The organism is Butyricicoccus sp. AF18-9LB (genome assembly GCF_027684505.1).
Classification (GTDB): Bacteria; Bacillota; Clostridia; order Oscillospirales; family Butyricicoccaceae; genus Agathobaculum; species Agathobaculum butyriciproducens.
Map to the genome: position 1 here is coordinate 1 of NZ_JAQCWA010000004.1, position 115,343 is coordinate 115,343.

Sequence of the window (115,343 nt, forward strand, 5' to 3'; positions counted from 1 at the left end):
ACGCCTACATCTAAGCAGCAACGAAAGTTGCTGCTTTTTCTATACTACTGAGAGGAAAAGCGCCGATGTATCAGTATATTTTATTTGATTTGGATGGCACACTTACCGATTCACGCGAGGGCATTACTAAATCGGTGCAGTATGCGCTGGATAAAATGGGCATCCACGAGCCGGAGCTGAAACCGCTGGAACGCTTTATCGGTCCTCCGCTGTACGATGAGTTCCGCCGCAGCTATGGATTTGACGACGCGCAGGCCAAGCAGGCCATTGCGTTTTACCGCGAGCGGTTCGGTGTAGTAGGCTGGAAGGAGAACATGCTCTACAACGGGATTCCGGAGCTGCTGAAGGCCTTGACGGACGCCGGAAAGGCCCTGTCTACTGCATCGTCCAAACCAGCGTTTTTCATTGATAAAATCGTCAAATATTTTAATATTGACCAGTATTTTACCGTGGTTTCCGGCGCAACGCTGGATGGCACGATCGGCACGAAGGCACAGGTTACGCAGCAGGCGCTCGACCGTCTGCGGGTGCAGGATCTGTCACAGGCTGTGCTGGTCGGTGACCGCCTGCATGACGTGGAAGGCGCGAAGCAATGCGGCATTGACTGCATCGGCGTGACGTTCGGCTTTGGCGACCGAGAGGAGCTGGAGGACGCAGGCGCGAAGCATGTGGTCGACCGTGTGGAAGAGCTGCTGCCGCTGCTGCTCTGAATTCCCATAAAAAGCTGTCTTTTGAGACAGCTTTTTTGTGTTTTCGGGCAGAGAAAACCGCGCAAAAATCTGCAAATTATGCAGGTTTTCTCTCCTATTATGGGGCACATTGTGCTATAATATAAGCTGAATAAAAGTGCATTGAAAGGAGTTCTCTCCGTGGCAGATATTACCGTACAAAACCTGACCAAATATTATGGTGACCGCCTGATCCTCAAGGACATCTCGTTCGACATTCAACCGGGCGAAAAGGTTGCTATTTTAGGCGCAAACGGCGCCGGAAAGACCACTTTGCTCAATATTTTGACCGGCCGGCTGTCGTATGACGGCGGACACGTTGCGTTCGGACAGGGACGAACCGCCGGTGTCATTGACCAGATGCCGGATTTTCCGCCGGAATCGACCGTGGAGGACATTCTCCGTCTGGCGTTCAAGGAGTCCGACGAAGTTGCGGCAGCAATGGACGCGCTGACCGACGAGATGACGCGCAAGCCGGATGACGCATCGCTGCTCAAGCGCTACGCGCAGCTGGAAACGCGGCTGGAAATCCTCGGCGGCTACAACCGCGATTACGAGATCAACCGCGTGTGCAACGGTCTTGAAATCGCGCAGGAAATGCGTTCACAGAAGTTTGACCTGCTCTCCGGCGGCGAAAAAACGCGCATTAACCTCGCCCGCATCATTCTCGAGCAGACCGATGTGCTGCTGCTCGATGAGCCGACCAACCACCTCGACATGGACGCTGTGGACTGGCTGGGCAATTACCTCGAAAATTACCGTGGTACGGTGCTCATTATCTCGCATGACCGCTGGTTTATCGACCAGTGCTGCGACCGCGTGATTGAAATCCACGATTGCACCTGCGATTTCTACAACGGCAACTACTCGTATTATGCAGTTGAGCGTGAGCGCCGCCGTGAGGAGCAGCTCAAGCACTACGAGCATGAGCTGGCCGAGAAAAAGCGTCTGGAGGCGACCGCGCGTTCCATGCACGAGCACGGCACCGAGCATCTGGCGAAGCGTGCCGCGTCTATCGAGAAGCGCATTGCGCGTATGAAGGTTACTGACCGACCCAAGACCGACAAAAAGATGACCGTCACGTTTGGTGACCCGAACTACGAGACCGAGGAAGTGCTCAAGGTCCGCGATATTACGAAAAGTTATGACGGACGAGAAATATTACATGATGTATCGTTCAACATCCGCAACCGCGAGCGTGTCGCGCTGCTTGGCGCAAATGGCGCCGGAAAGACCACTATGCTGAAAATCCTGCTCGGCGAGGAAGTGCCGGATGGCGGCGTCATCCGCAAGGGCGTTGGACTCAAGCCGGCGTACCTGCCGCAGCAGGTGTATTTTGCCAATCCGCACCGCAACCTCATCGACACGCTCATCTACGACAAGAACGTATCCATGCAGGTGGCGCGAAACCGGCTCGGTTCGTTCCAGTTTACCGGTGAAACCCAGCTGAAAACCGTAGATATGCTGTCCGGCGGTGAGAAAAGCCGTTTGCGCCTGTGTGAGCTGATGTACGATCCGCTCAATCTGCTCATCCTCGACGAGCCGACCAACCACCTTGATCTTGCATCCCGTGAGTGGATTGAGGAGGCGGTTGAGGCGTTCGACGGCACGCTGCTGTTTGTTTCGCATGACCGCTACTTCGTCGAGCGCTTTGCAACCCGCGTGCTCTACCTCGAAAACGGTTACCTGACCGACTTTATCGGCTCGTACAGTGCGTTCCTCGACTGGCGCGCCAAGGGCGGCGGCGCACTGCCGGAAGCGGCGCCCGCACCGGCACCCAAAAAGAAAAAGGCCGCCGTCCCGACACTGGATGACGTACCCAAGCCGCCTGAAAAGCCCAAGCGTACCGGCGGCACAAAGAATCTGCAAAAGCTGCTGAACACGCTCGAGCGCGAAATATCGCAGCTGGAAGCCCAGTCGTCCGACCTCGAACAGCAGATGGTGGACGCGGCATCGGATTCCGGCAAGCTGCTCGAACTGATGACCGAAAAGGAAGACTGTGACGAAAAACTCGCCGCAAAAATGGACGAATGGGAAGCCGTCGCGGCCGCACTGGAGGAACTGCAATGAAAGAAAAAAGGGTATGGATAGGGCTTGCGACGCTGTTTGCCATCATCGGCGCGCCGCAGCTGTTCTGGAAGCCGTCGCGGTTCGGCGGTATTTTTCTGCTGGCGCTCGCCATCGGCTGTATGGGGGAATGGCTGATGCTTTGCGGACGCGAAAAGTATAAGGCGTGCCGCATTTTGTCGCGCGTGGGACGCGTACTGTTTGCATTGTTCGTGCTGTCGTTTGCGGCGGTGCAGGTGTTTGTGATCGGCATAGCATTCGACGAGGATAACCCGTCAGCTGCGCCGCAGGCGGATTGCTATCTGGTGCTGGGTGCGCTCGTCAATCCGAACGGACAGCCGTCGGCGGCTCTGGCGGCACGATGCGATACGGCAATCGCGGTGCTGAACGTCAATCCGGGCAGTCAGGCCATCCTGTGCGGCGGTCAGGGCGGCGATGAGCCGCGCACCGAAGCTGCAGCCATGCAGGATTACATGATCGCGCACGGTGCAGACGCAGAACGGCTGATCCTGGAGGACAAGTCGAGCACGACCATCCAGAATATCGCCAACGCAAAAAAGCTGCTGCCCGAGGGCGCAGCGGTTGCCGTAATTACAAATGATTATCATCTTGCCCGCGCACGCCGCCTGCTGGCGCATGCCGGTCTGGGCGACGCAGGCGTTCCCGCGAAAACGCCGTATCCGGGGCAGTGGATGGCGGTAAGGTGCCGCGAATACTGCTCCATCATGGGCTTGATATTCACCGGACGCTGGTAAACGCAATTTTGATGAATTTTCCGTGCTTCACACGATTTGGAGATAGAATATGTTTGAAAAACTGAAAGTCTTAGCGGCGCGGCTGGACGAGCTGGAAATGCGGCTTTCCGCGCCGGATTTATACGACGACCCCGACCGGGCGGCCAAGCTGCTGCGCGAGCGCAACGAACTCGAGCCGATCGTCACCGCGTTCCGCGAATACGAGCAGGCACAGCGCACGCTCGCGGACGCGACCGAAATGCTGTCCGACCCGGACATGAAGGAGCTGGCGCAGGAGGAGCTGCAGCAGGCCAAGAGCGACATTGCCCGTCTGGAGGACGAACTGAAAATCCTGCTGCTGCCCAAGGACCCGAACGACGAGAAGAATATCTACGTTGAGATTCGCGGCGGTGCAGGCGGCGAGGAAAGCGCGCTGTTTGCCGCTGACCTCTACCGCATGTACACGATGTACGCCGACAAGCGCGGCTGGCAGACCGAGGTCATGAACAAATCCGAGACCGAACTCGGCGGCTATAAGGAAATCGTGTTCCGCGTGGCAGGCGATAAGGTGTACTCGCGGCTCAAGTTCGAGAGCGGCGTACACCGCGTGCAGCGTGTGCCCGAAACCGAAAGTCAGGGCCGTGTTCACACCTCGACAACCACCGTGGCTGTCCTTCCCGAAGCGGAAGAACTCGACTTCTACATCGACCCGAAGGATTTACGCATTGACACGTTCCGCGCATCCGGTGCGGGCGGTCAGCACATCAATAAGACCTCATCGGCTATCCGTGTCACCCATATCCCGACAAACACGGTCGTAGAGTGCCAGGATGAGCGCAGCCAGCACAAAAACAAGGACAAGGCGCTGTCTGTTCTGCGTTCGCGGCTGTACGAGGCCGAGGTGGAAAAGCAGCGTGCGGCCATCGCCGCCGACCGAAAAAGCCAGGTCGGCACCGGCGACCGCTCGGAGCGCATCCGCACCTACAATTTCCCGGAGAATCGCGTGTCCGATCATCGCATCAAGCTGACCATCTACAAGCTGGATCAGTTCCTGAACGGCGATATGGACGAGATTTTAGATGCGCTTATTGCGGCTGACACAGCGGAAAAGTTGAAGGAGCAGAGCGAAATGTAACCTTGGGGCAACACCGCACAATTAAAGCTGCGGTGCTTTGCGGAAATTTTGTGTCCTGACTTTGTTGCAGTTTCACGGTAATACATCGAGTATTACCGCAAAACTGTGCCTCGCCAGTACGCAAAATTTACTCGCAAATCACTCTTGTTCAATTATGCGGTATTGCCTTAGAACTGGATTTCGTCATCCTCATCGTCCCAATCGTCCCACTTGTCCTCGGTCTGGCTCTCCAGCTCAGCATTCAGATCGGACATATCGCCGAACTCTACGCGGCATATAATTTTCGTGCAGGTGGTGAACAGCACGCGGACGTAAAACCGCTTGGGCACGCGCTCGTAAATGCGCGATGCGCTTTCCGTGCCGCCGGCCTTGGTCTGCGGGCTGTTGGCAATGTAGCCGACCTTGCCGATGTACGGCAGAAACGCGCGGATGGCATCGCTGTCGTACGGATTGCTCGGCTCCTTGGCACAGCGGATGAGATTGCCGATCTGGAACGGCTCACGTCCGTAATAGTGCTGAAAACCGGTGATCGTGACGAAAATGTTCTTGTTCTTTGCCATGCGAAGCACTCCTTTCTTTTATAATTGGAGTATAGCATGGTGAATGTCCGATAAACCTCTCTTTGGTGGGAAACAAGGGTCACAGACCCTTATAATAAAAGGAGGATTTTCATGTTAAGAAGTGGTGTGATTTTACTTGTTCTGGGAATCGCCGTGTTTCTTGCGGCGAGCGTACAGCTGTTTCGGGGCAGGACGAAGAAGGTACACTGGTGCATATCGTGCGTGCTAGCGATGCTGCTTGTGGGAAACGGCATCTGGAACGCAAACCGTTATTTTGACCTCGGTATCGGCGTGCCAAAGACGTTTTCTGCGGAAAACTGGGCGAAAACCGCACCGGCACAGCGGCATTTCATGGTCAGCGACCTGCAGAACAGCACCGAACTTGTCGGCATGAGCGCGGCTGCGGTGCGCGAGCTGCTCGGCACGCCGGACTATACAGACACCGATACCTGCCTTTCATACCTCATTGCACAGCCGTTTGATGAGGTAACGCTCGACCTGACACTGGAAAACGGCATCGTCACCAAAGTGGAAGAAAAAGACCATTGATATCATAAATGGAAGTGTAAACTGATGAAAACAACTCTTTTGACACCGGAAACCGACGAAAACGCGGTAAAAACCGCCGCAGAACTCATTCGAGCGGGCGAGGTCGTCGGCATGCCGACCGAAACCGTGTACGGCCTTGCGGCGAATGCGCTGAACGGCGAGGCGGTAAAGAAAATTTTTCTGGCGAAAGGCCGTCCGCAGGATAACCCGCTGATCGTCCACATCGCGGACTTTGACCGGATTTACGACCTGTGTCCGGCGGTTCCGCCGCAGGCAAAGCAGCTTGCCGAGGCGTTCTGGCCGGGTCCGCTGACCATGATCGTGCCCAAGGGCGACTGCATTCCGGACGAGGTTTCGTGCGGACTGGACACAGTGGGCATCCGCCTGCCGTCGCACCCGATGGCGCGTGCGCTGATTCGGGAGAGCGGCGTACCACTGGCGGCTCCGTCCGCGAATACGTCCGGCAGACCGTCCACGACCACGGCGGCGCACGTCATGCATGATATGGACGGCAAGATTGCGGCTGTATTGGACGGCGGCGCGTGCGGCGTCGGCGTGGAGAGCACGGTAATCACACTCGCGCTCGAGCGTCCGCGTCTGCTGCGCCCGGGCGGCATCACGCTCGAACAGCTGCGCTCGGTGCTCGGTGAGGTGGATGTAGACCGCGCGCTGTACGAGAAGATCGGGGATGACGTGAAGGTGTCGGCGCCCGGCATGAAATACCGGCATTACGCGCCGAAAGCGCCCGTAACGGTCGTGCGCGGCAACCCGCAGGACACGGCGAAGTACATCGCGGAGCGTATCGGTGACGCAACCGGTGTACTGTGCTTTGATGAGTATAAGGATATGTTTCCGAACTGCATTGTGGAGTGCTTCGGCTCTAGGGACGATCTCGGCGCACAGGCGCGCGAGGTATTCGACCGCCTGCGAGCGTTCGATGATACCGAGGTAACGCAGATTTGGGCGCAGTGCCCATCGGATGAAGGACTCGGTCTTGCAGTGGCGAACCGCATCAAGAAAGCGGCGGGATTCTCGGTAATTGAGATTTGATTTTCCGATGAAAACCGGAGAGAGTTTCGCTTGCGAAGCGAAGGGAACGGCGGCGGTTTCGCCGCGGACATTGCGCTGACGCCGCGCGGGCACACAAGAGGGTAGACAACCTGTGGTTTTCCACCCTCTTGTGAATCACCTCTTTTCCCTGAGAGGGCACGGCGAAATTTGCAGAGCTGAGACTATAAGGGAACGGCAGAGGATTTTTTCTACCGTAGGGGAGCACAGTGTGCTCCCATGTCGAGACTTATTCGCAGTGTCAGATAAATTACTGCTACACAGGTCGGCTACTCTCCGCAGAGTGCGGCATAACAGTGCCGCACAACTCGTAAGTCTGGATATTACATCCAGCACCTGCGAAGATAAATTGTACCGAATGTCTAAATTCGCAGATGCCGTCTGTTACAACGTGCTAAAAATTTGTGCGGCACTGTTATCCCGCACCTTGCGTATATGAAACCGCCTGTGTAGCAGTACGTTGTCTGTGAACTGCGGATATTTCACGAAACGAACGTAAGAGTAACCCGACTGCCGTTCCTCTATTTTCGAAGCGGTCGCCGCTCTCCGATTTTCGCCGGACTAAGAAATAAAGGAAACTGGAGTCCCAAGAGGATAGTACTCGTTTAATCCGCGCACGGCGCGGGAACAAGGTTTAGTGGCCTACGGGCAAACCTTGGTGTCTATCCTTTTGGACCTCCCAGCCGTCCGGACGGCTCCCATTCCCAGTTCTGCGGGTGCAGAAAACCCCATTGCAAGCTAACAATAATAACCGATTCAATCCCACGCATAGAATTCCATTCAGGAAGTGAAACTAATGAAAATCATCGGCTTGACCGGCGGCAGCGGCACCGGCAAAGGCACGGTTGCCGCGCGTATGCGCGCTCTCGGGGCAGGCTGGGTGGACGCGGATGCCGTCTACCGCACGCTCTGCGCGGAGAACCGCGAAATGCTGTCCGCACTTGACACCGCCTTTGGCATCGTGACTGACGCAAACGGTGCGCTTGATCGTCCGAAACTTGCGAAAATCGTGTTTTCTGACCCCGCAAAGCTGCAAACGCTTAACGAAATCACCACTCCGTATATCCGCAGGGCGTCTCTCGACGCGATTCACGCACAGAGCGAGTGCCCGGTCGTGCTGTACGATGCACCGACTCTGTTTGAAGCCGGTGCGGACGACTTCTGCGACAAAATCGTCGCTGTGCTCGCGCCGCACGACACACGCGTTGCCCGTATCATCGAGCGGGACGGTCTGTCCAATGAAGCCGCACGCGCCCGCATCGACGCGCAGCCGAACGACGCGTTTTACCGCGAAAAATGCGATTTTATCATCGAAAACAACGGCGATCTCGATGCACTCTATCGGGACACCGATGCTTTATACAGTCAACTCATTAAGTGATTCGGATTAAAAAAGGAGAATGCAACATGACTTCCGAACAGCTTTTTTACGACAAAAAGACCGGCTTTGACCGTCTGACCGACGAGGACAAGCAGGGCATTCAGACCTACGCCGAGGGTTACAAAAAATTCCTCGACGAGAGCAAAACCGAGCGTGACGCTGTGCTGGAAATCGCCCGCATGGCTGAGAGCAAGGGCTTCCGTGCATGGACGCGCGATGACACGCTTCGTCCGGGTGACAAGATTTACCGCATCAACCGCCACAAGGGCATTATGCTGGCTGTTATCGGCAATCAAAGTCTGGCCGAGGGCGTACGTCTGACTGCCGCTCACCTCGATGCACCGCGCGTTGACATCCGCACCGTGCCGCTGTACGAGGACAACGGCATGGCGTTCTTCAAGACCCACTACTACGGCGGCATCAAGAAGTATCAGTGGACCGCAATTCCGCTCGAGCTGCGCGGCGTTGTCTGCGTCTGCGAGAACGGCGAGGTCAAGCGCGTACAGGTGCGCGTAGGCGACAAGCCGACCGACCCGAAGTTCGTTATCACCGACCTGCTGCCGCACCTTGCCACCGAGCAGATGACCCGCAAGGCGACCGAGGTGATCAAGGGCGAGGGTCTGAACATCCTCATCGGCTCGGTTCCGAGCGAAACCGTGGACGAAAAGTGCAGCGAGAAGATCAAACTCGCCATTATGGAGCATCTCAACCGCGAGTACGGCATGACCGAGGCGGATTTCCTGTCTGCAGAGCTGTGCTGCGTTCCGGCGTTCAATGCCTGCGATATCGGTTTTGACCGCTCGTTTGTCGGCGCGTACGGCCACGACGACCGCGTTTGCTCCTATCCGGCAGCAACCGCTCTGTTCGACCTGACCGAGACTCCGGCGCATACCGGCGTCTGCCTGCTGGTGGACAAGGAGGAGATCGGCTCGGACGGCGTGACCGGCATGCAGTCCCGCGCGTTCGACACCTTTATGGCCGACCTCTGCCGCGCACAGGATGTGCTGCTCGACGAGTGCTTCGAGAACTCGGTCTGCCTGTCTGCCGATGTCTGCAACGCCTTTGACCCCAACTATCCGGAGGTCTCCGAGAAGCGCAACGATGCGCGCGCAAACTGCGGCTTCGCGCTCGTCAAGTACACGGGCGCACGCGGCAAGTCCGGCACCTCGGATGCAACCGCTGAGCTGATGGCGCGTATCCGCTGCATTTTCGACAAGGCGGGTGTTATCTGGCAGACCGGTCAGCTTGGCAAGGTCGATCAGGGCGGCGGCGGCACGGTTGCCATGTACCTCGCAAACCGTAACATTGACACCGTAGACGCAGGCGTTCCGGTGCTCTCCATGCACGCACCGTTCGAGTGCATTGCCAAGCTGGATCTGTATATGGCATACAAGGGCTTTGGTGCGTTCTACCGCGATTAAACGAGATAAAACGGAGGTTTTACCATGCTGTTGATTCAAAACGGACGGGTTCTCGACCCGTATACGCAGATGGATGCGCTGTGTGATGTGCTGATCGGTGATGACGGCGTTATCGCGCAGGTGGCTGAGCACATCGACGCGCCCGCAGGCTGCACGGTGTATGACGCGAGCGGGCTGACGGTATCTCCCGGCTTTGTGGACGGCCATGTTCACTTCCGCGATCCGGGTCAGACCCAGAAAGAGGACGTGCTGACCGGTGCGGCGGCTGCAGCCGCGGGCGGCTACGCCACGGTAATCTGCATGGCGAACACCGTGCCGACCTGCGACACGCCCGAGATTATCCGCTACGTTACCGACAAGGCGAAGGACTGTCCGGTGCAGGTTTTGCAGGCAGGCTCGGTCACTAAGGGCCTGAAAGGGCAGGAGCTGACCGACTTTGACGCACTGCTCGAAGCGGGTGCGCCGTGCCTGACCGACGACGGCATCAACCTGACGAGTGCGGCGCTGTGCCGCACCGCCATGGCGGAAGCCGCCAAGCGCGGCACGCTGCTCTCCTTCCACGAGGAGGAGCCGTCGCTCGTGCCGTCTCCGGGTGTCAACTACGGCTCGGCGGCCGCCAAGCATTTCGGCGTACCGGGCGCAATGGCGAGCGCGGAATCTGCAATGATCGGCCGTGACATTGCGCTGGCGCTCGATACCGGCGCACGCGTGCTGTTCCAGCACGTTTCGTCCGCGCAGTCTGTCGCGCTCATTCGAGCGGGCAAGGCGATGGGCGCGAAGATTTACGCCGAGGTCACGCCGCATCATCTGTCGCTGACCGAGGATGATGTACCCGCCCACGGCACTTACGCCCGCATGAATCCGCCGCTCCGCAAGGAGGCTGACCGTCAGGCGCTGATTGCGGCTCTGGCGGACGGCACCATCGACATGGTGGCAACCGACCATGCACCGCACACCGCGGAGGAGAAGGCCCGCGAGTTCGCAAAGGCGCCGTCCGGCATCACCGGCCTGGAAACCGCGTTCTCGGTGTGCAATACTTACCTCGTTCAGACCGGCAAGCTCACGCCGATGCAGCTTGTTGACCGCATGAGCAAGACTCCTGCCGAGATTTACGGTTTGACCGACCGTGCTGTGCAGGCGGGCAATTTCGCCCGTCTGGTGCTGCTGGACTGGGATACTGAGAAAGTATACGAAACGTATAAATCCAAGGGAATCAACACACCGTATACCGGTAAAAAACTCACCGGTTCGCCGAAGGCGATCGTTACCGGCACGAAAGTTACCGAATAAAGCCTAAAAGGGACCCGAGAGGGTCCCTCGAGGCTGTCAAAAAACTATCGTTTTTCGAACAGCCTTTCGCTCGAAACCACGCTTTCGAGCGAATACTGAAGAAAAACCGCGCCCTGCGGGCACATTTTTTCTTCCCTTGTATAAATTCCGAGATACATGCTCCCGGAATTTATGAATTTGCTTCGCAAATTCTATTTTATGCGTGCTACCGCACGAAGCGTAAAAATTAAAATAATACTTTTTTTACAGACTGAAGGGACCCGAGAGGGTCCCTTTTTGACATTCTGCGCGGAAGCAAAAAACTTGCGAAAAAATTTTGCAAAACCTATTGACAAATAAGCTGTATCCGCGCTATAATATACAAGCTGATTGCGATAAACCATCCAAACAGCGTGTACCAGCATTTTATATTCCTCAATAGCTCAGTTGGTAGAGCATGCGGCTGTTAACCGCAGGGTCGTTGGTTCGAGTCCAACTTGAGGAGCCACTTTATAGGGGTATAGCTCAGCTGGTAGAGCATCGGTCTCCAAAACCGAGTGCCGTGGGTTCGATCCCTACTGCCCCTGCCAATGCTGCTATAGCTCAGTCGGTAGAGTGCATCCTTGGTAAGGATGAGGTCACCAGTTCAAATCTGGTTAGCAGCTCCATGAAGAACCGCTTATAGGCGGTTCTTTTTTTATGAAAAATTCTGCAAAATAAGGGAGAAAACAGGTATGAAGCTGCGAAACTCTTTGCTTCTGCTGCTGACGGCCACGATTTGGGGTGTGGCCTTTGTGGCGCAGAGCGTCGGCATGAATTATGTCGGCCCGTTCACCTTTGTGTTCGCGCGCAACGTCATCGGCGGACTGATCCTGCTGCCGGTCATCGCGGTGTTGGGCAAAAGCGGCGGCCCGCATCCGAAGCAAGTGCCCGAGGAGCACCGCAAAGCCCGCAAAACGCTCGTTATCGGCGGTATGTGCTGCGGCACGGCGCTGTGCGCGGGCAGCATCACCCAGCAGTTCGCGCTGCTGTATACGCCAGTCGGCAAGGCCGGATTCCTCACCGCGTGCTACATCCTGATCGTGCCGCTGCTCGGCCTGCTGTTCGGCCGCAGATGCGGTGTGAAGCATTGGTGCGGCGTTGCGCTGGCAATGGCCGGGCTGTACTTCCTGTGCATGGCGGGCGGTAGCTTCGGTTTCGCGATGGGCGACCTCATCGGTCTGTCGTGTGCGCTGCTGTTCTCCATCCATATCACAGTCATTGACCATTTTTCACCGATGGTGGACGGCGTGAAGATGTCCTGCATCCAGTTTTTCTTCTGTGCGATCTTATCGGGCATCGGCATGCTGATTTTCGAGCATCCCACCTGGGCGAACATCCTCGCGGCATGGAAGCCCATCCTGTATGCCGGTGCGATGTCGTCCGGCGTGGGCTATACCCTGCAGATTGTCGGTCAGAAGGGCATGAACCCGGCGGTAGCATCGCTTATCATGAGTCTGGAGTCGGTTATCTCGGTTATCGCAGGCTGGCTTATTCTCGGTCAGGCGCTGTCCGGCCGAGAAATTTTCGGCTGTGTGCTGATGTTTGGCGCTATCGTGCTGGCACAGCTGCCGGAACGGAAAAAACAGAGCGTATAATGCAAAAGACAGACGGAGAGACGGTTATTTACCGTCTCTGAGGCTGTCGAAAAACTAACGTTTTCCGAGCAGCCTCTCGCTCGAAACCACGCTTTCGAGCGAAACCGAAGAAAAACCGCGCCCTGACGGGCACATTTTTTCTTCCCTTGTATAAATTCCGAGATACACAAGGTGAATTGCCGCATAGCGGCAAGAGAGGGTGGCCTGGGCCATGCTCCCGGAATTTATGAATTTGCTTCGCAAATTCTATTTTATGCGTGCTGCCGCACGAAACGCAAAACGCCAATCTGACTTTTTGACAGACTGAGAGACGGTTATTTACCGTCTCTTTTTTGCGTTTTGTGCTCGCCAATCATCGTATAGAGCGCTTCCAGCGCATCCGAAAGCGTGCCGACCTCATCAATCAGTCCGAGTGCGGCGGCCTGATTGCCGGAGATCACGGTGCCGACATCGGCGGTCAGCTGACCGGTTTCACGCATAAGCTGCTGCAGCCGCTCGGCGGTGATATGTGAGTGCGAGGTGATGAAATCCACGATGCGCTCCTGAATTTTCGCCAGATACTCGAATGCCTGCGGCACAGCAATGATCGTGCCGTTCATCCGCACCGGATGAATGGTCATGGCGGCGGAAACGGCGATAAAGCTCTTTTTAGCGGCAACGGCCAGCGGTACACCGATCGAGTGCCCGCCGCCGAGCACGAGCGACACGGTCGGCTTTTTCATGCCCGCGATCAGCTCAGCGATGGCAAGTCCGGCTTCTACATCGCCGCCTACCGTGTTGAGCAGCACGAGCAGACCGTCGATCTCCTCCGCCTGCTCCACTGCCGCAATCTGCGGGATGAGGTGCTCGTACTTGGTGGTTTTGTTCTGTGCGGGCAGTTCCATGTGGCCCTCGATCTGGCCGACAATGGTGATGCAGTGTATCGTTCCGCGTGATGTTTTTGCCGTAATCGAGCCGGTTTCCGCGATGGCATTCTGCTCCGGCGCGGCAATGGACGGGGTTTCTTCGGACATAGATGATCCCTCCTGAAGTGGTGAATTTGCCCTAATCACAAGTTTTCCACAAGGTGCGGTGGATTATGCAGCGGTGGTTTTTCCACAGCCGATATTACAATGCGTAGTCGAAAAACCGAGATATACGGCGGCTTGCGAGGGTGTATACAAAAAGTTATCCACTTTATGCACAAGGTTATCCCCAGATACCCTGTGGAAAGTCCTGTGGATAAAGTGGATTACCAGTTTTTGTGACAGGTTTTTACAGCGGTATCCTGCGGAGCGGTCGCCGCTCTCTGATTTGCGCCAGACTATCTAACAAGGAAAAGATAGGCGTTCAAAAAGGAAGGGCACTCATTTAATCCGCGCACGGCGCGGAAACAAGGTTTAGCAGCCTACGGGCAAACCGCAGGTGTCCCTTCCTTTTTGTCCCCGCCGCGGACATGGCAATTCCCTGCTGAATTTCAGCGAAAAACACCATGCCTGGACAGGGTGAACCGCCTGCACGGTTCAAGTGCCCCGGTTGCTCAGCGCAAAATAATGGACAGCTGCCGCTGTTCGACAAACACCACTTGCCGTTCTACTCCAAATTTGCTACAATAGAAGTACATATATGTACAGCTCGGCTGTGCATATGCTGCAAAATGACAAAAATTATGGAGTTGATACCAATGAGCAATCCTATCGTTACGATTGAAATGGAAAACGGCGGCGTAATCCGTGCAGAGCTGTACCCGGAAGTTGCACCGAACACGGTTCGCAACTTTGTTTCTCTGGTGCAGAAGGGCTTTTATGACGGCACGATCTTCCATCGTGTCATCCCGGGCTTTATGATTCAGGGCGGTGACCCGGAAGGCACCGGCATGGGCGGCCCCGGTTATGAGATCCGCGGCGAATTTACCGCAAACGGCTTCCAGAATGACCTGAACCACACCCGCGGTGTTCTGTCTATGGCGCGTACCGCTGCACCGGACTCCGCAGGCAGCCAGTTCTTTATTATGACCGAGGACGCACCGCATCTGGACGGTCAGTATGCTTCCTTCGGCATGGTTATCGACGGCATGGACATTGTTGATGCCATCGTTAACACCAAGCGCGACTGGCACGACCGTCCGCGTGAGGAGCAGAAGATGAAGTCCGTTACCGTGGATACGCAGGGCGTAGAGTACGAGGCTCCGGAGACCCTGTAACAGAGGGAGAGGATCGGTATTGTACTATACCAATAAGGAGACTTTTGTCCTGTCTGCGGACGGCTGCATGGATACCGAACGCGGCGGACTGGAATCCATTCTGGCCGGCAACGACGAGGGCGCAAAAGGCTGCTGTTTTTCGGTTGCCATGTCGGCAGACGGTATTGCCGTGCTTTCGTCGGACGGCTGTGTTGCCACGCCCGACGGCACGAGGCTGCCCGTCAGCGATTACAGCTACGCGGAGCTGCATCAGGCGGCGCCGCAGCTGACGCCGGTTAGTCAGGCGATCGAGCTGGCACGCACCTGTCAGGGCAAGATTGCTATCACCGTGCACGATCAGACCATGCTGCGGCAGCTGCGTATGACGCTGCGGTATGCGGATTGTCTGGATGACACGATCATCATCGGTCTGGGACTGGTAGAAGCGGCTCGTGTTGCGTCTGCCAACCCGGATTTACATATCATGGGTGAGATGCCCAATCTGCCGAGCGAGATTGACGCGCTGGTCAATGCCGCGCAGACAACCGGCCTGTTCGGTCTGCGGGCCGAGCCGAAGGATTTGTCCGAGCGGCTGGTTTCGGCGTGCCGACAGGCGGGGCTGTTCACCATGAGCCGGTGCACGGACGATCCCAATACGCTTGCGGAACTCATCCGCAAAGGCGTAAACTTTATCGAAACACACCGGCCGGACATCACGGCGGCGCTGTTGCCTGCCGGTGAGGCTGAACCGCACGGTATTCCGCTGAGATACTGATGAAATCCCGTAAAAGGACGCACATAGTGCGTCCTTTTCAGCTTGTCGAAAAAGTCAGATTTCTATTTTGTGCTTCGTGCGACAGCACGCATAAAATAGAATTTGCGCAGCAAATTCATAAAAACCGGGGGCGTGTACCTCGGTTTTTATACAAGGGAAGAAAAAATGTGTCCGGAGGACGCGGTTTTTCTTCAGCATTCGATCGAAAGCGTGGTTTCGATCGAGAGGATGCTCGAAAAACGATAGTTTTTCGACAGCCTCAAAGGACGCACATAGTGCGTCCTTTTAAAGTTAATTCGCGCGATAGCGCACATCAAATAGGATTTGCTGTGCAAATTCTAAAAATCCGGGGATATGTGCCACACAGCGCGGCCGAGAAGCCGCGCAAGGATAGCGTTTGGATTTTTGACCTATAGAGCGAGAAAATTTCGGCCGACAAGAGGAACGGTCTACGGTCCGTTCCTCTTGTCGGCAAAGCTGTAGTTTCGCGACAGCCTGAGGGCGGACCTTTGGTCCGTCCTTTTTCTATCCCTTTCTGCTTGAAATCCTGCAAAATTTGCGTAAATTTCAGTACCACACGCTGCCTGAATGTGCTATACTTAATATGTATAGGTGCCTGCACCTGTCAACCAATATTTGTATCATTTTAGGTAGGAGAGCTCCATGAGATCACTGCGAATTTTACCGGCGCTGCTGTTCCTTTTGCTGCTGGGCGGCTGTGTGTTTCCATCGGGCGATGAGCTGTTGGCCGCGCCCAAACCATCCAGCAATTACCAAAGTCTGCAGACTGAGCTGGAAAAGCAGCTTGCGCAGGGCGTATCCTACGCCTCGCCAAGCGAGGGTGAAAACCGTTCGTCTATTCAGCTTGCCGATCTGGACAACGACGGCGTAGAGGAGGCCATCACGTTTTTCCGCGGCGCCACCTCGGCGACGAGCAACAAATTTACGGTAGCTGTTTACCGCAAGCAGGATGACAGCTACGTCTGCACCGGCACGATCGACGGCCGCGGAACGGCATTGCGTTCGGTCGAATTTCCGGTACTTGAGCCGAGCGGCAAGCGCGGCATGGTCCTCACCTGGCGCCTGCCGGGAGACGGAACAGGTGCGCTTACCATGTGCGATTTTGACGAAAACTGCACGCCGGGTATCATTCTTGAAACCGAATATACCGCTATGGAGCTGACCGATCTGACCGGCAATGGCGCAAAGGATCTGCTGCTGATTACGAGCGACACCTCCGGCAAGCGCGTGGCACGCCTGTATCAGTATGACAACGGCTCCATGCTGCCGGCCGGTGAGACGGCGACCAGTCAGGGGACAGCTGCGGTTGAGCGCATGCAGTCCGGCCGTGTGCAGGACAGCAAGACCGCCGTGTTCGCTGAGGAAAAGGTGGCGAATGGCGCCGGTCTGACGACGGATATTTTCGTCTACTCGAACGACACGCTGCGCAATCTGGCACTGGACGGCGAGGATACCGCCAGCCACAGCACCTACCGTCCGGTGGCGGTCTACGCGAGCGACGTCAACGGCGACGGCATCACCGAGCTGCCGCGTGCAGTGCTGATGGCGGGCTATAAGGACACATCCTCGTCCGATGCGGTGTATATGCTCGACTGGTATGCCTACGGCATCGGCAAGGTTCCGGCCAAGGTTGCAGCCACTTATCAGAACATTTCGGATGCGTGGAGCCTGCTGATCGACCAGAAATGGCATGACCGCATCACCGCAATCAAGGCAAACGACGGCGGACTCAGCTATGTGGAATTTTTTGAGTACCGCAAGAACAAAATGTCCATCCCGCTGTTTAACATTTACTGCGCGACCGGCTCCAACCGTGAATACTACGCCGAGCGCACCGATTTGATCCAGCTGGGACAGACCACGCAGGCCATCTACTTTGCCAAGCTGACAAATGAAGGCGAGCAGAGCGAGCTGGCGCTGACCGGAGACGAGATCAAAGCCCGATTCTCGTTGGTCAACCAGGCGTGGAACAATTAAGAATCATCAAACGCCGCAGAAACGCGGCAGTTACCAATAAGCGCTAAAAGTACAGGAGGATATTACAATGAAGCGCAAAATTCTGGTTCTGGAAGATGAAGAGAATATCCGCTCCTTTCTGGTTCTCAACCTGAAACGCAGCGGTTACGAGGTAATAGAGGCCGAAACCGGCGAAATGGCACTGGAAAAGTACCATGAAAATCAGGATATCGCGGTTGCGGTGCTGGATGTTATGCTGCCCGGCATCGACGGCTACGAGGTCTGCCGCGCCATGCGCGGCGCGGGCTATCAGGCGGGCGTTATCATGCTGACCGCCCGCACGCAGGAAGCGGACAAGGTAACCGGTCTGATGAACGGTGCGGACGATTATGTCACCAAGCCGTTTTCGGTTATCGAGCTGGCGGCGCGTGTGGACGCGCTGTACCGCCGTGTGTCCGGTTCGCCGTTCTCCGAGGAGGATGTGATCAAATCCGGTCCGTTCAAGCTGAATCTGCGTGCCCGCGAGGTGCTCAAGAACGGTGTGAAGATCGAGCTGACGCAGATCGAATACGGTCTGCTCAAGGCGTTTATGCAGAACATCGGCAAGGCGCTTTCGCGTGATGAGCTGCTCGAAATGGTCTGGGGACACCACTATGTGGGCGAGCTGAAGATTGTGGATGTGAATATCCGCCGTCTGCGGATTAAAATCGAGGATTCGCCGGCGGACCCGACCCATATTGTAACGGTCCGCGGCTACGGTTATATGTGGGAGGGCTGATATAGCCAATCGCCGCACCTGCGGCGGGGGGAACGGCGGCGGTTTCGCCGCGGAAACCAAAAGGGTAGACACCTGCGGTTTCTACCCTCTTGGGACTCCCGTTTCCCTTTGTTTCATGGTCTGGCGCAGACCAGAGACCGGCGACGGCCTCGAAATTAGGGAACGGCAGGTTTTTTTCTACCGTAGGGAAGCACGGTGTGCTCCCATGCCTTAACCGATGCGCAGTGTCAGACAGTGTACTGCTACACAGATCGGAGGGTCTGCGCAGGCGCGACACAAGGTGAATTGCCCGAAGGGCAAGAGAAGGTCCCCTGGGGGATAACAGTGTCGCGCAATTCGTTAGCACGTTATTATAGATAGCACCTGCGGATTTATCTGATATGCACCATTTATCTGCGTAGGTGCTGGACGGTATAACGTGCAAAAAAGTTTGAGCGGCACTGCTATGCCGCTCTCTGCGTGGAGTAAACCGCATGTGTAGCAGTCAGAAAACAGCTTGAGCGGTTGAGGTTTCGTAATGGGCAGTCAACGGCCGCACCTACGGAAGATGAACGGTACGCCCGTTCCCCTATAGTCTCAGTTATGAATTATCGCCGTGCCCTCTAAGGGAAAGAGGAAGATTCACAAGAAGGAGGAAACCGTAGGTTGCTTCCTTCTTGTGCCCCGCCGGGTAGGCGAATTCCCGCGCGGCGTCAGCGCACATTCTGCCGCTTGGTAAGCGGCATTAGAAAGGTCATTTTCTATGACAAATCGCAAGCAAAAACGCAAACCGGAACCGCCTCCGAAGCCGGAGGTGCCAAAGGTACAGCACTCGCCGGGCGGCATCAAGGGCCGCTGGCTGGTGAACTCTTTGTCCTTCGTGCTCGTCATTCTGGCTGTTGTGGTCATTTTGATCTCTGTCGGCGTTTCAGGGTATTACTATGCCACCGTGCGCGACAACCTCGCGTCACGCGCGGCCACAACGTCGGACACATTCCGCAAATACTTCACCGACACCTACGATCAGTTTTACACGCAGGCGGAGGCAACCGTCACCACATTTCAGGATCAGGACAAGTTTGAACAGCAGTTTTTGGACGCAAACGGCCGTATTCTGCTGTCCACCTCGGGCTTATCCGGTGGCGGCGTTGCTTCGACCGAGGATGCCTCGCAGGCGCTTTCCGGTCAGAAAACCGCAGTTTTCACCGGCAGAGACCCGCTTTCCGGTGAGCGCGTGATGAGTGTCACAGCGCCGCTGCTGAGTGCACGCGGCGATCTGGTCGGCGGCGTGCGGTATATTACCTCGCTGCGTATCGTCGAACGGCAGATCTGGATAATCGTCGGCTGCTCTCTGCTGGCATGCCTGCTGTTCCTCATGCTGGTTGTGGCATCGAACAGTTATTTTATCCGGTCGATCGTCGATCCGGTGCTCAAGATCAACACCATCGCCAAGGAGATCGCGGCCGGACGCTACGGCGTGCGCCTGCAGAAGACCTACGATGACGAGATCGGTGAGCTGTGCGATACCATCAATTACATGTCGGACGAGATCAGCCGCGCCGAACGCATGAAAAACGATTTCATTTCTTCGGTTTCACACGAGCTGCGTACACCGCTGACCGCCATCGGCGGCTGGAGTGAGACGTTGCTGGCCGGCGGCGGCGAGGACCCGGAGGAGGTTATGCAGGGCCTGACGATCATCCAGAAGGAGGCGGGCCGCCTGACCCGCATGGTCGAGGAGCTGCTGGACTTTGCGCGCATCGAATCCGGCCGCATGAAGCTGGAGATCGAGACGTTTGATATGTCCATCGAGCTGTATGAAGCGGTTTATATGTATGAAAACCTGCTCAAAAAGAGCGGAATCCGCCTGCTGTACGACGAAGATGTGGATGCAAACTACTACATCAACGGCGATCGCCACCGCATGAAGCAGGTGTTTTTGAATATTCTGGACAACGCCGCGAAATACGGCGGCGACGGCAAGCAGATTGATATTGACCTTAAACGTGACGGCGGCAACATCGTTGCGTCTGTGCGCGACTACGGTCAGGGTATTCCCGAAGCGGAGCTGCCGTTCGTCAAGGAGAAATTCTACAAGGGGTCATCCAAGCAGCGCGGCAGCGGCATCGGCCTTGCCGTGACAGAGGAAATCGTTTCCATGCACGGCGGCACGCTGGATATCGCGTCCGAGGTCGGCAAGGGAACGACAGTTACCGTCACCATGCCGTCTGCCAAGTCCGAGGAGGCGCTCGGCATTACCGGTGCCATTCCGAAGGCATCTGAAACCCCGTTTACCGAAGGAGAGCATTCATGACAACGCAAAAGAAAACCACCATCGGTGGTCAGGCAATCATCGAGGGTATTGTAATGAAGGGACCTAAGAAGTCCTGCACGGTTGTGCGCAGGGCGAACGGCGAGCTTGTCAGCAAGACCGAACCGACGCCGAGCCGTGCCCCGATTTGGGAAAAGCCGATTTTCCGCGGCGCGTATACGCTGTTCACCGCTATGAAGGAGGGCATGCAGGCCATCAACTACTCCGCGTCCTTCTTTGAGGACGAGGAAGCCGATGTGCCGCCGTCCAAGTTTGAACTCTGGCTGGAAAAGAAATTCGGCTCGGAGGGTCTGAACAAGATCATCCTGAGCATTTCGACTGTCATCGGCATTGCCCTGCCGATCGGCCTGTTCATCCTGCTGCCGAGCTTTCTCGGCGGTTTTGTGCCGAAAACCTGGGGTGTGCTCGCGCGCAATGTACTCGAGGGCTGCGTGCGCGTTGTGCTGTTCCTGCTGTTCATGTGGTCGGTGTCGCATATGAAGGATATTCGCCGCACGTTCGAGTACCACGGCGCAGAGCACAAGACCATTTTCTGTTACGAAGCAGGTGAAGAACTGACCGTTGAAAATGTCCGAAAACAGGGAAAATATCACCCGAGATGCGGCACCAGCTTCATGTTTGTGCTGATTATCATTGCGACTATCGTTTCGTCGATCGTCTTTTCCATCATCGACATTACCAATCCGTTCCTGCGTATGCTCGCGCATTTGATCCTGCTGCCGCTTGTTGTCGGCATAAGCTACGAGTTTAACCGCTACGCCGGCCGCTCGGAGAGCCTGCTCTCGCGTGCACTGCGCTGGCCGGGATTGATGGTGCAGCACCTGACCGTATTTGAGCCGGATGATTCCATGATCGAGGTTGCGATCACCGCGATGAAGGCGGTCATTCCGGACGACGGTTCGGACGAGTGGTAAGCGCCATGCACTATTATTTTGCGCCGATGGAAGGCGTGACCGGTGCGGTCTATCGCCGGACGCACCACGAATTTTTCTCAGGTGTGGACAAGTATTTCATGCCGTTTATCACACCGACCACGAATGAAAAGCTGACGCCGCGGCAAAAGCGCGATGTCCTGCCGGAGTACAACGAGGGCGTGCCTGCGGTTCCGCAGCTGCTCACCAAGTCTGCCGCGGACTGCATCTGGGCGGTTAATGCACTGCATGACCTCGGGTATCCCGAGGTCAATCTCAACCTTGGCTGTCCGTCCGGCACGGTGACGGCCAAGGGAAAGGGAGCCGGATTTCTCGCACATCCGGACGAGCTGGACCGGTTTTTTGACGAAGTTTTCGCAAAATGCGAGGGGATTTCGGTAAAAACCCGTCTCGGCGTGCATGAGGCAAGCGAGTTTGACAAGCTGCTCGAGATTTACAACCGCTATCCCATCACCGAGCTGACCATCCATCCGCGCGTGCGGCAGGATTTCTACAAGGGCAGGGTCCGGGAGACAGATTTCGCGGCGGCGCTGCCGCGCTGCAGCATGCTCGTATGCTACAACGGCGATCTCATCACCGAGCGGGACGTGAGCACCGTCAGCGAACGCTATCCCGATTTACCGGCGGTGATGATCGGCCGTGCGCTGATCGCCGATCCGTCTCTCGTGGCGCGCCTGACCGGCGGCAAGGCCGCGGACGCAAAAACGATCGAGACCTTCCACGATACATTGTTCATGCGCTACTGCGAAGCCTTTGGCGACAGCCGGATTGCCATGCTCCGCATGAAGGAAATCTGGTTTTACCATCTGAATCTGTTTGAAAACAGCGAAAAACCGGGCAAAGCGATTAAAAAAGCCAAAAATGCCGCAGAATTTCAGTCGGCGGCCGCAGCCGTGTTCCGTAATTGCAGGGTGCGGGCGAACGCCGTGCCGCTGTGGTTCAAACCCGCGTAAATTTTAGGAGTTGACCCTGTGTGACCAAGACTATCAACGATGTTTACATGCAGCTTTTCCGCCGTTTGAAAGAGGGCGGCGACCCGATGCCGCAGCTGACCGCGCGGGAGATTACCGCCTACGCCTGCAAAGCAGACAAAAAGCAGACAGCCGGCTGGTCCCATTTCTACGTTGAGGATGCGACCGTGGATTACGCCGGTCTGCTGTGCGACCGCTGTCTGGACGGCGAGCCGCTGGCGTACATTATCGGCGAATGGGATTTTTATGGCCTGACCTTCAAGGTGGACCGTTCGGTGCTCATTCCGCGCTCGGATACCGAGCGCCTGTGCGAGCTGGTCATTGAGCAGGCCAAAGAGCGGGTTTCACCTCGTATTCTCGATTTGTGCTGCGGCTCGGGCTGCATCGGCATTGCGGCGGCGCACACGGTCGAGGATGCCCGCGTGACCGCGATCGACCTGTCGGACGGTGCGCTGCACATTACCCGCGAGAACGCCCGTGATCTGGGCGTGAGCAGCCGTTTGCTGACCATGAAGGCCGATGTCATGCACGCGCCTCCGCGCGGACTTGGGCAGTTTGATATCATCGTTTCCAATCCGCCGTACGTTACCGAGGACGAAATGCAGATGCTCGACCGCAGTGTAGCCGATTTTGAGCCGCATGAGGCGCTTTACGGCGGCGAGGACGGTCTGGATTTCTATCATGCCATCTGCGACAGCTGGGGGGAGCTGCTGGTGCCGAACGGCAGGCTGCTGTTCGAGTGCGGCTGGCATCAGGCCGACGACGTGGCAGGCATCATGCAGCGGCACGGCTACAAGGATGTCACTATCACCGAGGATTACAGCGGTGTCCCGCGCATCGTGTATGGCACAAATGCTCGTCCGGATGTGGATTTGACGAGGGATGCGTAAATCGGGATTTGCGGGAGTGTCACCGTTATGGTTAGAGAATTGCGGAAAGAAGATATAAATAAGCGCGCGTTGTAAAATGAAGTTGCGCATTTAGTCAAATAAAAGGTCCACAGCGAGGGCCTCTGTGTTAGAATCAAATTCAACACAGAGGCCCTCGCTATGGATTATCCAATCATATGTAAAGGAAGTAGTAGATTAGCTATCAGCTGCGGGAGAACTTACTGAAGAATTCTTCCCAAATGCGGAACGACATTTCCGGCATAGTAGCATGCGGCATGTAGTCCACCTGCGTGAACTGCACGGGAGCCGTGCTCTCACGGTCGAAGTAATGATCTTTGAAGCGACCATTGACCGTGTTAGCGCACTGTGCCCAATCGGCGGGAATCATATCTGCCTTACCATTGCGTTTCAGCCACAGCTCGACGGTCAGACCGGTTTCGTTCTCGTGGGTGGGTTCACACGGAATGAGCCATTCCTCATTCATGCCCCAGAACATCCAGATCGGAAGCTGTACACCGTTTTCGGCGGCATACGGCAGGGAAGTCATTTTCTCATACGCACCGCCGAAGAATGCACCCGAGCAGGGGGCGACAGCGGCAAAGCGCTCGGTCAGTCCCAACGCCAGCATTTCGGTCATCAGCGAGCCCCACGAGTGACCGGTTGCGAACACGCGGTGCTCGTCCACCGGATACTCGGCAATCATCTTGTCCAGCAGGAACGAGAAGAATTTCAGTTCATCCGGGCGGTCGTCCTCAAGAAACACGTTCCATGCGTTGAGCGGCGCCCAGTCGGGCATAAGCCCCTGCTCAGGCATGTCAACCTTGGCATGCAGTGCGGACGGAAACACAACAATGAATCCGTATTTTTCTGCGACATCGTACCAACCGCTGTTGCCGGCGTAGATCTCACCGGTACAGGTGTAGCCATGCATCGCGAGCACGAGCGGCACCTTCTTTTCGGGATTTTGCCGTACCGACTGCGGAATGTAAACATACCATTCGCGCATCCAGCCGTCAAATTCCTCGTAGCGGTACTCCATGCCGAGGTCGCGGACCGGATCCTTTGTCACGCGCAGTTCACCGCCGGGACTGCTCATCCAGCGGCGCTGACGATAGAGAAAGTCCTTCCAGATACGGCGCTGCAGGCGTTTGGCATACTGCTCGGATGCACTGGGAATACTGCTGTGGCAGACACGGTACGCTTCCTTCTCCTGATTAGGCGCGTAAGGTGTTTCCTTCACGCGGTAATACTCGTACTGATCGGGAGACAGCTGACGGCCTTCTTCGGCTTCACATGCATTGCGCCAGTAGGTGAGGATAGTGTCGCCAGTACCGGTAGATACGGTCGGATCGTCGATAATCCACGCGGGCATCGGGATATCCTGCTTGTGAATGTCCTTGCGATGTTCCAGATCCTCAAAGCCGTCCAGATTGAGGGCATACGCCTGTCCGCAGTCGGTCAGATACTGCTCGGAAACTGCCGAGCCGCCGACCGAAGCCACACCTGCGAAGAACGCCGGATCGTAAGCCGCCGCCATATTGGCGAGCACGCCGCCTTCCTTACAGCCAACCAGATAGAACTTGGATTCGTGGACACAGAACAGCTTGCGGTCTGCGGCGGCAAGGGCTGCTGCGTTGATATACGCAACATCGCCATCCGGTGTGCCGTAGGCTTCGTTCGTGTTCCATGCGCCGTTTTCCGGCTCAAGGAAGAACACGATCAGACGTTCCTTGCACTCCTCGGTGTCCGCGATCTCACACCAGCCGCTGTGCTCGAGCAGATTATCGGCGGTCTGGCCGTTTTCTCCCAGCACAAGAATACCGGCGGTGGATTCGCGGATATCATGCGGTACATAGGCCAGCATGCGGCGCTTTTTGCCCGCGTATTCCACCGGCAGCTCAAACGTGCCGGAGAACTTGGGGGCGTAGGGATTTTTCGGGTCGCATATGTCTAAAATTTTATGGGTATACATGTTGTTCACGCTTTCTGTTACGCCGTACGGCCGGTGAGATCCTTCATAATGCCGTCGTATTCCTTATCCAGATGGTAAACCAGCATAAGGATGATAACCAAGGCCCATGCGATCATGTTGCCGTAAATGTAAAGGTTCTTGACCATGCTTATTGCGGAGGGAATCTCCACTTCCAGACCGGTAAAGCCGGAAATCTCCATCAGCTGACCAACAAGCCAGCCTGCAACGCCGCCGCCGAACTTCTGGCCGACAGTGAATGCGGAGAAGATGAGGGCTTGTACACGGATACCGGTCTTCCAGTGACCGTACTCGATAACATCAGCCAGCATGGTGAAGATGCAGCCGTAGAACGGGGCTTCGCCGATACCGCGCATAACAGCAGCGGCCATAACCATGGTCATATTCTGCGGTGCAAACAGGACAACGACCTGACCGAGCACGCAGAGCACTGCGCCGAACAGAACCAGATTGCGCTTGCCGAACTTCTTGATGAATGGGGCAAGACAGATGATAGCAATAATCTTCGGAATGTTCTCGAAACTCTGCATAACGCCCATGACTTCGACGTTACCCAGCATATACTGTGCGTAGTAAGTAGCAACGGTGCCGTTTACGTTCTGGTACAGAGCAACGGCTATCATCGTGAGTGTAAGTACGATGAAATACTTGTTCTTCAGGGTAGCCTTCAGGCGCTGTGCGAACGGCATAGCCTCGGCTTCCTTGGCTGCATCAGTGTGGAAACGCTCCTGACAGCCCTTGTAGCAGAACAGCAGCATGAAGAAAGCAACGATGGAGTAAATCGCGCAGACCGTGATCCATGCCTGCTGACCGCCGCCGAGCATGTTGATGAACGGCAGGGTGAGTGCGGTAACGATCAGGTTACCGATCGGGGACATGGCCATGCGGAACAGATTGAGTTTAGCAAGGTCATCGTCATTGCGAGTCATCATCGGTGCCAGATTGGAATACGGCAGGTTGAGTGCGGTATATACGCCGGTGGTGCACAGGTTATAGGTGATGAATACATAGATCGCCTGCACCATCGTGCTTGAATGTGGCGGCACGCAGAACATCAGCACGGAGGCAATACCGTAAGGTGCGGCCATCCAGAGTATCCACGCACGAGCCTTGCCCTTCGGGGAGTTTACCTTGTCTACAATCTGGGCGATCAGCAGGTCGCTGATGCCGTCAAATACACGAGATACTAACAGAATCGTTCCGACAAGTGCCGCAGACATGCCGATTACGTTCGTGTAGAAGTATACGATCAGACTGGAGGTGATTGCAAATACGACGTTGCAGGCGGTGTCGCCCATGCCGTATGCGATTTTTTCCATCAGACTGGTTTTGAATGAGGTGTCATTCATTGAAAGCTGTTTTTTCGTCATTTTCCTTACCACCTTTTCGTTCAGAATCGGCTGCGCAGCGTTTCTGTTTGGGATTTGACTATAGTATAGTACGAAAAGAACGAAGAAAATACGGGATATTCATTTTAGACATAGCAATATATTTTGTATTCACTCGGAGGAGAAACCGTGCTTTTGTCGCATAATATGAAATGACAGATAGAAAAAGGTCAAAAAACAGATATTTTAGAAAAGGTTTATGTAAAATTCATCTTTCTGATGCGGAAGAGCCGTACCTCAAGCGGCTGCAGTGTTGTCTCGAGCCGCAGAGCGGTATCCACCTGTTCAGTGGTCAGTGTGCGGTGTGCGGAAGCGTGCTCGGCCAGATATTGCAGGAAGGCTCGGTCAGGGGACGGCGGTGCGCCGGCGGCAAGCCACAGGTCGAACGAGGAACCCGAGGTGCGGGTGATTTCCTGCTGCTCAATCTGGTACAGACCGCGTCTGAGAGCGGGAAATGTGACCTGAAACCGCACGACCTTGCCGCTCTCGAATACCGAATAGGCGTCTTCCGGATGCTCCAGACGGCGGTAGCGATAGCGGTAAATGTTGTCGTAATGGGTGTAATTATATAGAATCAGCTGCCATTCCCGTTCGCTTTGGGTGAAATACCAGCCGTCACCGGAGGCAATGCAGCAGTTGCCGAGCTGTCCGAGCAGGCGCAGTGCCTCATAGCCACTCTTCGGCACGCCGCTATAGGTGAACAGACCGTAGCCGCCGTGGTACATGGAATCGAAGTTCGCACGCTCGTCCATCAGATCGGAGATTGTCCAGTAGCCGAAGGCGGATACGGCATCCATATTTTCGCAGATGTTTTTGGTCAGCCAGACGGATTTGTAGCAGGTGTCGCTCGAAAGATCGCGCTGCCATAGAGTGGAGTTCCATTCCTCGATGAAAATGTCCATGTCGGGCAATTCAAATTCGCGGCATATACCGTTAAGGTCATAGAGGAAGGTTTTAACGAAATTTGTATCCTTGGATAATACGGATGGGATAGACTGCTGACTGAGCGTATAGCTCATAAAATTTGCATCGGCGGACGAAGATTCATGCGGATAGCTTTGCACGGTCAGGAAATCCGGCAGACAGTCGTGGGCTGTGGCATACTGCAGAAAGACACGCATACCGCGCGGGTCCCATACCACACTGGACATGGCGCCCGGGCCGCCGAATTGCAGCCGTGTATCGACAGCTTTGACCGCATGGTACACGCAGTCATACAGTTCGAGATATTCATCCATGGTCATGCAGTCGAAGAACACATAGTTAATCTGAAAGGTAGAGAACTTCCACTGGGATACCTCGTCCCAGCCGTATCGGCAGATTGCATGCCGCAGAATAGCTTCAACCAGTGCGCCGAATGCTGTGCAGTCCGCACATGCAGCGGTGATCGAGCCGGTCTCGAAGATGCTGGTCGGTGCTTTCGCCAGTTCCCGGGGAATAAAGCTGAATTCCAGGAACGGGCGCAGCCCCTGCTCGAGCAGGAAGTCGATGACCATATCGAAGTAGGTGAAGCAGCACTTCACTTGGCCGTTTTCCATACCCTGATAGATGTGAAGCTCCTGATCGAGCATGCCGTGGAACCGCAGATAGCGGAAGCCGATCTCCTGCTGGATTTTGATAATCTGCTGTTGAACAGCGGCGGTCAGCAGATGCTTGGCGTATCCGGCGTTGAGCAGGGTTTTCCACGTATGACGAAGCCTGCGCGGCTGTACATTCTCATCAACCGTGATGTACCGCGTTTCGTGCGGCAGCTCGCGCTGCGGATCGGGCGGAACGGCAAACTGCAGCAGATAGGCAACGCCGTCCTGCAGTAAAGTTTCCTCGCCGGATGGGTCAGCGGCGGCTTTATGGGTGGCATGCTGGCGGTATTGCCGCGGTGTCTGGCCGTGTTTCTGACGAAAATGTTCGATGAAAGCACTGGCGTTGTGAAATCCGCAGTCGTAGGCGATCTGAGTAATGGAGTGATCCGTGCTGCGCAGTTGCTTTTCGGCGTGTTCCAGACGCAGCCCCATGACATACTGGGAGTAGGTCATATCCAGATTCTGCTTGAGGAATCGGGACAGATAGCCTTCGGACAGAAACTCGCGTGCAGCAAGCTCGCGCAGGGAAATATCCTCATTCCAGTTGGAATGAATATGATCCATGATGCGCTTCATGCGGCGCATGGTTTCCTCTCGCTTGGTATTGCTTTTTGGCACATCGGAAATGAGAAAATGCGCTGTCAGCAGATCAACGAGCTTGAGTACATTGGGGACAATACCGGAGGCGTTCTGCTCCGGGTTCTGAAAGAAATCCTGAAAAATCGTTGCAAATAATACGCGGATGGTCTGGTACTCCTGCTTTTCATTCTGGCTGGAGGCGTAGCAGAAGCAGACATTCTGTCTGCTCCAGCTGGCAAGCTGCAGCAGATTTTCGGGGATCTGCATGGCGGTCATCTCGGCATTTTCCGAGCAGTTCACCTGATATAATTCAAACGGGTTGACAACCAGCAGCGCGCCTGCGGGCATGGAGTACTCGGCGGACTGGTATCGGATTGAGCTGTTTCCGTGCAGCCCAAAAAACAGCGTCAAACCGCTGCTGAACTCTGATCGGCAGATCTGGTCATGAAATGCCTGAAAGATAATCTGTTCCCGTTTGGTGCGCATGGCTGTTCCTGCTTTCTGTCGAATGTAGTGGTTTTATTGTAGCATACGGCTTCGGAAAAGTACAAGTGCGGCCTCGCGCGGAGCATAGAGACGGCACAAGTCTATTATAAAAAAGCTGCCCATGAGGTAGCTGTCTATAAAGCAGGTTTTGAGAAACAAATACTATGGCAATTACCGGACAAGGGTTGCTGACAAAAGGGATATGTACCGTATGATATACTATCTAACAGATGGGGTGATTTTATATGCGAAAAGGAGCAGTATATAACTGCTCCTTTGAGGCTGTCGAAAAACTATCGTTTTTCGAGTAGCCTCTCGATCGAAACCACGCTTTCGATCGAATGCTGAAGAAAAACCGCGTCCTCCGGACACATTTTTTCTGCCCTTGTATAAAAACCGAGGTACACAAGGTGAATTGCCGCATAGCGGCAAGAGAGGGTGGTCTGGGCCACGCCTCCGGTTTTTATGAATTTGCTGCGCAAATTCTATTTTATGCGTGCTGTCGCACGAAGCACAAAATAGAAATCTGACTTTTTCGACAAGCTGAAAGGAGCAGTATATAACTGCTCCTTTTTCATGCCATCCGGCGTATTGGGTTTTACTTTTGAACGATTTTCTCGCACCAGCGCTGCATGATTGCGGCGATCTCGGCACGAGTTGCGGTGCCGGTCGGGGCAAGAAGGTTGCCGCTCTTGCCATTCAGCACGCCTGCGCCGACAGCCCACTGCAATGCGGGAATTGCGTACTCGCTTGCCTGCAGGGCATCCGCGTAGCTGAGAATGTTGGTGTCCTCGCCTACGCTTACGTCAATGCCCTTGCTCTGTGCGTAGCGGTACAGGATTGCTGCCGCTTGTTCACGGGTGACGGCTGCATTCGGTCGGAACGTGCCGTCTGCGTAGCCGGTTACGACCTTGTTTGCCGCTGCCCAGCCGACCGCCTTGGCGTACCATGCGTCCGCCTTAACGTCGGAGAAGCTTGCCGAAGCGCTCTGCGGCTTGCCCTCCAGATTGAACAGAATCTGCACCAGCATATGGGGGTTGTAGATAACGCAAGTGATGAAAACAACGAAAATACAAGGAGAAAGGCAACTGTTGTACCTATTAAAATAGAATATGTGTGAGAGGACAAGCCTTTTAATAATGTAGACGTTCAGAAATGAGCGTCTATTTTTATACCCAAAATGAAAGGAGCATTAGATTTATGAAAAAGATGTTAAAACGATTGTGTACGGGCTTCTTAGCTCTTGCAACTGTCGTTACTGCTTTACCGACTACACCCGTTCATGCAGAAAGCAAGCAATACTGGACGGAAAGTGCAGAGCGTGTCGGTATCATTGAAAAAGTAATGAATGACAGTTCTATCGGTTCGACATTCAATGAGGGCTATATGAAAGTCGAGGGCGAAACTGCTTATTGTATTGACATCAATACAGATTTTAAGAACGGCTACAAGACCAGAGCTGACGCAAGCTCACGCATGAGTGCCGACCAGATTTCAGATGTGGCGTTATCCTTAGAGTATGTCAAACAGTATGGCGAAGCTCACAAGGAACTGAACTACAAGCAAGTCTATCTGTTGGAACAATGTGTCGTCTGGCAGAGATTGAGCGTACATCTTGGCTGGCAATGTGATAACGTGCGAGCTTCTTATGATGAAATTCCAAAGGCAACGCAGGACGAAGTTTTCGCTGGTGCGAAAGCCTTTGTCAAAGAAAATAAAGGACGCTATGAATGTGGCGGTTATATCTACTCTGGCGAGGGGCAGGAATTGGGACAATTCTGGGCGAAGCTGAATGTCGGAAATGCGAAATTACAAAAGACTTCCAGTAATACTAGCATTACAGACGGTAACGGGAATTACTCTATTGCAGGTGCAACCTATGGTGTCTTTTCTGATAAGGACTGCACGAAACAGCTTGCTCCCCTTACGACTGATGAAAACGGAAATACAGATATTGTAGAGGTAAAAGCAGGCACAGTCTATATCAAGGAATTATCCGCACCAGCAGGATATAAAGTGGATAAAACTGTATATTCCTTAAAGGTTGAAGCTGGAAAGACAGCAACATTGAAAGTATCTGATACGCCAAAAGTAACGGACACTTTGATTGAGCTTTTCAAGATTGATATGGAAACACAGAAAGACAATCCGCAAGGGAGCGCTTCTTTAGCAGGTGCGGAATTTACATGGAAGTATTATGCAGGCTTCTATAATAAAGACAATCTCCCTGCCGAAGCTACTCGTACATGGGTTACAAAGACAATCGCTGAAACAGACAGCGACGGGACAACTCACTACATCACAAAATTAGCGGACGCATACAAGGTATCTGGCGATAGCTTCTATATGCAGGACGGCAAGGCGGTTCTTCCACTTGGAACGCTAACCGTTGAGGAAACGAAAGCTCCAAACGGCTACTTGTTAGAGGGTGCATATATGCAGGCTGGTGATAAGTCCGAACAGATTAAGGGCTTATATGTAACACAGATTACCGAGGACGGCGACCTTGCCGTATTATCTGGAAGTAACCAGTTTTTCGTATCAGACAAGGTTATCCGTGGCGGTATCAAAATTCAGAAACGAGATTTAGAAACGGGCGATACAAAGCCACAAGGAAGTGCCACTTTGAAAGATACTGCCTTTGACATCATTTCCTTAAATGATAATTCTGTTTTGGTTGAGGGCAAGCTATACAAGAAAAATGAAGTGGTAAAGACAATTCGTACAGATATTGAGGGTGTCGCTTCTACTTCTTCTGACCTTTTACCTTATGGAAAATTTCGTATCGTTGAAAGTGAAGCTCCCGACGGTTACTTAACTGACGGTGCAAAGCCGATTGATTTTACAATCACAGAACATGGAAAAATCGTGGACTTAACCGACGAAGCTCATTCTATCTATAATCAGATTAAGCGTGGAGATATTGAGGGTGTAAAAATCGGTGCAGGTACACACAAGCGTCTTGCTAATGTTCCCTTTAGGATCACAAGCAAGACGACGGGTGAAAATCATGTAGTGGTAACTGATGATAACGGGCAATTCTCCACTTCTGCTGAATGGGCTTCTCATAAGCACAATACAAACGCAGGAAAGACCAGTGAGGACGGTGTGTGGTTTGGAACTTCTGAACCAGACGACAGCAAGGGGGCGTTACCTTATGATACTTACATCATTGAAGAATTACGCTCTGAAAGCAACAAGGGTTTTGAGCTTATCCCACCTTTTGAAATCGTGGTATCAAGAAATAACCTTGTGGTTGATTTAGGGACTTTGACTGATGAATACGAAAAAGAAATCTCTATCCATACCACAGCGACCAGCAAGGACGGCGAAAAGACTATCCTTGCAGGAAAAGAGGTAACAATCGTTGATACTGTCAAATTAGACGGACTTACAAAAGGCACAAAGTATCAGTTAAAAGGCTGGCAGATGTTAAAGGAAGAAAACGCCGAGCTTATCATTGACGGGAAACGTGTAGAAAACGATTATACCTTTGTCGCTGATGATGAAGAAATGAAAGTGGAAATTTCCTATACATTAAATGCGTCTGCTTTAGGTGGCAAGAACCTTGTTACCTTTGAAGAATTGTATGACTTCAGCAATCCAGACGAACCCGTAAAAGTTGCAGAACACAAAGACATTGAGGACGACGGGCAGACGGTACTTATCACAGAGCGTATCATCAAGATACATACTACCGCTACCGATAAGGACGGCAACAAAGAGATTGAAGCAGGAAAAAAGGTAACAATCATTGATACCGTAACCTTAGAGAGCTTAGAAGTCGGTACACAGTACAAACTTGTGGGCTGGCAGATGTTGAAAGAAGAAAATGCAGAACTTCTTATCAATGGAAAGCGTGTGGAAAGTGATTACACCTTTACTGCTGACAGCGAAACTATGAAAGTGGAAGTTGCTTTTACGTTTGACGCTACTTCTCTTGACGGCAAACAGCTTGTAACTTTTGAAGAATTGTACGATTTTAGCAATCCAGACGAACCAAAGAAAGTTACCGAGCATAAGGATATTGAGGATAAGGGACAGACGATTACCTTTAAGGAAAAGCCAGAAAAACCCGAAACACCACCGACACCAGAAAAGCCTAACAGACCTAGCGACAGTCCCAAAACGGGCGACAGTACAAATGTAATGGCATTTGTCGTGATGTTGCTTGTGTCTGCTGGTGGATTAGCTGGAACATATCTTTACAAACGCCGTAAAATGAAGAAATCATAAGGCGGTAACGGTATGATGAAAGAAAAATCACGCTCTCCGCCGAAGCTGTCAAACGGCAGACTTCTGCTTATTCTGGCTTGTCTGCCTACAACCTGCAAGAACACGGATAGTCAAGGGTGCGTAAGCATTGACTTTACCCTTTACTATCTGGGGGATTGCTGGTACTTCCCCAACCGCCAGAATAAGAAATCACAATCAAAAAACTTATCAAATATAGAAAGAAACGAGGTAAAACAATATGGAAATGAAATATGTCGTGCCAGATATGGCACAGTCTTTTGGAACTCTTGAATTTGCAGGCGAAAGCGACCATGTTTTTGACAGAGATAAAGATAACCGCAGATTTTTCGCAAGAAGAAGCTACAACCTTTATTCAGATGTGCAGAGAGGGGAAAATGTTGTGGTAGAAATTCCCGTGCAGGCTGGCGAAAAGCATTTCAAGTATGAACAGAAAGTAAAACTTGTCAATCCGAAGTTATACGGCAGAGGGTACGCAATCGGGGATGTGGGACATACCGATTATGTATTAGTAGCTGATGATATTGTAGCAGTTGAAGAAAAGTAAAGGAGTGAAGAATTTATGAGATTATCAAATGGATTTGTCATTGACAAAGAGAAAACATTTGGAAAATTAAAATTTACAGCGGTGCGTGATGTGTTCTTGCAAAATGAGGACGGGACACCGAGTACCCAGCTTAAAAAGCGTATCTATGATTTGAAGTGCAGTCTGCATGGTGGAATTATCCCCGTGTCCGTACCGCCAGAAGTACCGTTAAGGGAATTTCCTTACAATGCAGTTGTGGAGCTTGTCAATCCAGTAGCCGATACGGTATCAAGAAAAACCTATACGGGTGCAGATGTGGACTGGTATGTAAAGGCAGAGGATATTGTGTTGAAGAATAAAGGCAACCAGAACGCAGGTAGCCCACAGAACCCTACACCGCAGGGACAGCCGAAGAAATAAAAGTGATGTATTTGTCTTAATTTTGATTGACACGAACAATGCAGAGTGATATATTTATCTCATAAAGATACAAAAACATCTCATTTGAAAGGAGAGATAAATATGTCAAAGAAACAAATTAAAAAAATTATTTTTATGGGGGTAGGGTGTGCTTTATTGCTTATTGTTGGTACAATCTACTCCCTATTATACAATGATGGACGCTGGGTCAAAAATATGGATATGTCGGAATATGTATTTTCTTACAAGGATATTCCTATGTTAGTAATTGGAGCTTTAATAGCACTATATGCTATCTATATAGTAATTATCTGCTTTAAAAATGTCTTTTCAAAAAACAGCAGGGGAAAACGATATTCAAGAACAATTTCTCCTTACTGGGGATTTTGTGGAATGTTTGGTTTTCTGGGGTTTGGCGGATTTTGGACATACTATAAATTTGGAGAAATATTTCCTTTTGCTTTTTTCATATTTTTTGGTTTTTTCAGTTTTTTCTTTGAAGGTAAACTTTCCCATATCTTAGAAGATGAGCTTTTTCAAGAAAATAAACGTAAGGCACAATTAGAAGCCTACAAGATAGGTTTTAAACTATTATTTGTAGTTATCTGGCTTATGGCAATAGGTATGTTTTCCCGTAATGTTGAGTGGTGTGCAATATTTATGCTGATTTCTGTTTCACTTATCTATGCTCTTGTTCTTTTTCTTAGCAACTATTTATTATATCGTTATGAAAAAAGGGAATAAATTATGGAAGCAAAGTTTGTATGTAATTTAAAAAAATATCGTGTAGCACAAGAATTAACACAAGAACAACTCGCTGACATTGTAGGTGTTCGTCGTGAAACTATTATGAGATTAGAAAAAGCACAATATAATCCGTCACTTAAATTGGCAATAGATATTTCAAGAGCTGTAAAAGCTCCGATAGAAGATATATTTATTTTTGAATAAAGACAGTTTAAAGCAGTTAGTCTTAGGATTGACTGCTTTTTTCTTACCCAGAAAGGAGTGATTGATTTATGCGTAAGATTTGGAACAAAGGACACCGTATCAGAGCCAGCGACAAGCACCTTGTCTACCATTTTTCCATAGGAACGCTTCTGTTTATATTCGCGGCGGTTCTTCTGCTACTGAATATAAAACAGATCATGCGTACCGATTGGGAGCATTTCAGCTTGTTAGAAAACGGCTTGACGCTCTCCCCTTACAACTTCATAACCATACTGATAGCGACTGGTGTTTGTGCATTGGTCACTTTTTTGTATTACCGCTTCTGTTACGACAGTTTCAAGAAGCTCCTGCACCGTCAAAAGCTGGCAAGAATGATACTGGAAAATAAGTGGTATGAAGCCGATACCATACAAGACAGCGTTTTTTTTACTGACCTGCAAAGCAGATCAAGGGAAAAAATCGTCTGGTTTCCAAAGATTTATTATCAAATGGAAAAGGGACTGCTTCATATCCGATGTGAAATCACATTAGGAAAATATCAAGACCAGCTTTTACGGTTAGAGGATAAATTGGAAAGTGGCTTGTATTGTGAACTGACCGACAAGACCCTGCATGACGGCTATATCGAATATACCCTGCTTTATGATATGATAGCGAACCGCATTACCATTGATGAAGTACGGGCAGAAAACGGCTGTCTTAGACTGATGAAAAATCTTGTCTGGGAATATGACGCACTCCCTCATGCTCTGATTGCTGGTGGGACTGGCGGCGGTAAAACCTATTTTCTGCTGACGCTCATTGAAGCCTTACTGCATACCAACGCTGTCCTTTATATCTTAGACCCGAAGAACGCTGACCTTGCAGACTTAGGGACAGTTATGGGAAATGTGTATCACACCAAAGAAGAAATGATAGATTGCGTCAATGCCTTTTATGAGGGCATGGTACAGCGAAGTGAGGAAATGAAGCGACACCCGAACTATAAGACGGGCGAAAACTACGCCTATTTGGGACTGCCACCCTGCTTTCTTATCTTTGATGAATATGTGGCATTTTTTGAAATGCTGGGGACGAAAGAAAGCGTAAGCCTACTTAGCCAGCTAAAAAAAATCGTTATGTTAGGACGGCAAGCAGGATATTTCCTTATCGTCGCCTGCCAGCGTCCAGACGCAAAGTATTTCTCGGACGGTATCAGAGATAACTTCAACTTCCGTGTGGGATTGGGGCGTATCAGCGAGCTTGGTTACGGTATGTTGTTTGGTTCTGATGTAAAAAAGCAATTTTTCCAGAAGCGTATCAAGGGGCGTGGCTATTGTGATGTGGGAACAAGCGTTATCAGTGAATTTTACACGCCCTTAGTCCCGAAAGGACATGATTTTTTGCAGACCATAGGTTCTCTTGCACAAGCAAGGCAGGACGGGACGGCGACGTGCGAAGCGAAAGGCGACGGCACGGACTAGCCGTTGCTGGTGTGGCGTAAGCCACGCCAGCAGGTAAAACCCCTCGGTATCTAACAGAGGGGTACGTTTGCAAATAGACAATAGACAAAAAACATAGGAAACATAAGGCTTCTGGCATGATTTCCTTGCAAAATTCAGTTGTGAAGTCGCCTTAAAAAACTTCACACTTTACAGATTGGGGGTATGGTTCTGAATGAAGAACAATGGATAAAAGAATTACGGGAGAAACGGATTGCTTACGGTATCTCACAAGGCAGGCTGGCGGTGGCTTCTGGTATCACAAGGGAATATCTCAACAAGATAGAAAGCGGAAAAATGAAGCCGTCAAAGGAACTTCTGGAAACTTTGCATAAGGAATTGGCAAGGTTCAATCCAGAAACACCGCTTACCATGCTGTTTGATTATGTGAAAATTCGTTTTCCTACGCTGGATATACAGCACATCATCAAAGATATATTAAAACTGAATATCAATTATATGCTCCATGAAGATTACGGACATTACAGTTATACGGAACATTATTCTTTAGGGGACATCTTTATCTATACGTCGGCTGACGAAGAAAAAGGTGTCCTTTTAGAGTTAAAGGGGCGTGGTTGCAGGCAGTTTGAAAGTTACCTGCTGGCACAGCAAAGAAGCTGGTATGACTTCTTCATGGACGCACTCGTAGACGGTGGCGTGATGAAGCGTATCGACCTTGCTATCAACGACCATACGGGTATTTTGGATATTCCAGAGCTTGCGGAAAAATGCAGGAAACGGGAATATATTGGAAAGTCCAGAAGCTATAAGTTTTACCAGTCGGGCGAGCTTATCAAGCACAGAGAGGACGACAGAGAATATATGGGGCGTACCCTTTATCTTGGTTCGCTGAAATCAGATGTGTATTTCTGTATCTATGAAAAGGACTATGAGCAGTACGTCAAGTTAGGGACACCGCTTGAAGAAGCCGATATTATCAACCGTTTTGAGATACGGCTTAGAAATGAACGTGCCTATTATGCAGTACGAGATTTGCTGACCTATTATGACGCAGAACAGACCGCTTTTTCTATCATCAACCAGTATGTTCGGTTTGTTGATGAAGAACCAGACAAACGCAAAAATGACTGGAAACTCAATGACCGTTGGGCTTGGTTTATTGGCGATAACAGACAGAGCTTGAAGCTGACGACAAAGCCAGAGCCTTATACTTTAGACCGCACATTGCGTTGGGTACAACGGCAGGTAGCACCGACCTTGAAAATGCTGAAAAAGATTGATAAAGGAAACGGTACAGACTACATGGAAACAATCGAACAGCAGGCAAAGCTCACAGAAAAGCATGAAATGATAATCAAACAGCAGACGACCACTGCAAAAGATTTAGTAGAAAGTTAGGAGTGATAAAAAATGTGGGTATTATTAAAAGACTTCCTGCTGGTATCTATAGGAATGGGTATCGGCGTAGTCTTGATGTGTATTTTGAATGTCGGCAAAGAAGCTGACTGTGAAATGAAACAATTAAAAGAAAGTGAGGACAATTAAATGAATTTCGGACAAAATTTATACACTTGGTTTTTAAGCAATGCACAGAGCTTAGTGCTTATGGCGATTGTGGTTATCGGTATCTACTTAGGTTTCAAGCGTGAGTTTTCCAAACTTATCGGCTTCTTGGTAGTTGCCTTGATTGCTGTCGGCTTGGTATTCAACGCTGGCGGTGTGAAAGATGTACTGTTAGAGCTATTCAATAAGATTATCGGTGCATAGGATTTATATTGTATTATCAATTATGAATGTTAGAACAGAAATTTAAAAAATAAAAATTGAAAATTTGCTTTAAATCATAATTCTATATGTATTCTTGTGTTGACAAAATGTAATGAATACATTACATTAAAAGTAATCAGTACATTATATTTTGGAGAGGAGCGATAACTTTGATATGGAACAGAATTAAAGTTTTACGTGCTGAAAGGGACTGGACACAAGCAGATTTAGCTGAAAAAGTTGGAATTTCACGACAAGCAGTTATATCAATAGAAAAATATAAATATACTCCGTCATTAGAATTGGCATTTAAAATTGCAGAAGTATTTGGTGTTTCTATTGGTGAAGTTTTCGAGCATAGGGAGGACAAATAGTATGAATGAGCAAATTATTATCTTGATTTTTCTTGTTTTAGCATTAGGAGCAACGTTGTGGCTTTATATATTGAAAGCAAAAAAGCAAGTTGAATATAAGGGTGATGAACGCTGGTTGACGATACAGCTAAAAGCAAATCAGTCTGCTAATATAGCAAATTGGACATTGATTATATTATTAGCGATTGCAACATCAGTACCATTATTTATAGATATTCAAATTATGTTTACACTTGACCGAGTAATTCTTTTTGGAGAACTTTTTATTGGTTTGCGTAATTTGCTTGAACTGATTGCAATTATGTATTTTGATAAACAGTTATAAATCATTAGGAAAATATGATAATTTTATACACCTATACACAAAGCAGTTAGTCTTAGGATTGACTGCTTTTTTCTTGCCAAAATTTCAGATTGGAGTGATGAAATGAACGATATTTTTAAGGATATGCAGGCAAAAGTTGGCTGTGAATACATTTCCGACCTGCCCTCTTACAAGCGTAAGGTGTGGCAGGAAATGAAACGACTGAACCCTGCCGACTATGAAGAAAGACAGTTAGAAGATTTTTCTAAATATGTGTTTGGTATGTCGTACCAGACCTTAAAAGATGTGATGAAACAACAGAAAGGACGTGAGGAACAATGCAGGAAACAAGGGTGCTGGTGGAAACGAGAGGAACAACTGGCGAAGAAACAACGTCATACTGGTTCGACCTGCCGATAGATGTTTCAGAATTTGAAGAAAAGTTAGGTGTCGGTGCGGAAAGTCAAGAGTACCGCATTATCGAAAAGGTGTTGCCTTATGCTGATGAAGTTCACGAACATACCAGCGTGTATCAGCTCAACGAATTAGATTTTATGTACCGCCAGCTTTCAAGTGATATGCAGGAAGAATATGTATCACTACTTACGGTATTTGAGAATTTAGAAGCAGTTTATATTTGCAGGAACGTGATTACCGTTTATCCAGACTGCAAAAGCATGATAGATGTTGCAAGGCAAAAGCTGATGAACGACCCGACATTTAAACATTTGTCCGAGGACTGTCAAGAATATTACTTTGACTTTGAAGCCTACGCTTCTCACTTGCAGGAACACGGGAAATTCTTAGTAACGGAACACGGTATCTTTGAACTCCCAGAGTAGGAAAAGAGGTGGTGCTTATGATTGATGATATGGCGGTTTACATTGCTAATCTTGGCAAATACAATGAGGGCTATTTAGTCGGTGCTTGGTTCACATTTCCCATTGACGAGGAAGATGTAAAAGAAAAAATCGGCTTGAATGAGCAGTATGAGGAATACGCTATCCATGATACCGACAACTTTCCGATTGCGATTGGCGAGTATGTTTCCATTGAAGAACTCAATGAGATGTATGAAATGATAGAGGAACTTCCCGACTATATCGTAGAATGTCTGGACGAATTTATCAGCCACTACGGGACGCTGGAAGAAGTCGTGGAACATAAGGACGATATTTATTATTATCCCGACTGTGAAACCATGACAGACGTTGCCTACTACTACATAGACGAATTGCAGGCACTAGGAGATATTCCACCCAGCTTACAGAACTATATTGACTATGAAGCCTACGGGCGAGATTTGGATATGGGCGGTTGCTTTATTGAAACAAGCCGGGGTATGTGCGAGATACCATACTAACGCTGGAAGATCAGCGACAAGCATTGTTGCTACTGACAGCGTATTTCTCTTTTAAGGGACAGTCTGAAAATGGCTGTCCTTTTCTATTTTGAAAGGAGCTGAAAGAACTTGAAAAAGATTAAAAGCTACACGGGTATCTGGAACGTGGAAAAAGTCTTGTATGCAATCAATGACTTTAACTTACCCTTTCCCGTTACCTTTACACAGATTACATGGTTTGTGATTACAGAATTTATCATCATTCTGTTTGGGGATATTCCCCCTCTTTCCATGATTGAGGGAGCATTTCTCAAATATTTCGGTATTCCCGTTGCTCTCACTTGGTTTATGTCGCAGAAAACTTTTGACGGAAAGAAGCCGTACAGCTTTTTGAAATCACAGATAACTTATGCGTTGCGACCTAAAATCACTTATGCAGGAAAAGCCGTAAAACTGCATAAGCAGATATTGAATGAAACAATCACGGCAGTAAGGAGTGTGAACTATGTTCCCGATAAAATATATTGACAACAACCTTGTCTGGAACAAGGACAATGAAGTGTTTGCCTATTATGAGCTGATACCGTACAACTATTCTTTTCTATCCGCAGAGCAGAAATTTATCGTGCATGACAGCTTTCGCCAGCTTATCGCACAGTCCCGTGAGGGTAAAATTCATGCGTTGCAGATTGCCACAGAAAGCTCAATCCGAAGTATGCAGGAGCAGTCAAAGAAGCTGGTAACTGGAAAATTAAAGGAAGTTGCCTATCAGAAGATAGACGAACAGACCGAAGCGTTAGTATCTATGATTGGGGACAATCAAGTGGACTACCGCTTTTTTCTTGGCTTTAAGCTCATGGTTACAGAAGAACAGCTTAATCTGAAGAACATCAAAAAATCGGCGTGGCTGACATTCAAGGAATTTCTCCATGAAGTAAACCACACGCTGATGAATGACTTTGTTTCCATGCCGAATGATGAAATCAACCGTTACATGAAAATGGAAAAGTTACTGGAAAATAAAATCTCCCGTCGCTTTAAGGTGCGTCGCTTGGAAATCCATGATTTTGGGTATCTCATGGAACATCTTTACGGCAGGGACGGTATCGCTTATGAAGATTATGAGTATCAGTTACCAAAGAAGAAATTGAGGAGAGAAACGCAGATAAAATACTACGACCTTATTCGTCCGACAAGATGTGTGATTGAGGAAAGCCAAAGGTATTTACGATTGGAACATGAGGACAAGGAAAGCTATGTGTCCTACTTTACCGTCAATGCGATTGTGGGCGAGCTGGATTTTCCGTCCAGTGAAATCTTCTATTTCCAGCAACAGCAATTCACATTCCCCGTTGATACTTCTATGAATGTAGAAATCGTGGAAAATCGGAAAGCATTAACGACAGTCCGCAACAAGAAAAAGGAATTGAAAGATTTGGATAATCACGCCTATCAAGCTGGAAGTGAAACCAGCTCAAATGTGGTGGACGCTTTAGACAGCGTGGACGAGCTGGAAACGGACTTAGACCAGAGCAAAGAAAGTATGTATAAGTTAAGCTACGTCATACGGGTGTCTGCACCCGATCTTGACGAGCTGAAACGCCGTTGTGATGAAGTCAAGGACTTTTACGACGACCTCAATGTAAAGCTGGTGCGTCCTGCTGGGGATATGCTTGGGCTTCATTCTGAATTTTTACCAGCCAGCAAGCGATATATCAATGATTATGTGCAGTATGTAAAATCAGATTTTCTAGCAGGGCTTGGTTTTGGTGCGACACAGCAGTTAGGAGAAACTACGGGTATCTATATGGGCTATTCTGTTGATACGGGAAGAAATGTGTACCTGCAACCGTCCCTTGCCAGTCAAGGTGTAAAAGGTACAGTTACCAACGCTTTAGCGTCTGCTTTTGTCGGTTCGCTTGGCGGTGGGAAATCGTTCTGTAACAATCTTCTGGTATATTACGCGGTGCTGTTTGGCGGTCAAGCACTTCTGTTAGACCCTAAAAGTGAGCGTGGCAACTGGAAAGAAACACTTCCAGAAATCGCCCATGAAATCAATATCGTAAACCTAACAAGCGATAAAGGCAATGCAGGACTTCTTGACCCGTTTGTGATTATGAAGAATGTAAAAGACGCTGAAAGTCTGGCAATCGACATCTTAACATTCCTTACGGGTATTTCCTCTAGGGACGGCGAGAAATTCCCCGTACTTCGTAAAGCGGTGCGTTCCGTTACCCAGAGCGACAGTCGGGGCTTGCTCCATGTGATAGACGAGCTACGCCGTGAAGATACGCCAGTATCAAGAAATATCGCAGACCATATCGACAGCTTCACGGACTACGACTTTGCACACCTGCTGTTTTCAGACGGTACGGTAGAAAATGCTATCAGTTTAGATAACCAGCTTAACATCATTCAAGTAGCCGACCTTGTACTGCCAGATAAGGACACGACCTTTGAGGAATACACGACCATTGAATTGTTGTCGGTGTCTATGCTCATTGTGATTAGTACCTTTGCCCTTGATTTTATCCATTCCGACAGAAGTATTTTTAAGATTGTAGATTTGGACGAAGCGTGGGCGTTCTTAAACGTGGCACAAGGCGAAACTTTATCAAATAAGCTGGTGCGTGCTGGACGAGCTATGCAGGCAGGCGTTTATTTCGTTACACAATCCTCTGGCGACGTATCGAAGGAAAGTCTGAAAAATAATATCGGCTTGAAATTCGCTTTCCGTTCTACTGACATCAACGAGATAAAGCAGACCCTAGAATTTTTCGGTATTGACAAGGACGATGAGAACAACCAAAAACGGCTTCGTGATTTGGAAAACGGACAATGTTTATTGCAGGACTTATACGGGCGTGTCGGCGTGGTGCAGATACACCCAGTCTTTGAAGAACTGCTACACGCTTTTGATACCAGACCGCCCGTGCAGAGAAATGAGGTGGAGTGATGAAAGAAAGGATAAAAGGTGCGTTCACAAAAAAGAAGATTTTCCACTTTCTCAAAATGGCTCTGTTTGTCGTGGCACTTTCCCTTATCCTGCTTTCACTTCTGGGGACGGTGGCTCATGCGACGGGGCTTGTGGACGATACCATAAACGCAGAAAATCTTTATTCTAAATATCCGCTTTCCAACTACCAACTTGATTTTTTCGTCGATAATAGCTGGTCGTGGCTTCCGTGGAACTGGCTGGACGGTATTGGAAAATCGGTACAGTACGGGCTTTACTGCATTACCAACTTTGTCTGGACGATAAGCCTTTATTTAAGCAATGCAACGGGTTATGTGGTGCAGGAAGCCTATAAGCTGGACTTCATCAACGATATGGCAGACAGTATCGGAAAGAGCATACAGACCCTTGCAGGCGTAACACAGAACGGTTTTTCTTCTACGGGCTTCTATGTTGGTTTCCTGCTTCTCATTATCTTAGTGGTGGGAATGTATGTTGCCTATACGGGACTGATAAAACGGGAAACCAGCAAGGCACTTCACGCTGTTATCAACTTTGTGGTGGTGTTCGTGCTGTCCGCTTCGTTTATCGCTTATGCTCCCGACTACATCAAAAAGATAAATGAGTTTTCATCAGACATCAGTACCGCTTCTTTGGACTTTGGAACAAAAATCATGCTCCCCAACTCTGACAGCGAGGGCAAGGACAGCGTGGACTTGATACGGGACAACCTATTTTCTATTCAAGTGGAACAGCCGTGGCTACTTCTGCAATTTGGCAACAGCAACGCAGAGGAAATCGGGACAGACCGTGTCGAAGCTCTTGTATCGGCAAGTCCAGAGGACGAGGATGGGAAAACCAGAGAGGAAGTCGTGAAAACAGAAATCGAGGACAACGACAACAACAATCTGACGATACCGCAGGTGGTAAACCGTTTAGGTATGGTGTTTTTCCTCTTGTTCTTTAACTTAGGTATCACGATATTTGTATTCTTGCTCACGGGCATGATGTTGTTTAGCCAGATACTTTTTATTATCTTTGCAATGTTTTTACCTATCAGCTTTTTACTTTCCATGATACCGAGCTATGAAAGCATGGCAAAGCAGGCAATCGTAAGGGTGTTTAATACCATAATGACAAGGGCAGGGATAACGCTCATTGTAACGGTGGCGTTCAGCATTTCCAGTATGTTTTATAACATCTCCACGGACTATCCGTTCTTTATGGTAGCGTTCTTGCAGATAGTATGTTTTGCTGGTATTTATATGAAGCTGGGCGATTTAATGAGTATGTTCTCTTTGAACTCTAACGACAGTCAAAGCATGGGGCGAAGAATTTTCCGCAGACCATATCTATACTTGGCACATAGGGCTAGACGTATGGAAAGACGGCTTGCTGGTGCGGTTACTGTTGGCGGTGTTGCTGGTGCGGTGGCTGGAAGTGCCGTTGCTGGCAAGAGAGCCGAAAGAAAAAATACGGCTTCTAAAGAAAATCGGGGCAATACCACTTCCAGCATGGGACAGCGTGCAGGCTCAAAGGTGGGTGCTGTCTTAGATACGAAAAATAAAGTGAAAGACAAGGCAAATGCTGTCAAAGAAAACATCAAGGATATGCCGACACAGACCGCTTATGCGGTGTATTCCGCAAAGGAAAAGGCAAAGTCCAGCGTGTCCGACTTCAAGCGTGGCATGGTGCAGGAACAGCAGTCCAGACAAACGGGACGCTTGGAAAAGCAAGAACAGCATAAGAAAAATATCGCTGATAAACGTATGGAGATTCAAAAGGCACAAGAAGCAAGGCAGGCACAGCGAAAGGCTGACGGATCAGCGACAACGGGAGCTACCCGTCCCCATGAGCGACCAGCCACAGCTTCAAAGCCGAGTGCGGAAAAAATGCAGGAAGTCAAACGTCCTGCCACAGCGACCACTTCAAAAGCAAGTGAGCCAGTCAAGACAAATGTTATCAAAGAGCGTCCGTTATTTTCTGGTGCTTCTGATAAGAAAGCGACCCAGTCGGCACAGCCAGTACATAGGCAGAATGTAGGAAAAGTGTTATCGCAGGAAACACGCCAGAATTACACAAAAGACCGTAGGACAAAGGTTCAGCAGACGCAAACCGTCCAAAAGAACCAGCAGACAACAGAGAAAACTCCTAACCTTGTGATGAAGAAAGGACAGAAGAAAAAATGAAACTGAAACATATCGCTCTCATTGGCAGTCTGTTTCCTATCCTCTTTTCTCTGGTGCTTTTCTTTGGTGTGTTGATTAGTGCGGACAGCGACGACGAGAACAGCAATTTTTCTTCTGGCATTACGGGTATGAACTTATCCGCAGAAGTCTTGAAACATCAGCCTATGGTAGAAAAATACGCCAGAGAAAACGGTATTTCTGAGTATGTCAATGTGCTGTTGGCTATCATTCAAGTAGAAAGTGGCGGTACGGCAGAAGATGTTATGCAGAGTTCGGAAAGTCTTGGTTTACCGCCCAACTCTTTAGATACGGAAAGTTCAATCAAGCAGGGGTGTAAATATTTTGCGTCCCTGCTTTCTTCCTGCCAAAATCAAGGTATCGACGACTTGAGTGTAGCGATACAGTCCTATAACTATGGCGGTGGCTATGTGGGATATGTGGCAGGAAAAGGAAAGAAATACACTTTTAACCTTGCAGAGAGCTTCGCCCGTGAAAAATCGGGTGGAAAGAAAGTAACCTACACCAACCCGATAGCCGTTGCGAAAAACGGGGGCTGGCGGTATGGCTATGGAAATATGTTCTATGTGGAATTAGTCAATAAGTATTTAGCTATACCGCAGGTATCGGGAGAACTGGCACAAAAGGTAATGAATGAAGCGTTGAAATATCAAGGCTGGAAGTATGTGTATGGTGGCAGTAACCCGAATACTTCCTTTGACTGCTCGGGATTGACGCAATGGTGCTATGGAAAAGCTGGTATCTCCTTACCGAGAACCGCGCAAGCACAGTATGACGCTACTCAACATCTTCCGCTTTCGCAGGCAAAGGCTGGGGACTTGGTGTTTTTTCATTCTACCTATAATGCTGGAAGTTATGTAACACACGTTGGTATTCTCGTTTCGCCGACACAGATGTACCATGCAGGCAACCCGATAGGATATGCAGACCTAAGTAGTAGTTACTGGCAACAGCACTTAATCGGTGCAGGACGAGTAAAACAATAGAAAGGACTTGAAAATATGTTTAAGAAGAATAAGAAACAGACAGAAACTATCAAAGAACCAAAAGAAAAAAAGGTGCGTACTGTTAAGGTAGGCACACATAAGAAAGCCGTGATTGCGTTGTGGGTGGTACTTATTGCAAGCGTGAGTTTTGGGGTGTATAAGAATTTTACTGCTATCGACCAGCACACGACCCACGAAAAAGAAATCATTGAACTTCGCTTGCAGGACACCAACGGGATAGAAAATTTCGTGAAGAATTTTGCGAAGTCCTATTACACATGGAATAACAGCAAAGAAGCGATTGAATCAAGGATGCAGGCAATAAACGGTTATCTGACAAAGGAATTGCAGGACTTGAATGTTGATACAATCAGAACGGATATACCGACCAGCTCCACAGTTACAGATGTGATTGTATGGAGTATCGAACAATCGGGAACGGACACTTTTTCTGCTACCTACGAAGTAGATCAGCAGATAAAAGAGGGAGAAAAGACAAGCAATGTGAAAGCAACCTATACCGTAAAAGTCCATATAGACGCTGACGGGGATATGGTAATCGTTCAGAACCCTACCCTTGCACCAGCAATCGAAAAATCAGACTATGAGCCTAAGACACCAGAAGCAGACGCAAGTGTAGACGCTGATACTGTAAACGACGCTACCGCATTTCTGGAAACATTCTTTAAGCTGTACCCAACAGCGACGGAAAAAGAGCTTGCTTACTATGTATTGGGAAATGTGATTGAACCTATCGGCAGGGACTACATTTATTCTGAACTGGTAAACCCTATCTTTATAAAGGATGGCGACAATGTGAAAGTCAAGGTTGCGGTAAAATTCATTGATAATCAGACAAAAGCGACGCAGGTATCGCAGTATGAGCTTGTGCTACATAAGGATAGTAACTGGAAGATTGTAGGATAAATGATATAGCGTGCATTTCCTATCAGATTTGCACGCTTTTACAAAACGACAAGAAAACTGTGCAAAAATATTGACTTGTAATGACCGAATGCTATAATATAAATGACAAGTGTACTTGGTATTATTTGAAAGGAGCGTTATATAATGGATAAAGAAAAAATACTATCACAAAACAAAAAAGAGAATCTATATCTTGATGAATACGAAAAACATATTAAACTTCAAGGGAAATCTTTTGGCTTAATGTTTGTTTTATTTATCTGCATTTTAATTCTTTTCATTAAAGCAGTTTGTAAAGAACCTTACTATGATATAATGACAATTATTGGGTCTGTGGCATTTGGCTCTATGGGTTATGAAGCACATATTTCAAAAAATAAATCCAAATTTGTTATTGCTTTATTCTTTCTTCTATTTATGGGGTATTACTTTTATAAATTTTTAATGATAGGTTTATAGAATGGACGAACATTTAATTTTGCGAAACAGATTAAAAACTGTACGAAAAGAAAAAAAATTATCACAAACAGAATTAGCTGAACTAGTCGGGGTTTCTCGGAATACAATTAGTTCTATTGAAACTGGACAATTTAATCCAACAGCAAAATTGGCATTAGTGCTTTGTATAGCTTTAGATAAAAAATTTGAAGAATTATTTTATTTTGATTAAAGGAGAGAACGATTATGGAATTAGAGGAATTGATTGTTGAAATAGTTATAGGATTGTTTTTACTTTTTATATCTTATCAAATAGGAATAAAAGAGAATATTACTTTATTACATGGTTATCATTATACACAACTTGACCCTAAAGATAAAAAGGTGTTTACAAAAAAAATAGGAATAGGCACTTTACTGGTTAGTATTGGTATTCTTGTTATGCCGATTATCAATTTAATCTCTCATTCTGAATTAGGCTATTACATAGGTCTTATTTTGATTGTTGTAGGAGTGTTTTATATCATATTCATCATTGTAAAATACAACGGAAAACTTATTAGCTTTAAAAAGTAGAATTGAGGTATGAATATGATAGGACTGAACAAAAGAGATATAAAAAAGGCATTGAAAGCTGGTGCAAAAGCTGGCGGTGTATCATTGGCTGATGTTCGGGCGGATATTGAAGCTACGATTGATGAAGCTATGAATAGCACCGACCCAGAGGTGCAGGCAAATTTCAAAAAGTATTTTGGGAATAAACGCCCTACACCAGAAGAATATATTTATAAGATTACCAAAAAGACAAAAGTGTAATACAAAACAAATGCTGTAAGGGGGATTGTATTATGGAACATTTTAAGCGAAACTCTATACAATCATACACTACCTAATAGCATTTTATTAAAAACTGAATATCTTACAGCTTTAATAGCTCGTATAAAACTATATGTTTTGTGCGGGCTTTTTTCATACCAAAAAAAATTTTTTTAATTTTTTCGGTTTCAACTTAACAAATCACACCTGCCGTTCCCTATATGGTGCGGAAAGAGGGATAACCACTTTTCACGTCGTAACGGAAAGGGGGTGAGATTGATGAAACCGTCTGACTTCCAGAAAACAGTTCAATGCCGTTTTGAAAGTTGTTTGAAGAAAGTTGTCCGACATGTTGTTAAGGACTATCAGAAGAAATTAAAACGACGACAAAAGGAAGAAACACTCTTTTGTGAACTTCCAGAAATCGTTGTAGAAAATCTGGCTATCTGGGACGACTATGATACGGACTATACAATTTTCAATGTATGCGGTAATGATATTCGTGTCTATGATGATGAATTGGCAGAAGCCTTGAAACAGTTGTCCGAGCGTAACCGTGAAACTTTGCTGATGTATTATTTCTTGGAAATGAACAACGAAGAAATTGCAAAAAAGCAGAATATTTCCAGAAGCGGTGTATTCCAAAATCGGCATAACTCATTGGCACTTATGAAAAAATTACTAAAGGAGAAACAGTAAAAATGAAGCAAACATTTAAGAAGCCGTCCTACTACTTGCTTTCACAAGCAATGGACGGGGACGAAAAAGCGATTGAAAAGATACTGGCGTTTTATGACCCGTACATATCAAAGTGCTGTCTGCGTCCACTCTATGATGAATACGGCAATGTCTATATTGTTGTAGATATGGAGTTAAAGGGACTTATCAGAGAAGCACTTATTAAAATGATTTTAGGGTTTGATATTGCCTTAGAAATCGAAGAAGAATAACAAGCAGTAACCGCAGAGCATGATTTGTTCAATCCCCTCTTTCCTGCTCTGCACCTGCTTTTACATGAAAGCAACACGCTTTCGCCACAGCTCTTTGACAACTGAATAAAGCAGACAGATACGTTTGTGAGATAGCGAGCCACGGGGACTGTACGCCACGACCTTTTCAAAAGAAAGCGAGCGACCCACGCAGTGATCCGAGAGCGACTATTGGAAAAGTCGTTTTGCCACGACCTATCCTCACAGAATAATGATACGTCCGCATGGTGCGGTTCTGCCCACAAGAATGGGAATAGTTGAGATACTAACGGAGCTTTCCAAAGCCGTCTGTCTGCTTCTGTAACATTGTGAAAAATACGCATATTGGATAAGCCCATGTGCGTATGTTGAGAATAGATAGCTGACTAAGGGGGCTGATAACTTGGCTAAAAAAGAACCTGCACAATATATCGTAGAACGGGAATTTTTAGGTAAATTTTCCGTAGAGGAATTGCTTGTCCGTATCGTGAAATCTCATGTTAAAAAAGGACTATCAAGAGGGAAAAACCCTTGAAAACAATGGAAAGAAGCCGTACTTTATGGTATAATATTATCATAGGTACGGCAGTTGAATAGGTGGAAAAATGATTTATCAAAAAGGTTCAAACTTATTTAACGTGGCTATTTATATCAGATTATCACGAGAGGACGGAGATAAGGAAGAAAGCGATAGTGTAGGAAATCAAAGAAAACTTTTAACAGAATATGTGAACAAGCATGATGACTTTATCCTATATGATGTTTATATTGATGACGGTTTTACGGGAACGAATTTTAATAGACCAGACTTTCATAGAATGATTGCTGACATTGAGGATAACAAGGTAAATTGTGTTGTTGTAAAAGACCTTTCCCGTTTCGGACGAGATTACATTGATACGGGGCGATATTTGGAAAGAATATTTCCAGAGCTTAATGTTCGTTTTATTTCTGTAACAGATAATATTGATAGTATGAAGCAGGCATACGATATGTTACTTCCTATTAAAAATATATTCAACGAGCAGTATGCCAGAGATATTTCTAATAAAATTCAAGCGACTGTAAAATCAAAGCAGAAAGCAGGAGAATTTATCGGAGCTTTTACAAGTTATGGTTATAAGAAATCTCCTGCAAATAAAAATAAACTTGTGATTGATGAATATGCGTCCGAAGTTGTAAAAAGAGTATTTACCATGTATGCACAAGGAATAGGAAAACAAAGCATTGCAAAAATACTAAATGCAGAGGGTATCCTTTGTCCGTCGGAATATAAAAAGCTTAACGGCGAAAACTACAAAAATTGCAACCGTTTAGAGAAAACTTCTTATTGGACGTATTCCACAATTAAAGTGATGTTGCAAAATGAGATTTATATTGGAAACATGGTACAAGGAAAGAAACATCAACGAATGAGAAGCAAACAGCGTCCAGTTGAGAAAGAAAACTGGATAAGGGTTGAAAATACCCATGAACCGATTATAGACCGTCAACTGTGGGGTAAGGTACAAAAACTGCTGACGAAAAAGCATAGGGATATTGATTTAGAAACAAATAAAAATATCTTTGCAGGTTTTATCAAGTGTGGCGATTGTGGTCGGGCAATGATGAAAAATTTCTGGCGACGTGCTGACGGAAGTAAGTCCTATTCATTCTATTGTGGGACTTACAAAAGAAGTGGAAAAGATTATTGCACTCCGCACACGCTCCCGTTTCAAGTATTGAATGATATTGTGTTGGGAGATTTAAAGCAGATTATCCGCAATGTAGAGAACTTGCAGGAACTTGTAAAATCACAATCTTTCACAGCAACAAAAATCAGAAAATCAACAGACATAGAACTGACAAAGTTAAAAGCAGAGCTTGAAAGAGTGAAGAAGCTGAAAAAGTCAATTTATGAAGATTACAAAGACGAACTGATTTCTAAAGACGAATTTCTTTCTTATCGAGAGGACTATCAACAAAAAGAAACGCTTTACTCCAAACAGATTGAAACGCTGGAAGAAAAGAAAAAGGAAAGTGTAACAGAAGATGTTTTTGAAACACCGTGGTTAAGGCGGTTGTTGGAACTGAAAGACATTGAAGAATTAGACAGAGATATTATTGTGGAAATGATAGACCAGATAACAGTTTATGAAAACCGCAAACTTAAAATCTCATACAACTTCGGAAATGAACTGGAACATTTATTTTCAAGCGTTTACTGTGAGGACTTGGAGAAAAAGGCTATCTAATCTCAATACATTTCTAACTCCCCATATATATTGGGGAATACATATCACAATTTGCGTAAACTACAATCAGCACACCGCGCGTCAGATTGCTGTTCGGTGCAAAGGAAGTGCCGGAAACGCCGTTCATTATGCTGTGCGTCAGCACATAGTCGATGGATACATGATACCACTTACCGGTGTCAACGTCCTTAAACGGTGCCGACGGGCAATCCTTGCCACCATCACACGGCTTGGTTTCGCCGGACGCGGCAAATGCCACATTGACCTTGGAGGACGGCATCTTAAAGGTGTATTTGCCGCTGCCGAGGTCGGTCAGCGCAACGGACTTGCCGTTTGAGTCCGTGACGGTCAGCGTACCCTCGTCGGAAACGGTCAGCGTTACGGTGTCGCCTGCCGCCGCCTTAGTCTTATCCGCTTTGACGATGTTCGCCAGCGCGGACGGGATCACAACATCGTAGGTGGTCGGCGCAACGGCTCCGCCGCCGCCACCGCCGCCGCCCGGCATCGGTGCGGTGTTCTTGTACCAGCCGATGGCAAACGGAGACAGGCTGTTCACCGTGAAGCTGATACCGTCAGTACCATTAACCGGCGTGATGGGCTCGGTTTCACCGATTTCGTGATTCTTCATCGTGCTTGTAAACATATGGATAACAGTGTAGGTGTAGCTGCTGTCCAGACCGCTCTTGAGCTCGCTGTACGGAATCGTTACGGTGATGCCGTTTGCCGGGAAGTGCTTCTCAGTTGCCGGTTTCCAGCCAGTACCATCATTATACTGAAGCTGAATGTCATAATACTGAATGTTTGCTGCCGGTACGGAAGCGTTCACCTTGTCGACCTGCGTCCGCAGTGCGATTTGCAGTGCGGTTTTCAGTGCATCGGTATCGGCGTACTTCTTCTTCAGCACTTCCGGAACAGTCAATTCTTCCCTTACTGTCTGGAACTGCATGGAGGTCGCTTCCAGCGCAATGTTATTGGTGACATTCGCAACGGTGATGGTGTAGCTGCCGTTCTGATTGTTCACGACCGTCAGCTTGTTCTCATTGCCATCATTGCTGATCGTACCGAGACAATTCGTACCGTTTACCGTGAGTGTGGTGAGATACTGTCCGCTTACCGGTGCTACGGTAAAGGTGACGGTGCCGTTCTTGCGAATTTCGGTTACCGGAGTGGTATCGTCCGGTGTGCGCTTGACATTGGAAACCGTCCAGCCGTTATCGCTTGTCGGAATCACAAAGCCCGCATACGGCTCAAACGCAACCTCAACCTCGGTATTCTCGCTCAGGTTTTCGATGGTGAGCGTGTTGGACAGGTTATCCTGAACCGTGCCGTTCACCGTCTACTTCTCCACCATGTAGTCAGTATTCGGTGTTACGCGCAGAACGACCTTCTTGCCCTTCTCCACCTGAATGCCGGATTCGGAGGAGGCGTCGACAGTCTCGAGCGTATCGCCGTAGCCTGCCTGAGCGGTCAGCGTGCCGTTTGCGTTGCAGATCGTTTTCAGCGTAACGAGCTGGCTTGCCGCAAAGTCCGCCTTGACTGTGTGACCCTTGGTTACATCATTCAGCTCCAGCGTCAGACTGCTGTTGCCCTTGTCCTCAGTGTCCAGTGTCCAGACGGTCAGATACTGGTTGTCATCCGGTACAGCCGTGAGGACTACATTGGCGTGACGGCTGACCGTCAGCTTGCCGTCCGTAATATCCGCGGTCGTGCCGTTTACCGTCGCGGTGACGTGGCCGAAACCGGTCGTGCTGATCGTAATCTCGTAGGTCGGGATCGGTTCAAATGCTACATATACCGTTGCTTCATCGGTCAGATTGGTAATGGTGTAGCGGTTCTGCTCGGATGCCGTGTCTGCAATTTCGGTCGTGCCGTCAGCCGCCGTATACCAGCCCTTGACCTGATAACTGTCCTTCGGCTGTGCCGTAAAGACGATGGTCGAGCCGGCAGGCTGCTCTGCGCCGGAGTCAAACGCCTTCGTGCCGTTCTTTGCCGTCAGCGTACCGTTTGCGGTGCCCTCGCTGTCAGAAATAACACCGTAGTTTACCGCGTAGGATACGGTATTCAGCGTATATGCTGCAGAAACCGTGGTGTTCTTCGTGATTGGAAGCGTGAGCGTTTCACTCGTTTCCTCGCTCTTTTCACCGTTCACGGTCCAGCCTGCGAAGGTATAACCGGTGGCGCTCTGCGGCATTGCCGTAAAGGTAACACTCGTGTCACCGACAATGGAATTTCCCGTTGCAAGCGGTGCTTTGTTTGCCTGTGCTGTTACGGTGCCGTTCGTTGCGGAGAAGTTCACCGTATACGACTTGCGGACGATTTTCACCTGCACATCCATGCCGATATTATGGGTCACTTTGTGCGTAAAGGTCGTACCGGTCTCGCCGGACTGCTTGCTGCCGTCCACATACCAGCCTTCTACCTTGTAACCGTTATCCAGACCGGAAACGGTAAAGGTAATGGAACCATCGCCGTTCGGCGTGAAGGCTGCGGAAAGCGTTGCATTGTGCTTGTCAGCCGCCGTGCTGCCTTCCTTGAAGCCGTAGGTCACCTTGTCGCCCAGCGGGTCAAACTGAACCTGAACCGTCTGCGGCGTGGTGATCTGATTGTCGATCGTCAGCTCCGGCTCGCTGTCCTGCTTTTCGCCGTTGAGCTGCCATACGCCGGTCTTATAGCCGGTATCCGGCGTTGCGGTGAAGGTAACGACCGAATCACGGTAAACCGTAAGTGTACCAGCGGTGGAGTCGGTCACCTTGTAGCTGTCCATGTTCTTGCGGGTGACAGTCGCCTTGAGCGTGCCGTCCGTGCCGCCGTTCGTGTCCGGCGTCTTGTCGATGACAGACCAGTTGACCATAGTGGTCGGAATCGCTGACCATACAGGCGTGATGGTCGGATCGTTCTGCACATTTCTGATGGCGTAGGACTTGTTATCGGTTGTAGTGCCGGTGCCGTCGGTGTATGCCGGCAAAACGCCATCCATCATGCCGACCTCGTAACCCTTATCCGGCGTCAGCGTAACCTTGAGGCTCGTGCCAAAGTCCACATAGTTGCCGGTGGTCAGCGTTTTTTCCGTGCCGTCTACAGTGCCCTTGACTTCAACCGTGCCGCCTGTAGCGGTGCTAATTGTTACCTTCGGCTTTGCAAGGAATGTCGCGGTAATTTCAGTGTTTTCGCCAACCTTTTCAAGCGTCTTGTCCTTTGCGCCGTTTGCCTTGTCCTCATTGACAGCGCTGCCGTTGATCGTACCTACAACATAGCCGCTCTCCGGCGTTGCCGTAACGATAAGGTCGGTGCCAAAGTCCACATGAGTGCCGCTTGTCAGCGCGGTATCTGCCTTGCCGTTCACAGTGCCCTTGACTTCAACCGAGCCATTCTCACCCGCTTTAATCGTTACTACCGGCTTTTCCACGAAGGTTGCGGAGAAGGTAGTGTTTGCCTTGATTTCAGCAACCGTTAGCGTTTGCACGCCGTTCACCTTATCTGTATTCGGGGTAGTAATGATACTGCTACCCGAATCCGCCGTTACATCCGTTGCAACGTAATTATCGTTCGGTGCTGCGGTTACGGTTGCCTTCGTGCCGGAGTAGACATACTTGCCATCTTCCGGCGTTACCGCTACATCGTTTAGCGTGTAGGCAACGCTGATCGTGCCGTTTGTCGGCTGTGTAATTGCTACCGTAGGCTTCGCGCGAACCACCATGTTGACCGTAGTTGGTGTGGTCAGGCTGTCGATGGTGTAGGTGAAGATTTTGCCGTTGCGGTCTGCCTTTACCTCGGTACCGTTTACCGTCCAGTTTACGACCTCATACGCGGTCGGCTCTTCATAGGTAAAGGTGATGCTGCTGTAGGTCGTGCAATTAGCGCCAGTCGCAATTTCTGCGCCGTTTGCGGTATACTTTGCGGTCAGCTTGCCGCCGCCTGCAACAGCCTTGCCGCTTTCATCGACAATACCGAAGTTTACTTCCGTCGGCGTTGCATTGTCGTTCACTAGTGCGCGTACCAAGATATTGCGTTGCAGATTGCGAATCGTGTAGCGCAGTCCGGTAACGCTCGAGTCAGTCCATGTACCGCTCTCGGAGATCTTGTACTGCCAGCCGGCAATGCCCATCGCGGAGGACGGCTTTGCGGTCAGCGTAACCGTAGAGCCCTTTTCGCCCTTACCGTCGGTCAGTCCGGTGGTCTCGAAGTTCAGAGCGATTTCCTTGTTCGTATCCTCTTGATCGACCGCCGAATAATGTACTTCAAATTGTGCCGTCTGCTCGAATGTGACATTGACAACCGTGTTCGCAGTGATCGTCAGTTTAAGCTCGCTGCCGCTGAAAACAGTGCCGTCAGCGTTCTTCTGCGTTTCCACCTTGCCGTCACGGGTAACCGTCCACTGCTTTACAACATAGCCGTCATTCGGCTTCGCCGTAAAGGTAACCTCGGTGCCGCTGAGCACAGAGGTCGCTGCAAGCGGATTGCCGTTTGTCGTGGCGGTGACAGAGCCGTAGGTATCGCTCTGCGCCGATACCGTGTAGAACTGGTTGGAGAACTCAACGTGTACATCCAGATTCTTCTGCAGGCTCGAAACCGTCAGCGTTTTCTTGTCTGCCGAAAGGGTGTAATTAGTCGTACTTTCGGTCACTTCAGTGCCGTTGACCGTCCACTTCCAAACCTGATAGTTTTTTGCCGGCTCAGCGGCAAAAATCACATTGCTGCCGCTTGCGATCTCGGCACCGCTCTTAAAGGAGGTCGAATAACCGCCCTGATAATCCTGCAATGTGCCGTTGTTGCCATTGGAGTAGGTCACCGTGTAGGTATCCGCCAGCACAAGAACCATGGAGCTTTTCAGCGTAGGCGTATACTTGGAGAGGAATTCCGCCTGTTTATTCACGAAGTCGGTCTTATTTCCGCTCTCCGGCTCGTTATAAACCACGCTGACATTGTATACACCGGCGGTCTTGTCGGTCGGCATACCCTCTGTGGTAAACAGGCTCTTGTAAGTATTGTCGGCTGCCAACAAATCGCCGAAGTTAATGTCACCATTCTTCGTATTGGGTGCCGTAATTGTAATCGGCTTTTTGCTTACCGTGATGTACTTGCTTGCCAGCACCTTGTTATCTGCGGTTGCGGTAATGCGATAGGTGCCTGGAACAAGCGTTTTTCCGGATTCCCAATTTGTCACCGCAGACGAACCGTCCTTGTAGGCGGCGTAGGTGACGCCGGTCTTTTCTGGACTGGTAGTACCGTTGATCGTCACGCTCTTGAGGCTTGGAGAAATCGTGTCGCCATAAGTGCAGTCGCTTACCGAAATCTCATAGAGATCGTCTGCCGCCTTGGCATAGTAGGTAACTGCGCCGCTGCGCGAACCGTTCGTTTCGCTGTTGCCGCCGAAAATCGCCACAATGCTGTAAACGCCGGCTTCGCTCGGTGTCCACTTGCACTCAACCTTGGAATTTCCGGAGGACTTGCTTACCGGATAGCGTACCACGCTGCCGGTGGTCGTGTTCGTGATCTCGAACGTGACCGTGCCGTTGTTTGCGGCGCTGCTATCCTTCACGTTTACCGTTGCGGTCAGTGTAACTTCATCGCCCGGTACCTGCGTCTTGTTGCCGGTGGTCTTGACCTCGGTCGTTACGGCTGCACCGGGCTTGAACAGCTTGCCGTCCGTATTCTGATACAGACCAGTTACCAGAGACAGGCTGGTGTAGGTGTCTCCATTCTTCGAGTAGTAGGTACCGCGCAGCTCGTAGATGGTGAGCGTAGTTGGAGTCTCGCTTTCCGTAGTATAGGTCAGAACCGTATAGCCGTTCTCAGTCACATAAACGGGTGTCAAGCTGTCTGTACGATAGGTGTTGGTGTCTGTATCACTGATGGTGGTCTTTCCTGCCATCGCAACGGGCGTATCGCCATCCTTGCGATAATAGGTACCATCCTTACGATACAGCGTCAGCGTTTCCTGCGTTCCTGCTTTATCGGCAACGCCGCTTGCGGTGTAAACCGTATAGGCTGTTTCACCGATTGTTTCGGTCTGCTGGGTTTTCCGGAAACCGTTGTCGCCGATTTCATACGCCGTGTCATTCAGCGTTACGCGATCCGCTGCGGCGGTCAGCGCTGTGGGCGTAGCAGAAACCGTACCGGTGTACACGCCGTCAGCGTTCGGTCCTTGCAGGTCACTGGGCGTCATCTCGTAATAGTGATAGCCGGTGCTGCCGGAAGCGCCGTACACGCCGCTTTCGATATGCTTATCACCTGTATACGCATTATCGTACTTCTGGTACGTCTTACCACTGATATTATACTGTGCGGTAACGGTTTTCTTCGTTTCTCCTGCTGTTGTTTCATGGGTCGCGCTGCCGCCAGTGCCGCTGGTTTTCAGTACAGTTGTGCTGTCCGCCTTGCCGACCGTCAGTTTGACCGTATCCGAGTAAACCACCGACGATTTTTCCGTCTTCATATTGGTCTGCGAAACGATGCAGCGGTATTCGGTGCCGCTCATGCTCTGCGTGGGCTTTTCGACAGTCAGCTTCGGCGCATTCTGGTTCAAATCGGTCCAGCGTCCGCCGTTCGTTCTGCTCTGCCAGCGATAGGTAACGCCCTTTGCTTCTCCGGTCGGGGTCGCAGAAATGGTAAATACAGCATCGGTACCGGGGCGAACGCTCGTACTCTCCGGCTGTTTCGTAATATTTGGCTTGTCTCCGGTCGCCAGTGTAGTGACCGCCAGAGGCTCGGTATAATCCGTGGATGTTCCGTCCGTGCCGACCGACTCGAGCACATACTGATACTGCGTGCTCGGCTGTACTTTGGTATCGGTCAGCGTGTATTTGCCGTCCTTGTCGGCAGCCAGACCGCTTACCGTGCCCAGCAGTGCGTACTTCGTGCCGGTGGTGTTGTTCGGCATATAGCGGTAAACTTGATACTGCGCTGCCGTGGTAAAGCCGCTCTCCCACTCCAGGGTCACGCTGTTGGTGGTGACTTCCTTGGCTTCCAGATTCTGCGGCTTGCTGGGTGGCTGCTTTACGTTTGCCACCAGATAGCTCAGCACCGGAACATTGTAGGAAAGACCACCGGTCGACAGCGTGGTCTCCCAGCCGACAAACTGCCACTGGAAGCTGTATCCCGTTGTGCCGGACGGCAGATCGTGCACGGTGCCGCTGCGCTCGATTCCCTCGGTGGAAATGCTGCTCGCGCTGCTGCCGGAGGACGAGCCGCCGCTCAGACCGAACTTAAATCCGCCGAGACCGCCGCCGCCCTTGGCATCAATATTAAAGGTAAGCTCCTTTGTGGTGGTCTGCGAGGTTTCAAACTCTACCGACTGGGACTTGGAGCTTTCGCCGGACTCGGTTGCAAACCAGCCGCCATTCGTGCCCTTGCTGGTGGTAACGGCGTTCTTGAGTCCGGTCGTCGTGCTGCGGTAGGTAGAAGGCTGACCCGCCGTGGAGGCGATGATGTCGCTTCCGATTTCGGGGTCGCCGCGCTGCGCCGCCGCCGCGTTATACTCCGACAGCGGAATTGTTTTGTAGGTCGGCGCGTCTGCTACCGTGATATCCATCGTGCTCTTGGAGCCGTCCGCCGACGTGGTGTTATAGTGATAGATCGTGACCGGAATACAGATCAGCACCACCGCGCTTTCCGCCTGCTCGGCGGAGAAGCTGTTGGTCATAGTGAAACTCTGCTCTATTTCAATGGAGTTGTTCCACTCGGCTTCAAACGCGGTTTCAAATTCAAATCCGCCAAGATCGACGATGCCGCCTACGGAGAAATTCTGCGAGAAGGAAACATAGGTGCCGATCCGGTTTGCGGTGCTGGTACCGGTGGAGCTGCCGCTGCCCTTGGAGAAGGAGATCGCGGTTTCGCCGGCGTTGCTGTATTCAATGTCTTCGAAATACGGAGGCGCCTCCATAACGGCAAGCACCTGCGGATCGTTAAAGGCGTATTCCTTGCCCTGATAGTCCGCAATAATGCCGTCGCTGTCGATATCCGGCGCCGCCAGCGCGATTTCGGCGATGCCCCATGCGTTCATACCCCAGCGGCAGCTTCGCAGACCGTTTTCGGTGTCGTTCATCACATTTTTGCCCTTGCCTGTGCTCTGATACGAACCGGTTGCCTTGCTGCTGTCGTAGTCCGTCGGCTTGTAGTAATAGCCGCCGATGTTTACGGCCTTTCCGTCTCCGGACGATAGCGTAAACAGGATCTGCTCACGCCCTGCCGCGTTGCCATCAAAGTTGCCGACAATCGGCTGGTTGATGATCTTGCGGTCCTGCAGGACTTTATCCAGACCTTGTGTCTTTGTATCTGCACCGTTCAGCGATCTGTCTGCGGAATTGTACTTGAAGATCTGACCGCGGATGACGATATACGGCACGGTGCCGCGTCCGTCAAACCGCACGATACCCAGCGAACATGGGTTCATGCATTGCAGGTACGAGGAGTCCTCGCCGACCCAGTTCGTGTTGTTGTCACCGTTCTGCTTCACATAGATGCCGCTCTGGCAGGAAACGTCCTTGCCATCAAAGTTCTGCGTCGTCGTGTCCACCTTATAGCCGTTGCCGGTGTAATCTGTGATGACCGCGAAGTAGCCTCTGTTATGGAAGTTATCGTCAGTGTTGTTATCGTCTGCGCCGACACCGGCGGTGATGATCTCCATCGCGCCGTCGTTGTCGATATCCTCCGCGCGGCTTGCCGCTGCGCGCAGATGCCAGCCTGCATCGTACTTGTTTGTCGGCTGGTTGCCGGCAAGCACATGGCTGAACTAATAGGACCAGACGGTCTTCCAGCTGCTGTTGCTATCCTTGGACAGCACCATCACGACCGAGCCGAGCTCTTTAATGCCGGACTCACCATACAGATTGCCCAGCGAAACCGTGACGATCAGCTCGTCCTTGTTGTCCGCCTTGCCGTCCAAATCCGCCGCTTCAAGCTGCACCATAGCGGTGTTCTCTGCGATTTTATCCAGATCGGTTCCGCCCAGAGTCTGAATTTCATTCAGCGTTTTGCCGAAATACTTCTTCAGCGTTTCGTCGTTGCCGATGTTCAGAACATCTTTACCGTCTTGATAGTATCCATCATTGCTTTTGAGCATCAGATTGCCCTTTGCCGGATCATAAAACACCACGGTTTCCTTGCCGTTGCCGTCAAAATCACCCGCAGCAATAGCGGTATAACCCTCGGCGTTGTAGCCGTTCAGCTTGCTCATCCAGCTGTAAGCGCCGTCTGCATCAGAGCCTCCGTACTTGATACTGCTGCTGCTAAAGTTGCCCGAATTGTCAGCAAACACATTCAGCTGCATTTTATAATCGCTGTTTCCCGAGCCACGTGTTGTACCCCAGTATGCAACGGTGCTATCACGTCCGGTGCCGGTTCGTTCAAATGCCGCAGCACTGACATAGTAATAGGGAGAAGTATTACCTTTATTAATTGTGTTCTTCATCGCCGCTGCGGTGGAAAACTTCGTGCTATCCAGACCAGCGTAATGGTCGCTCGAACTGAATACGCCGCCGCTCGAGCCTTTCAGAATGCTCGATTCATCAAAATCGTAAACGCGGCTGCTGTAGCTGTCGCCGCACGATTCCATGATACTGATCTCCTTGGTGGGGTTCAGGTTGCCCTTGATGCCCGCGCCGTTGCCAAACGGCTGATTGCCGTCGTTTGCATGAAAGCTGCTCGGCGTAGACAGATCAAATCCGTATTCATCCGTTGTCGCGGCGTCTCTGTTGTCCGCCAACGCCATCGTCGGCAGCATACTGAGGCACATTGCTGCACTCAAAAACAGAACAATGCCTCTTTTGCCCCAACGGGTCTCTGTTGGGACATGGGGAGCTCCCCATGCCGATTTTCGTTTTCTCATGTTCTTCCTCCTTCTCGGGGTCTATTTCCGACTGCAAATGCAGCAATCAGAGCAGTTTTGCCAGCATTCTGGCGAAATACCGCAGCTTGGCGTTGTGCGCGTCACCGCTGTCCTCCGCGAATTTCATCTCTGCAATGTCGAACAGCAAACAGCCGCAGTGTCCCGGCTGTGTCGGAAAGCAGATGATTTTCAGATAGGTGTCGATCTCCGGGCTGTGGTCGATCAGCTCGAGCGTTTCACCGTAGAGTGCAGCACGCTCGTAGCTTTTCAGCCACTTGCTGTCCATGTTGGGAAACACGCTGCGGAACGAGCGTCCGAGCAGCTCGTGCAGCGGCACCTTTTCCAGCCACGCAAGCGCGGGATTGGCATATCGAAAAATCCAGTCAACAGCGTTTTTGTCCTCATCGAGTACCATTTCGATATCGGTGAATGCAATCGGCAGCGCATCGAAGCAGCGATACTGTGCGTGCAGCTCATCATCGGGCATAGGCGGCGTTTCGCTGTCCAGCGTGCCGATCAGCCGAGCACGCTTTTCGGCCAGTGCGGCGGTCAGCTCCTTTTTGCGGCGGGCCACATAGCCGAGCCGTTCGCCGTTGTTGAGGTTTACTTTGTCCGTAATGTCGTGTATCGCCATCACCGATACCAGCCGGCTGCGGTGCACCTTGAGGAACGAGTCGCCCAGTGTGCTTTCCAGTCGTTCCAGCGTGATCAAACTCTTGTAGACCTTACCGTCGGAGGTTTCAAGCATAAATATTGCTGTTCGCATAATATTAATGCTTATTCGACATATAAGAGCCGGCGGAGAACTGCTGTCCGACAACACCATTCTTAGTACACCGTTCTTGTGGAACTTGTAAATCATCCCAAAACATGAGGGGGAAGGGGACAGACGAATAGTACAGGGAGTGTCCCAGTTAAAGAAAATCGAAAAAAGGAAAATGGGACAGCTGCATTGGGGGGAAGGGAAAATCCACGGGTGACAGGGATAAACAGAAAAAAACAGAGCGCACAGCCGAAAATATGGCTGTGCGCTCCGTTTTTTGTTATAGTGCTGCCGCAGAAAAGCGTTACTTGCCTACCAGATTGTGAAACCTCGTCAGCATAGCAGCAACTTCTGCGCGGGTAGCGGTGCCGGTCGGGTCAAGAACGGCATTTCCCTTGCCGGTTACAATGCCGTTTTCGATTGCCCAGCACATTGCATCCTTTGCCCAGTCGTGTACGGCGTTTCGGTCGGCAAAGCCGTTCAGCACGTCTGCACTGCTGGCGGAAGCCTGTCCGTTGTGCTGCGCCATGCGGTATAGCATTGCGGCAAGCTGCTCGCGGGTAATGCTGTGCGCGGGCGCATAGGTCGTTGCATCCAGACCGGTCACAATGCCGTTTTCGGCGGCCCATGCAACCGCATCCGCGTAGTACATGGAGGATTCCACATCGGCGAAGGTGCTCTTCGGTGCCTTGGGACTGCCTGCCATGCGGTACAGTACGGTTGCCAGCATGCCGCGGGTGGTCGTGCCCTGCGGCGTGAACTGACTGTTTCCGGTACCGTTCATCCAGCCGCAGTCCACTGCGGTATCTACGACGTCGTGGTACCATGCGTCCAGCGGAACGTCGCTCATCTCGTGGGTCGGGCAGATGATACCGCCAGGACAGGAGGTGCTGCTGTCGGTAAATACCGGTTTGACGGTCACCTTGCCGTCCGGCATGGTAAATTCGTAGTGCGCGGCGTCCTTGCGGGTGAGGGGAAGGGCGTTGCCCTTCTCATCGGTCACGGTCAGACCGGAAAGCCGCTTGCCGCTGTTCGGCTTGATCGTAAGCGTTACCTTGGTATCGGGCTTGGCGTTCGAGTCGGACGGAGATACAGCGCCGTTTTTGCTGTTTTCCACGGTAATGCGTTTGTCCTCCGCCGGAGCGGTACCGCCACCGGTGCCACCGCCGCCGCCGCCGGAGGTACCGCCGGTGCTCTTAAAGCTTGCGCTGACGGAAACCGCTGCCGCATCGACCTTGTAAGTGCCGCCCGGCTGCTTGGTCGCGCCGGAAACGGTCAGCTTATCGAGCGTGTAGCCGGTTGCCGGATCTGCGGCAATGGTGAGTATATCGCCTGCCGCCAGCTTTGCGCCGTCTGTCAGAACGGTGTCGCCCAGCTTGACCGTCAGTGTGCCGTTTTGCGGTGCGGTAATGGTCAGAGGAACCATCGAATAGATGTCGGCCTTAAACGTGATAGTGCTGATAACCTTTTCCATGCGGATGCTCCAACTGCCGTCTGCCTGCAATGCGCAGCGCGTTACCGTACCGCCTTGGAAATCGAGGTTGCGGATCAGATATCCATCTGCGGGGCGCATTGCAAATTCGATCGTGCCGCCTTTGCGAATCTGACGTTCCGTGCCGTAATCATGGGGTGTTCTGGAACTCGTGTGGAAGGTATACGTTGCGTTGTCGGCAGGCAGATCAAACAGCGTTACATTTTCAAAATCCACCTGCACCTTGCTGTTTTCGGTCGGAGTGAGCGTGAAAGTGTTGGAGAGCTCATCTGCTGCCGTGTCGTTTACCGTCCACGCCTGAACCATCTTACCGGAATCCGGTGCGGCGGTCAGCGTCAGCGGAGCGCCCTTGGGTACCTGAATGCCGCCGGAGGCGTCAATGGTCGTACCATCCGCGCGTTTAACGGTCAGCTTGCCGCCGTCACCGCAGACGGTCGTAAGCGTCACCATCTGGCTGACGCCGAATGCTGCGTCAATGGTGTGGTCCTTCGTCACGTTGTTCAGGTTGAGTGTCAGCGCGTTGCCTTCTGCCGTGCCATCCAGCGTCCAGCCGGTCAGATATGCGCCGCTGCTCGGCTGTGCGGTGAGAACAACCGCCGCATGGTGCGGAACGGTCAGCTTGCCGCCAGTAATAGCAACGTCTGCACCGTTTACTTTGGCAGAAACCGCGCCACTGCCGCTGATATTGACGGTGACGGTGTGTGTCGGAATCGGCACAAAGCGGACGTAAACCGAGGTGTTGCCGGTCAGCGGGTCAATGACATAGGTTGTGCTTTCCGCCGTACCGATGGCAGTAATGCCTGCCGCGTCTGCGTACCAGTTTTCGACCATGTAACCCGTATCGGGTACTGCCGTAAACGCAACGCGCGTGCCGGATTTTGCCTTGCCGTCTGCGTCCGGACCGGAAACCGTCAGCGTGCCGTTATCCGCGTCGCTGGTCGGGATCACGCCGTAGGTCACGGTGTATTCCGCGTCCGCGATTTCGTAGCACGCAATGATTTCGGTGTCCTCGGTGACGGTCAGGGTGTAGGTCGTTGCATCGGTTTTGTGCATCGTGCTGTTTACCTTCCAGCCGATGAAGGTGTAGCCGCTTGCCGGTGCGGACGCGGTGAACTTGATTTCCGTATCACCCTTGACCATATCGCCGCTTGGCAGCGATTTATCATTCGTAATGCCGCCGCCGGTCTGCGCCGAGAAGGTCACTTCGTAGGATTTGCGCTCAAGCTTTACGCGGATATCCGCGCCTTGTGTTGCCGAAACGTCACAAGCGAGGCTGTTGCCGGTATACGGCTTGCCGTTTTGCTCGTAAACGGCGCCGTTCAGCGTCCAGCCTGCGATTTTGTAGCCGTCACCCAGATTTTCGACCGTTACGGTCAGCTTGCCCTCGGCGGTGACGTTGTTGCCGCTGGCAATGGCATCGGGTTGACTCATGCCGGCACGCAGGAAGGCGGCGGACAGGCTTGCGCCATGACCGGTGTCGCTGTCTTCGGCAATGCCGAAGGTAACAGCACTGCTGATCTCGGTGAACTGCACCTTGACCTCGTGTGCGGTATCGCTATCCGTGATGTTGAGCGTCGGCGCGCCTGCCTGCTCCTTGCCGTCCAGATACCATCTCTGCACCTTGTAGCCCTGATTGGGCTGTGCGGTGAACGTAACCTCCGAGCCGCTGAGAACTTCATTGCCGCTCCGGAGCGGGGTATTCGTGCCGTTGCGGGTCGCTACAGCGGAAAGTGTGCCGTTTTCGCCGGAATTGTCGTCCTCCGGCGTGGTATCCACAACCGAGAAGGTAATTTTCGCGGTCGGGATTTTCTCAAACACAACGGAAACAGTCAGGTCATCGGTCATGCCGTTGGTTTTGTCTGGCGTGTAGGTGTATTTTTCCTTGTCCGAATTTGTGATTGCCGTACCGGAAACGGACTTGCCGTTGACCGTCCAGGCTTTCACGCGATAGCCGCTCTTCGGCTGCGCGGTGAAGGTCAGCACGTCCTTGCTGTCGCAGGGCAGATAGAAGCTGCTGCCGGTATGCGAGTCGCAGGTCAGCGTGCCGTTTTCACTTGCCGAAAGCGTGATTTTCGGCTGCTGACGGAAGGTTACGACCAGAGCGGCGTTGCCGTTCAGCAAGGGGATTTGATAGGTACCGCTTGCGGTCGGCGCAACGGCGTTGCCGTTCAGCTTCCAGCCGGCAATCTCATAGCCGGTGTTCGCCTTGGCGGTGAACTGAATGGTTGAGCCTTGAAGCTGGCTTTCGCCGCTCGTCAGCGCACCTGCGCCCAGCTTGACCGCCGATACCGTACCTGCCACATCGGTGATTGCGGAGCCGTCCGCCATCTTGCCCTGAAAGGCTACGGTATAGCGGTTGAGTGCGGTGCATTTTACAACGAAGGTGGTGTTCTGGCGCAAATCATGCAGCGCCATGACGCGGTTATCGGTGCTGAGCGTGCCTGCTGTGTCAGGTGTTGCCGTCCACGAATCCACCAGCAGACCGTCCGGCGGCGTTACGGTGATGACCGGATTTTCACCGGTGTGTGCCGTATCGGTGAATACACCGTTCATGCCGGTCAGCTCGGTGCCGCCGACCGAGACTTTTGCGCCGGTCAGCGGATTGCCGTCATTGTCCACCGGCTTAATGGTCACAACCGGCTGGCTGTTTGCGACAAAATATACGGTTACTGTCACATTCTCGGTGAATTTATCGAATGTATAAGTGCTGCCGGTGTAATTGTGCGTGCCGTCTGCGGTTTTGAGCGTTTCGCCGTTGACCTCCCAGCGATCGACCGCATAGCCGTCCTTGGGCTGCGCCGACACGCGGATGGTCTGACTGTAATTGACGTTTCCGCCCGAGATAAACGCACTGCCGAGTGCACCGTCCGTCAGGTAATTCGCGGTCACGCTGCCGATGGCGGTGCTGTCGGCTTTGTACGTCAGCGTGCTCGTACCGGCGGTGAAATTCACGGAAACATCTACGTCTTCGCTCAAACTGTCAATCGTGTAGCTGATGGCATTGTAGTAGGAGTCGCCCTGACCTGCAAGGTAGGAATCTCCAACCTTCCAGCGACTGACGGTGTAGCCTGCCTTGGGCTGTGCGGTGAACGTCACCTTGCTGCCTTTGGGCAGGCTGCTGCCGCTGGAAACCGGAAGCATTGCGCTCGCGGCATCCGCCTGATAGGTGATGGAAACCGTGCCGTTGGTATCGCCCTTGGCGTTTACGGTGTAGCTTTCGCCGGAAAGCGTGTAAACCGCGTTTTTCAGCAGGATATTGTACTTCTCCTGCAAGGATTGAATCTTTTGCGAATCCTTTAGCGCGATATAGATCGGGTATTCACCCGGCAAAGCTGCGGAAACGCCTTCGGAGGTCAGCGTGTAGTCCGTGTCTGCCGTTAGGGTGTCGTTGTCCCATGCCGCCAGACCGGAAACCTTTGCGGCGGCAGGCGTGCGGGTGTCGTTCAGCGCCTTGCTCGTATCGGCAGCGGACAGCGTGAGCGTGCCCTTGCTTACGATAATAACCTTGGAATCGGTAAGATTCTGACAGGTTGCGGTAATGCGGTAGTTCGTCACCAGTTTGGGCGTAAATACGCCGTTTTCGAGGGTATAGTCTGTGGCGGATACTGCCGAAACGTACTTGCCGCTTACCAGCTTTTCCACCGTATAGGTAGCTGCGACATTCTGCGAAGTGCCCTTTTGACTGGTCAGCGTTGCGGCGAGATTTGCGCTCTCGCCGTAGGTGACGTTCGCGGGTGCGGTCAGCGACAGCACCGAGCGGTTTTGCTTGTTCAGCACGAAATAGACATTCACAGACGCGGTGCTCGGCGCGTAGACGTCATCGCCGGAGTACATGGCGGTGATGGTTGCCGCGCCTTCGCCCTTGGGGGCAAATTTATCGAGAAGTGCGGTGAACTTGTCCTGGCTTTCGCTGACAGGTACGGTAAGGGTCTGTCCCTCAATGCCCGCACCGGAAATGATAAAGGTGACGGTGCCGGTCATGCCGGTCGGCTTGCTGCCGTTTTCCCATACCGAGGCGGTCAGCGGATATTGCTTACCGGTGATATTTTCGGTTTTCGTGTTCGTGCCGGTGGTTTCGGTCGCCTGATAGACCGGTGCCAGCGTGTTGACGTCCGTTCTGCCGACAAGAGTGCTCGCATAGCGCAGCGTAAATGGCAGGTAGGTCGTGCCGCTGTCCTTGGTGTACAGATATGCGATTTCGCCGTTTCCGTTCGCCTCGTAGAAGGTGTAGCCGGAATACGCGCTGTCGGTCGGCTGGAATTTGTGTACAGCGGTGTACGATACGCCATTATAGGGAATAGAGGTGCTGTCACTGACCGGATTGCCGAGCGCCAGCGTTTTCGTATCGGTTTTGCCGTCTGCGTCCGTTACGGTGAGGATCGCCTGCGGTCCTTCGGATTGAATATCCAAAGCGCTGCCGATTTTGTCGGCGGAAAGCACCGTGTCCTTATCCAGCAGACCATTGGTAAGCGTCGGCGGGGTACCGTTATAGGCGTAATACGCCGCACCGTCAAACCAGAAAAATTGGTTACCGCCAGAGAGCAGGGAATAGGTCTTATCACCGCTCGTCAGCGTTACCGCCTTCTGACCGGTGACAGTGGTTCCCTCACTGGTCGTCAGCGTGCCGCCGGACAGCCAAACGGTGTCGTCCTTCGGTGTGATTTGAATGCTGGTCGGCACGCGAGAAACGTCCAGTGCTGCGGATTTGGTGTACAGCGAACGGTTTCGCACATACACGCGGCAGCGGTATGCATAGCCGTTCATCTCCTCCGCAGCGGTGATGGTGAGCGATGGGCCGTCCGCGCCGGAAACACCGGTGCTGTTTTTCAGTTCGCGCCACTGCGACTTGCTGTCGGTCGTTTTCACCTGCCACTGATAGCTGACCGGCTTGGCGCCGCTGTCATCGGTGTAGGTTGCGGCGGCGGTGAAGGTCGCAGTTTTACCTGCGGCGGTCGAGGCGTCCTCCGGGTGGGTGGTGATCTCAAAATTCGCCGTACCGTTCAGCGTAGTAGCGTAGGCGATTGGGCTGTCGATACTGCTGCCCTTGGTTGGACTGACCGCGCGTACGCTGAACCGGTAATCGGTGTTGGCATCGAGGTCGGTCACCTGATACTGTGTTACCGTATAGGGGACTGTTGCGATCTTGTTGTATTCGCCATGCTGGTCAATCATGCTGATCTCGTAATATGCCGCGCCGCCGCTGGATTCCCATTCCAAATCCACCGTGCTGGTGCTGACCTCGGTAACGGTCAGATTCTGGGGCATTCTGGGTGGCTGCGTGACGTTTTTGACCTCATAGCCAACGATCCAGACCGGCGTTCCGTCAAGCTGCGCATTGTTGACGATCAGCTTCCAGTCGAAGCCGTACTGCGTTGCCTCAGCGGGCAGGGAATCGACTGTACCGGAGAACGCCGTTCCTTCCGCGCTGGACTTGCTCCAGCCGCCGCCTGCGCCGGTGCTGCCGGTCACGCCGACATAGCCCTTATTGCCGAGCAGTGCGCCGCCGCCGCCAACCTTGTAGTTCAGCTCCAGATTAAAAGCGTGGCTGTGTTCTTTGCCGGTCGTCTTGGTGATCTCCTGCGTGGTATCGGCAGTGGTGCTGCTTGCGCCCGTGTGCGCATAGGCACCGTTAAAGGTAAACTCGCGCGTACCGGCGGGTTGATTAGCATAGGTTTCCGGTTCACCGGGCGTGGAGTAAAGCAGATTGCCGGAAATCGGCTCCAGCCCCTTGGTTTCCGCGGCGATCTCGTCATAGCTTTCCACATCGAGCACCGCAACGGTTGGATCGAGCGCTGCGGGCAGGATGGTAGTGCTCCACTGCTTACTGCCCGGGTCGTACATCTCATAAATATAGTACTGATACGGTATGGTGTACACAACAGCCATATCGCCGCCGCCTGCCTGCGCGTTGTAGGTGACGGAGTGCTCGATTTCGGTCGATTCTGCGTAGTCATAGCTGTAGCTTGCGGACAGCTCAACCTCGTATTCGCCGCCGGCGAGCGCCTGTACCTCGAGCGAGTGATATACGCCGAGCGCCTGCGAAACGCTTGCGGTTTTGGTGTCGCCGGTGGATTTGCTTGTGCCGTAGGCGGTGCCGCCGTTGCCGATGTAGTCATACGTTTCGTTGAGGTCGGCAAAGTACGGTGTCGCCTGCAGGACTGCGTATACCTCGGGATTGGTGTATACCGTATAGTCGGCAACGTAGCGCATGGTGATCGAGTCGTTGCCGAAATCCGGCAGTGCCAGACTGACGAACGTGCCCGTATTGTCGTTGCGGCGGCTGGATTCCGCGATAACGCCCTCCTGCGTGCTGAAGAACATATGGTTTTCGGTATAATCGGACGCGCCGCTCTTTGCGCCGGTCAGATATGCCGCACCGAGGTCCATCCAGTAGTAATCATCGCTGCCGTTGACCGGCTCCTTGCGGTGTACGCCGGCAACATAAACGAAGGATTCGCGCCATTTGTTGTCCTGATTTACCGCACTTTGGCCGGATGGGTTACTATCCACTACGCCCGCCTGCACATCGCTGATCCAGACCTGTTCCTTGGCCTTGTTCTTGCCGTTGATGTTGACCTGCGAGGTGCACACGCTGACGGACGAAAGCTGGGTCGTGATACCGCCGGTAGTGTCAAAATCGTAGATTTCTCCGCCGAGCAGTACCTCATCGTTGCTGTTGTTTGCACCGATGCCCTCCATATCCGCGCAGCCGAGCGCGATAGGCGCATGGACCGGACGGTAATAGTCCTCATTCGGGTCATCAATGTAGCTTTGCGCGATTTTCTTGCCGCTGTCACCGAGTGCCTGTGTGCGGTACTCGGACAGCTTAAACTTTTTCGACTGCGGATCGTAGTAGGCAAAGCGGTACGCAGCGGTCGTATACATGCCGGAGTCGTGCGCGGAAGAGGCGTTATTGCTCTGATAACCCGCTGCGATGAGCACCGTACCGGTGATGCCGGTATCCGGCAGGGAGAACGTGCCGAACGCGCAGTTTGCGGATACCATCGCCTGCTTGCCATCGGCAAGCGATACGGTATCCAGACCGCTGACCGGCGTGAGCGTGCCGGATTCCTCGGTGAACACGGTCAGGTGCGCCGCCGAGGACACATTGCTGTTGTCGGTCGGTGCGGACGCGGTAACGGCGATCTCCTCCTTGCCGTCGCGGTCAAGGTCGCCGCCGGCAAGCGTCACGACCGGGATTTTCTCGATCTGCCACTGCCACTGCGTTGCCTGCTGATACGAGGATGATTTACCGGCATTGATTTTTAACTCGTCAATGCGTTTCATGGAAGTGGTGTTGAATACATCCACATAGGCGTAGCGCATGCCGTTTTCGTCTTTCCAGCGTCCGGCGTAGACGAACAGCTCGTCCTTGCCGTCGCCGTTCATATCTGCCGCGGCAACGTCCATGATGGCGTCCATTTCCTGCACGTAACGGCGGGTGAAGTACGCCATGCCGTCGCCGTAGGTCATTTCTGCGGTAGCGGTCGGGGAGAGCGTACCGGCAGGGGAACGCTTGCCGTTATCGTCTACCTTAAACAGTGCGAGTTCGAATTTACCGTCGTACTTTTTGCTGCCGATGGTGGTTTTTTCGCCGCGACCGTAAGCACGAAGCTCGGCAACGTAATTATCCTTGCCGTCGTCCTTGTTGAACGCGGTGCTGGTGGCATAAATGCCGGAAAAGTCGTTATTGTTGTAATCGGTCAGGTTGCTGCTGTTTGAGCTGAGCTTGCTGGCGTAGGTGTTGCCGTATTTGCCCAAGCCGAGCCCGTAGCCGTTGACGGCATAGCGGATATATGCGCCGTCCAGATTGCCCTGCACATTGCTCTTGTTGTCGCCGTCCCATACAGCGGAATCGCGGTTGTTGGTCTCCATGCGGTCGAAGCCGTCCCGGATGAGGTAGCGGTTCGCCTGCGAACCGCTCGCCGCAACATAGACCTCGCTGGCGGTGAACGCCTGCGAAACGTGCTTCTTGCTGTACGGCGCTGTCAGAGACGCGCCCTTGTCCTCGGCATTGAGCGACAGACCGAGCGCCGCATAGGTGCTGCTGTCGATCTCGCGCTCCGGTGTATTGGCTGCCGCTGCCTTTGGCAGTACGATCTGCGGCAGCATTGACAGCAGCAGCGCCGCTGTCAATGTCAAGCTGATCCCTCTTTTGTATTTCATTCTGTTATGCCTCCTTTATTGTATTCTGGCTGCTGCCGCAGCAGGCGGATGAGCTCCTGTGTGATTTGATTGGGTGGGACGGTATCGGGCGGTCCCACGGGATAGAAGTGTACGCCGAGTCGCCGCGCTTCTGTGGAAAACTCGGGTCGGCGGCACAGCCACAGTATGCGCTCTCTGGGCAGATGACTGCACAGAAAATCGCACGCGGTCAGTCCTGCCGCGCCTTGATAACCGACTACCGCCAGCCGGATCGGTACGCCGTCCCGCAGGGCATAGGCAAGCCGAACGTCGCCGCGCCGGTCGGGTGCATCGGCAAAATACAGCACCGGACAGCCACACGCCTGTTCTGCTGCGTGGAATTGCTCGCGGTCGATGCCGCAGCAGGCAATATTCATGCAGATTCCCTCCTCATGGTGTTGATCGCGCTGCGCAGTGCCGCGGTTGAAGCATCGCGCAGCAGGAATGCCGTCACGCGATATCGGAACGCGAACACCGCGTATTCCATCTCATCTGCAATCCAGAGGATAGGCAGCAGCGGCGCCCGCTGCCGCAGCTCGCGTACCGCTGTCAGACCGTCCGGACCATCCAGTGCCACAACTGCCGCATCGTAGGCGGCGGTGCAGCCGGAGAGCGCGGAAAGCGCGTTGAATTCATCAACCGGCAAAGGATCTTCGGGAACAGCAGCGCACAGCCGCGCCTCCCACAAGTCACCGTCCAGATATCGTGCCAGCAGTGCCAGATGCATATGTTCTCCTCCTCATCAGTACGCAAAATTGACTCACAAATCGCTCTTGTTCAATTATGCGGGATTGCCATAAAAAGCCGGACTCCGTATCGAGTATGGCTGATTATAGTAAACTACGCTGTCCCGCCCGCGGCAAGCGGTTTTACCGAACGGCTGCTTTTAGCGACCAAACGGTTGCTCGACCGCGTTGTTTTTGTGCTATAATAAAAATGGAATAGTTTATTCAGGAGGCGTTGTATGCTGCGTATCGCAATTATAGATGATCTGTCCGCCGACCGCGCGGTTCTGCGGGAGGCGCTCGAGCGGGAGCTTGCACCGCGCGGCGCTGCGTTCACCATCGAGGAGTTTGCCTCCGGCGAGGAATTTACCGCCGCGTTCGTGCCCAGACGGTATGACGCCGCATTTATTGATATTTACATGGGCGAGGTCAGCGGCATGGAGGTCGCGCGGCTGCTGTATCACCGCGACCCGGCTTGCCGGATCATTTTCCTTACCACCAGCCAGGAATTTATGTTGGAAAGCTATGCGGTGCGCGCCACCTACTATTTGGTTAAGCCCTTTGCCGAGGAGCGCCTGCGGCAGGCGTTGGATTTCTGCTTTCCTGCGCCCGATCCGTCCGATCTTTTGACTGTACCCACCAAAAGCGGCGTGCAGATGCTTTCCCGGCGGGAGATTGTGTGCATCGAGTCGATCGCACGGCGTGGCGTGGTGCGCCTGTGTGAGTACAGTATTGAGAGTGCAGCGACCTTTGCCGAACTGACCGCGCCGCTGGAGACGGACAACCGTTTTCTCGGCATCGGGCGCGGTATTTTAATCCAACTCGGGCATGTAGCCGCGCAGGAGGGCAGTGATTTTATTATGGATAACGGACTTCGTCTGCCGATTGCGCGGCGCTGCCGCAGCGAGGTGCTGCGCAGCTTTCAGGCGTTTGCCCTGCGGGAAATGGAGAGGGGATTATGAGAGCATATGCGAAGCTGATTTTGCCGCTGCTGTGCGCGGCAGCGTGTACCGGCGCGGCATTGGCGTACGAACTGCCGGACCTGCCGGAGCACGGCGCGGAGCAGCCGCCTGCTGTTGCGGAAAATCAGCCTGCCGATACGGAAACCATCGAGGAAACGCCGGAAGTATCGGACGAAAATGAGGAAAACGGCGCGATTCAACCGACAGAACCCGACATGGACAGCGGCTTTTTGATCGAGCCCGAACCGGAACCCGAACCGTCCGAACCCACGCCCGAACCGGAACCGGAAACCATCGTGCTGACGCGCTTCGACACACAGGTGAATGTTGACATAGCCGCGATTGCCTGCGGAGATGCGGACGCGCTGCACGCCTTTTTCCGTGATGCGAGAGACGGCTTGTGCGGCTATGATGCGGATGGCACACCCTATGACTTTTTCACCGGAGCGTGGGAGCTGTCGGCGGTCGATTGGAATACGCCCGGCGTGTATGATGCTGTGGCGCCGCTGCTTTTGGTTGATGGGGAGGACAGAGCGTGCTTTTCGCTTGCCGAGGGCGTGGAAGCGCCGATGATTCGCTGTCGCGTGAGCGTACAGCAGACCGGAAAGCCGGAGATCGGTGAGTTTATCACGGCACGCGGTCAGATGATTTTTCCGTGGGTGCTGACCGAGGAGCAAAAGGCGCAGCGCGACCGGTTCACGGTATGGCTTAAGCGGGAAAACGGTACATGGGAGGCGCTGACGCGCGGGATTTCGGTCGGGACGGACGCGCTGAAACTCTATCCGCAGACCTGCGGACTGACATCGGGAACGACCTGTGCATTGCAGGTGGAATATCCCGGAGGGCAGACCGGCATTCTGACCTTTACATACGACGTCGCTCCGCTCAAGCACGGCTACAGTGCGGGCAGCCGCGACGGCGGCGGTGAGGATACCTATCTGCCGGATATTATTCAGCCATCGCCCGGCGGCTCACATTCGGGCGGCTCGCACCATCGACCGAGTACCTCCGAACCGGCAGCAGGCGAGCCGGAAACGCCGTCCGAAGATGCCGCTCAAGCACCCGAGCCTGACCTGCCCGCAGACGATGAATCGGAGACGCCCGCAGCACCGGAGAAGCCGGAAACGGCAGTCCCCACCGTTCCTTTCATTGTTGCGCCGTCAAGGCTTGAGGACGAGGCAACGATACCGACGCCGCCGGTGCTGCGCGGTCAGACCGAGAGCCGACAGCCGGTGCAGCGGCAGCCCGCTGGCGCGCCGTCCGGCGAAGTCAAGCAGCCAGTTGCGGCGGAGCCGGCCGCGACTGTCCTTGAGCAGGACACCGCAGACGGTGCGGTGCTTTCCGGTACGCGCCTGCTGGCGCTGATCGAGCTGGACGAGCCGTTGACGCTGAATAAAAACGGTATTGCCTTTTCGCTTCCGGTCGATACGCTGCGGGCGCTGGAGCTGACCGATGCGGATACTCTTGCGGTTACGCTCACTCGATCGGCAGAGGGCAGAGCACAGGTGGAACTGCGGCTGAACGGAGAGAAGATCGACCTGCCGGACGGTATGACGCTGACGACCGATGAGGCAGAAGCACCTGCCGAACCGGAACAGAAGCTGCCGTTTGCAGCTGCAGGCGCGGCCGTGCTGGCGGCAGTTTTCGGTCTGTTGTGGTGGAGGAAACACCTGTGAGCCGGTTCTTTCGCCGTTTGCTGACGGCTTTGCTGGTATTTACGGCGGCATCTGCGTTCTGCCTGCTGTTGTACCACTATGACAACAAATATACGCAGTCTGCGCCGCAGGCAATCGCCGGAACGCTGTTCGTTTCTGAGGACGATTTGGCGGCGTATCCGGTGCGCAGCCTGTGGAACGGCTGGAATTTCTATCCCGATGTGCTGCTTTCCCCGAAAACCTGCGAAAACCGCGATAAAAGCACCGTTCGTTCCGTGCAGATTGGCGCATACAGCAATTTTGCTTTCGGCAGCACGGAACGGACGCCGCATGGCTGCGGCACCTATATGCTGACGCTGCTGCTGCCCGAAACGCCGCGGCAGTATTTGATCGAGCTGCCCGAGATCTTTTCCGCTTACCGGTTTTATATTGATGACGAACTGGTGCTCTCCGCGGGCGAGACGAACGACGAGCAGTACCGCTCGCGGCTGCAAAACCGTGCGGTCAGCTTTGAGGGCAGCGGCACGGTGCGCCTGCTGCTGGCGGTGCGAGATGAAAGCTGGATATACAGCGGTATGACCTATCCGCCGGCGTTCGGTACAGCGCTGGGCGTGAATACCCAGCGTGCGGTGCGCGTGTGCATCTCCGCCGCTATGCTGACACTTATGCTGCTGTTTGCGTCCTTTGCGCTGTGGCTGTGTCTCGGCTCCATGCGGTGCCCGCCCAATTCACGGCTGTTTCTGCTGCTGAGTCTGAGCGCGGCAGTGCTGCTGTCCGGTCCGGTCGTTCATGCGCTGAAGGCGCTGCCGGTGCAGCCTTGGTACGCCATCGAGCTGGTCAGCGGCTACCTGACCACGCTGCTGATCGTTCTGCTGCATGGACGTATTTGTGCGCTGCCGAATGCCGTGCGCAAGGCGGCGGTGCTGGTCTGTGCCGGCATATGTGGTGCGGCGCTGCTGTGCGGTGCGTGTGCCGCGCACCTGTCCGAATGGAATATCCGCGCATTTTCCGATTTGACGGTGCTGTTTCGGCTGGCGGTGACAGTCTATCTGCTCGGCTCGGCTCTCTATGCGGCGCGCCGACGGGAATGGCACGCCGGAGCGCTGTTCTGCGCGGATATTTTCTACGGCACGCTGTTTTTGTGGGACTGCCTGCTGCCTGCCTACGAGCCGATTCTCGGCAAATGGTTTTATGAATGGGGCTGCCTGCTGCTGGTGTGCGTGCTGGGCGCGGTGTTCTGGCAGGATATCGCACAGGGCTACCGACGCAGCCTGACCTTTACGGAGGAGCAGCGGCAGATGGCGCGGCAGCTTGCCATGCAGAAGGCGCATTTTGCGCAGATTTCGGAGAAGATTGAGGAAAGCCGCCGCCAGCGGCACGATTTCCGACAGCATCTGCGCACGATTGCGGGTATGGCGGGCGATCCGGAGGCGCAGCTTACGTATATCAGCCGCATTACTGCGCTGTCCGAAGCGACCCGACCGGAAAGCTACTGCCACGATCCGGCGGTGGATGCGATGCTGTACTATTATGTCAGCTCTGCGCGGCGCACAGGAATTCGGGTGTCGGTTCGCGCCGAGCTGTCCGAGGATACTGCTGCGTTCAGCGTGCAGTTCTGCACCATACTGGGGAATCTGCTGGAAAATGCGCTGGAGGCGTGCTGGAGACTGCCCGAAAGCACGGAAAAGTCCATCTGCCTGCACATGAAGCAGCAGTTTCGGCGGCTGTATGTGGTGCTCGAAAACAGCTATGACGGCGAGGTGAACCGGCGCGGCAGTGCGTTCCTTTCGCGCAAGCATGCGGGCAGCGGAATCGGAACCGCCTCGGTGCGCGAGCTGACTCGCCGTCTTGGCGGAACGGTGGAGTTCGAGCCGCGGGAAAGCATATTCCGCGTGGTGCTCATCCTGCCGGAACGTGCGGATGAAGAAGAATAACGAGGAAAATACCTGCTTGGACGTAGCCCCATGTCCTATTTGTGAAACAGAACAAGAACCCGATACCGTGCTTTACACCGTATCGGGTTCTTGTCATCTTCGTTATTCGCTGCGGCTCTCGGACTTACTCCTCGTTTTTCGGCTTTTTCTTCTTCGAGGCAGTCTGCGTGCGCAGATATTGATATGCCCACTGGCTGAAATACGGCGTTGCATTGAACAGATAGGTCGAGTTCAAATACGCGTCTACCAGTTCTTCAATGGTGCCCGGCCGATAGCCGTACATTCCCTGTTCCATACGCAGGCTGTACCCATCGTGCTTCGCCTCCAGACGCATGAACTTCTTTGTGTCTCGGTTTACTTTAGCAAGGCGGTTCAAATAGTCTTTCGCCTTGTCGAACTGGTTCTGCTTGTAGTACAGAATGGCCAGCGGAAGCAGCATCTGCGTTTCCTCATAAGCTCGCCAGAACTCGCCTTGAAATTCCTCGAAAATGCCATCTTCGTCCAACTGCTTCTCTGCCTGTTCCATCAAGCACTGCAACCCGGGCAGCTGTTCGTTCGGCTGCTTTTCGTGCTCCGCAAGCAGCAGCTCCAACTGCACGTCAATATTTTCCGGCTCGACTTCGACCGCTTTGTGCAGGTATTCCAGCCGTTTCTTCTTAGAGCTCGCCGCCTCCGCCAGCTCCAGATAATCGGATGCGTCTTCCGGCTCGGTCTGTTTCGGCTGCAGCCGGCTGTTGTGCTGCGACATAAAGGTTATCGCCAGACGATGCATACTGTCCTCATCAGTGATTTCGTCCTCATGCTCGCGCAGGAACTGCTGAAGCTCTCTTATCGTCTTTTCTGTATCTCTGCTGCGCATAAGCGGCACCTCATCTTTTCATTTTGCCGTTGGGTTCACTGTTTCTGCATCGAAACGGTGAAAACAGGTTATCCGCATATGGCTCTCCACACTGCCGTGATGTATAAGCTCTGCTCAGATGAGCGGTTTCTCACTCCGATGGAAATCTTCACTATAATTGAACAAGAGCGCTTTAATTGTGCGGTGTTTCCCAAGGTCTCTGCACAGGAAATGCACTGTGCAGGGACCTGCTGCTCTGCGTACATTTGAATCGGTGTACACAAAAGATATTGTCAATCTGCACAATTTGAAATACAGTGTTTTAAGCAAAGTGCCGTATTTGTAAAAAAAACTAAAAATTATCACCCCTAATGTGAAGATTGTGTGTTTTCTAATTTCGGCGGCTTTGATAAAATTATCACAAAGAAATGACACATGAGGAGGGAAGAGCAGCATGGAGTATGTACTGGAAATGAAAGATATCAGCAAGTCTTTCCCGGGCGTAAAGGCGCTTGATCATGTGCAGCTTCAAGTGAAGCCGGGCGAGGTTCACGCGCTGATGGGCGAGAACGGTGCCGGTAAATCCACCCTGATGAAAATTCTGATGGGCATTTACACCAAGGACGAGGGCGGCGAGATCATCTTCAACGGTCAGCCGTATCACGTTTCTAACCCGAAGGAAGCCATGGACCATGGTGTTGCCATGATCCATCAGGAGCTGAACCCGATTCTGGATATGTCCGTGTATGAAAATATCTTCGTCGGACGCGAGCTCCGCAAAAACGGTCTGGTCGATGCAAAGGCAGAGATCGCAGAAGCGGAAAAACTCATCAAGGAGTGCGGTCTGCACGTTTCCCCGAAGGAAAAGCTGCGCAACCTCACCGTTGCACAGTGCCAACTGATCGAGATCATCAAGGCAATTTCCATCAACGCCAAGGTCATTGTCATGGACGAGCCGACCGCCGCTATCACCGATCGTGAGGTCGAGCTGCTGTTCGAGCATATCCGCAGCCTGACGGCAAAGGGCGTTGCGATTATCTACATTTCGCACCGTATGGACGAGATCTTCTCCATCTGCGACCGCGTCAGCGTTTACCGCGATGGTCAGTACATCGGCTCGGGCGATACTAAGGATTTGGACGAGTCCCAGCTCATCAAGATGATGGTCGGCCGCGAAATCACCGATGTATTCCCCAAGCTGGATGCGGAGATCGGCGATGTGATCTTTGAGGCAAAGAACATCGTTCGCGCCGACAACAAGGTAAAGGACGTCAGCCTTTCGGTTCGCCGCGGCGAGATTCTCGGCATCGGCGGTCTGGTAGGCGCAGGCCGAAGCGAACTGGTAGAAGGCATCTTCGGTATGCACGAGCTGTCGCAGGGTGAGATTTTTGTCAAGGGCAAAAAGATCAAGGTCCACTCTCCGAAGGATATCATCAAGGAGGGCGTGGCCCTCATTACCGAGGACCGTAAGGTCACCGGTTTGAACCTCAGCGGTTCGGTAAACGACAATATCGCCATGGTAGCGATCAAGAAGCTGCTCAGCCATGGTCTTTATAACAAGGGCAAGGCACGCGCCGCTTCCATGGAGTACATCAAAAAGCTGAATATCAAAACTCCTTCCGGCGACCAGATCGCGGGCAACCTGTCCGGCGGCAACCAGCAGAAGATCGTTATCGCCAAGTGGCTGCTGAACGATCCGGACGTCATCATTCTCGATGAGCCGACCCGAGGCATTGACGTCGGCGCTAAGCGCGATATTTACCTGCTGCTCGGCAAGCTGGTGCAGCAGGGCAAGGCGGTTATCATGATTTCGTCCGAGATCCCCGAACTGATGGGCGTCTGCGACCGCATCATGGTAATGTGCGAAGGCAATCTCTCCGGCGAGGTGAAGCGCAACGAGTTCTCGCAGGAACGCATCATGACGCTGGCATCCGCGCTTGAAGTATAAAGGAAGGGGAACAACATGAAACAGAAAAATCTTAAAGGACTGATCAGTGAATACTTCATCTTCCTGATCTTTATCGTACTGGTCGTTGCGCTGACCATTCTGAAGCCCAGCTTCATCAGCCCGAACAACCTCGTCAACATCCTCAAGCAGGCTTCCATCAACGGCATTCTGGCGTTCGGCATGATGTTCGTCATTATTGCGGGCGGATTTGATATGTCGGTCGGCTCTACCGTAGCATTCACCGGCATTCTGGCAGCGCTGCTCGGCAAGGGTGACCTGCCGCTGATCGTGCCGCTGGTCGTTGCGATGCTGGCCGGTCTGGCAGTCGGCATGGTAAACGGCATCGGCGTTGCCATCGGCGATTTGCCCCCGTTTATTATGACACTCGGCTCGATGACGGCTGTGCGTGGTCTGGCGCTGCTGACCTCCAACGGCAAGCCGATCACCGGCATCAGCAAGGGCTACAAGGCGGTCGCTGCATCTTCTATCGCAGGCATTCCGATGCTGTCCATCTTTCTTGTAATCGTTATCATCATCTGTGCATTTGTTTTATCTAAAACGGTTTACGGACGACGTGTTTACGCTTGCGGCGGCAATCTGCAGGCAGCCCGCGTTTCCGGCATCAACACCACCGCGATCCGCATCTCCACATTTGCTATTGCAGGCCTGCTGGCTGGTCTGTGCGGCTTCCTGATGACCTCACGCGTTACCATCGGCCAGCCGACCGCAGCCGAGAGCTACGAGATGGACGCCATCACCGCGTGCGTAGTCGGCGGCGTATCCATGACCGGCGGCGTAGGCAAGCCGTGGGGCGTTGTCATCGGCTGTCTGCTGATCACCGTTATCGCAAACGGTCTGGATATTATGGGCGTATCGTCCCACTGGCAGAAGATCGTCAAGGGCGTTATCATCGTGGTAGCCGTTCTGATCGACGTAAAGGGCAAGACCAAGAAAAACTGATTTCCATTGTTGACTGTGAGGACCGCAGGAGCGTGCGAACGCTCCTCTCTCCTCCTATCATAACCACAACTTCTCTAAGGAGGAAAAAGAAAATGAAAAAGAGACTTCTCGCTATGCTGCTTACCGGTGCCATGACTCTGAGTCTGGCTGCCTGCGGCGGTACTTCCACCGGTTCTGATGCAGGAACCGATTCCGGTGCTGATTCCGGCAGCGATTCCTACAAGATCGCCCTCATCCAGCAGCACCAGACCAACGCATTCCAGATTGCCGTATCCGAGGCTGCTGAGGCCAAGGCTGACGAGCTGGGCGTTGACCTGACCATCCTGAGCGCTGATCAGGACGCTGCTACCCAGATCAGCCAGATTGAGCAGTGCGTATCCGAGGGCTATGACGCCATTCTGTTCGAGCCTGTTGATCCGGACGGCCTCGCGGATGCTGCAAAGTCTGCAGCTGATGCCGGTGTTGTTATGATCAACATCATCTCTGCCTGCACCGATTGGCAGGACAATGGCATCTCCGCTGTTTCCTACGGCAACAACGTAAAGGCTGGCGAAACCGAGATGGAGCAGGTTGCAAAGCTCCTCGGCGGCAAGGGCAACATCGCTATCCTGACCGGCCCGTCCGGCGACGCAGGCGGTCTGCAGCGTATGGAAGGCTACGAGAACATTCTGAAGAACTACCCCGAGATCAAGCAGGTCGTTGCTCCGGCTGACTGCCAGTGGGATACCGCAAGCGCACAGTCCACTGTTGAGAGCTGGCTGTCCGCTTACGATCTGGATGCTATCGTTTGTGAGAACGACGGCATGGCAGTAGGCGCCGGCAACGCAGCAGGTGCAAACTCCGGCATCGTTATCACAGGCGTTGACGGCACGCCGGACGGCTTTGAGGCTATTCAGGACGGCCGCATCACCGGTACCGTTTCTCAGAACGGCGGCGCTATGGCTGCAAACGGCATCGAGGCTGCTGTTAAGCTGCTCAAGGGTGAAACCCTCGACACCACCGAGATCGTAACCGACAACACCTGGATCGACTCCAGCAACGTAGGCGATTACGAGTAATCTCTCGGAAACACTTTGCAAATCCTTGCAAACAGTGTTATTATGAATAAGAAAAAGGGAAAACGGATACGTTTTCCCTTTTTCTTATCAACAAGCGAAATTCATTTTCCTAAAATTACCTTCAAAGGGGAATATGTATGTTAAGGGTCGTACTGGCAGATGATGAAAAAAAGGTCCTGCTGCTGATGCGCAAGCTGATTGACTGGGAAGGTCTTGGCTTTGAGATTGTCGGCATGGCGAGCGACGGTATAAGCGCACTCGATCAAGTGCGCGAAAAGAAGCCGCACTTGCTGGTGACCGATATCCGCATGCCCGGCTGTGACGGCATTGACCTCATTCGGCAGGCAAAGCAGATTCAGCCGGGACTGCATTTTATCATCGTCAGCGGCTACCGCCAGTTTGAATATGCGCAGAATGCGCTCAAATACGGCGTAGAAGGCTATCTGCTTAAGCCGCTCAAGCAGGAGGAAATGGTCGATCTGCTGATCAGCCTCAAGGAGAAGATGGGCGAGGAAGCAGCGATAGAGTACCGCTTGAAAAAGAGCAGCGAGCGTGAGCAGGAGCGCATCATCGACACCCTGATGACTGAGGTGCGCGGCGGTGTACGCACCTCGAGCACCGTGCGCTCGTTTGATCTGGAGCGCGGTCTGCCCGAAGGCGGCAGCTACTTTGCGGCTGTTATCAAGCCAAATATTCCGTCTGCGGCAGAAAATCAGGACGGCTTCCGTGCCATGCAGAAGCACGCGCTCGAGATCGTCCGGCAGGAGCTGGGACAGATGGACTGCGGCTTTGTGGCATCGGCACGCCGCGAGGGTATCGTGGCGGCCGTGTATACGCCGGAGTATCAGCCGGTCGAGGTCAAGCGGTGCTTCACCAAGATACGCAAGGAGATCGAAAAGCAGCGCGACCTGTTCTGGGGCATTCGCGCCGCCGTCTGCCTTGGCAGTCGGCAGAGCACCGCAGAAAAGCTGTCCGTTTCGCTGAAGGAGGCGCTTTGGCTGTGCATCGACGGTTTGTGCCACACACCGAACTGGCGGGACGCCGAAGCCGAAACACCGGATTTTTCCCTGCATTATACGCTGGACGGCGCGCAGAAGCGCCGCTTTCAGGAGGCTGCCGCATGTCTGAACACCGAGCAGTACGCCGAGGAGCTGGAGGACAGCTACCGCGCAGTTATGTCTATGCAGCCGCTCTGGGGACAAATGCTGGAGGACTGGGTCCGGCAGATACTAACTGCGGTGCGCTACGGCTTGCAGCAGGACGGCAGCGCCGATGAGCAGTTCTATCAGCGCATGGAGGACGGACTGTGGCAGTGTACCAACGCACAGGAGCTGCTTCGGCTGCTGCAGGACGGCGTCAGCGGTGAGCTGAACCGCCTGCGCCGGGAGCGCTCTCAGCGCGAAGCGCGTCCCATTACGGACGCAAAGCACTTTATCCAGCAGCATTATCAGGAATCTCTGCGGCTCGAGGACGTCAGCAATGCGGTCGGCTTCAACGCGACCTACTTTTCCGCCATGTTCAAAAAGGAGACCGGACAGAATTTCATGGATTATCTGACCGAGCTGCGCATGAATAAGGCGAAGGAATTGCTGTGCGGCGATGAATGCTCGGTGCAGGACGTTGCCGAACAGGTTGGCTACCGTGACCTGAAATATTTTTCCCGCCTGTTCAAGAAAACCACCGGAATCAGTCCGTCGGACTATAAAAAGCTGTACAGGTAGGTGAAGGGCATGTGGCTGAAAACACAATGGAAGCTGCGCCGGGCGCTGCGCCGCTATCGGCGGGACGGCAATCTGGACGCGGTGCTGCACGAGGATTGGAGCCGCTGCCGCGATATTTTTGCCTTTTTCCACGAGATCGAGGATCGTCTGCACGGCGAGGAGATCACCCGCCTGCGGCAGAAGCAGGCGGAGTATCTGGCGCTGCAAAACCAGATCAATCCGCATTTTCTGTACAATGCGCTTGAGGCGATCCGTTCGGATGCGCTCTTGGCGGATTGCGAGGACATCGCGGAGACGACCGAGGCACTGGCGACTTTTTTTCGCTACACCATCTCCAATGTGCAGGAATATGTCACCTTTTCGGACGAGTTGGACAACGCCGAGAACTATTTCACCATCCAGCGCTGCCGCTTCGGTGACAAGCTGGATATGGAACTGGAAATGGAAAACGAGGACTTGCTTGAGGCGCGTATGCCCAAGCTGATCCTGCAGCCGCTGGTGGAAAACGCCGTCGTGCATGGTCTGGAGGGCAAGATAGGGCAGGGAACCGTACATATTTCGGTGGAAAACAGCGAAAACACGCTGTTTCTGCGCGTCAAGGACGACGGAATCGGTATTTCCGAGGAGCAGGTGGAGCAGCTGAACGAGGAGTTTGCCCATGGAAGCGCGAACGCCGTCAGCCGCAAACGCGGCGGCATTGCGCTGCGCAATGTCAACAGCCGTATACGGCTGATGTTCGGAGAAAATTACGGTCTGCGGATATTCAGCGCGAAGGGAATCGGTACCGAATGCTGCGTTACACTGCCGCTGCTGCTGCAGGAGGAGTGACATGAAGGAAGAACTGATACGCATTGAGCATGGTGTATTCCGCAGCGATACCGGCGAATACCGGTTTGATATCTCGGTTTCCTGTGGCGAGTGCATCGGCGTATATGTGGATGAGTATTTGACCTCCGGTACTGCATATCTGGATCTTTTCAAGGGACGCCTTGCACTGACGGACGGACGCGCCTTCTGCTGCGGCAGCAAGACAGGCGCCGCAGTGATCGAGCACTGGATCCGGCAGAACACCATGCTGGTGGACAAATCCCGCTTTGCGGGCAGGGAGCTGACCATGCGCGATTTTGTGCTGGCGCTTGGCAGAACGACCTCGTACCGGCAGAAGAACCGCAGTGCGGCACGGCTGAAATCGCTTGCCGCGACCGATATGCTGCGGCAGCTTGGGCTGGAGCATTCGTGGGAGACGCGCCTTGCCGACCTTTCGGTGCTGGATTATTACCGGCTTTCGGTGTTCCGCGCATGGTTCACCGGCTGTCGGCTGCTCGTCCTCGATCGGATGACAGAGGCACTGCGCCGGCAGGATCAGGACCGGCTGATGCAGTGCGTACAGCTTCTGCTCGGGCATGGCATGGCGGTGCTCCTTTTCGATATGGATGAGATGTTCATGTTCCGCTATGCCGGCCGCATTGATGTGATTAAGGAGCGCCGCACCTTTTTCCGGCTGTATCCCGAGGAATACGGGCCGTGCCTGTTTGAGCTGCTCGGTTGGGAGCGTGCCAGCCGTCCGGCATGGATGGAGCGCACAGCGCCCGCAAAGGGCAAGACGGTGCTTTCCGTATTTGAACTGTCCCTGCCGCCACTGCCGCCGCTGTCCTTCGAGGTATGCGCCGGCGAGATCGCCTTTCTGCACGATGAGAATTACAGCACCGGACGCCGTCTGCACGACTGCTTTCTGGGGAATCAGGGCTGGCAGAACGGCATTTTCCGGCTGGACGGCAGAATTTACGACCACAGCGAGCTGAACCGTATCATCGGCACTGAGATCGGCATCCAGATTGAGCAGCCCGACCGACCGGGCGGCGTGCTGTTTGACAACATGACCGCGCTCGACAATCTGTGCACCTGTCTGATTCCTAAGGCAGACAAGCGGCTGATCCGCAAAAAGCTCGTCTCCAGTATTCTGGAGGAGGCGACTCGCTGGTTCCCGCGCGAAATGCTGCTGCGTCCGCTCAGCGCATGGTCACTGCCCGATCGTCTGCGGTTTTCGTATTATCGGTGGTATCTGCTCAATCCCAAGCTGCTGATCTGCTTTTTCCCGTTCGCGGGACAGGAATCGGCGCATCACAAGATGATCATTGATATGCTGGTGCTGTGCGCGCGGCGCGGCATGGCGGTCTGGATCATCTCCTCCGGCATTGACGCTATCTGCGAAAAAACCGACAACGAAGAGTTTCTGCGCCGTCTGCGTTACATCAAGGAATGATGTGTGCAGGCGGCGTTTTTATGCGCCGGACAGCGGGAGCAGCTCAAAAAGCTTGATGACCCGTCCGAGCAGCAGTGCGGAGAGCACTGTGCCGACACCGATGCCGTAAAACGGGCAGTGATGGAACAGGCACAATCCAGCGCTGATGGCAACCATAGAGAGGTCAAACCCGTTCTTGACGGTGGAAAACCGCAGATGAAACACCCTCTACATATGCCGGAAACCCGGCTGCAGTCTAATGCGCAACCGGGTTTCCGGATAAATTGTTCATGATTCTTCGTTTCTTGCGGATTCAATATCCTGCAGAAGCTGTTTCTGCGTATCATCGAACAGCAGGCGCTTGTTATGCGCGAAATACGCATCGCACCCGAAGTTCTGGATAAACCACGAGGTAAACCAGTTCGCGGTCAGTTCGGTAGCGAACAGCACCAGCTCCTGCGAGTCCGGAATGGCGGCATCGAGGAAGGCAAAGGCGTTCGCAAGTTCGGTGTCGGTCTTGTCTGCGGCGGCCGCGCGTGCGTCCACATCGGCGGAGAAAAGCGTCTTCAGACGGTCAAACTGCTGCTCATCGGGTACTTTTTCGAGTGTGAGCGCCTGCCGGTAGGCATCCAGACGCTCCACCTCACGGGAGGCGACATAGAGCGCGTCCTTGTCGGACGAGCCGCCGTTTCGCTTGTCTGCAAGCGCGGTACGCTTTTCATCCGGCAGGGAAGCGATGGCTTTTTCGCCTTCTCGGATGGCGAGCAGGTCGGCATGAAGTGCGTCGGTCAGCGCATCCAGACGGTATGCGTCACGGGCACCGTCCGCCAGCCGGCTCAGCAGCAGACCGAGTACGCCCAGCTTTTCGTCAAACGGCGCGTCCCGCAGTTCGGAAGCGCGAACCGGCTCCCAGGTGCCGGAAAGCAGCTCATCCACGCGGTAAACCTGCTTGTATTTGTCATAAAGCTGCAGATAATTAGCAAAATCACTTGCCACCTGCGGCAGCTGCAAATACTGCTCCACAACCTGACGATCAACCGGAATACCCAGCGACTCGTACACCTGCATCAGCTCGGACAAATCCTCCCAGCCGCGTGCGGTGACGAACTGCAAGCCATCGGCGGTGGTCTCCACGCGGTAGAAATGCTCGCGCCGGATCTCGAGATAGGACAGAATCGCGCCGTGGATGCCGCGTCGGTACGCGTACTCCTTCCACACGCCGAAATCCTCTTCGATGTCGATTTTTTTGACGCGGTCGAGTGTTACCACGTCAAATTCCCGCACGGATTTGTTGTATTCCGGCGGATTTCCGGCCGCTACGACCACCCATCCGGCAGGCAGCTGCTGGTTGCCGAAGGTCTTGCACTGCAGAAACTGCAGCATCATCGGCGTGAGCGTCTCGGAAATGCAGTTGATCTCATCGAGGAACAGAATGCCTTCTTTTACGCCTGTACGTTCCATTTCGCGGTACACCGAAGCGATAATCTCGCTCATCGTGTAGGCGGTGACCGTGCGTTCCTCGCCGCCGAGCACCACCTTATCGATGAACGGCAGACCGAGCGCGGACTGGCGCGTGTGGTGCGTCAGCGTGTAGGAGACAAGACCGACGCCGGTCTCCTCGGCGATCTGCTGCATGATCTGCGTTTTGCCGATGCCCGGAGGACCCATCAGCAGGATTGGTCGCTGCCGAATCGGCGGAATGCGATACGCGCCGAATTCATCGGTCGTGAGATACGCCTTGAGCGCATTTTTGATTTCGTTTTTTGCTCGTTTGATGTTCATAACTGCGCCTCGTTAGTCAAATTGATCCAGAAAATTATGTTTACCGTTCGCATCGCGCCAGCCGAGCAGCTTGGCGGTATCGACGTTCTTGACCGCGTTGAAGATATTCGCCTCAATCTGCGGGTTGTTTGCCGCGAGAGACGCGATCAGCTGCTTGATTTCCGCGCGCTTGGTGTCGCTTTCCAGCTTTTTCGCCGGACAGTCGCACGGCAGGAAGGTCAGACCGCAATATTCCGCCCAGTCGAGGACACTCTGCTCGCGCGTGAAATACAGCGGACGGATCAGCTCCATGCCCTCGTAATTCTTGGCCTTGACGCGCGGCAGCATGGCCTGCACCTGACCGCCGTAGATCAGTCCCATCAGCACGGTGCCGATGGCATCATCATAGTGATGACCGAGCGCGATTTTATTGCAGCCGCGCTTGCGTGCTTCGGTGTACAGATAGCCGCGGCGCATCTTTGCGCACAGAAAGCAGGGGTGCTCGGCAGAGTGTATCCCTGCCACGCGCAGTACGTCGGTGTCGAAAATTTCGAGCGGGATGTCCAGTCGTTTTGCGTTTTCCTCGAGGTGCCTGCGGCCCTCCGGCGCATAGCCCGGGTCCATTGCAAGGAACACGAGGTCAAAATCCACCGTGTGCTGCAAATCCTGCAGCAGCAGTGCCAGCAGCATAGAATCCTTGCCGCCCGAGATGCAGACCGCAACCTTATCGCTCGGTTTTACCAGTCCATATGCTTTTACCGCGTCCACGAACGGCTTGCGCAATGTACGCACAAATTCGCTTTGCAGCGTTCTTTTTATCTCTTTTGCAGTCATTTTGCGCCCTTCTTATGCTGAAAATGATAGGTGATACGGGCAAGAATGCTGTCCGGCGCGAAATGCCGCGCCAGTGTCATGGCCTTCATGGCTGCACCCGGAACGACAACCGCCTTGCCTGCAAACAGGCCGTCAACAGCTTCGCGCGCCACACGCTCTGCCGACAGACCGGAGAGCGAAAACCGCACGCCTGCGACTTTGTTGAACTCGGTGTCCACCGGTCCCGGACAGAGGGCGCACACACGCACCGGAGAGCCGGCGCGGCGCAGCTCCTCGCGCAAGGCTTCGGTCAGGCGCAGAACATAGTTTTTTGTGGCGTAATAGGTCGCCATCAGCGGTCCCGGCAAAAATCCCGCCGAGGATGATACGTTGAGAATGTAGCCGCGTCCGCGCTGCACAAAATCCCGCACAGCCAGCTTGGTGAGAATGTGCACGGCACGCACGTTGGTGTCGATCATGCGCAGCTCCTCATCCAGATCGGCGGTGACAAACTCGCCGAACAGACCGAACCCCGCGTTGTTGATCACGACCTCCAGCTCCTCACTCTGTACCGCCTCGTACAGCAGGCGGCATTCCTGTTCGTCCGACACGTCCGCCGCGATGACGCGGCACGGTACCGGCAGCTCTGCCGCCAGTTCGCGCAGGCGTTCCTCTCTGCGGGCGCACAGGATCAGCTCGTAGCCGCGTGCCGCCAGCAGGCGCGCCATTTCGCGTCCCAGTCCAGAGGACGCACCCGTGATGAGTGCTTTCATGCAAATTCCCTCCAAATCACTGTGATAACTTATTATATAGTACCATGCGGACTTGTCCGCGTCAATTCATGTTGTTCGTCACATTCTGTACAAATTTGCGGATGGTGATGGGTTTACTTGGTTTTTGCTTTTCAATAAGATTTGAGAATGGTATAATAACAATGAAATAGTGCATTGATTTTTTCGCCAGAAGCCGAAGATTGGAGGGGCGAACATGAAAAATAAAGAAGCAGACACCGAATTGGAATCCAGACTGTTGGAAATCCTGGTGCACCCATGCCGCATTGAGGACATCCGGCGCGAGCTGCCGAATGCAGGCAAAAACAATCTCAAAAACGCGCTGGATGCGCTCATTGCGGACGGCAGGGTGATGAAAAATAAGAAAAACCGCTTTGCGGTCTCCGCGCACTACGGCTGTGCGGCCGGAACCTATCTGGCTACCGAGCGGGCATTCGCGTTTGTTGCGCCGGATTATCCGGAGGGCGAAGCCAAGCCGGATGATCTGTTCATCCCGCCGAATGCGTCCGGCGGTGCGTGGCACGGCGACCGCGTGCTCGTCAAGGTGAGTGAGCGCAAGAACAACCGCGGCCGCAAGGAAGCAACCGTTATTCGCGTGCTGGGACGCGCCGGCAAGGAGCTGACCGGCGAACTCGTGCAGCGCGGCAAGGCATTTTTCGTGCAGCCGACCTCGAAAAAGTATCCGGAGATCGCGGTGGACAAGCATGACCTCGGCGAAGCCGCCGTCGGTGACTGCGTGGCTGTTTCAATCTCGCACTACGGCGATGAGCAGTTTATGCCGCAGGGCGTTGTTCGCGTGGATTTGGGCGAAAGCGGTACAATGGAGGCCGCTATCGCGGCTGTTCTGCACGAAAACGGTGTGTACGATGTATTCCCGAACGAGGTGCTCGAGCAGGCGCTCGCCATTCCGCAGGAGGTCGATATGGGCACCGCCGGCAAGCGGCTTGACCTGCGTGACAAGCTGATCTTTACCATCGACGGCGATGACGCGAAGGACTTTGACGACGCGGTTTCGCTCGAAAAGCTGGAAAACGGACACTATCTGCTCGGCGTACACATCGCGGATGTGAGCCATTACGTCACGCCGGATTCGCCGCTTGACGCCGAGGCGTTCCGCCGCGGCACGTCGGTTTATTTCCCGGGACACGTTGTGCCGATGCTGCCGTTCGCGCTGTCCAACGGCATCTGCTCGCTCAACCCGAAGGTGGACCGTCTGGCGTTCTCCGCGCTGATGGAGGTCGATAAGGACGGCCGCCGGTATGGCGCGAAATTTGCCAAGTCGGTCATCTGCTCCAAGGCCCGCATGACCTACAACAAGGTCAACAAAATCCTCGCGGGGGACAAGGGGCTGCGCGAGGAATACGCCTTTCTGGTCGAGACTGCCGAGACGATGAACAATCTGGCGCACGCGCTGTACAAGCGCCGCATTGAGCGCGGCGCACTCGAGCTGGACATTCCGGAGGCGGAAATCCGCGTGGACGAGAACGGCAAGCCGGTTGAAATCCGGTTCCGTGAGCGCGGCGAGAGTGAAAAGCTGATCGAGGAATTCATGCTGCAGGCCAACGAAGCGGTTGCCGAGTATATGTGCAAGCGCGAGCTGCCGACCGTCTACCGTGTGCACGAGAATCCCGATCCGGACAAGCTGCGCGTGTTTGCGTCGTTTGCGCGTCCGTTCGGCTACCGCATCGACCCGTCCAAGCCGGAGGATACGGCGCAGTTCCAGACCGTGCTGCGCGGCGCAAAGAACGACCCGAAGCAGCGCGTGCTGCCGACGCTTCTGCTGCGCTCGCTGGCGCGTGCCCGCTACGCGGATGAGTGTATTGGCCATTACGGTCTGAAGGCGAAGTTCTACCTGCACTTTACCTCGCCAATCCGCCGTTATCCCGATCTGGTGGCGCACCGCATGCTACAGAAGGCGCTTCTCGGCGAAGAATTTACCGCGGCAGACGAAACGATGTGCGAGGAAGCCGCAGACCAGTCCACAAACCGCGAACAGGCTGCCGACAACTGCGAACGCGACATCGACAAGCTGTATATCGCGTCCTACATGCAGCAGTTTATCGGTGAGGAATTTGACGCGGAGGTTTCCGGCGTACAGTCGTTCGGCGTGTTCGTTGCGCTGGAAAACGGCTGTGAGGGTCTGATTCGTGCAGAGCTGATGACCGGCGACTTCTACCAGTATGACGAGGAGCACATGGCGATGGTCGGCCGCCACACCGGCAAGCGGTTTACGATCGGCACGCCGATGCGTGTCAAGCTGCTTGCTGCAAGCGACACCACCGGTCAGATCGACTTTGCACCGGCAGACGGCTCGCTTCCGGTTTCGGAAAAGCTGGATCGTCCGCGCCGTGAGGATACCGACCGTGCTCCGAGAGGCAATCGCGCGGAGCGCCGCCGTCACAGCGGCAAGGGACGCGGCGGCAAGCCCGGCAAGGGCAAAAAGCCGCCCACGCGCAAGAGAAGATAAGGCAATACCGCATAATTGAACAAGAGTGATTTGCGAGCAAATTTTGCGTTCTGCTTAGGCGCGGTTTTGCGGTAATACTTTGTGTATTACCGTGAAATCGCAACGACAGCAGAGCACAAAATTTCCGCAAAGCACCGCAGCTTTAATTGTGTGGTGTTGCCGCTATAAAGGAGAGAATCTTTTATGTCCAATAAAGTAACCGTTGCTGCGATTCAGATGACCTATGGTCTGGAAGAAGCCTGCGAGAAGGTTCGCGAAGCGGCATCTCAGGGTGCGCAGATCATTTTGCTGCCCGAACTGTTTGAAAACTGGTATTTCTGCCAGGAAAAAAGCTATGAAAATTACCATTTAGCGACAACGCTCGAGGAAAATCCGGCGGTCCGCGAGATGCAGACCATTGCCCGTGATTTCAAGGTCGTCATTCCGGTCAGCTACTACGAGCGGGTCGGTGAGACCACGTTCAACACGGTGGCTGTCATTGACGCGGACGGCACGATCATGGGTCAGTACCGCAAGACCCACATTCCGGATGACCATTTTTATCAGGAAAAGTTCTATTTTACGCCCGGAAATACCGGATTCAAGGTCTGGGATACGGCTTATGCGAAAATCGGCGTCGGTATCTGCTGGGACCAGTGGTTCCCGGAGTCCGCGCGCTGCATGGCGCTGCAGGGCGCCGAGCTGCTGTTCTACCCGACGGCTATCGGCTCCGAGCCGATTCTCGACTGCGATTCCATGCCGCACTGGCGGCGCTGCATGCAGGGTCACGCGGCGGCGAATATTATGCCGCTGATCGCTGCAAACCGCATCGGCACCGAGACCGTAAAGCCGACTGAGGATAACCAGCACCAGTCGTCCTCGCTGACGTTTTACGGCTCGTCCTTTATCGCGGATGAGACCGGCGCGCTTGTCGAGCAGGCTGACCGCGAAAACGCAGGCGTGCTGACGCATACGTTCGATTTGGATGAAATCCGTGAGATGCGCCGTTCGTGGGGTGTCTACCGCGACCGGAGACCGGAAATGTATGGTGCAATGCGCGGCTACGGCGCAGAATAAGCAAAAGAAAACCCGATTGCGTGTACGCAATCGGGTGAGACTGTCGAAAAACTATCGTTTTTCCGACAATCTGTGTTTTGACTTTGCAAAACACGGACGTTCGAAAGTTCCCATTCGGAAACTTTCTCCCTCTTAAAGTATAAAAACCGAGGTACACGCCCCCGGTTTTTATGAATTTGCTTCGCAAATTCTATTTTATGCGTGCTGCCGCACGAAGCGTAAAAATTAAAATAATACTTTTTTGACAGACTGGAAAACCCGATTGCGTGTACGCAATCGGGTTTTCTTTTGCTGTATAAAGGATTATTGCTCCAATTCTGCCAGAAAGTCCTCCATATCCGTATCCTCGGTCATGGTAATGCGGTGCATGCTGTACAGCGTCTGCGGCAAACCCTGTACGACCGCATTCACGCCCGGCTGGGTGGTGAACGTCAGCTCGATGCCCTGGCTGCGCAGCGCATCCATCGTCAGTGTGCCGTACGCGCCTTCCGGATAGGACAGCGCGTTGACCTTCTCGCCGGTGATTGGCTCGATGGCCTGCTGGCTCTGCTGGATATCAGCCCTGACAGCGGCTTCGTAGTCCTCATCGCTTTCGCCGGGCAGCTGCGCGAGTGTTTCCCGAACACGGTCGTTTCCGTCCTCGAACGGCGGCCACTGGTGCATGTCATAGGTGTGACTCTGGATGGAAATCAGGCCGGAATCCACCATTTCCTGCATCTCAGCCGCGCCGAAGTGCGGTGTCATGGCGTGGTCGGTATCCTTGTAGGTGTCCTTGCCGATGGAAACGCCGATGGCGAAAATGGTCGCCTTCATGTTGTATTCCTTGAGAACAGGGAATGCGTCCGCGTAGTTGCTCAGATAGCCGTCATCAAACGTGAGAACAATCGGCTTTTCGGGCAGCGGTGTACCGTTGTAGACGTAATCGCGCAGCTGCTCAAGCGAAATCGTGTTGCAGCCGGCATCGGAAAGCGCCTGAATCTGCTTGCGGAATGTCTCCGGCGAAATGGTAGCTGAGCCGCTCACCTCCTCGGTCAGCTGGTGCCACGTCAGCACCGGAACCTGAACGGCGGTGTCGTCGTCCGTGCGCGGTGCAGGACGCTGCGTGAAATAGTCATGCGGCGTGTCAGCCGTTACATAAGTGCCGAAATCCGACGGAATTGCGGTGATAGCAAGCGTAAAGTCGGGATACTCCTTCTCGGCAATGCGGGCTGCCATCATCTCGCCGATGTTGTTGCGGAAGTGCGTGCTATCGTAGAAGAAGCGCGGCTCGCTGCTGACAGACGAGGACGAAAAATCCCAGTAATCGGTCACTTTGGCAAGAGATTCGTAGAAATTCGTGATATCCTCGTCGTAAAAGTTCTTGTAATAGTCGGTGTACACCGGAGCGGTCAGCACAATGAGATTAACGCCGTTTTCCTCGCAAACCTTGCGGATTGCAGCCATCGACTGCATGCAGGCTTCGGTCTTGTACAGGTGCAGCGGCTCGTGGTTGGGATAATCGGTGAATACCGGATAGGTGTTCAGATAATCCGCAGTAGAGCCGATCGGCTCCACATCACGCACGCGCTTGTCATACGCGCCGGTCTGCTCGTCGAATACGTCGAACGACTGCGGCATGAGCGTGTCTTTCTTCTTGTTCACCAGCTTCTGATAGCCATACCGCGGGTCCGCAAACAGAAACCGTGAGTAATACGACAGCGCGGACATATCCGGGTCGGTTTTGTAGTGCAGGCTGTGGGTCAGCTTGTTGGACTCATCATCGTAGGTCAGTCCGTTGTCCAGATACACATTCAGCACCAGATTTTTGACCGTGTAGTTGTCAATCAGGTAGTTTGCGATCTTTTCGCAGTCCTTCATATCCGCACCGTACATGATGAGGTTGTAGAACTTCGCGTTCAGCATCTCGTTAAACGATTCGGTCGGCAGCGAGCTGGTGGACGAGCAGCCGAGGAAATACGAGTCGTACTCGTCATGGTGCTGCTCAAGATAGGAGATTTTCGCCGCACGCGGGTTGTTGGTCTCGTCATACGAAAACCACTGCATAAACCGGTCGCCGAACGCGCCGAACGGGTCGGTGACGTAGTTGAATCCGGCCAGCAGTGCGGCCAGGATCAGCACGATAACGGGCAGAGAAAGCACCCATTTTTTTGCGTTCATGCTCTGCCTCCTTAAAATTGCTTGTAGATGAACTCGGACGAGATGTATCCGGCACGGAAAATGCCGAACAGCAGCAGGACCACGAGCGAAACGGTCAGCACGGTCAGCTGCATGAGCGCCGGGCGCTCGTTGAGCCACGTCTGCACATCCGTGCCGCGTTCCTCAAAGAACTCCACGCCGTGGACGATGAGAATGCCGACAAAAATGATGATAAAGTCGGAAATACCCAGTCCAAGCGTCGGCACAACCGACGTAAACTCACTGAAATGCGGGTGCAGCACGGTCGTTCCGAGCAGCGTGAATACAGTCTTGAGACGCGGTGCGCGGGTGAAATAACGGCCGATAAACACCAGTCCGAACGTGCGGACGGTCATAAAAATACGCCAGCCGGTCGATTTGTCGTTGATGTGCAGCTTTTCCTTCCACGAAAGGAAGCGGCGTTCCATCAGCAGGGAAGCGGTAATGAGGATACCGTTCCACAGGCCGAACGCAATGAAGCGGAAGTTGGCGCCGTGCCAGATGCCGATGATCAAATACACGATAAACGTTGCGGTCGAGGTGGCACAGATCTTGCCCATCATGCCCTTGAAATGCTTGCGCGCCCACTTGCCTAGCTTGCCGAACGGCTTGGAAAACGCCAGAGGATAGAACACATAGTCGCGCATCCACGCACCGAGCGTGATGTGCCAGCGGCGCCAGTAGTCGGTGAGCGAGGTGGAAAACAGCGGTCGGCGGAAGTTGACGGTCATATCAATGCCGAACATGCGCGCGACGCCGCGTGTGATGTCGATGCCGCCGGAAAAATCGCAGTACAGCTGAATGCAGTAGAACAGAATGCCGAGCGCAATGACAGCACCGCCGTACGGACAGTTCTCCATGATGACGTTGTTTACCAGAACAGCTGCGCGGTCGGCGATGACGATTTTTTTGAAGTAACCCCAGAGCGCCAGCTGAATGCCGATCTGCAGGTCGTCCCAGCACAGCTTGCGCTCTGCGGTAAGCTGTGGCGCCAGCTGATCGAAACGGCTGATCGGTCCCTGCACCATCTGCGGGAAGAACGATACGAACAGACCGTAGCGCAGCGGATTGCGCTCGGGCGCATATTTGCCGCGGTACACGTCAATAACGTAGCTCATGGACTGGAAAATGAAAAACGACAGACCGAGCGGCACGACAAAATCCCATCGGGGAATGTGATTGCCGAGCGCGGACGGCAGCAGCTCGAGCGTAAAATTCCAGTATTTCATCGCGTAGAGCAAGCCAAAACAGCAGACCGCGCAAATTATCGCGATCTGCTTCTTTTTGTGCTGTATTTGGGCCTTTTGCGCCTTGTCGGCAGGCTTGATGGCGTTATAGCGTCCGAGAATGAGTCCGGTTACCCAGGTCATTCCGGACACCAGAACCACCCACGCAAACGCCTTGACCGAGCCGGCCATGTAAAACGCCGCACTCGCCAGCAGCAGGATGCACCACTGTGCCTTTTTCGGCACGATGTAGTAGAGCAGCACGCTCACGATGGTGAGTACGATAAACGAAGCGGAAGTAAAAGCCATTAGTCCTGCGCGTTCTCGATCAGTTCAACGATGGCGTCAACCGAGTTGAAGTTCTCAGGCGTCAGGTCGTTGACACCCAGCTGAACGTCAAACTCCTCCATCAGCTCGGAAATAACGGCTACGATGTCGAGGGAATCGATGATGCCGTCATCGATGATGGCAGTTTCGTTCTCAAAGTCGTTGCCCGGGCAGATCTCATTCAGAATTTCGATAATTTTTTCTCTCATGGTCGATTTCTCCTTTAATTATATTGCAGCACGGCGGAAGTCCATCCGTCGGGCCGATAGCCGTGTTGTTCGTAAAAATGCTCGGCCGGCGCATTGCCGGTCCGCGCCCATACCTGACTTTTTGCACCGTCCGTTGCCGCAAGATACGCAGTGAGCAGTTCGCCGGCAAGACCTTTTCCGCGGCAGTCCGCACGTACGGCAAGGTGCCGAATCTCGGTCGAGGCGCGGGAAACCGCAAAATGCAGCACACCGGAAACACCTTTTTCGTCCCGGGTGATAACGGTTTGACCGTTTGCGAGGTTTTCGCGCAGATCGTCCGCAGTCGGCAGACAGCCGGTGAGAGCGGAGAAGTGCTCGCTTAAAAAGCGGGAAATATCCTCGAAATCCTCCGGCTTTGCAGGAACTGCGGTTGTTTCCACCGGAAATGCTTCCGGTTTGCGGGTGCGCCGTGTGCGGCGCAGCACCTGACGAAAACCGAGGGCACAGAATTGCTCGGCGGCATTAGCCATAACCTCCGCGTCTTTCGCGCGGCAGGACAGCTCGGTCACAACCGGCCTGTCCGTCTCCGGCAGGGAGAGCACCGCGCCCGGATGCAGGTAGAACGTCATCACAAGGTGGTCACCGCGTTCGCGGAACAGCAGCAGGGCGCCGTCCGCCTCGTGAATGTACAGTCCGTTTTCGATTTCGCGCGTGTAGTCCTCACCGCGCAGAAAGTTGTTGGTGAGGACACCGCGCTTGAGCTGTGCGTTCAGCAGATCGGAAATCTGTGCGAAATTCTCAATCTTCCGCATGGATAAATTGCTCCTTCAGCTTGACGCGGTCGATCTTGCCGTTGGCATTCATCGGCAGTGCGTCCAGCTTTTCGTAGATGTTGGGCAGCATGTACTTGGGCACCAGCCTGCGCATGGCACGCGCGAGTGCCGCGGCATCCGGCTCGCCCTCGTAGATGCAGAGGATGCGGTCGCGGCTGCGGTCAAACAGGCAGGCTGCGGCGGCGATGCCGTCCACGCTGTGCAGCGCGGTCTCGATCTCGCCAAGCTCGATGCGGTAGCCCATGTGCTTGATCTGTCCGTCCTGCCGCGACAGGAAATACAGCAGACCGTCGTCCTTCTTGACGGCAATATCGCCCGTGCGGTACAGAATATCGCGGAAATACGGGTTTGTCGGGTTCTGGATGAAGCATTCGTTCGTCTTTTCCCAGTTGCCGAAATAGCCGCTGGCCAGTCCGCTGCCGCGCACGCAGATCTCGCCGGCCTCGCCGTCCGGAACGGGCTTGCCGTCCTTGTCGAGCAGCACAATCTGCATGTTGCGGCAGGCTTTGCCGATTGGAATGGCTTCATCGTCGCGGTAGTCGCGGGTGAGATGGAATGCGGCACAGTCCACGGTGGTCTCGGTCGGTCCGTACATATTGACAACCTCGAGACCCGGAATCGCGGCCTTCCACGCGTTCACATAGCGCGCCTGCAGCGCTTCACCGCCGAGAGCGGCTTTGCACAACGTGGGCGGTGCACATTTGCTCAGCGCACCCGAGCTTGCCACGAAGTGAAACGCGCTGGTCGCCCAGTTGATGGCGGTCACGCCGACACGCTCCATCTCCTTGAGCAGCAGCATCGGGAAGGTGAACAGCTTTTTCGAGAAAATATGGCAGGTTGCACCGAGCGAAAGGGTCTGGTACAGATCCTTACACGAAAGATCAAAGTAAAACGGCGCCTGATTGCCGAAAACATCGTTTTCAGTGTAGCCGCAGAACTCGCTCATCCAGTCGGTGAAGTCGATGACCGCACGGTGCGGAATGACGATTCCCTTCGGCGCACCGGTCGAACCCGAGGTGAACAGCAGGTAAACCGGGTCGATATCCAGTACGCTCTCACGGATGGACTGCAGCAGGTCTGCGTCAGCCGGTGCTGCAAAGCCCTCGTCCATCGAGATGAGCGGCGCACAGTCGGCAAGCGGCTCAGCCTGCCTGCGGTTGCCCTCGGCGTAGACGATAGCGGCCGGATGGACCTGCTCGAAAATACGGCGGATACGCGCTTCCGGCATGTGGTCGTCAATCGGAACGTAGCAGCCGCCCGCATACAGCACGCCCTGCATTGCGGCAACGCTTTCGGCCGTGCGGCCGATCAAAACCGCGACCGGCTTGTGCAGCGTATCGACGGCTCTGGCAAGGTGCGTGCCCAGACCCTGTGCGGCCTTCAGCAGCTCGCCGAAGGTGAACACGCGGTTCTCATCGCAGAACGCAGGCTTGTTCGCGTGCATTCGGGCAGAGGATTCCAAATATTCGAGTACATTTTTTCTCATAGACATACTTCCTCATTATGATAGTCTATTTTATCATAGAGGGCGGAAAAAGTAAACGGAAAACGGCGGTCACGCCGGAGAATCCATCCAGTGTGCGGTTTCATCCATAATATCGTGCAGAATAAAAATATCGTGCAAGGTATCGCCGGTTTCCATTGAGTGGTTGGCGTTTTCGGTCAGATAGAGCAGAATGCCGATCTTCCGGCAGCCGTTTATGATCATCTCGGTGTCCGCCCACGGATCGGCGGTGCCGTGAAAGGCGATGCCGGTCGGGTCGAGATAGGGCAGGGCCTGTTCAATCGGCGTGTAGTATACCTGCCGCGGATGAATGTTGTGCTGAACAGCATACCGTGCGGCAATCGCAGTGCCGATGCTCTTCGAGAGGAAGAAAACGCGGTCGTAAGCGGTCCAGTCGATGGCGGCAAGCTGTTCCTCTGCGGCAGAAAGCGCGGTCTGCACAGCCTGTTCGATTTTTTCGGCATGGTCTCTCAAACCGGTCGGCAGAGCGGGATATTGCACCGCGAGCAGGTCGCAGCCGCGTGCGCGTGCAAGTTTTGCGCTGTAATATAGCAGCGGTTTGTCGATATGATAGCCGATGCCGGGGAACAGCACGGCAAGCTGGTTGCTCATAGGTAAGGCTCCTTTGGGGAAAATGCAGGGTCACTCCGCCAGTTCCCGCACGGCGGCAATCGCGGTATCGACCTCGTTTTCCGTGTTGAAATATGAAAAGCTGAAGCGCACCGCGCCCTGCTGCACGGTGCCGAGCGCCTCGTGCATGCGCGGCGCACAGTGTGCACCGGCGCGTGTGGCGATGTCATAATCGGCAAACAGCGCGTCCGCGACCTCGGCGGAGTCATAATCGCGGATGTTAAGCGCGACAACAGCCGCACGTTCCGACCGGGAGAAATCGCCGTAGACGATCACGCCGTCAAGGTCCTTCACACCGTCGTAAAACCGCCGCATGAGTGCGCGTTCGTGTGCTCCGATGATCTGCACGGTCTGTTTTTCGATAAATTTCAGCGCGGCATGCAGTCCGGCGATGCCGTGCGTATTGAGCGTGCCCGCCTCGAGCCGTGCAGGATACGCCTGCGGCTGTTCGCGGTCGTAGGAGTGAATGCCGGTGCCGCCGCGGAGCAGCGGCCGAAGCTCTACACCCGGCCGGATGCACAGGCCGCCGGTTCCCTGCGGACCCATCAGGCCCTTGTGGCCGGTGAAGCAGAGCACGTCAATGTTCATGCGCTGCATGTCGATTGGCACCGCGCCTGCCGTCTGCGATGCATCGACAACCAGAAGCGCACCGTGTGCGTGCGCCATTGCACCGATTTTGGCGATATCGAGCAGGTTTCCGGTCAGATTGGATGCATGCGTGCAGACAACGGCCTTGGTTTCCGGTCGAAAGAGCGTTTCCATATCCTCATAGCGGATATTGCCCTGACGGTCCGCTGGTACAAAATCCACCGATACGCCGCGCGTCTGCAGATCATACAGCGGACGGAGCACGGAATTGTGCTCCAGATCGGTCGAGATGACGTGATCGCCGGACGAGAACAGACCGTAGAGTGCAATATTCAGCGCCTCGGTGGAGTTCGCGGTGAATACAACATGGTCCGCACGCGGACAGCCGAACAGCTTCGCCAGCTTGCTCCGCGTTTCGAACACCATGCGCGACGCGGAAAGCGACACGCCGTGTGCGCCGCGCGACGCATTTCCTGCGGTAAGAATGGCGTTTTTGACCGCCTCTGCGACTTCAGGCGGCTTGTGCAGCGTGGTCGCTGCGTTATCCAGATAAATCATGATTTCCTCCGTCAGTCGAACAGTTCGACAAGAGCATGTGTCTCGAATCCGATGCCGGTTTCACACAGAGCGTCGAGGAGCACCTGTTCCTCGCTTGTTTCGGCCTTCCATGCCAGTCCGCAGCCTGCGCTCACCTGAGAGGGAATCGGGATCATGCGTCCGGGCAGACCGCGCTGCGTGAACATGGCTTCTGCCGCGAGTGCCTGCTCGGTGGACGCGAACGCGATGACCGCAAACGGTCGTTTGCGCCGCATCACGGGCGCAGAATGAGGTCGGCCTGCATCTGCTTCTCGGTGATGACGTACATGTTGGTCACGTCACCGACTGCCAGCTTGTCGGTCAGGCCGTAGTGGTTGAGACAGGTACCGCAGGTCAGAATCTCCACACCGAGCGATGCCAGGTTTTTCAGATCCTCGAGCGATGCCGAGTCTTCGCAGGTCAGGCGTGCGCCGCCGTTGTAGAACAGAATCGTGCTCGGCAGGTGCTCCTGCTGGGTGAGCGCAAAAATAAAGCCTTTGATGAGAATGCGGCCAAGCTCCTCGTCGCCCTCGCCCATATGGTCGGCGGAAATGACAACGACCGTCTTTTTCTGCGCCGCCGGTACCGTGCAGGCAATCTGCTCATCGGCTTCTGCCTTGCCGATGGAATTTTCAGTCGTGATTGTCACGCAGAACTCCTTGTCCGAGCGCTTTTCGGTCGTGATCGAGCAGCCTTTGCTCTCCGCAAGGCGGGTCAGATTCTGCACCGCAATTTCATTATCTACCAGCGTCTGCACCGTGCCCGCACCGTTTAAATCCTGCAGCGCGTGCAGCGTTTTGATGACCGGAATCGGACATGCGTCACCGATCGCATTCACTTGTACCATAATAAAGTTCCTCCTTTTGGGGATGTTCTGTGGATAGTATAGCACAATAAATCACTGAAGACCATAATTTATCCATAGGATTGCGGAATACTGGGAGGAGAGGACGGTTTTTCTTGACGGTGTTCTCTTGAAAAGGGTAAAATTATAATGTATTTTACAAAAGTACGCAAAATTTATTCGCAAATCGCTCTTGTTCAATTATGCGGTATTGCCCTAGACGATAATTATCTATCCGTAACCTTATATAGAACACATTTACAGATATTACTTGCTTATTTGAACTGTGTTACCGGAAAATTATCTATGGATAACCCGAATATCCAATATCTGATACAAAATCGTTATCTGATTGACTGACATGCCGAAAGGAGGCATAACCATGCGATCCCACACCTACCTTGCCATCGACCTGAAATCCTTCTATGCCTCCGTGGAGTGCCGGGAGCGCAGGCTGGATCCGCTCGACACGCACCTTGTTGTCGCGGACGAGACCCGCACGGACAAGACCATCTGTCTGGCAGTCACGCCGTCGCTGAAAAGCTACGGCATTTCCGGCCGCGGACGGCTGTTTGAGGTACGTCAGCGCGTCAAGCAGGTCAACGCCGAGCGGCAGCGCCGTGCGCCCGGGCACACATTCACCGGCGCGTCTTACTCTGCTGCGGAACTGCGGGACAACCCGTCTCTTGCGATGAATTTCATCATCGCACCGCCGCATATGGCGCATTATATGGCGTACAGCAGCCGGATTTATGCCATTTACATGAAATATGTCGCGCCGGAGGACATGGTTGTGTACTCCATTGACGAGGTGTTCATGGACGTGACCGGCTACCTTGAGACCTACGGCCTGACCGCGCGTGAGCTGGCGCGGAAAATCATTCTCGATGTGCTGAACACCACCGGCATCACGGCCACGGCGGGCATCGGCACCAACCTGTTTCTGTGCAAGGTGGCGATGGATATTGTCGCCAAGCACGTTCCCGCCGACCGCGACGGCGTGCGTATCGCCGAACTGGACGAGCGCAGATTCCGGCACGAGCTGTGGTCGTATCAGCCGCTCACCGATTTCTGGCGTGTGGGACGAGGCACCGCGAAAAAACTCGAGCAGTACGGCATGTGCACCATGGGCGATATCGCGCTGTGCTCGGAGAAAAACGAGGATCTGCTGTATAAGCTGTTCGGTAAAAATGCGGAGCTGCTCATCGACCATGCGTGGGGATGGGAGCCGTGCACGGTCGCGGATATCAAAGCCTACAAGCCGAGCACCAACAGCATCAGCACCGGGCAGGTGCTTGCGTGTCCGTATACAGCGGACAAGGCACGTCTGGTTGTCCGCGAAATGGCGGATCAGCTGGTACTCGATCTGGTGAGCAAGGGCTTTGTCACCGACCGGCTTGTGCTGACCGTCGGGTACGATATTGATAACCTGAACGATCCGGCACGGCGGATTCACTATCACGGCAAGACCGAGACCGATCGCTACGGGCGCACGCTTCCAAAATCTGCACACGGCACGCAGAGTCTCGGAGAACTGACCTCGTCTACGCGAAAGCTCATGGACGCAGCGACCACGCTGTTCGACCGTATTATCGACCCGAATCTGCTCATCCGGCGCATGTATCTGGTGGCAGATCACATCCTTCCGGAATCTGACGCACCCCAGCCGGCTCGGTGTGAGCAGCTTGACCTGTTTACCGACTATGCTGCCGAGCAGGAGCGCCGGAGGGCAGAGCAGACCGCACTCGAGCGGGAACGAAAGCTGCAGCAGGCGGCGCTTGCCATCAAGAGCAAGTACGGCAAAAACGCGCTGCTCAAGGGCATGAACCTTGAGGAAGGTGCGACTGCCATCGAGCGAAACGGAAAAATCGGCGGGCATAACGCATAATCGGAAAAACATGCTAAGGCAATGTAAATGCATTGCCTCAGTCTGTCGAAAAAGTCAATCTATCGTTTTTATTTTTCGTGCGGCAGCACGCATAAAATAGAATTTGCATAGCAAATTCATAATTCCCGGGGGCGTGTACCTCGGGAATTATACAAGGGACGAAAAATTGTGCCCGTAGGGCGCGGCTTTTCGTCAAGATTCGATTGAAAGCGTGGTTTCAATCGAGAGGCTGCTCGAAAAACGGAGTTTTTCGACAGCCTCAGGCAATGTAAATGAATTGCCTGATTCTGCCTCTCCACTGACGTTCTATGTCGAAAATTCGACATTTCAGGCAGTCACCCTTGTATATGGCAATCAAAGGAAATATAATATATTCACAATAATATGGGAAATATATCTTTTCTGGAAGGATTGCGAAGCCGCAAGGCAGCTGCATACGGAGAAGCTAATGAAAATTATCTGCGAAAAAGGCTATCACGCCGGAAATGTCCTGCGTCTGGTAGCGGAATATTTGGAAAAACGATATCCGGATGATATGATTCTGGATGAAAATATGGAAATCACGCTTTCACTCAAGAACGGTGAGAACGGTCAGTCCATCGTGCTCGGTGAGAAGGAGCTGCAGCTGTCGCACCACACAGCCGACCATTCCGAGGACTACTATAATCATGATGTGCTGACCCATCTGTACACGCGCTGCAAGTACGAGCACGATCTCAAGGTCTTTCAGCTGGCGAATTATGCGCGGCTGACCTGCATTTACATGGATGCCGTCGGCCTACATGAGATCAACAACCACTTGGGACATGAGGCCGGCGACCATATGCTGCGCTCGATTGCGGACGGGATTCGGAAGTATTTCCCGGACGACTGCGCGTACCGCATCGGCGGTGATGAGTTTGTCCTGCTGTGTCCGGCGCGTCAGCCGGAGGAGCTTGCAGAAAGCCTTGCGGCGTTCCGTCACACAATCCGTGAGATGGGTTATGAGGTCTCGGTCGGCGTGTCTGAAAGCACGGACAGACAGACGCTGAACGAGACGGTCAATCGGGCTGAAACGGCCATGCGGCATGATAAGATGGAGTTTTACCGCAATAACGGCGGTATCCGTCAAATGCGCATCATCGATGACAAGCTGGAGCAGCTACTCATCAAAAAGCAGGATGTTACCCGTTTTCTGCAGGCCATCGCGCCGCTTTACAGGGGAGTGTACATGGTCAATGCCAAGCAGGATACCTGTCGGTATATCTATGTTCCGTCATATTTTAAGACCATGCTGGAGAATAATCATCATGCGTTTATGTCTTCCGTGCGTGAGTACTGCCGCGAACTGGTTCATCCGGAGTATTATGACGAATTTGCAAAGCTGTTGGATTACAGCTATATAGAGGAGCAGATTGCGGCGCATGGTTCGCTGAAGATGACCTATCAGATACGGGACGGCAGCCGGGTACATCTCAAAATCACCATGGCCGACCGGAGTTCCGCAGACGCACATGAGCTGCTGTGGATTTTTCTGGACGAAACGCAGTCGAAGAAAGCAGGTGAAGTATGTCCGCAATCGACAATCGAAAATACGCCGGGATTATGAATCTGCCGCATCATGTCTCCCCAACCCGTCCGCAGATGCCCATGAGCGACCGTGCGGCGCAGTTTTCGCCGTTTGCGGCGCTGACCGGGTATGCCGGTGTTATCCGTGAGACAGCGCGGCTGACCGACCGCAAAATCGAGCTGGACGAGACCATGCTGACCGCACTTAACGAGCGGTATCGGCTGCTGCTTTCCGTGCTCGATGCAGAACCCGAGGTGGAGATTACCTATTTTGTGCCGGATGAACGCAAATCCGGCGGTGCATACCGCACAGTTTCCGGTGTGGTCAAAAAGGCGGATGAGTTCACGCGGCGGTTGACCCTGACAGACGGCACGGTGATTCCGATGGAGGATGTGCTGATGTTGGATGGGGCAATATTTGGACAGGATGAATGAGAAAATCCACGCTTTTCACAAAGAAAAGCGTGGATTTTTGTACATTCAGTGCAGAGCATCCAGTTCCTCCTGCAGATACCGGAAGAACAGGCCTGCGTGGTATCCATCTGCCACCGCATGTGCAATGGTGATATTGACCGGCATATTGACCTTTTCGCCGCATTTTTCGTATCTGCCCATGACAACGATGGGAAAGTACGCCGGCTGTCCGTCCGCGACGCGGCTGCCGCAGCCGGTAAACGCCGTCCACGGCGTACAGGATACGCAGTAGAAATTCGCAGGCTGATTCGGCTTGGTCTTGATGCCCTTGACATCCTTATAGGTCTCCATATCCGCGGTAATGGCGTTGTAAAACGTGGGGAAATCCTCGGAAAAGTCCGTCCAACAGTCGGAAAACGTGCAGTCATCCGGATGAAAGAACGTGAAATTCGGCACGATTTTATCCCAGACACAGAGTTCGTTGTCCGCGTTTTTGAACATGCGGAAGTTCTCGATGCGGCCCAGCGCCTTGGTGACGCAGTAAATCGCCGCTGCGTAGAATTTACAGCCGTGTGCATGACAGAAACGGAGCAGGTTTTGCACATCCACCGGCGCCGTCATATTGAATTCAACCTTGAGAGCCTCGGTATAGTAGCGGTAGTGCTCACGGCGAGGCCAGCTTTCCATATTGACTTTTTTGAAGGCTTGCATAGCGTTCCATCCTTTCCGAACCCTGCAGGTACACGCCCTGACTTTTTGGCATTTGCAAAGCAAACGCTATTCATGCGCACTAACGCACGAAATTCAAAATATTGATGATACGACTTGTTCAATAATCTTGCTGCTGTCAAATCTGCTGCTCCGCAGCGAACTGCGCCGCGCCTGCGGCAGCTTCCTCGCGGCCGTCGGACAGCGTGAGCGGACAGCCGAAGGCAGACTCAAAGCGCTGCTGCAGATACCGGTTCTGCAGCAGGCCGTTGCCCGAGCCGATCAGCCTTTTCGGCGTGCCGCCGGCCTGCCGATACGCGGTGTACATTCGATGCAGCTCGTCGGCCATGCCGTCCATCACGCCGTAAATCAGGTGTAAAGGCGTGAAATTGTGCGTTGTAAGGCCGGAAATACTGCCGGTCAGGCTGCTGTCTGCGCGCGTGCCTTCAAACAGGGTGCAGACGGCAGGCACATCATCCGGACGCGGATTTTCATCCAGCAGACGCGCCATTGCGTCGTAGCAGCTGTTCGTTTCTGTGCCGAGCATGGACGCGGTGGAGCGGAAAAACTGCTCGAGCAGTGCGTAAGCGCGTCCGCCGCACAGCGAAGCACCGGCCAGAAGATAGCCGCCGCCCGGCATGGGACGGGTCTCTAAGCCGTCTGCCTGCAGATAGTGCGGCGTAAACACGGAAAACTGACTGCCGGTGCCGACATTCACAAGCATTTCGGCGGTTTTGTCGCGCACCGCGCGCAGAAAGCTGGCTTGATTGTCACCGATGGCGGCACAGACAGCCGCATTCCGGAAGTGCCCGATTACCGGCTCGGCGGCAAGCTGCGGGACAAAGTTCGGGTCGATACCGGCTTTTTGCAGAGCGTTTTGGTCGAAAGCACAGCGTTCCGCGTCGAAGAAGCCGATGCTTGCGGCGTTGCTGGCATCCATGCGCGGCGCAGCCAATCCGCACAGCCGCATGGCAAGGTAGTCACCGATGGTGCAGCAGGTGACGGCGGCGGGCGGCACAAGTCCGGCGGCAAGGTTGTACGCGTGCGTTGCCAGACCGAAACCGACTGCGGCAAGGCATCCGGTCTCGCGCGTGAGATACTGCACCCAGCTTTCGGTTTTGCTGTGCGGCAGGCTGCCGCGTGCGTCCTGCCAGGTGTACAGCGGACTGACGGCATTGCCGTCCGCGTCCACATACAGAATGCCGTGCATTTGCCCGGTCACGCCAATGGAATGAATATCCGGATAGCGTTCAAACAGCATTTGCACAATAGCAAGTGCTGTTTGCGTGATCTTTTCCACGTCCTGCTCGCGTGCGCACGTCAGCGCAGACGAAATAAAGGCACCGTTTGACCGCGTTTCGCTGGCGAGAAACTGTCCGTCCTCGAGCACAGCCGCGCTGATCGTTGTGGTGCCGATGTCAATGCCTAATGTTTTCATGCTGCGTCCCTCGGTTCGCCTGATGGTTCTGTCAGCAGTATAGCACAGCGGAGCGTGTATGAAAAGAAATTGCGCACAAATTTGTCCACAAGTTTGTGGATAATTTACCGACTTGAAAAACGAGTTGCACATGCTATAATAAAGTCGCAAAACAGAGAAAAGGGGAGCGAACAATATGGACCGAAATTTTCTCAAGCAGAGCATTCGGCGTGAGCTGGACTATTACAAGGACGGCCTGTTCAACGAGGATGAGGACGAATACTGGGAGCGTGCATGGGCGGCGCCGGACGATGATGACAGCATGGCGGAAAACGGCTTTCTCAATGTAGCGATGGCGCACCTGCAGGGCGATGAATGCGACGAAATCGTGCTGCTCGGCACGGAATACGGCTATCATGAGCCGGATTACGACAGTTATATCGACATCGGACACGCCTTTGTCAACGATATGGGCACTGGATTTCTGCAGACCGAGGGCACCGAGGATGACTGGGAACAGCTGATTGACGATATTGCGGAAATTCTGGATGGAAAGATGGAGTAGCTATCCACCGAGTTATCCACATTGCTGTGGATAAAAAATAAAACGCTCGAGTAATCTCGAGCGTTTGAGGCTGTCGAAAAACTCCGTTTTTCGAGCAGCCTCTCGATTGAAACCACGCTTTCAATCGAATCTTGACGAAAAGCCGCGCCCTACGGGCACGATTTTTCGTCCCTTGTATAATTCCCGAGGTACACAAGGTGAATTGCCGCATAGCGGCAAGAGAGGGTGGTCTGGACCATGCCCCCGGGAATGATGAATTTGCTGTGCAAATTCTATTTTATGCGTGCTGCCGCACGAAAAGTAAAAACGATAGATTGACTTTATCGACAGACTGAAACGCTCGAGTAATCTCGAGCGTTTTTCATCGTCGCGCCTTAAACCTTAATTATTATTGCAGGGGTGCTGTTTTACAGCACCTGCGACATCAAAATCGCGCAGATCATAATCGGAATATTAAACGCGATAAACGTTGGGATACAGGTATCGCGGATATGGTCGTGCTGACCGTCGGCGTTGAGTCCGGAGGTTGGGCCGAGCGTGGTATCGGATGCGGGCGAACCTGCATCGCCAAGGGCAGCGGCGGCCGAAATGAGCAGGATGGTAGCCGGAGTGGAGAACCCAAGCGAGCTGCACATCGGCACGAACAGCACAGCGAGCACGGGCACAGTGCCGAACGAGGTGCCGATGCCCATCGTCACCAGCAGGCCGATGAGCGTAATGACAATCGCAGCGACAACCTTGCTGCCGCCTACGGCGGAAATACCGGCGTTTACGAGCGCGTCAATGCCGCCGGTGGCCTTGATGACCGAGGCGTAGCCGCCTGCCACCAGCATAATGATGGCAATCTGACCCATCAGACGGATACCGCCCTCGATCTGCTCGTCAATGTCACTCCATTTGATAGCGCGGAACGCGATGATGATGATCAGGCCGCACAGCGCGGAAAGCGCCAGATCCTGACTGATAACCTGCACGACTGCGACAACAATCGCGGCGGCAAGCATGACATAATGGCGATACTCGAGCTTTTCCGAAATTACCTCGGCAGCGGAGGTGTCTGCTTCAATGTCGTGGTAGTCACGCGGCTTGCGGTACAGGACAAACACGGCGATGAACAGACCGATCAGCATGGCAACGCCAATGCTCCAGTTGGCGGCGGTAACGTCCTTGACCGTTACAGAAAGACCGTTTTCACTCAGATTATCCGCGATAACGCGTTGAAAAATCAATCCGAAACCAAACGGAATGGTGATATACGGCGCTTTATGGCCGAACGCCAGCGCACACGCAACGGCACGCCGGTCAAGCCGCATACGGTTCATCATGCGGAGCAGCGGCGGCACGAGAATCGGGATGTATGCGATATGCACCGGAATGAGGTTCTGCGACAGGCAGGCAACGAGCGTCAGCACACCAATGAGCGCCAGTTTGTGTCCGCCGAGCAGGCGCGACAGCTTTTTCGACAGAATGTCGGCCAGACCGGTCGTGGCGATGCAGGTGGCAAACGTGCCGAGCAGGATGTACGCCAGCGCAGTCGTGGCGTTGCTGGCAAAGCCGCCGGTCAGCAGCTGCATAACGGTCTGCGTGCCCTCGGGCGCGTTCAGCAGCGGGATACCGCCGGCCACGCCGCCGATGATGCACGCGATGAGCATGGACAGCAGCACATTCAAACCGGTCAGGCACAGAACACAGAGCACCAGTACGGATATCGTGACCGGGTTTGTGAGCAGGCTGAAAAGAATAGACATGTATCATTCTCCTTAGAAACAAAAACCGCATGCAGCGGGACTTGCACACGGTAAAGTATTGAAGTTTTTCTTATTGTAGCAGAAAAAAGCCAAACCGTCAAGAAATGTTTCTTATCGAAAGAAGTTATTGGAAAAGCAAACGGCACCTGCGGGGAACAGGTGCCGAAAAAGGATACTATATAAATAGATATACCGGAAATCACTGGCGGCGCTTAAAATCCAGATAGCCCTGCAGGATAAGCGTTGCCGCGACTGCATCGACGTTCTGACGGTGCTTTTTCTCTTTTTTGCCGCTGCGGTGCAGGATTTCGTGTGCGGCGACCGTCGTGCGGCGCTCGTCCCACAGCACAACGTGCAGTCCGGTGCGCTCCTCCAGCTCCTTCGCCAGAGTCTCGCACTTTTCGGCGCGAGGGCCAACCGTGCCGTCCATATTCTTCGGGTGGCCGAGGACGATCTCCTCAATCTTGTTTTCCTGAATGAAGGCCGCCAGCTTGTCCACCAGCTTGGCGTAATTCCACTCGTGGATCACGCTCGGCGAGCCGGCCAGAAAGCCGGAAGGATCGGAGATCGAAAGGCCGGTGCGGGCGTCTCCGTAATCAATGCCCAAAATACGCATAGTCATACTCCTGTTTCTTGGGCAGTTTTTCAAATCGGTGTTTTCTGCCCGTGTGATTACCCTGAGTATACCATAAAAAACGAAAATAATCAGCACTTTTTCAGAAAAAATGCTTGACCGCAAATCCCTCACATGCTATACTAAAAACACCTATGCAGGTTCTTTTTTTGCGCCTATTTTTCGTGTGTCTGAAAAGTTGACGTCGGAACGCTGACAGAGGGAGGCAATTAGCTTCAAGCCGTGTCACAGGGATACGGAAACGAAGCGAGATATTAAAAGGAGGTGCCGTTATCTATGCGCGTAAAGATCACGCTGGCCTGCACCGAGTGCAAGCAGAGAAACTATGACACAATGAAGAACAAGAAGAATGATCCGGATCGTCTGGAAATGAACAAGTACTGCCGTTTCTGCCGGAAGCACACGCTTCACCGCGAAACGAAGTAAGGGAAAGGAAGTAGCTTAATGGCTGAAGAAACCAAAGCGAAAAAGCCCGGTCTCTTTGCTCGTATCGGCAAGTGGTTCCGCGAATTGAAGAGCGAATGCCGTAAGATCGTCTGGCCCACCCGTGAGCAGACGACGAACAACACGCTGGTCGTTATCGCCTGCGTAGTCATCATCGGTATTTTCATCTGGGTGCTTGACATCGTATTCGGTCTTGGTGTCCAGACGCTGCTTAAACATTTCGCCGCCTAACTTAAAAGGAGGCAACAATGTCAGACGCTGCAAAATGGTACGTTGTTCATACGTACTCCGGCTACGAAAACAAGGTAGCCTCTTCGATCGAAAAAGCGGTCGAAAACCGCAAGCTGCATGACCTGATCCAAGCCGTCAACATCCCGACCGAGAAGGTCGTTGAGGTAAAGGACGGCAAAAGCCGCGAGGTAGAGCGCAAGCTGTACCCGGGCTACGTGCTCGTTAAGATGATCATGACCGATGAAACCTGGTATCTGGTTCGCAATACGCGCGGCTGCACCGGTTTTCTGGGTCAGGACAAGTCCGGCGGCTCCAAGCCGATTCCGCTGACTGAGGAAGAAATCATCGCAATGGGCGTGGAAAAGCGCGAGATCGAGGTAAACTACGCCGCAGGCGACAGTGTTCGCGTTATCGACGGCGCGCTGGCAGGCTTTATCGGCGTTGTATCGTCGGTTGAGCCGGATAAGAACAAGGTAAACGTAACCGTTTCCATGTTCGGCCGCGAAACCCCTGTCGAGCTTGAGCTCGATCAGGTTGAAACTCTCGACGAGTGACAATGAGCGGAAGATAGATTTCCGCATTTACGGCAAGTGGGAGAGTTCCGTGCCAATTAGGAACTCGCCAGCCACCACATTTTTTGAAGGAGGAACCTTTCAACATGGCACAGAAAGTAGTAGGTTATATCAAGCTCCAGATTCCCGCAGGCAAGGCAACCCCGGCTCCCCCGGTAGGTCCGGCTCTCGGCCAGCACGGTGTAAACATCATGTCTTTCACCAAGGAATTCAACGAGCGCACCAAGAACGATGCCGGCATGATCATTCCGGTTATCATTACGGTTTATGCTGACCGTTCGTTCAGCTTCGTTACCAAGACGCCTCCGGCGCCGGTTCTGATCAAGAAGGCTTGCGGCATCGAGTCCGGTTCTGCTGTACCGAACAAGACCAAGGTTGCAAAGCTGTCCAAGGCTGACTGCCAGAAGATCGCAGAGACCAAGATGCCCGACCTGAACGCCGCTTCTCTCGAGGCTGCTATGAGCATGATCGCGGGCACCGCCCGTTCGATGGGTATCACCGTCGAGGAGTAATCTCCGGTTTTTATTTGTTGTACGAAGCTGCGGCTATCTGCCGCATACAGTGGGAGGGTTATTCAAGTTCCCGCTTAACCACTTAAGGAGGATTTATTGTGCATAAAGGTAAAAAGTATGTAGACAGCGCAAAGACGATCGACCGCACCAAGCAGTACGATCCGGCTGAAGCGCTTTCCACCGTTGTTTCCACCGCGAAGGCTAAGTTCGATGAGACCATCGAGCTGCACGTAAAGCTGGGCGTTGACTCCCGTCACGCTGACCAGCAGGTTCGCGGCGCTATCGTTCTGCCCCACGGCACCGGCAAGCAGGTTCGCGTTGCTGTATTCGCTAAGGGCGCAAAGGCTGACGAGGCTCTGGCTGCAGGCGCAGACATCGTTGGTGCAGAGGACCTGATGGAGCGCATCCAGAAGGAGAACTTCTTTGAGTTCGACGTAGTTATCGCTACCCCGGATATGATGGGCGTTGTAGGCCGTCTGGGCCGCGTGCTTGGTCCTAAGGGCCTGATGCCGAACCCGAAGGCTGGTACCGTATCTATGGACGTTACCAAGGCTGTTCAGGAGTCCAAGGCTGGTAAGATCGAGTACCGTCTCGACAAGACCAACATCATCCACTGCCCGATCGGCAAGGCTTCCTTCGGCGCTGAGAAGCTGCAGGACAACTTCGACGCTCTGATGGGTGCTATCATCAAGGCTAAGCCGGCTGCTGCAAAGGGTCAGTACGTTCGTTCCTGCGTTATTGCTTCTACCATGGGCCCTGGCATCAAGGTAAGCACCGCAAAGATGATCGGCTAATTCAATAGCATTTTACTCGGCGGTTTTCCGCTGAGAGTCAGAAAGACAGACCGATGATTTCGATTGTTGGTCTGTCTTTTTGTAAAATAGCGTAGATTTTTACTGCACCAGACAGCGTGTGCCGAAAAACACGAAAACTCTCTTGATTTCAGAAAAATAGTAAGAAAGGCAGGTTAATTATGCCCGGTTTAGTCTTAGAAGGCGGAACCTTCCGCCCGGTATTCTCCTGCGGCGTGATGGACGCGCTGCTCGACAACGGCATCATGTTCGATTACGTCATCGGCGTGTCCGCCGGCATTACCTATGCGGCGTCGTATCTCTCACGGCAGCGTGAGCGCAACATCAACATACTGCGGCAGTATCGTGGCGACAAGCGCTATTTCGGCGCGCGCAACCTGCTGCACGACCACTCCATTTTCGGCACGGATTTCGTGTTCGATACCATCCCGAACCAGCTTGTGCCGTTCGACTGGGACACATTTCACAGCTATCAGGGAAAATATCTGGTCGGTGTCACCAATGCAAAGACAGGCAAAGCCGAATACCTCGACGGCATGCGCATGGACCGTCCATGCACGATGCTGCGAGCGACCTGCGCCATCCCGATCTACTTCCCACCGGTGCAGATGGACGGCGAGACCTATTACGACGGCGGTCTGGCCGACCCAATCCCGATTCTGCGCAGCCTGCATGACGGCAACGAGCGCAATCTGATCGTGCTCACGCAGCCGGAAAGCTACCGCAAAACGCTTGGACGCGGCGTGCAGTTCACCGCAAAGTGGCTGAAACGCAAATATCCGGCAATGCCCAAGGTGCTGCTTGAGCGTGCCAAGCACTACAACGAGACAGTTTGCTTCTGTCACCGCCTTGCGGAGAACAAACCGCAGGACACCGTACTCCTTCAGCCGGAAAAATCGCTGAACAGCTTTGAAAAAGACGTGAAAAAGCTGGAATGGGGCTATGAAATGGGGTATAATATGACGTGTGCCCGGATGGAGCAGATCAAAAATCTGTTCCGCTGACGGGTTTGGTAAAAGAGAAATATTTTAGGGGGAATGAAAAAACGATGCAAAGCAACAGAATCATTCAGGTAGAGGAAAAGGTGCCGCCGCGCCTGCTCGTGCCGCTGTCCATCCAGCATATGTTTGCGATGTTCGGCGCGTCCGTGCTCGTGCCGTTCATCTTCAAGATGAACCCGGCGATCGTGCTGTTCATGAACGGTATCGGCACGCTGCTGTTCATCCTCATCACCAAGGGCAAGGCGCCCGCATACCTCGGCTCGTCGTTCGCGTTTATCGCTCCGGCGACCATCGTTATCCAGAACTGGGGCTATCAGTACGCGCTCGGCGGCTTTGTTGTCGTCGGTGCGTGCGGCTGTGTGCTCGCGTTCATTATCTATAAGTGCGGCACGGACTGGATCAACGTCGTTCTGCCGCCCGCAGCCATGGGCCCGGTCGTTGCGCTGATCGGCCTTGAGCTGGCAGGCTCGGCGGCTGAAA

98 protein-coding genes and 3 tRNA genes (1 of these 101 running past the window's edge) are annotated in these 115,343 nt (G+C 53.1%); 70 read left to right on the forward strand and 31 right to left on the reverse strand.

The genetic code is table 11. The features are described 5' to 3' along the window. Nucleotides 1–65: 65 nt before the first annotated feature. The 4 genes from PGY33_RS04085 (at nt 66) to prfA (ending at nt 4,664) form a co-directional block, all read left to right on the forward strand. Nucleotides 66–710, forward strand: coding sequence for an HAD family hydrolase (locus PGY33_RS04085; protein WP_118481054.1), 645 nt, complete (start codon nt 66–68; stop codon nt 708–710). Nucleotides 711–869: 159 nt separating this feature from the next. Then, complete coding sequence (gene abc-f / locus PGY33_RS04090; protein WP_118481053.1) at nt 870–2,798, forward strand: ribosomal protection-like ABC-F family protein; 1,929 nt, start codon at nt 870–872, stop codon at nt 2,796–2,798. Beyond that, nucleotides 2,795–3,550 (forward strand): YdcF family protein, encoded by a 756-nt coding sequence (locus PGY33_RS04095; protein ID WP_158575234.1) that lies wholly within the window; start codon nt 2,795–2,797, stop codon nt 3,548–3,550. Before abc-f ends, PGY33_RS04095 begins: the two co-directional genes overlap by 4 nt. Before the next feature lie 49 nt (nt 3,551–3,599). Then, nucleotides 3,600–4,664, forward strand: coding sequence for a peptide chain release factor 1 (prfA, locus tag PGY33_RS04100; protein ID WP_118286051.1), 1,065 nt, complete (start codon nt 3,600–3,602; stop codon nt 4,662–4,664). A 167-nt stretch (nt 4,665–4,831) separates the two neighbouring features. Here prfA and PGY33_RS04105 read toward each other — a convergent pair whose 3' ends face one another. Next, the gene (locus PGY33_RS04105) at nt 4,832–5,224 is read right to left on the reverse strand and encodes an HIRAN domain-containing protein (RefSeq protein WP_118481051.1); all 393 of its coding nucleotides are present in this window, start codon (nt 5,222–5,224) and stop codon (nt 4,832–4,834) included. A gap of 111 nt (nt 5,225–5,335) precedes the next feature. On the opposite strand from PGY33_RS04105, the gene PGY33_RS04110 reads away from it, so the two are divergent. The 9 genes from PGY33_RS04110 (at nt 5,336) to PGY33_RS04150 (ending at nt 12,549) form a co-directional block, all read left to right on the forward strand. Beyond that, a complete protein-coding gene (locus tag PGY33_RS04110; RefSeq protein ID WP_147356935.1) occupies nt 5,336–5,773 on the forward strand; it encodes an outer membrane protein assembly factor BamE in 438 nt (145 codons plus the stop codon). 24 nt (nt 5,774–5,797) lie between these two features. Then, nucleotides 5,798–6,823 carry an L-threonylcarbamoyladenylate synthase gene (locus PGY33_RS04115; protein WP_270477488.1) on the forward strand — a complete coding sequence of 342 codons (1,026 nt, stop codon included), beginning with the start codon at nt 5,798–5,800 and terminating at the stop codon, nt 6,821–6,823. Between the two features lie 814 nt (nt 6,824–7,637). Beyond that, nucleotides 7,638–8,222, forward strand: a complete 585-nt coding sequence (gene coaE / locus PGY33_RS04120) for a dephospho-CoA kinase (RefSeq protein ID WP_270477490.1) — start codon at nt 7,638–7,640, stop codon at nt 8,220–8,222. 26 nt (nt 8,223–8,248) lie between these two features. Then, nucleotides 8,249–9,643 (forward strand): aminopeptidase, encoded by a 1,395-nt coding sequence (locus PGY33_RS04125; protein ID WP_270477492.1) that lies wholly within the window; start codon nt 8,249–8,251, stop codon nt 9,641–9,643. Nucleotides 9,644–9,667: 24 nt separating this feature from the next. Continuing rightward, complete coding sequence (locus tag PGY33_RS04130; RefSeq protein WP_270477494.1) at nt 9,668–10,933, forward strand: dihydroorotase; 1,266 nt, start codon at nt 9,668–9,670, stop codon at nt 10,931–10,933. A 411-nt stretch (nt 10,934–11,344) separates the two neighbouring features. Continuing rightward, nucleotides 11,345–11,420: transfer RNA gene (locus PGY33_RS04135), tRNA-Asn, on the forward strand. Between the two features lie 6 nt (nt 11,421–11,426). Beyond that, nucleotides 11,427–11,502 (forward strand) — tRNA-Trp (locus PGY33_RS04140). 2 nt (nt 11,503–11,504) lie between these two features. After that, a tRNA-Thr gene (locus PGY33_RS04145) sits at nt 11,505–11,580 on the forward strand. Between the two features lie 66 nt (nt 11,581–11,646). Continuing rightward, the gene (locus PGY33_RS04150) at nt 11,647–12,549 is read left to right on the forward strand and encodes a DMT family transporter (protein WP_270477496.1); all 903 of its coding nucleotides are present in this window, start codon (nt 11,647–11,649) and stop codon (nt 12,547–12,549) included. A gap of 314 nt (nt 12,550–12,863) precedes the next feature. On the opposite strand, the gene PGY33_RS04155 is transcribed toward PGY33_RS04150, so the two are convergent. Beyond that, nucleotides 12,864–13,562 (reverse strand): ClpP family protease, encoded by a 699-nt coding sequence (locus PGY33_RS04155; RefSeq protein WP_118481043.1) that lies wholly within the window; start codon nt 13,560–13,562, stop codon nt 12,864–12,866. 650 nt (nt 13,563–14,212) lie between these two features. On the opposite strand from PGY33_RS04155, the gene PGY33_RS04160 reads away from it, so the two are divergent. The 8 genes from PGY33_RS04160 to prmC all read left to right on the forward strand — a co-directional run bounded on the left by PGY33_RS04160 (nt 14,213) and on the right by prmC (nt 23,344). Beyond that, a complete protein-coding gene (locus PGY33_RS04160) occupies nt 14,213–14,731 on the forward strand; it encodes a peptidylprolyl isomerase (protein ID WP_110435791.1) in 519 nt (172 codons plus the stop codon). Nucleotides 14,732–14,750: 19 nt separating this feature from the next. Beyond that, nucleotides 14,751–15,485, forward strand: a complete 735-nt coding sequence (locus PGY33_RS04165) for a glycerophosphodiester phosphodiesterase (protein ID WP_270477499.1) — start codon at nt 14,751–14,753, stop codon at nt 15,483–15,485. A gap of 663 nt (nt 15,486–16,148) precedes the next feature. Next, nucleotides 16,149–17,483: a hypothetical protein gene (locus tag PGY33_RS04170; RefSeq protein ID WP_118481041.1), complete on the forward strand. Its 1,335-nt coding sequence runs from the start codon at nt 16,149–16,151 to the stop codon at nt 17,481–17,483. Nucleotides 17,484–17,550: 67 nt separating this feature from the next. After that, nucleotides 17,551–18,240, forward strand: a complete 690-nt coding sequence (locus tag PGY33_RS04175) for a response regulator transcription factor (protein ID WP_118481040.1) — start codon at nt 17,551–17,553, stop codon at nt 18,238–18,240. A gap of 742 nt (nt 18,241–18,982) precedes the next feature. Further along, entirely contained in the window at nt 18,983–20,533 is a 1,551-nt protein-coding gene (locus PGY33_RS04180) for an ATP-binding protein (protein WP_118481039.1), read from the forward strand. Further along, the gene (locus PGY33_RS04185; protein ID WP_118481038.1) at nt 20,530–21,465 is read left to right on the forward strand and encodes a DUF1385 domain-containing protein; all 936 of its coding nucleotides are present in this window, start codon (nt 20,530–20,532) and stop codon (nt 21,463–21,465) included. Before PGY33_RS04180 ends, PGY33_RS04185 begins: the two co-directional genes overlap by 4 nt. 5 nt (nt 21,466–21,470) lie before the next feature. Then, nucleotides 21,471–22,436 carry a tRNA-dihydrouridine synthase family protein gene (locus PGY33_RS04190; protein WP_243022948.1) on the forward strand — a complete coding sequence of 322 codons (966 nt, stop codon included), beginning with the start codon at nt 21,471–21,473 and terminating at the stop codon, nt 22,434–22,436. Between the two features lie 20 nt (nt 22,437–22,456). Beyond that, nucleotides 22,457–23,344, forward strand: coding sequence for a peptide chain release factor N(5)-glutamine methyltransferase (gene prmC / locus PGY33_RS04195; protein WP_118564563.1), 888 nt, complete (start codon nt 22,457–22,459; stop codon nt 23,342–23,344). A 202-nt stretch (nt 23,345–23,546) separates the two neighbouring features. Here the strand turns inward: prmC and PGY33_RS04200 are convergent, their stop codons facing one another. The 4 genes from PGY33_RS04200 to PGY33_RS04215 all read right to left on the reverse strand — a co-directional run bounded on the left by PGY33_RS04200 (nt 23,547) and on the right by PGY33_RS04215 (nt 30,397). After that, the gene (locus tag PGY33_RS04200) at nt 23,547–25,316 is read right to left on the reverse strand and encodes an alpha/beta hydrolase-fold protein (protein WP_270477502.1); all 1,770 of its coding nucleotides are present in this window, start codon (nt 25,314–25,316) and stop codon (nt 23,547–23,549) included. 17 nt (nt 25,317–25,333) lie between these two features. Then, nucleotides 25,334–26,704 (reverse strand): MFS transporter, encoded by a 1,371-nt coding sequence (locus PGY33_RS04205; RefSeq protein WP_270477504.1) that lies wholly within the window; start codon nt 26,702–26,704, stop codon nt 25,334–25,336. Nucleotides 26,705–26,919: 215 nt separating this feature from the next. Beyond that, nucleotides 26,920–29,367: a GH39 family glycosyl hydrolase gene (locus PGY33_RS04210; RefSeq protein ID WP_270477507.1), complete on the reverse strand. Its 2,448-nt coding sequence runs from the start codon at nt 29,365–29,367 to the stop codon at nt 26,920–26,922. Between the two features lie 598 nt (nt 29,368–29,965). Then, nucleotides 29,966–30,397 carry an S-layer homology domain-containing protein gene (locus tag PGY33_RS04215; protein ID WP_270477508.1) on the reverse strand — a complete coding sequence of 144 codons (432 nt, stop codon included), beginning with the start codon at nt 30,395–30,397 and terminating at the stop codon, nt 29,966–29,968. Between the two features lie 170 nt (nt 30,398–30,567). On the opposite strand from PGY33_RS04215, the gene PGY33_RS04220 reads away from it, so the two are divergent. The 27 genes from PGY33_RS04220 (at nt 30,568) to PGY33_RS04350 (ending at nt 52,282) form a co-directional block, all read left to right on the forward strand. Then, a complete protein-coding gene (locus PGY33_RS04220; RefSeq protein ID WP_118571153.1) occupies nt 30,568–33,603 on the forward strand; it encodes an SrtB-anchored collagen-binding adhesin in 3,036 nt (1,011 codons plus the stop codon). A gap of 238 nt (nt 33,604–33,841) precedes the next feature. Next, nucleotides 33,842–34,168 (forward strand): YdcP family protein, encoded by a 327-nt coding sequence (locus PGY33_RS04225; RefSeq protein ID WP_117824591.1) that lies wholly within the window; start codon nt 33,842–33,844, stop codon nt 34,166–34,168. A gap of 15 nt (nt 34,169–34,183) precedes the next feature. Then, nucleotides 34,184–34,567, forward strand: coding sequence for a YdcP family protein (locus PGY33_RS04230; RefSeq protein ID WP_118571152.1), 384 nt, complete (start codon nt 34,184–34,186; stop codon nt 34,565–34,567). A 102-nt stretch (nt 34,568–34,669) separates the two neighbouring features. Continuing rightward, nucleotides 34,670–35,311: a DUF3796 domain-containing protein gene (locus PGY33_RS04235; protein WP_117824593.1), complete on the forward strand. Its 642-nt coding sequence runs from the start codon at nt 34,670–34,672 to the stop codon at nt 35,309–35,311. Between the two features lie 3 nt (nt 35,312–35,314). Beyond that, nucleotides 35,315–35,518: a helix-turn-helix transcriptional regulator gene (locus PGY33_RS04240; RefSeq protein ID WP_008787613.1), complete on the forward strand. Its 204-nt coding sequence runs from the start codon at nt 35,315–35,317 to the stop codon at nt 35,516–35,518. Nucleotides 35,519–35,586: 68 nt separating this feature from the next. Beyond that, nucleotides 35,587–36,981, forward strand: a complete 1,395-nt coding sequence (locus tag PGY33_RS04245) for an FtsK/SpoIIIE domain-containing protein (protein ID WP_118014552.1) — start codon at nt 35,587–35,589, stop codon at nt 36,979–36,981. A 183-nt stretch (nt 36,982–37,164) separates the two neighbouring features. Next, the gene (gene mobT / locus PGY33_RS04250) at nt 37,165–38,361 is read left to right on the forward strand and encodes a MobT family relaxase (RefSeq protein ID WP_117762156.1); all 1,197 of its coding nucleotides are present in this window, start codon (nt 37,165–37,167) and stop codon (nt 38,359–38,361) included. 12 nt (nt 38,362–38,373) lie between these two features. After that, the gene (locus PGY33_RS04255) at nt 38,374–38,508 is read left to right on the forward strand and encodes a DUF3789 domain-containing protein (RefSeq protein ID WP_117762157.1); all 135 of its coding nucleotides are present in this window, start codon (nt 38,374–38,376) and stop codon (nt 38,506–38,508) included. Beyond that, on the forward strand, nt 38,509–38,730 hold the full coding sequence (locus PGY33_RS04260) for a hypothetical protein (RefSeq protein WP_009265886.1): 222 nt from the start codon (nt 38,509–38,511) through the stop codon (nt 38,728–38,730). 170 nt (nt 38,731–38,900) lie between these two features. Then, nucleotides 38,901–39,104 carry a helix-turn-helix transcriptional regulator gene (locus PGY33_RS04265; RefSeq protein ID WP_117762158.1) on the forward strand — a complete coding sequence of 68 codons (204 nt, stop codon included), beginning with the start codon at nt 38,901–38,903 and terminating at the stop codon, nt 39,102–39,104. 1 nt (nt 39,105) lies between these two features. Next, nucleotides 39,106–39,429, forward strand: a complete 324-nt coding sequence (locus tag PGY33_RS04270) for a hypothetical protein (protein WP_055061723.1) — start codon at nt 39,106–39,108, stop codon at nt 39,427–39,429. 102 nt (nt 39,430–39,531) lie between these two features. After that, nucleotides 39,532–39,828, forward strand: coding sequence for a conjugal transfer protein (locus PGY33_RS04275; protein ID WP_117762159.1), 297 nt, complete (start codon nt 39,532–39,534; stop codon nt 39,826–39,828). Then, complete coding sequence (locus tag PGY33_RS04280; RefSeq protein WP_117762160.1) at nt 39,747–40,250, forward strand: antirestriction protein ArdA; 504 nt, start codon at nt 39,747–39,749, stop codon at nt 40,248–40,250. The genes PGY33_RS04275 and PGY33_RS04280 overlap by 82 nt, the downstream gene beginning before the upstream one ends. A gap of 17 nt (nt 40,251–40,267) precedes the next feature. Then, nucleotides 40,268–40,771: an antirestriction protein ArdA gene (locus PGY33_RS04285; protein WP_002323345.1), complete on the forward strand. Its 504-nt coding sequence runs from the start codon at nt 40,268–40,270 to the stop codon at nt 40,769–40,771. A gap of 108 nt (nt 40,772–40,879) precedes the next feature. Continuing rightward, a complete protein-coding gene (locus PGY33_RS04290) occupies nt 40,880–41,278 on the forward strand; it encodes a conjugal transfer protein (RefSeq protein ID WP_003061368.1) in 399 nt (132 codons plus the stop codon). Then, a complete protein-coding gene (locus PGY33_RS04295) occupies nt 41,256–43,706 on the forward strand; it encodes an ATP-binding protein (protein ID WP_118364741.1) in 2,451 nt (816 codons plus the stop codon). The genes PGY33_RS04290 and PGY33_RS04295 overlap by 23 nt, the downstream gene beginning before the upstream one ends. Next, nucleotides 43,706–45,895, forward strand: coding sequence for a CD3337/EF1877 family mobilome membrane protein (locus PGY33_RS04300; RefSeq protein ID WP_270477514.1), 2,190 nt, complete (start codon nt 43,706–43,708; stop codon nt 45,893–45,895). Before PGY33_RS04295 ends, PGY33_RS04300 begins: the two co-directional genes overlap by 1 nt. Further along, nucleotides 45,892–46,899, forward strand: a complete 1,008-nt coding sequence (locus PGY33_RS04305) for a C40 family peptidase (RefSeq protein WP_117992195.1) — start codon at nt 45,892–45,894, stop codon at nt 46,897–46,899. The genes PGY33_RS04300 and PGY33_RS04305 overlap by 4 nt, the downstream gene beginning before the upstream one ends. 15 nt (nt 46,900–46,914) lie before the next feature. Beyond that, on the forward strand, nt 46,915–47,826 hold the full coding sequence (locus tag PGY33_RS04310; RefSeq protein ID WP_117824721.1) for a conjugal transfer protein: 912 nt from the start codon (nt 46,915–46,917) through the stop codon (nt 47,824–47,826). A 144-nt stretch (nt 47,827–47,970) separates the two neighbouring features. Further along, the gene (locus tag PGY33_RS04315) at nt 47,971–48,285 is read left to right on the forward strand and encodes a DUF6442 family protein (RefSeq protein ID WP_055267761.1); all 315 of its coding nucleotides are present in this window, start codon (nt 47,971–47,973) and stop codon (nt 48,283–48,285) included. Between the two features lies 1 nt (nt 48,286). Further along, nucleotides 48,287–48,496, forward strand: coding sequence for a helix-turn-helix transcriptional regulator (locus tag PGY33_RS04320; RefSeq protein ID WP_005342572.1), 210 nt, complete (start codon nt 48,287–48,289; stop codon nt 48,494–48,496). Nucleotides 48,497–48,510: 14 nt separating this feature from the next. Continuing rightward, a complete protein-coding gene (locus PGY33_RS04325; RefSeq protein ID WP_009243023.1) occupies nt 48,511–48,840 on the forward strand; it encodes a DUF3784 domain-containing protein in 330 nt (109 codons plus the stop codon). Between the two features lie 15 nt (nt 48,841–48,855). Then, the gene (locus PGY33_RS04330) at nt 48,856–49,080 is read left to right on the forward strand and encodes a hypothetical protein (protein ID WP_055171218.1); all 225 of its coding nucleotides are present in this window, start codon (nt 48,856–48,858) and stop codon (nt 49,078–49,080) included. 279 nt (nt 49,081–49,359) lie between these two features. Then, on the forward strand, nt 49,360–49,779 hold the full coding sequence (locus PGY33_RS04335; protein WP_270477518.1) for an RNA polymerase sigma factor: 420 nt from the start codon (nt 49,360–49,362) through the stop codon (nt 49,777–49,779). A gap of 2 nt (nt 49,780–49,781) precedes the next feature. Continuing rightward, nucleotides 49,782–50,030, forward strand: a complete 249-nt coding sequence (locus tag PGY33_RS04340; RefSeq protein ID WP_004613734.1) for a helix-turn-helix domain-containing protein — start codon at nt 49,782–49,784, stop codon at nt 50,028–50,030. Nucleotides 50,031–50,451: 421 nt separating this feature from the next. Further along, the gene (locus PGY33_RS04345) at nt 50,452–50,583 is read left to right on the forward strand and encodes a hypothetical protein (RefSeq protein ID WP_270477520.1); all 132 of its coding nucleotides are present in this window, start codon (nt 50,452–50,454) and stop codon (nt 50,581–50,583) included. Nucleotides 50,584–50,653: 70 nt separating this feature from the next. Next, nucleotides 50,654–52,282: a recombinase family protein gene (locus PGY33_RS04350; RefSeq protein ID WP_270477521.1), complete on the forward strand. Its 1,629-nt coding sequence runs from the start codon at nt 50,654–50,656 to the stop codon at nt 52,280–52,282. A 13-nt stretch (nt 52,283–52,295) separates the two neighbouring features. Here PGY33_RS04350 and PGY33_RS04355 read toward each other — a convergent pair whose 3' ends face one another. The 7 genes from PGY33_RS04355 to PGY33_RS04385 form a co-directional block, all read right to left on the reverse strand. Then, nucleotides 52,296–53,615: an S-layer homology domain-containing protein gene (locus PGY33_RS04355; protein ID WP_270477524.1), complete on the reverse strand. Its 1,320-nt coding sequence runs from the start codon at nt 53,613–53,615 to the stop codon at nt 52,296–52,298. Nucleotides 53,616–53,618: 3 nt separating this feature from the next. Next, nucleotides 53,619–61,004: an InlB B-repeat-containing protein gene (locus PGY33_RS04360; RefSeq protein ID WP_270477526.1), complete on the reverse strand. Its 7,386-nt coding sequence runs from the start codon at nt 61,002–61,004 to the stop codon at nt 53,619–53,621. A 9-nt stretch (nt 61,005–61,013) separates the two neighbouring features. Then, entirely contained in the window at nt 61,014–62,108 is a 1,095-nt protein-coding gene (locus PGY33_RS04365; RefSeq protein WP_147356934.1) for a hypothetical protein, read from the reverse strand. Nucleotides 62,109–62,154: 46 nt separating this feature from the next. Then, nucleotides 62,155–62,856 (reverse strand): LytTR family transcriptional regulator DNA-binding domain-containing protein, encoded by a 702-nt coding sequence (locus PGY33_RS04370; protein WP_243022947.1) that lies wholly within the window; start codon nt 62,854–62,856, stop codon nt 62,155–62,157. Nucleotides 62,857–63,175: 319 nt separating this feature from the next. Continuing rightward, nucleotides 63,176–72,529, reverse strand: coding sequence for an InlB B-repeat-containing protein (locus PGY33_RS04375; RefSeq protein ID WP_270477531.1), 9,354 nt, complete (start codon nt 72,527–72,529; stop codon nt 63,176–63,178). Then, nucleotides 72,526–72,924: a hypothetical protein gene (locus PGY33_RS04380; RefSeq protein WP_270477532.1), complete on the reverse strand. Its 399-nt coding sequence runs from the start codon at nt 72,922–72,924 to the stop codon at nt 72,526–72,528. Before PGY33_RS04380 ends, PGY33_RS04375 begins: the two co-directional genes overlap by 4 nt. Further along, nucleotides 72,921–73,274, reverse strand: a complete 354-nt coding sequence (locus PGY33_RS04385; RefSeq protein ID WP_270477535.1) for a hypothetical protein — start codon at nt 73,272–73,274, stop codon at nt 72,921–72,923. Before PGY33_RS04385 ends, PGY33_RS04380 begins: the two co-directional genes overlap by 4 nt. 237 nt (nt 73,275–73,511) lie before the next feature. On the opposite strand from PGY33_RS04385, the gene PGY33_RS04390 reads away from it, so the two are divergent. From PGY33_RS04390 to PGY33_RS04400, 3 genes are read left to right on the forward strand one after another with little or no spacing between them, the layout of a single operon-like run. Beyond that, nucleotides 73,512–74,234, forward strand: a complete 723-nt coding sequence (locus tag PGY33_RS04390; RefSeq protein WP_270477537.1) for a LytR/AlgR family response regulator transcription factor — start codon at nt 73,512–73,514, stop codon at nt 74,232–74,234. After that, on the forward strand, nt 74,231–75,910 hold the full coding sequence (locus tag PGY33_RS04395) for a hypothetical protein (RefSeq protein WP_270477538.1): 1,680 nt from the start codon (nt 74,231–74,233) through the stop codon (nt 75,908–75,910). The genes PGY33_RS04390 and PGY33_RS04395 overlap by 4 nt, the downstream gene beginning before the upstream one ends. Beyond that, on the forward strand, nt 75,907–77,823 hold the full coding sequence (locus tag PGY33_RS04400) for a sensor histidine kinase (protein WP_118481029.1): 1,917 nt from the start codon (nt 75,907–75,909) through the stop codon (nt 77,821–77,823). Before PGY33_RS04395 ends, PGY33_RS04400 begins: the two co-directional genes overlap by 4 nt. Before the next feature lie 124 nt (nt 77,824–77,947). Here the strand turns inward: PGY33_RS04400 and PGY33_RS04405 are convergent, their stop codons facing one another. After that, a complete protein-coding gene (locus PGY33_RS04405; RefSeq protein WP_118481028.1) occupies nt 77,948–78,682 on the reverse strand; it encodes a hypothetical protein in 735 nt (244 codons plus the stop codon). 433 nt (nt 78,683–79,115) lie between these two features. Here PGY33_RS04405 and PGY33_RS04410 point away from each other — a divergent pair, with 433 nt between their 5' ends. The 6 genes from PGY33_RS04410 to PGY33_RS04435 all read left to right on the forward strand — a co-directional run bounded on the left by PGY33_RS04410 (nt 79,116) and on the right by PGY33_RS04435 (nt 86,611). Then, nucleotides 79,116–80,609 (forward strand): sugar ABC transporter ATP-binding protein, encoded by a 1,494-nt coding sequence (locus tag PGY33_RS04410; protein WP_118481027.1) that lies wholly within the window; start codon nt 79,116–79,118, stop codon nt 80,607–80,609. Between the two features lie 15 nt (nt 80,610–80,624). Continuing rightward, nucleotides 80,625–81,569: an ABC transporter permease gene (locus tag PGY33_RS04415; RefSeq protein ID WP_118360888.1), complete on the forward strand. Its 945-nt coding sequence runs from the start codon at nt 80,625–80,627 to the stop codon at nt 81,567–81,569. A 92-nt stretch (nt 81,570–81,661) separates the two neighbouring features. Then, complete coding sequence (locus tag PGY33_RS04420) at nt 81,662–82,627, forward strand: sugar ABC transporter substrate-binding protein (protein ID WP_118481026.1); 966 nt, start codon at nt 81,662–81,664, stop codon at nt 82,625–82,627. A 137-nt stretch (nt 82,628–82,764) separates the two neighbouring features. Then, nucleotides 82,765–84,348: a response regulator transcription factor gene (locus tag PGY33_RS04425; RefSeq protein ID WP_118481025.1), complete on the forward strand. Its 1,584-nt coding sequence runs from the start codon at nt 82,765–82,767 to the stop codon at nt 84,346–84,348. Nucleotides 84,349–84,357: 9 nt separating this feature from the next. Then, the gene (locus tag PGY33_RS04430) at nt 84,358–85,176 is read left to right on the forward strand and encodes a sensor histidine kinase (protein ID WP_118481024.1); all 819 of its coding nucleotides are present in this window, start codon (nt 84,358–84,360) and stop codon (nt 85,174–85,176) included. A 1-nt stretch (nt 85,177) separates the two neighbouring features. Then, nucleotides 85,178–86,611, forward strand: coding sequence for a hypothetical protein (locus PGY33_RS04435; protein ID WP_118481023.1), 1,434 nt, complete (start codon nt 85,178–85,180; stop codon nt 86,609–86,611). Between the two features lie 18 nt (nt 86,612–86,629). On the opposite strand, the gene PGY33_RS04440 is transcribed toward PGY33_RS04435, so the two are convergent. The 4 genes from PGY33_RS04440 to PGY33_RS04455 form a co-directional block, all read right to left on the reverse strand. After that, entirely contained in the window at nt 86,630–86,767 is a 138-nt protein-coding gene (locus PGY33_RS04440; protein ID WP_158578182.1) for a hypothetical protein, read from the reverse strand. A 111-nt stretch (nt 86,768–86,878) separates the two neighbouring features. Continuing rightward, nucleotides 86,879–88,372, reverse strand: coding sequence for an AAA family ATPase (locus PGY33_RS04445; protein ID WP_270477544.1), 1,494 nt, complete (start codon nt 88,370–88,372; stop codon nt 86,879–86,881). A 12-nt stretch (nt 88,373–88,384) separates the two neighbouring features. Beyond that, nucleotides 88,385–89,185, reverse strand: coding sequence for a tRNA lysidine(34) synthetase (locus PGY33_RS04450; protein ID WP_118481020.1), 801 nt, complete (start codon nt 89,183–89,185; stop codon nt 88,385–88,387). After that, complete coding sequence (locus tag PGY33_RS04455; protein ID WP_117751914.1) at nt 89,182–89,937, reverse strand: SDR family NAD(P)-dependent oxidoreductase; 756 nt, start codon at nt 89,935–89,937, stop codon at nt 89,182–89,184. The genes PGY33_RS04450 and PGY33_RS04455 overlap by 4 nt, the downstream gene beginning before the upstream one ends. Nucleotides 89,938–90,151: 214 nt before the next feature. On the opposite strand from PGY33_RS04455, the gene rnr reads away from it, so the two are divergent. Further along, nucleotides 90,152–92,422 (forward strand): ribonuclease R, encoded by a 2,271-nt coding sequence (rnr, locus tag PGY33_RS04460; protein WP_118481019.1) that lies wholly within the window; start codon nt 90,152–90,154, stop codon nt 92,420–92,422. Between the two features lie 183 nt (nt 92,423–92,605). After that, complete coding sequence (gene aguB, locus PGY33_RS04465) at nt 92,606–93,478, forward strand: N-carbamoylputrescine amidase (RefSeq protein WP_117491513.1); 873 nt, start codon at nt 92,606–92,608, stop codon at nt 93,476–93,478. A gap of 303 nt (nt 93,479–93,781) precedes the next feature. Here the strand turns inward: aguB and PGY33_RS04470 are convergent, their stop codons facing one another. From PGY33_RS04470 to yedF, 9 genes are all read right to left on the reverse strand, one after another. Continuing rightward, entirely contained in the window at nt 93,782–95,635 is a 1,854-nt protein-coding gene (locus tag PGY33_RS04470) for a polysaccharide deacetylase family protein (RefSeq protein ID WP_270477549.1), read from the reverse strand. An 11-nt stretch (nt 95,636–95,646) separates the two neighbouring features. Further along, nucleotides 95,647–97,188, reverse strand: a complete 1,542-nt coding sequence (locus tag PGY33_RS04475) for an MBOAT family O-acyltransferase (RefSeq protein WP_270477552.1) — start codon at nt 97,186–97,188, stop codon at nt 95,647–95,649. Continuing rightward, nucleotides 97,188–97,415 carry an acyl carrier protein gene (locus tag PGY33_RS04480; RefSeq protein ID WP_110435814.1) on the reverse strand — a complete coding sequence of 76 codons (228 nt, stop codon included), beginning with the start codon at nt 97,413–97,415 and terminating at the stop codon, nt 97,188–97,190. The genes PGY33_RS04475 and PGY33_RS04480 overlap by 1 nt, the downstream gene beginning before the upstream one ends. Before the next feature lie 14 nt (nt 97,416–97,429). Continuing rightward, on the reverse strand, nt 97,430–98,206 hold the full coding sequence (locus PGY33_RS04485) for a GNAT family N-acetyltransferase (RefSeq protein ID WP_270477554.1): 777 nt from the start codon (nt 98,204–98,206) through the stop codon (nt 97,430–97,432). Continuing rightward, nucleotides 98,193–99,713, reverse strand: coding sequence for an amino acid adenylation domain-containing protein (locus PGY33_RS04490; RefSeq protein WP_270477556.1), 1,521 nt, complete (start codon nt 99,711–99,713; stop codon nt 98,193–98,195). Before PGY33_RS04490 ends, PGY33_RS04485 begins: the two co-directional genes overlap by 14 nt. Nucleotides 99,714–99,782: 69 nt before the next feature. Then, nucleotides 99,783–100,343: an alpha/beta hydrolase gene (locus tag PGY33_RS04495; protein ID WP_270477558.1), complete on the reverse strand. Its 561-nt coding sequence runs from the start codon at nt 100,341–100,343 to the stop codon at nt 99,783–99,785. Nucleotides 100,344–100,373: 30 nt separating this feature from the next. Further along, nucleotides 100,374–101,507 carry an aminotransferase class V-fold PLP-dependent enzyme gene (locus PGY33_RS04500; RefSeq protein ID WP_270477559.1) on the reverse strand — a complete coding sequence of 378 codons (1,134 nt, stop codon included), beginning with the start codon at nt 101,505–101,507 and terminating at the stop codon, nt 100,374–100,376. A gap of 11 nt (nt 101,508–101,518) precedes the next feature. Continuing rightward, nucleotides 101,519–101,761: a DUF3343 domain-containing protein gene (locus PGY33_RS04505; protein WP_117751907.1), complete on the reverse strand. Its 243-nt coding sequence runs from the start codon at nt 101,759–101,761 to the stop codon at nt 101,519–101,521. Beyond that, nucleotides 101,761–102,372 carry a sulfurtransferase-like selenium metabolism protein YedF gene (yedF, locus tag PGY33_RS04510; protein ID WP_118481012.1) on the reverse strand — a complete coding sequence of 204 codons (612 nt, stop codon included), beginning with the start codon at nt 102,370–102,372 and terminating at the stop codon, nt 101,761–101,763. The genes PGY33_RS04505 and yedF overlap by 1 nt, the downstream gene beginning before the upstream one ends. Nucleotides 102,373–102,751: 379 nt before the next feature. Here yedF and PGY33_RS04515 point away from each other — a divergent pair, with 379 nt between their 5' ends. The 3 genes from PGY33_RS04515 to PGY33_RS04525 all read left to right on the forward strand — a co-directional run bounded on the left by PGY33_RS04515 (nt 102,752) and on the right by PGY33_RS04525 (nt 106,240). After that, entirely contained in the window at nt 102,752–104,257 is a 1,506-nt protein-coding gene (locus PGY33_RS04515; RefSeq protein ID WP_118481011.1) for a Y-family DNA polymerase, read from the forward strand. Between the two features lie 448 nt (nt 104,258–104,705). Next, the gene (locus PGY33_RS04520; protein WP_118481010.1) at nt 104,706–105,845 is read left to right on the forward strand and encodes a GGDEF domain-containing protein; all 1,140 of its coding nucleotides are present in this window, start codon (nt 104,706–104,708) and stop codon (nt 105,843–105,845) included. After that, entirely contained in the window at nt 105,806–106,240 is a 435-nt protein-coding gene (locus PGY33_RS04525; protein ID WP_118360871.1) for a hypothetical protein, read from the forward strand. Before PGY33_RS04520 ends, PGY33_RS04525 begins: the two co-directional genes overlap by 40 nt. 45 nt (nt 106,241–106,285) lie before the next feature. On the opposite strand, the gene PGY33_RS04530 is transcribed toward PGY33_RS04525, so the two are convergent. Next, complete coding sequence (locus PGY33_RS04530) at nt 106,286–106,930, reverse strand: CatA-like O-acetyltransferase (RefSeq protein ID WP_118481009.1); 645 nt, start codon at nt 106,928–106,930, stop codon at nt 106,286–106,288. A 136-nt stretch (nt 106,931–107,066) separates the two neighbouring features. After that, on the reverse strand, nt 107,067–108,365 hold the full coding sequence (locus PGY33_RS04535; RefSeq protein ID WP_118481008.1) for a sedoheptulokinase: 1,299 nt from the start codon (nt 108,363–108,365) through the stop codon (nt 107,067–107,069). 175 nt (nt 108,366–108,540) lie between these two features. Between PGY33_RS04535 and PGY33_RS04540 the strand changes: the two genes are divergently transcribed. Continuing rightward, nucleotides 108,541–108,909, forward strand: coding sequence for a hypothetical protein (locus PGY33_RS04540; RefSeq protein WP_118481007.1), 369 nt, complete (start codon nt 108,541–108,543; stop codon nt 108,907–108,909). Nucleotides 108,910–109,316: 407 nt separating this feature from the next. Here the strand turns inward: PGY33_RS04540 and PGY33_RS04545 are convergent, their stop codons facing one another. Further along, complete coding sequence (locus PGY33_RS04545) at nt 109,317–110,657, reverse strand: Na+/H+ antiporter family protein (RefSeq protein ID WP_118481006.1); 1,341 nt, start codon at nt 110,655–110,657, stop codon at nt 109,317–109,319. Nucleotides 110,658–110,856: 199 nt separating this feature from the next. Further along, nucleotides 110,857–111,273, reverse strand: a complete 417-nt coding sequence (gene ruvX / locus PGY33_RS04550; RefSeq protein WP_117491465.1) for a Holliday junction resolvase RuvX — start codon at nt 111,271–111,273, stop codon at nt 110,857–110,859. Nucleotides 111,274–111,567: 294 nt separating this feature from the next. Between ruvX and rpmG the strand changes: the two genes are divergently transcribed. The 7 genes from rpmG to uraA form a co-directional block, all read left to right on the forward strand. Continuing rightward, the gene (rpmG, locus tag PGY33_RS04555; RefSeq protein ID WP_110435831.1) at nt 111,568–111,717 is read left to right on the forward strand and encodes a 50S ribosomal protein L33; all 150 of its coding nucleotides are present in this window, start codon (nt 111,568–111,570) and stop codon (nt 111,715–111,717) included. An 18-nt stretch (nt 111,718–111,735) separates the two neighbouring features. Beyond that, nucleotides 111,736–111,966 carry a preprotein translocase subunit SecE gene (secE, locus tag PGY33_RS04560; protein ID WP_110435832.1) on the forward strand — a complete coding sequence of 77 codons (231 nt, stop codon included), beginning with the start codon at nt 111,736–111,738 and terminating at the stop codon, nt 111,964–111,966. Nucleotides 111,967–111,983: 17 nt separating this feature from the next. Continuing rightward, on the forward strand, nt 111,984–112,520 hold the full coding sequence (gene nusG, locus PGY33_RS04565; RefSeq protein WP_110435833.1) for a transcription termination/antitermination protein NusG: 537 nt from the start codon (nt 111,984–111,986) through the stop codon (nt 112,518–112,520). Nucleotides 112,521–112,624: 104 nt separating this feature from the next. Next, the gene (gene rplK / locus PGY33_RS04570; protein WP_118481005.1) at nt 112,625–113,050 is read left to right on the forward strand and encodes a 50S ribosomal protein L11; all 426 of its coding nucleotides are present in this window, start codon (nt 112,625–112,627) and stop codon (nt 113,048–113,050) included. Nucleotides 113,051–113,148: 98 nt separating this feature from the next. Next, nucleotides 113,149–113,844, forward strand: coding sequence for a 50S ribosomal protein L1 (gene rplA / locus PGY33_RS04575; RefSeq protein ID WP_110435835.1), 696 nt, complete (start codon nt 113,149–113,151; stop codon nt 113,842–113,844). 179 nt (nt 113,845–114,023) lie between these two features. Then, entirely contained in the window at nt 114,024–114,866 is an 843-nt protein-coding gene (locus PGY33_RS04580; protein WP_118481004.1) for a patatin-like phospholipase family protein, read from the forward strand. A 44-nt stretch (nt 114,867–114,910) separates the two neighbouring features. Next, nucleotides 114,911–115,343 carry the 5' end (the start) of a uracil permease gene (uraA, locus tag PGY33_RS04585; protein ID WP_118481003.1) on the forward strand. It continues 830 nt past the right edge of the window, so only the first 433 of its 1,263 coding nucleotides appear in the window; it begins with the start codon at nt 114,911–114,913; its stop codon lies off the right edge, out of view.

Bases quoted from the DNA above. Each gene is read 5' to 3' on its own strand.
- PGY33_RS04200 (WP_270477502.1), bottom strand. From the start codon at position 25,316: ATGTATACCCATAAAATTTTAGACATATGCGACCCGAAAAATCCCTAC.
- ruvX (WP_117491465.1), bottom strand. From the start codon at position 111,273: ATGCGTATTTTGGGCATTGATTACGGAGACGCCCGCACCGGCCTTTCG.
- PGY33_RS04540 (WP_118481007.1), top strand. From the start codon at position 108,541: ATGGACCGAAATTTTCTCAAGCAGAGCATTCGGCGTGAGCTGGACTAT.
- mobT (WP_117762156.1), top strand. From the start codon at position 37,165: ATGGTTCTGAATGAAGAACAATGGATAAAAGAATTACGGGAGAAACGG.
- PGY33_RS04125 (WP_270477492.1), top strand. From the start codon at position 8,249: ATGACTTCCGAACAGCTTTTTTACGACAAAAAGACCGGCTTTGACCGT.
- rnr (WP_118481019.1), top strand. From the start codon at position 90,152: ATGAAAAATAAAGAAGCAGACACCGAATTGGAATCCAGACTGTTGGAA.
- PGY33_RS04300 (WP_270477514.1), top strand. From the start codon at position 43,706: ATGAAAGAAAGGATAAAAGGTGCGTTCACAAAAAAGAAGATTTTCCAC.
- PGY33_RS04390 (WP_270477537.1), top strand. From the start codon at position 73,512: ATGCTGCGTATCGCAATTATAGATGATCTGTCCGCCGACCGCGCGGTT.
- PGY33_RS04310 (WP_117824721.1), top strand. From the start codon at position 46,915: ATGTTTAAGAAGAATAAGAAACAGACAGAAACTATCAAAGAACCAAAA.
- PGY33_RS04285 (WP_002323345.1), top strand. From the start codon at position 40,268: ATGATTGATGATATGGCGGTTTACATTGCTAATCTTGGCAAATACAAT.
- PGY33_RS04180 (WP_118481039.1), top strand. From the start codon at position 18,983: ATGACAAATCGCAAGCAAAAACGCAAACCGGAACCGCCTCCGAAGCCG.
- PGY33_RS04435 (WP_118481023.1), top strand. From the start codon at position 85,178: ATGAAGGAAGAACTGATACGCATTGAGCATGGTGTATTCCGCAGCGAT.
- PGY33_RS04500 (WP_270477559.1), bottom strand. From the start codon at position 101,507: ATGATTTATCTGGATAACGCAGCGACCACGCTGCACAAGCCGCCTGAA.
- PGY33_RS04205 (WP_270477504.1), bottom strand. From the start codon at position 26,704: ATGACGAAAAAACAGCTTTCAATGAATGACACCTCATTCAAAACCAGT.
- PGY33_RS04275 (WP_117762159.1), top strand. From the start codon at position 39,532: ATGAACGATATTTTTAAGGATATGCAGGCAAAAGTTGGCTGTGAATAC.
- PGY33_RS04230 (WP_118571152.1), top strand. From the start codon at position 34,184: ATGAGATTATCAAATGGATTTGTCATTGACAAAGAGAAAACATTTGGA.
- PGY33_RS04255 (WP_117762157.1), top strand. From the start codon at position 38,374: ATGTGGGTATTATTAAAAGACTTCCTGCTGGTATCTATAGGAATGGGT.
- PGY33_RS04415 (WP_118360888.1), top strand. From the start codon at position 80,625: ATGAAACAGAAAAATCTTAAAGGACTGATCAGTGAATACTTCATCTTC.
- nusG (WP_110435833.1), top strand. From the start codon at position 111,984: ATGTCAGACGCTGCAAAATGGTACGTTGTTCATACGTACTCCGGCTAC.
- PGY33_RS04085 (WP_118481054.1), top strand. From the start codon at position 66: ATGTATCAGTATATTTTATTTGATTTGGATGGCACACTTACCGATTCA.
- secE (WP_110435832.1), top strand. From the start codon at position 111,736: ATGGCTGAAGAAACCAAAGCGAAAAAGCCCGGTCTCTTTGCTCGTATC.
- PGY33_RS04545 (WP_118481006.1), bottom strand. From the start codon at position 110,657: ATGTCTATTCTTTTCAGCCTGCTCACAAACCCGGTCACGATATCCGTA.
- PGY33_RS04455 (WP_117751914.1), bottom strand. From the start codon at position 89,937: ATGAAAGCACTCATCACGGGTGCGTCCTCTGGACTGGGACGCGAAATG.
- PGY33_RS04475 (WP_270477552.1), bottom strand. From the start codon at position 97,188: ATGGCTTTTACTTCCGCTTCGTTTATCGTACTCACCATCGTGAGCGTG.
- PGY33_RS04505 (WP_117751907.1), bottom strand. From the start codon at position 101,761: ATGCGGCGCAAACGACCGTTTGCGGTCATCGCGTTCGCGTCCACCGAG.
- PGY33_RS04220 (WP_118571153.1), top strand. From the start codon at position 30,568: ATGAAAAAGATGTTAAAACGATTGTGTACGGGCTTCTTAGCTCTTGCA.
- yedF (WP_118481012.1), bottom strand. From the start codon at position 102,372: ATGGTACAAGTGAATGCGATCGGTGACGCATGTCCGATTCCGGTCATC.
- PGY33_RS04380 (WP_270477532.1), bottom strand. From the start codon at position 72,924: ATGAATATTGCCTGCTGCGGCATCGACCGCGAGCAATTCCACGCAGCA.
- PGY33_RS04445 (WP_270477544.1), bottom strand. From the start codon at position 88,372: ATGAACATCAAACGAGCAAAAAACGAAATCAAAAATGCGCTCAAGGCG.
- prfA (WP_118286051.1), top strand. From the start codon at position 3,600: ATGTTTGAAAAACTGAAAGTCTTAGCGGCGCGGCTGGACGAGCTGGAA.
- PGY33_RS04130 (WP_270477494.1), top strand. From the start codon at position 9,668: ATGCTGTTGATTCAAAACGGACGGGTTCTCGACCCGTATACGCAGATG.
- PGY33_RS04395 (WP_270477538.1), top strand. From the start codon at position 74,231: ATGAGAGCATATGCGAAGCTGATTTTGCCGCTGCTGTGCGCGGCAGCG.
- PGY33_RS04450 (WP_118481020.1), bottom strand. From the start codon at position 89,185: ATGACTGCAAAAGAGATAAAAAGAACGCTGCAAAGCGAATTTGTGCGT.
- PGY33_RS04410 (WP_118481027.1), top strand. From the start codon at position 79,116: ATGGAGTATGTACTGGAAATGAAAGATATCAGCAAGTCTTTCCCGGGC.
- rplK (WP_118481005.1), top strand. From the start codon at position 112,625: ATGGCACAGAAAGTAGTAGGTTATATCAAGCTCCAGATTCCCGCAGGC.
- PGY33_RS04440 (WP_158578182.1), bottom strand. From the start codon at position 86,767: ATGGTTGCCATCAGCGCTGGATTGTGCCTGTTCCATCACTGCCCGTTT.
- PGY33_RS04160 (WP_110435791.1), top strand. From the start codon at position 14,213: ATGAGCAATCCTATCGTTACGATTGAAATGGAAAACGGCGGCGTAATC.
- PGY33_RS04170 (WP_118481041.1), top strand. From the start codon at position 16,149: ATGAGATCACTGCGAATTTTACCGGCGCTGCTGTTCCTTTTGCTGCTG.
- PGY33_RS04495 (WP_270477558.1), bottom strand. From the start codon at position 100,343: ATGAGCAACCAGCTTGCCGTGCTGTTCCCCGGCATCGGCTATCATATC.
- PGY33_RS04530 (WP_118481009.1), bottom strand. From the start codon at position 106,930: ATGCAAGCCTTCAAAAAAGTCAATATGGAAAGCTGGCCTCGCCGTGAG.
- PGY33_RS04520 (WP_118481010.1), top strand. From the start codon at position 104,706: ATGAAAATTATCTGCGAAAAAGGCTATCACGCCGGAAATGTCCTGCGT.
- PGY33_RS04095 (WP_158575234.1), top strand. From the start codon at position 2,795: ATGAAAGAAAAAAGGGTATGGATAGGGCTTGCGACGCTGTTTGCCATC.
- coaE (WP_270477490.1), top strand. From the start codon at position 7,638: ATGAAAATCATCGGCTTGACCGGCGGCAGCGGCACCGGCAAAGGCACG.
- PGY33_RS04305 (WP_117992195.1), top strand. From the start codon at position 45,892: ATGAAACTGAAACATATCGCTCTCATTGGCAGTCTGTTTCCTATCCTC.
- PGY33_RS04225 (WP_117824591.1), top strand. From the start codon at position 33,842: ATGGAAATGAAATATGTCGTGCCAGATATGGCACAGTCTTTTGGAACT.
- PGY33_RS04335 (WP_270477518.1), top strand. From the start codon at position 49,360: ATGAAACCGTCTGACTTCCAGAAAACAGTTCAATGCCGTTTTGAAAGT.
- PGY33_RS04240 (WP_008787613.1), top strand. From the start codon at position 35,315: ATGGAAGCAAAGTTTGTATGTAATTTAAAAAAATATCGTGTAGCACAA.
- PGY33_RS04175 (WP_118481040.1), top strand. From the start codon at position 17,551: ATGAAGCGCAAAATTCTGGTTCTGGAAGATGAAGAGAATATCCGCTCC.
- PGY33_RS04210 (WP_270477507.1), bottom strand. From the start codon at position 29,367: ATGCGCACCAAACGGGAACAGATTATCTTTCAGGCATTTCATGACCAG.
- PGY33_RS04580 (WP_118481004.1), top strand. From the start codon at position 114,024: ATGCCCGGTTTAGTCTTAGAAGGCGGAACCTTCCGCCCGGTATTCTCC.
- PGY33_RS04260 (WP_009265886.1), top strand. From the start codon at position 38,509: ATGAATTTCGGACAAAATTTATACACTTGGTTTTTAAGCAATGCACAG.
- PGY33_RS04270 (WP_055061723.1), top strand. From the start codon at position 39,106: ATGAATGAGCAAATTATTATCTTGATTTTTCTTGTTTTAGCATTAGGA.
- PGY33_RS04185 (WP_118481038.1), top strand. From the start codon at position 20,530: ATGACAACGCAAAAGAAAACCACCATCGGTGGTCAGGCAATCATCGAG.
- PGY33_RS04315 (WP_055267761.1), top strand. From the start codon at position 47,971: ATGGATAAAGAAAAAATACTATCACAAAACAAAAAAGAGAATCTATAT.
- PGY33_RS04235 (WP_117824593.1), top strand. From the start codon at position 34,670: ATGTCAAAGAAACAAATTAAAAAAATTATTTTTATGGGGGTAGGGTGT.
- PGY33_RS04385 (WP_270477535.1), bottom strand. From the start codon at position 73,274: ATGCATCTGGCACTGCTGGCACGATATCTGGACGGTGACTTGTGGGAG.
- PGY33_RS04325 (WP_009243023.1), top strand. From the start codon at position 48,511: ATGGAATTAGAGGAATTGATTGTTGAAATAGTTATAGGATTGTTTTTA.
- PGY33_RS04245 (WP_118014552.1), top strand. From the start codon at position 35,587: ATGCGTAAGATTTGGAACAAAGGACACCGTATCAGAGCCAGCGACAAG.
- PGY33_RS04150 (WP_270477496.1), top strand. From the start codon at position 11,647: ATGAAGCTGCGAAACTCTTTGCTTCTGCTGCTGACGGCCACGATTTGG.
- PGY33_RS04535 (WP_118481008.1), bottom strand. From the start codon at position 108,365: ATGAAAACATTAGGCATTGACATCGGCACCACAACGATCAGCGCGGCT.
- PGY33_RS04430 (WP_118481024.1), top strand. From the start codon at position 84,358: ATGTGGCTGAAAACACAATGGAAGCTGCGCCGGGCGCTGCGCCGCTAT.
- PGY33_RS04515 (WP_118481011.1), top strand. From the start codon at position 102,752: ATGCGATCCCACACCTACCTTGCCATCGACCTGAAATCCTTCTATGCC.
- PGY33_RS04280 (WP_117762160.1), top strand. From the start codon at position 39,747: ATGCAGGAAACAAGGGTGCTGGTGGAAACGAGAGGAACAACTGGCGAA.
- PGY33_RS04405 (WP_118481028.1), bottom strand. From the start codon at position 78,682: ATGCGCAGCAGAGATACAGAAAAGACGATAAGAGAGCTTCAGCAGTTC.
- PGY33_RS04330 (WP_055171218.1), top strand. From the start codon at position 48,856: ATGATAGGACTGAACAAAAGAGATATAAAAAAGGCATTGAAAGCTGGT.
- rpmG (WP_110435831.1), top strand. From the start codon at position 111,568: ATGCGCGTAAAGATCACGCTGGCCTGCACCGAGTGCAAGCAGAGAAAC.
- PGY33_RS04470 (WP_270477549.1), bottom strand. From the start codon at position 95,635: ATGAACGCAAAAAAATGGGTGCTTTCTCTGCCCGTTATCGTGCTGATC.
- PGY33_RS04525 (WP_118360871.1), top strand. From the start codon at position 105,806: ATGTCCGCAATCGACAATCGAAAATACGCCGGGATTATGAATCTGCCG.
- PGY33_RS04340 (WP_004613734.1), top strand. From the start codon at position 49,782: ATGAAGCAAACATTTAAGAAGCCGTCCTACTACTTGCTTTCACAAGCA.
- PGY33_RS04490 (WP_270477556.1), bottom strand. From the start codon at position 99,713: ATGAGAAAAAATGTACTCGAATATTTGGAATCCTCTGCCCGAATGCAC.
- aguB (WP_117491513.1), top strand. From the start codon at position 92,606: ATGTCCAATAAAGTAACCGTTGCTGCGATTCAGATGACCTATGGTCTG.
- PGY33_RS04420 (WP_118481026.1), top strand. From the start codon at position 81,662: ATGAAAAAGAGACTTCTCGCTATGCTGCTTACCGGTGCCATGACTCTG.
- PGY33_RS04485 (WP_270477554.1), bottom strand. From the start codon at position 98,206: ATGCGGAAGATTGAGAATTTCGCACAGATTTCCGATCTGCTGAACGCA.
- PGY33_RS04110 (WP_147356935.1), top strand. From the start codon at position 5,336: ATGTTAAGAAGTGGTGTGATTTTACTTGTTCTGGGAATCGCCGTGTTT.
- PGY33_RS04115 (WP_270477488.1), top strand. From the start codon at position 5,798: ATGAAAACAACTCTTTTGACACCGGAAACCGACGAAAACGCGGTAAAA.
- PGY33_RS04480 (WP_110435814.1), bottom strand. From the start codon at position 97,415: ATGAGAGAAAAAATTATCGAAATTCTGAATGAGATCTGCCCGGGCAAC.
- PGY33_RS04425 (WP_118481025.1), top strand. From the start codon at position 82,765: ATGTTAAGGGTCGTACTGGCAGATGATGAAAAAAAGGTCCTGCTGCTG.
- PGY33_RS04190 (WP_243022948.1), top strand. From the start codon at position 21,471: ATGCACTATTATTTTGCGCCGATGGAAGGCGTGACCGGTGCGGTCTAT.
- PGY33_RS04365 (WP_147356934.1), bottom strand. From the start codon at position 62,108: ATGAGAAAACGAAAATCGGCATGGGGAGCTCCCCATGTCCCAACAGAG.
- PGY33_RS04295 (WP_118364741.1), top strand. From the start codon at position 41,256: ATGTTCCCGATAAAATATATTGACAACAACCTTGTCTGGAACAAGGAC.
- PGY33_RS04350 (WP_270477521.1), top strand. From the start codon at position 50,654: ATGATTTATCAAAAAGGTTCAAACTTATTTAACGTGGCTATTTATATC.
- PGY33_RS04375 (WP_270477531.1), bottom strand. From the start codon at position 72,529: ATGAAATACAAAAGAGGGATCAGCTTGACATTGACAGCGGCGCTGCTG.
- PGY33_RS04155 (WP_118481043.1), bottom strand. From the start codon at position 13,562: ATGTCCGAAGAAACCCCGTCCATTGCCGCGCCGGAGCAGAATGCCATC.
- PGY33_RS04320 (WP_005342572.1), top strand. From the start codon at position 48,287: ATGGACGAACATTTAATTTTGCGAAACAGATTAAAAACTGTACGAAAA.
- PGY33_RS04215 (WP_270477508.1), bottom strand. From the start codon at position 30,397: ATGCTGGTGCAGATTCTGTTCAATCTGGAGGGCAAGCCGCAGAGCGCT.
- PGY33_RS04105 (WP_118481051.1), bottom strand. From the start codon at position 5,224: ATGGCAAAGAACAAGAACATTTTCGTCACGATCACCGGTTTTCAGCAC.
- PGY33_RS04370 (WP_243022947.1), bottom strand. From the start codon at position 62,856: ATGCTTGAAACCTCCGACGGTAAGGTCTACAAGAGTTTGATCACGCTG.